Raw genomic sequence first — 115,343 nt, forward strand, 5'->3', positions numbered from 1 at the left:
GGATTGGTTATTCAATTGAAGATAAATTTGTAGTTGGCTACGGTATTGATTATGCACAGCATTATCGCCATTTGCCATATATCGGACATGTCACCCTGCTGGAAGATTAATTTTTGCTGTTGGTGGAAGTCACCTATTACAACATCACAGCGTGAGCAAATGGCAGCAAAAAGCTGCCATTTGTTTTTCAATCAATAGGTTATGTTTGATCATCATTTTGTTTGAGATAACTTGGAAATCGCCTGACGGTAATTGAGTTCCAATTTCTCACGGCTGTCAGCTGTGATATCCAGATCATGTAACTCGCCATCCTTCAAACCATATACCCAACCGTGGATCATCACTTTCTGTCCACGTTTCCATGCAGATTGCATAATGGTTGAATGACCGAGGTTATAAACCTGCTCAATCACATTCAATTCACACAAACGATTCAGTCTATCATTAGGAGGCAGCTCACCAAGCATGGAACTGTGCTTGTACCATAAATCACGGATATGGAGCAGCCAGTTATTGATTAAACCTAATTCAGTACCATCCACGGCAGCTTCAATACCACCGCAACCGTAGTGACCACAAATGATGATGTGTTCAACCTGCAAAACATCAACGGCATATTGTACAACAGATAAACAGTTTAAATCGGTATGGATAACAAGATTAGCAACATTTCGATGAACAAAAAGATCTCCGGGAGCGGCATCAATCAATTTCTCCGCGGGTACACGGCTATCAGAACAGCCTATCCACAGAAAATGAGGTTTTTGCGCTTTTGATAACTCATTGAAAAAAAGTGGATTCTCTTCGTTTACGGATTTTGACCACTGTTTGTTCCTAGCAAACAGCTCTTCAATTTTTCTCATCATAACTAATAGCCTGGCAACATTTTTGAGATAGAATCATATACAACATTAATTGAGAATTTAATATTTAATTGAATAATGTTTTTTATTTGGCCCCTGTCATTGCTAAGAAATAGGGGGAAAATAATGGCATAATTTCTATCTTGCACTCAAAAATAGCGAATAATAAAGGTATTTTTTACTTATGGCTTACGCATTGGAATTAACGCAGCTCACGAAAGTCTATGAGAGTGGAGTGAAAGCACTGCGGGGAATTGATTTGCATGTAGAAGCAGGCGATTTCTACGCGCTTTTAGGGCCAAATGGGGCAGGGAAATCCACGACGATAGGTATTATCAGTTCTTTGGTTAATAAAAGTAGCGGCAAAGTCAAGGTCTTTGGCTACGATATTGACACTGATCTCGTCAATGCCAAACGACAGCTTGGCCTTGTTCCACAGGAATTTAATTTTAATCAATTTGAAACGGTGATTCAGATTGTATTGAATCAGGCAGGATATTATGGTGTCCCGCGCAATGTAGCTCAGGAAAGAGCTGAAACTTACCTTACTCAATTGGATCTATGGGAAAAGCGCAATGAACGAGCAATTCGTTTGTCTGGCGGTATGAAACGGCGTTTAATGATTGCTCGTGCTTTAATGCACCAGCCAAAATTGTTGATTCTTGATGAACCCACCGCGGGAGTTGATATCGAACTACGCCGATCTATGTGGGAATTTTTGAGAGAATTGAATGAGCAGGGAACCACGATCATTCTGACGACTCATTATCTTGAAGAAGCTGAGATGCTGTGCCGTAACATCGGTATTATCCAGCATGGTGAGCTGGTCGAAAACACAACGATGAAAGACCTGCTCAGCCAGCTTGAACGTGAAACATTCTTGCTTGATTTAGCGCCGCAAGGGGCGATACCTATTGTTGAAGGTTACGACTATCGTCAAATTGATGCAGCAACGCTGGAAGTGGATGTAAAACGCGGGCAGGGATTGAATGATATTTTCTCCCAGCTAAGTACGCAGGGTATACAAATCAGCAGCATGCGTAACAAAGCGAATCGTCTGGAAGAGTTGTTTGTCGGACTGACCAATAATAATCAAGGAGATAGATAATGATCCAACTGTATTGGGTAGCTCTGAAAACTATTTGGATTAAAGAGATCACCCGTTTTGGTCGTATTTGGGTGCAGACTTTACTGCCTCCTGTGATCACTATGTCCCTTTATTTCGTCATATTCGGCAATTTAGTAGGTTCTCGGATTGGTGAAATGGGCGGATTTGACTATATGCAATTTATTGTACCTGGGCTGATAATGATGTCAGTAATCACTAACTCTTACTCTAACGTTTCTTCATCTTTCTTTGGCGCTAAGTTCCAGCGCAGCATTGAAGAAGTACTGGTTGCTCCGGTGCCAACCCATGTCATCATTGCTGGATTTGTTGGAGGCGGAGTGGCTCGTGGGGTATGTGTTGGTATTCTGGTGACATTAGTTTCCCTATTGTTTGTGCCGTTACAGATACACTCATGGGGAATGGTAGTGATCACTTTATTGGCAACGTCGATCCTATTTTCGTTGGCGGGTCTGTTGAATGCCATTTTTGCGAAAACCTTCGATGATATTAGCATTATCCCAACATTTGTTCTGACTCCGTTGACTTATTTGGGAGGCGTATTCTACTCTCTTACTTTGTTACCTACTTTTTGGCAGGTAGTGTCAAAGCTTAACCCAATCGTCTATATGGTCAGTGGCTTCCGCTATGGTTTTCTTGGTATTACGGATGTTTCTTTAGCTATGACATTAGGTATGTTGAGCATCTTTATCATTGGATTCTATCTCCTGACTTGGTATCTAATTGAATCAGGGCGAGGATTAAGAACGTAACAGCGAAAATTTAGTACTCCGCTGTTGATTGCGGCGGAGTGGAAAAATGACCTTCGAAATATGCATTAATCATTGATGAGTTAAATAGGATAGTGGAATTAATATGAGAGTTATTATAAATATCGCTTAGGGATATATGTATTATTATTTTTCCAGTAATACACATATCCCTCAATTAAAATCAGTCAGCCAAATCAACTTGCTGATTATCAATGAGTCGTGTTTTTCCTAACCATGCTGCCATTAGGATCACGGCTTTTTTACTTTGTTCTGTTAATGGCATCAGGTTTTCTGCATCACGGATAAATAACTCATCCGGTATAAAACCTTCTTCACGCAAATGAGCAGATGCCAGTTCAATTAGCAGCTTAATATCCTGTTCGCCATTTTTCAGCCTTTCAGCTATGCCTTGCATAACCTTATTCAGAAAAGGTGCAATTTTTTTCTCTTCAACGGATAGAAGATTATTACGTGAACTCAATGCCAATCCATTTTTATCACGGACGATAGGCACAGAAACCAATGTAATATCGTAAGCCATATCTGTAATCATTTGGCGGATGATTTTTAATTGCTGGAAATCTTTTTCGCCGAAATAAACCAGATCCGGTTGGGTCAGGTTAAACAATTTGCTGACAATGGTAGTGACACCACGGAAATGCCCCGGGCGGCTGGTACCCTCAAGTATATGGGAGAGTTCCGGCACTTCGACAAAAGTTTGGTTGCCGTTTAAGCCATCTGGGTACATTTCGTTAGCATTAGGGGCGAATACCAGCTCGACACCGCGCTTGCTCAGCTTTTCACAATCTTCCTGCAATGTGCGGGGATAATTGACCAGATCGTCTTCTCGGTCAAATTGCATCGGATTGACGAAGATGCTGACGATAACGACATCGGCCTGTGCTTTGGCGGTATCAACCAACGCCATATGTCCATCATGCAGATTGCCCATTGTGGGGACAAAAGCAATACGCTTACCCTCTTGACGCCAACGGCGGATTTCCCTGCGTAAAATTGGGATCGTTTCTATAATCAGCATTGCTGTACTCCTTTAATTAGCAGTCATGCTGGAGATAATCATTTGAATGAATGTTCTTGGTCGGGATAGGCTCCACTTTCTACCTGTTCAATGTACAGGCGGACGGCATCCCTGATATTGCCAGTTTCTTTGAGGAAGTCTTTGGCAAATTTAGGTGGTCTTGCGGTGATGCCTAAGGCATCGTGCATAACCAGAATCTGGGCATCAGTACTATTACCAGCACCAATGCCAATCACTGGAATTGTGGTGAGTTCTTCGGTAATTTGGCGTGCTAGTTCGGAAGGTATGCACTCTAGCAACAGTATTTGCATACCTGCATCTTTTAGTGCGATAGAATCGGTAATTAATTGATTTGCTGATGATTCATCACGTCCCTGAACTTTATAGCCCCCAAGGATATTGACGGATTGTGGCATCAAGCCTAAATGGATACAGACAGGAACAGCGCGTTCGGTCAACATTTTCACTGTATCACAGAGCCAGCTTCCACCTTCAATTTTGACCATATTGGCACCAGCACGCATCAATTTGGCTGCATTCTCACAAGCTTGCTCTGGTGTGGCATAACTCATGAATGGCATATCTGCGATTAAGAAAGAATCAGGGGCGCCTGTGCGAACGCAACGAGTATGGTAAACAATATCTTCCATTGTGACAGGTAAAGTTGAATCGAATCCCTGCACAGTCATACCAAGTGAATCGCCAATTAGCATGACATTGATGCCTTGTTCGGCAAAAAGGCGGGCGAAACTGGCATCGTAAGCCGTGATAGTAGCGAACTTACGTTTTTCTTTCTTTAACTGACGCAAGTCAGCCAGAGTTGTTGATTGCATTATTATCTTATCTCCTGAATAGTTATACCCTTTATTTTTCGAATGGCTGTTTTGTTGCCTGCAATTTGAAATTTAATCAGGAATAGAGACTGTCCATTGGGTGATTTCAAAATAGGGGTGATCTCAAAATATCCAATAGGATGGGCTCCAATTATCCAGAAATAGGCTATGGCTGTATGAGATGTTGGATTGCTTTTCCTTCATAAAATTGCTGTGTTACAACGATAAAACCGACTATCAGTGTTATAACCAAAGCGTCAGGCTATTTTCTGGAACTTGTTTCAATCGTTCGACTAATGTCTCTCCGTCGGGGAATACAAGATTCGGTGCAATTTCTGCAAGTGGATAAAGCATAAATTCACGCTGTTTTAGCCCATAGTGAGGAATGGTCAGACGCTCAGTAGTGATGATTTGGTTGCCAAACAGCATGATATCTAAATCGATCGTTCTGGGACCCCAGCGTTCACCTTTGCGGACACGTCCTTGCTCCAGTTCGATCGATTGCGTGTAATCAAGCAATATTTCTGCTGATAATTGGGTTTCCAGTGCGACGGCAAGGTTGAGGTAATCTGGCTGATCCTGTGGCCCCATTGGTTTAGTCCGATAAAAAGATGATCGAACAACAAAAGTAGTATCAGGGAGCTTTTTCAGAGCAGCAAGTGCGCTATCGACTTGCTGCAAAGGGTCGGCCAGATTACTGCCAATGGCGATATAGACTCGAGTCATATTAATCGTCATTCCTGTTTTGGCCAGTAGGTCCACGACGGTGACGCATTCTGCGCCGAATTGGTCTGTTGCCTAGTTTTGATATCATTCCACGTTGCTGAGATGATGTTGATTGTTGGAACTCAGTCCACCACTGCACTAACTCTTTCAGTTCATGGCGTGGCTCAACACCGGCACGCAATTCTAATAAATCATACGCAGCCCGGAATTTTGGATGTTCCATCAGTTTATTCGCCCGTTTTCCTTGACGATGTGGCAGGCGAAGCTGAAGCGACCAGATATCGCGCATGGTTGTGGTATGGCGTTTCGGAATCGCAATAGAGCGGTACTGTTCATCAAGAATATCATCTGTTGCCAACGAAAAGGCTTGGTTATACGGCAACCCACCTTCTTGAGCCAGTTTTTCCGCATGTTCAAGCAGTGGATACCACAGCATGGCTGCAAATAAGAAAGCGGGATTAACTCTCTTGTCGTTTTGCAAACGAGAATCAGTATTTTTCAACACTTGTACCAGCAATTTTTCCATCGGTGAATCACCATTCTGGGTGAGGCCACGTTGAATAATAGGGAACAATGGCTGGAACAGATGATATTCGCGCAGCAGTTTATAAGTTTTATAACCTTGCCCTGTCTGTAACAGTTTCAAGGATTCTTCGAACAAGCGCGCTGATGGAATATCTTTTAACAAAAATGCAAGACGTGGGATCGGTTCAGCAGTAGCTGGTTCGATGGTCATGCCCAGTTTGCTGGCAAAGCGGACAGCACGTAGCATACGCACAGGATCTTCCCGATAACGGGTTTCTGGATCACCAATTAAACGAATGATACCTGCGTTCAAATCTGCCATTCCGCCAACATAATCCCGCACGGATAAATCTTCAATGCCGTAATAGAGGCTATTGATCGTGAAATCACGACGTATAGCGTCTTCTTCCACTGAACCGAAAATGTTATCACGCAGCAACATGCCGCTTTGAGCTTTATGTGACTGATTTCGGTCATTGCTTTCAATTTGATCATGTGGCCCGCGGAAGGTGGCAACCTCAATCACATCAGGCCCGAACATGATATGGGCAAGGCGAAAGCGACGCCCGACAAGACGACAGTTACGGAACAAATGACGAATTTGCTCAGGGGTGGCGTTAGTTGCTATATCAAAATCTTTGGGGTTTTTGTGCAGCAGTAAATCACGAACGCCGCCACCTACCAGATAAGCTTCAAACCCTGATTTATTCAGGCGATATAGAACCTTGAGAGCATTATTACTAATGTCTTTTCGTGAAATTGAGTGCTGTTCTCGTGGGATCACCGTGATCGGAGAGTCTGAAGGTTCTGCCTTTGCGGATTTTTTCTTCATGTTGTCATTTTTGGCATGTGATGAAGATGAATGATTCCTTCTGCGGCGTTTATGCAGAGAACTGCCCTCTGTTTGAGCAGAATGGTCAGATATGGTGACTGGCCTTTCACTGACTGCCTGTGTGTCGTGTTTTGCCCTGTTATCACGGTTTAGCAAATTACGGCAGAAAGTTGCTACTCGGTTAAAGAAAATGGTACACCTCGATAGTGACTAATCAATTAAAATAAAAAACAAAAAAACAGCCGCCAATCATAACTTAATGAACATTTTTTGAGAATGTTTACATTGCTAATAGAAAGACTTTATTTAGCTTGTTCTATTGGCTCTTTTTTGGCGGAACCGCGTGTATGTTCCAACCGACGATAGCTTGCTGTAGCAATTGCTCTGTAGTGAGATCCTGCCAGCCTGCAATGGTAGGTTGATTTAAAAATGATAACGCATCAATAATCAATGGCCTTGGATCATCTAATGGGATCGGTTGGGCATGATTTTGTTTAGAAAGTTTATTTCCTTCTTTATTGAGTACGAGCGGTAAATGCACATAATCTGGCGTAGTGAAATTCAGGTGCTGATAAAGCGATAGCTGACGAACCGTCGGCTCAATGAGATCAGTTCCTCTGACAATTTCAGTGACGCCTTGGTAGTTATCATCAATAACAACGACAAGATTATAGGCGAATAAACCGTCTTTGCGATAAATAATGAAATCTTCCTCAGCCATTTCAGTGGATACAGTGATGTGCCCTTGCAATTTATCGTAAAAACCATAAACAGGATGATGCTGTTTCAGGCGAATTGCGGCGTTATGATCAGGAAGATGTAAATACTGGCAATGACCATTATAGAATCCGCCTAGTTGTTGAATGCGTTGGCGGGTGCAGATACAGTAATAGCTATCTCCTTGCTGTTTTAATTGATTGAGGATAGTGCGGTAAGCGTCATGGCGCTGGGATTGATAGAGTACCTCGTCATCCCAATAAAGCCCGTAATGTTCAAGGGTTTTCAATATTCGGTCGGCTGCACCGACAACTTCCCGCGGTGGGTCAATGTCATCAATACGCATCAGCCATTTTCCGTGGCAGGCACGAGCTTGCAGATAACTGCCCAGTGCAGTCACTAGAGAACCAAAATGGAGATCACCAGAAGGGGATGGGGCGAAGCGCCCAATATATAGCGAGGAATGTTCAGGTTGAGTCATAACAAGTTCAATATAGGGACGTACGGCGTGTAATACAACGCCGTACTTAACCCTCTTCGTTAGCCAGCCATTTGCTTTTCGCGAATTTCGGCCAAGGTCTTACAGTCAATACATAAATCGGCTGTTGGGCGAGCTTCTAAACGGCGGATGCCGATCTCAACCCCACAGGATTCACAATAACCAAAGTCCTCATCTTCGACTTTTTTCAGCGTTTTTTCGATCTTTTTGATCAACTTACGCTCACGATCCCGATTACGTAATTCAAGACTGAACTCTTCTTCTTGCGCCGCACGGTCAACTGGATCAGGGAAGTTTGCTGCCTCATCTTGCATATGAGATACAGTACGGTCTACTTCATCCCTGAGTTGATTGCGCCATGCTTCCAGAATCAGCTTGAAATGCTCTAATTGGGCATCGTTCATGTATTCTTCGCCTGGCTTTTCCTGATAAGGCTCTACCCCAGCGATGGCGAGAATGCTCAAGGACGAGGTTTTGCGTTTTTGCCCTTCTTGCATAATGCTTCTCCTTACACACGCACTATCACACGATCCCCTAATAATAGGGGGAAAAAAATAAGCCGCTATAAATAGCAGATGACTGCGAGGTTGGCAATTGTTCCTGCCATTAGTTTTGCAATGGTGTGAAGACAGGCATGTTTACTGTCTAAATATATTGCAGAAAACCCCTCACCAGCAAGACCTGTTTACAAATTATCCCATTGATACAAAAGGTAATTTGTCACTCAGAACCATTCTGCTTTCTGTCATGCAGGCCTTATAACAAATTACTTCGACTCCTGATTTACATGCTTGTTCCAAAAGAAAAGCATAATCATGGTCAATATGTTTTGCTGCTGCAACCTGACTGATCCCAGAATGTAAAACAGCAAATAACAAGACAGCACGCTGGCCTTGTTGTGCTATCAATGATAGCTCACGTAAATGTTTTTGCCCCCGAATTGTGACTGCATCAGGAAAATAGCCATATTTCTCCTGTAATAATGTCACTGATTTAACTTCAATATAGCAATTAACTTTTTGTTTTGACTGTAACAATAAATCTATACGGCTTTTCTCTTTTCCATAGCCAATTTCACGACTAATGTGCTCATACCCAGATAATTCCGAAATAATATTTTTCTCAATAGCTTGATAGGCCAGATCATTTGCTCTGAGTGTATTGACACAGATCCAGTGACCATCTTGGGTTTGTGTCAATTCCCAGCTATTCGGGTATTTGCGTTTGGGATTATCTGATGTGGAATACCACACGGTATCTCCTGGCGTGGCACATCCTGTCATGGCACCAGTGTTGGCACAGTGTATAGTGAGTGTTTCTCCTTCTGGCGTGAGGACATCCGCAAGAAAGCGCTTATAGCGGCGGATTAAGGTAGCGGGCTTCAGGGGAGGTGAAAATTCCATAAACTTTCCTTCATAACCAGTGAGAGCAGGTTTTCAGTGATCGAAAATATTCCATAGTTGACGGAATCAATGACCTGAAATTCGATCAAATGAAATCAAAAGCGCTAATGCTACAATGGCATCCATTGAAAGTTAATTCATTATGGTGATCCTTTGTCATTACCAATTTATGACGTTGCGGAATCAGTGATCGCTGAATTGCAAACGTCGAAGCAAGTATTACTGCATGCGCCAACAGGGGCAGGAAAATCAACTGGATTGCCATTGGCTATTTTGCATCATGCACAGTTTGCGGGGCGCATCATTATGCTGGAACCGCGGCGAATTGCTGCGCGTAGTGTGGCTGAGCGCCTGGCCGAGCAACTCAATGAACCTGTTGGTGTGACCGTTGGTTACCGGATACGTTCGGAGGCTAAAGTCAGTGCGTCTACACATCTTGAAGTCGTGACCGAAGGGATATTAACACGAATGCTTCAACAAGATCCGGAATTAAGTGATGTCTCTCTCGTGATCCTTGATGAATTCCATGAGCGCAGTTTACAGGCTGATCTTGCATTGGCATTGTTACTGGATGTGCAGGAAGGGTTGCGCGATGATCTGCGTATCTTGGTGATGTCTGCAACATTGGATAATCAGCGCCTCTCCTCATTATTACCAGATGCACCAGTGATTGTGTCAGAAGGACGTAGCTATCCGGTAATGAGGTTATATCATCCACTTTCCCCTCATCAAACTTTTGAGCAAGCAGTGACATCGGCGGTATTGCGGTTATTGCAGCAGGAAATGGGGTCGTTATTACTGTTTCTGCCCGGTGTTGGTGAAATTCAACGGGTATTGTCGCAATTGGAAGGCAAGGTCAATGACGATACGCTGCTGTGTCCGTTGTATGGTGCATTGTCGTTATCAGATCAACGCAAGGCAATAATGCCAGCCCCAGAAGGGATGCGTAAGGTTGTGTTGGCTACCAATATTGCAGAAACCAGTTTGACGATTGAAGGTATCCGTTTGGTTGTAGACTGTGGACTGGAGCGCACCAGCCGATTTGAACCGAAGAGTGGACTGACACGCTTGATTACTCAGCGTATCAGTCAGGCATCAATGGTTCAGCGAGCAGGGCGGGCTGGACGATTGGAGGCAGGTGTTTGTTGGCACTTATTTAGTCAGGATCAAGCAGAAAGAGCCAGAGAACACAGTGAACCAGAGATTCTGCATTCAGATTTAAGTAACTTGTTGCTTTCTTTATTGCAGTGGGGATGTCGTGACAGCACCCAACTTCGTTGGTTGGATAATCCACCAAAGCCTGCATTGACTGTCGCGGAATCTCTGTTATTGCGGCTGGGGGCATTGGATGGTAATCAGCAACTGACTTCCCGTGGCTGGCAAATGGCGGAATCTGGCAGTGAGCCGCGTTTGGCGGCGATATTATGTTCGGGTAAAGAGCGTGAGGAGAAGGAACGAAGCCGTGCAGCATTGGTAACGGCAGCGAAATTGGTTGCTATTCTGGAAGAACCCCCGCATCGTGGGCAACCTGATCTTCTTTATTGGATGACGACGAAACAGCGTCATTGGCAGCTACGAACCGATCAGCTGGTCAGGAATCTTGCCGATAAATTTGTTGCAGATAGCCAAGCAGATAAAAGTAAGAAACAACGTTTTGAGAACAATTCAGAAAACATCAGACTGGATCTTGTGCCTGAACTATTGGTACAGGGATTCCCAGATCGGATTGCCAAAAACCGTGATAATCTTGGGCGTTTCCAGTTAGCCAATGGTTTGGGGGGAGCGTTGGAACGTGAAGAACCACTTTCGGGAGAAGCTTGGTTAGTTATTCCCTCACTACATTTTCTCTCACGACAGCAGGGTAATAGTCATCCTGATGCCCGCATTCTGCTTGCCTGCCCGTTGGATATTGAACAAACCATAAAGCAACATTCTTTTCTGTTTACTGAACATACAGCCGTAGAATGGGATGATAACAAGGGTTCGTTGCGGGCGTGGAAGCGTTTGCAATGTGGGCGATTAATCGTCAAAGCACAGCCATTGGCAAAACCTTCGAAATCTGAATTACAGGAAGCTTTGCTGAACTGGGTCAGGCAGGAAGGTTTATCGGCGTTAAATTGGTCACAGGAAGCATTGCAGCTGCGTATTCGCTTGCAAAGGGCAACAGAATGGCTGGCAGAAGTGGAGTGGCCTGCGGTTGATGATGAAGCGTTGTTGAATTCCCTTGAACAGTGGTTGCAGCCGGCGTTGGTAGATGTTGATGATTTGAAGGGTTTGCGCCAGATTGAGCTGTCATCTTGTTTGATTGGTTTACTTGATTGGCAGCAACGGCAAATACTGGATAATGAGTTGCCTACTAATTACACTGTGCCAACTGGCAGCAGGATCAAGATCCAATATTTCAGCGATAAGCCTCCTGTGCTGTCAGTTAGAATGCAGGAAATGTACGGAGAGCAACAAAACCCTATATTGGCGAAAGGACGAATTCCGCTTGTCATTGAGTTGTTATCTCCTGCCCATCGACCATTACAAATCACGCAAAATCTCGCTGCATTTTGGCAAGGAACTTATCGTGAGGTGCAAAAAGAGATGAAAGGGCGTTACCCCAAACATTTATGGCCAGATGATCCTGCTAACACAGCACCGACGAGGCGTGTGAAAAAACATATGTAATTATTTGAAATCGTGTACTTGTAAAATCATGTGCTTGTAAAATTATGCACTTATGAATTTATGTGTCTGTATTTAATAAATATTTGGAGAATTCGGTATGTCTGATGATGATCGTCAGCCAATCGGACGCAAGGGTAAAAAATCAGGGCTTCGTCGTGGGCGAACATCTAAAAAACGCAATCGGCGGGATGATTATGATGATTATGAAAATGATGATTTTGACGACGATGAGGATGAAGTCATGACTGATAAAGGGAAAAAATCCCGCAAGTCTAAGGTTCGCCAATCTAAAGGCGGTGGGCACAGGTTTTTGTGGCTGCTGTTGAAAATTTTTATTGTACTGGCAGTACTCATTGTTATTTATGGTTTTTACTTGGATAACAAGATTCGCCATCGTATCGACGGCAAGGTCTGGGATTTACCGGCTGCGGTGTATGGTCGGGTGGTCAGCCTTGAACCGGGTATGGATTACAGTAAGAACGAAATGGTTCGTTTGCTGGAAGGTATGCAGTATCGGAAAGTGACCAAAATCACCCGGGCAGGTGAATTCGTGGTCAGGGGTAATAATATTGAGATACTACGCCGCCCATTTGATTTCCCTGACGGTAAAGAAGAGCAAATTCAGGCACGGCTGACTTTTGATAATAGCCATCTTTCCAGTATTGAAAATATGGAAAACCATCGTCAATTTGGTTTTTTCCGCCTTGATCCAAAATTGATCACCATGATGCAGTCACCGAACGGTGAACAGCGTCTGTTTGTGCCGTATTCGGGCTTTCCCGATTTACTGGTGAAGACTTTACTGGAAACAGAAGATCGCTATTTTTATGAACATGATGGGGTCAGGCCGCTTTCCATTGCCCGTGCTTTCTTGGCTAACCTGATGGCAGGACGTACGGTTCAGGGGGGAAGTACTCTGACACAGCAATTAGTTAGAAACCTGTTTCTCTCCAATGAACGTACTTTGAGTCGCAAAGCGAATGAAGCATATATGGCGGTGCTGATGGATGCACGCTATAGCAAAGATCGCATTCTGGAATTGTATTTGAACGAAGTTTTTCTGGGGCAAAGTGGTGATGAGCAGATCCATGGCTTCCCGCTGGCGAGTTTGTACTATTTCGGGCGTCCGGTTGATGAGCTGAGCTTGGATCAGCAAGCGTTGCTGGTGGGAATGGTCAAGGGAGCCTCGTTGTATAACCCATGGCGCAACCCTAAAATTGCGCTGGAGCGACGTAATATTGTTTTGAAAATCCTCCAGAACCGAAAAGTCATCGATCAGGAATTGTATGATTTGCTCAGTGCCCGCCCATTGGGTGTAAAACCGAAAAATGAATCGATTACACCGCAACCTGCTTTTATGCAATTAGTGCGTCAGGAATTGCAGGAAAAGCTGGGCGATAAAATCAATGATCTGTCAGGCGTGAAGATCTTTACTACCCTCGATCCTGTTGCTCAGGATGCTGCGGAAAAATCCGTTGAAGAGGGGGTTATTGCTCTGAGAAAGACACGCAAGGTTAATGATCTGGAAGGGGCAATGGTTGTTGTTGACCGTTTCAGTGGTGAAGTTCGTGCGATGGTTGGTGGTTCCCAACCACAATATGCCGGATTTAACCGGGCATTGAATGCCCGTCGTTTGATTGGTTCCTTGGCTAAACCTGCCACTTATCTGACGGCATTGAGTTTGCCGGATAAATATCGTTTTAATACATGGCTGGCGGATGAACCTATCTCTATTCCTCAGGCGGGAGGAAAACCCTGGGAGCCAAGGAACTTTAGTCGCACTTTCAGTGGGCGTGTCATGTTGATCGATGCGTTAGCACGTTCAATGAATATTCCGACAGTAAATTTGGGGATGGATATTGGGTTAGATCGTATTTCCAATACCTTAGTTTCACTGGGTATTCCTGAGAAAGAGATCCAAAAGATTCCTTCTATGCTGTTAGGAGCAATTAGCCTGACTCCAATGGAAATGGCACAGGAATTCCAGACTATTGCCAGCGGCGGTAATCGAGCAAAACTCTCAGCGTTGCGCTCTATTATTACCGAAGATGGCACGGTGGTTTACCAGAGCTACCCACAGGCAGAGCAAGTTGTGCCGCCACAGGCTGCTTATCTGACACTATACGGTATGCAGCAGGTTGTGGAGAGGGGGACAGGGCGCTCGTTGAGCGGCAAATATGGCAAATATAATCTGGCGGGTAAAACCGGAACGACCAATGATCTTCGCGACAGTTGGTTTACAGGCATTGATGGCAAGGAAGTGGCGGTTGTCTGGACTGGACGTGATAACAATGGCCCAACTAATTTGACCGGAGCGACGGGAGCACTGACGATTTATCGTCGTTATCTGGAAAATGAAACACCATTGATGCTGAATAACCGTCCACCGGAAGGTATTGTGGATATGTCAGTCAATGAAGACGGCAGTTTCAACTGTGAGGGCGGCGGTATTAGGGTATTACCGGTTTGGACTGATGATCCACAAGGCTTGTGCCAACAGTCAGTACAACAGCCCATAGAGGAGAATAAAAAAGAAGCTCCCGGCTGGCTGCGGGAAATGTTTGGTCAGTAATAAAATGTGGCTCCCCAACCAAAAATGCAAAAATGGACGGGGAGCTTAATAAATTGTCATACTGTCAGGTGTATTACCTATTTAATAGTTGTAAGTTAAATGTCTGAAATGCATCATCTTTGGGCGAATATCCCAATACTTTTCTGGTCTGAGTCAGGTCGAGACGCTTAAACCGATTGTTAGAAATTCCGTGAGCAATAAAGAAAGTGATATCTTCCACTTCAATAGCACACGTAATTAAGTGAACAGCATCCTCAGGGCTTAGCCAAGCGCTTAAGTCACGGGCATTTTTCAGTGCGTAATCCTCTTTAAATTGAAATGCTCCTATACGAAGTGCAACGGAAGAGAGGTTTTTCTGAGTTGCAAAGTATGAACAAAGAGCTTCGCCATAACATTTTGTGACACCATATACATTTGCAGGAGACACTGCGATACCATCAGGTATTTGCTTATCAACTGGATATCCTTCAACCGTTTGTGCGCTGCTGGCAAAAACAAAACGGCGGCATTGATATTGGGATGCTGCCTGAAGAAGGTAAGTCGTTGTTAAGATATTGGCCGGCAATAAATTCTCAAACTCAGCATCTGCATGGGGAATTCCGGCGAGATGAATAATGTTTTCTACATCAACTACTAACTGTCTGGCGACAGAAGGATCAGATAAATCGGCACGGATAAAACGGTGTGGAGCTTGCACGGGGTAATTGGGCTGTTTTTGATCCACAAGAGTAAAAATATAATGCTCCTGCATGGCTAGAAAAAAAGTTTGTCCTATACGCCCACTTGCTCCAGTTAACAAAATGACATTATCTTCTCTCTTTCAGAAACAAAATAAATCAAAAATTCTCAATTCTCATTTACAGCGAGATAAGCTAATTTCATGGCATTCAGTAGATAAGATGATTTTTATCAATCTTATCTAAGGTACTTGGTTAAACATAGTGTATCAATCAAATTTGGTCTCAGTTCTAGCATACGTAAGAGTTGCTAGCGAGAGTTCTTCGGTATTGTTCCCATAATTCAGTGTTGTTCCCATAAATAGTCAAAAAGTTCTTTACGCATAATGATTACGCCTCAGGCGATGCGCGTCTTGATATGAATATTCACGCAGACGCCACAAGATTGTGACGTCTGAGAAAACGAAATATTTTATTTCAGTTTTGCAAAACAACGTGCTGCTGCATCAACAGTGCGCTGGATATCTTCATCTGAGTGGGCGATGGACATAAATCCTGCTTCAAACGCAGAAGGTGCCAGATAGATGCCTTCATCCAGCATTAAGTGAAAGAATTGCTTGAAGCGTTCTACATCGCACTTCATGACATCCTGATAGCAGGTAACATTTTCCGCATCGGTAAAGAAAATACCGAACATACCACCAACATGGTTAACAACCAGAGGAATACCAGCTTCTGATGCTGCATCTTTTAAACCCGCAGCCAGTTTATCAGTCAGTTCGCTCAAGCGCTGATGAACACCCACTTGCGAGACTTCTTTTAGGCAAGCCAGACCAGCAGCCATAGCGATAGGGTTACCGGAAAGGGTTCCAGCCTGATAGACAGGGCCTGTTGGTGCCAGTTTTTCCATGATTTCCAGACGGCCACCGAACGCGCCTACCGGCATACCGCCGCCGATGATTTTGCCAAGAGACGTTAGGTCGGGTTGAACATCGTAATACTCTTGTGCGCCACCCAGTGCGACACGAAAACCGGTCATTACTTCGTCAATGATCAGCAGGGCACCAAATTCATCACATAATTTACGCAGACCGGGCAGGAATTCTGGTTGTGGTGGAATGCAGTTCATATTACCTGCGACAGGTTCGACGATAATACAGGCAATTTCTTCTGGATATTTTTCGAAAGCTTCACGAACGGAGTTCAGGTCATTGTAAACACAAGTCAGAGTGTGTTTAGCAAAATCAGCAGGAACCCCCGGAGAGTTTGGTTGACCGATAGTCAGGGCACCAGAACCAGCTTTTACCAACAAACAATCGGCATGACCGTGATAGCAGCCTTCGAATTTAATGATTTTGTCACGTTGGGTATAACCGCGAGCCAGACGAATGGCGCTCATGGTGGCTTCTGTACCTGAGTTCACCATGCGCACCATATCCATGGACGGCACCAGTTCCGTGACCAGTTTTGCCATTTCCACTTCGGCGGCAGTAGGTGCGCCAAAACTCAAGCCACGCTCTGCGGCTTCAATAACGGCATTGCGGATAGCAGGGTGGTTATGACCGAGAACCATTGGACCCCACGAACCGACATAATCGATATAAGCATTGCCATCAACATCATAAAGATAGGCACCATCAGCACGTTGGATAAAGACAGGTGTGCCACCAACACCGTTAAAAGCACGTACAGGTGAATTGACACCGCCGGGGATCACGTGTTTTGCCTGAGAGTAAAGTGTTTCGGACTGGCTCATTAATAAAAGCTCCTGAAAGATAACGGTATATACTTTGGGTATAGATACGGGAATGCCATTCTAAAGTACCCCGATGGGGAAGCCAAATCATCAAATGGAGGAAGATATGGAGAGAAGGAGAGGGATGTTGTTGCATTCGTGAGGCAAAACTTGAACGAATAGGTCAGGTATTGGATAATCGCGGCTAACTAATCAGAAAGCATAAAACGACTTTCCGAGAATTTTTACCGGAAAACCGGACTGGAGTAAAAATATGAGCGATGATGCTGCACTGCCTTTGCAGTTTACTGATGCCGCAGCCAATAAAGTAAAAGTGCTGGTTGCTGATGAAGATAACCCGAACCTGCGCCTGCGGGTCTATATTACAGGCGGTGGTTGTAGCGGCTTCCAGTATGGTTTCACTTTCGATGACCAAATGAACGAAGGTGATTTGACGATTCAGAAACAAGGTGTTGAGTTAGTCGTTGATCCAATGAGTCTGCAATATCTGGTAGGCGGTTGTGTGGATTACACGGAAGGGTTGGAAGGCTCCCGTTTTATCGTTACCAATCCGAATGCAAAAACGACTTGCGGTTGTGGCTCTTCTTTCAGTATCTGATTGGAATGTTATTTTTTAATAAAGCGTTATTTATTTTAATAAAATGTCATTTTTTTAATAAATAGTAATTTAATAAATAGTAGTTTAATAAATAGTAATAATGGCCTCCTTTTCGGGAGGCTATTTTGTCAGAGGTTTTTGGGCATTTATTGTGATGATGAAATTAATTGTGGCTGACGGGACTTTTTAATAATACCGATCAGCAAGCCAGACATAATGAAAACCGCTCCCAGTGTTCCCCACCATCCCAACGTTTCCCCGATGAACAGGAATGCAAACAGTGTCGAAAACAGCGGTTCGCTGGTTTCAGTAATTTGCACGCTACTCGCTTCTCCTTTTTCCACCGCTTTGGTCGTAAAGTAAAAACCACCAATTGATGGTAGCAGCACAAGCCCCAGAATGGTCAGCAATGCAATACCTGAAGGGAATTGTAATCCTTCCAGCATCGCAGGCACAGCAAGGTAAATCGTGCCGAAACCAAATAACCAGACCAGAACTGAAATACCACTGCCGATGTTCATGAACTTTGAAAGAAAGATAAATAGGGCATATCCCAATCCGCCCATAAGCGCGAGCAGGATACCGAAAGAGCTGCTGTAGATCTGTTCCGCGAAATTAAACAGGCAGTAAACCCCCACGAGGATTAGCACGAATGACAGGCATTTGTTGATGCCCATTTTTTCACCCAAAAACAGTGAAGAAAGAATAAGAGTAATGCCACCTGCGGCATAAGTCAGAAAAGAAACTAACGGAACAGATGCTTCCTTAAATGCCCAGGTTTCGAAAAAATACAGGCAAAAAATCCCAAAGAAAGCGAGGATGGCAAATTGCAGACTTTTATTCCGTAACGCAAAAAATGTCTGTCGCTCAGAAGGCCTTGACAAGCAATATACCAACAGTATCAGAAAAGCAATAAAGCACTTCCAGAAAGCGACCTGATGATGGCTGATCCCTGAGTTTAGACCGAAATGAGTCAGCACCCCGATCGTACCGTTTAACATGGCTGCTGTTAATGCATAGAATTCAGCCCGTTGATAAAAAGTGTTATTCATATCCTGAATTAATCCCAATAAAAACTTATCCAAATAAAAAGTAACCGTAGTAGAACGTTAAAATATTTTATTTACACTACATGACAGAGTTATTTTTTAATTAATTAAAAATATTAATACTCGTTAATTATGAGAAAAAGAATGAGATTATGGATATTTACTGGGTATCAGTTCAGCATTTTGGTGATTGATCTGCGGAATCATTACGTACGGCGTGCTCAAAAACGTACTGAAATAAAATAATGTGTTGGCAGACCCCCCTTGGCAGGCGCCGAGAGGGGATTCTTTTACTCACCTGAGCGGTTGTGTTTTTGCTCAGGATAATTTAATTGCTGACAAAGTTGCTCTGCCGCCAGAATAATTCTTGGCCCCGTACGGCTGAACCAGTCATCATTCAGGGCGATAATGTTGATGTTCATTTGCGGCCGCCAAAAGTCGGCAATTTTCTGTTTTTGCTCTTCCGTTCCGCCCATCACAATCACCTCTGGTTTACGTGTAAGTACTTGCTCACGGTTAACCTGCGGCCACGAAACGGGGCTGTCAGCAAAAATATTTTTCCCGCCACATACGGAGATAAGTTCGCTTTGGATAGAGTGGCTGGATGAAGTAAAAATCGGATTCATGCCAAACTGCAAGAACACGGAAGTAGGATTAGGATTGGCATAATCTTGTTTTAATTGATTGAATTTATTTCTAATATCTGCGGCTGATTTTTTAGCCATTTCGGGGTGTGGGCTATAGGCAGCAAGCTGTTCCAGCTCTGCCGCAACATCTTCGACTTTTTTCACATCAGAATAAAAAATCGGGATACCCAAAGCAATGAGTTGCTCCAGAGGTCGTTGGGGATTACCCTCACGCCATGCCAGAATCAGGTCGGGTTTCAGGGCGATGATTCGTTCTACATTCAGGCCTTGCCAATCAGCAATTTGCTCCAGCTTTTTAGCAGCTTCGGGATAATCCGAGTAAGCACTAACTGCGATCATCTGATCGCCCAGCCCCGCAGCATATGCCAGTTCTGTCGTTGATGGTGCAAGACTAATAACACGGGAAGCTGCCGCATAAAGAGGAGCACTGAAACTACACCAAAAGCCATACAAAAAGAGTGAGAATACCAACCAAGCGTACCGATGGGAGATTCTTTTCAAGAATGATTTCATTATCGATGCTCCACTTTTAATAATGGTTTATTGTTTGCTGAGTTCGGTCAGCATGGCATTGACCATCCGTGTGGATTCACGCGCCGCGACAACCAAAAACTCATCAAAACTGATATGGGATTCTTGATCGGCAACATCAGAAATAGCACGAACGACAACAAAGGGGATTTTATATTGATGGCAAACATGACCAATGGCCGCAGCTTCCATTTCAACAGCAGCAACTTTCGGGAAAGTAGCCCGGATGCGTGCCAATGGTTCTGAACCATTGATAAAGGCATCACCGCTACAAACCAGGCCGCGAACGGCGTTCAGATTGAGGGATTGGATGCATTTTTCTGCCATGGTGATCAATTTCTCGTCAGCAACAAAAGCAGGGGGGCATTGCGCCATTTGGCCGGGCTCATAACCAAAGGCAGTGACATCTGCATCGTGATAACGTACTTCTTCGGAGACAACGATATTTCCCACTTTTAATTTAGGATCAAGGCCACCTGCTGAACCTGTGTTAATCACGATATCTGGCTGGCAATGTTCAATCAACAAAGTGGTTCCCAGTGCCGCGGAGACTTTACCAATACCGGATTTCAATAAAGCGATATCCACGCCGTTCAGTTTACCGGTGTAGATTTCACACCCACCTCGTGACAATGTTTGCAGACCTTCGATCTGGTCACGCAGCAAAGTCACTTCTTGTTCCATTGCACCTATTACACCTACTTTCATTGTGTCATACTCGCTATTAAAAGGCTGATTTAATCGGGAAGTGTATCATTGAATAGCCATTTACCAGAGATTCCAATTCTAAATAGTTGTTTCATTTGGTATGGGGGGATTAATGTCTAAGATTGATTTTAAGCAGAAGTTGAATTACCAACGTAAGTTCAGTAAATCTTCCATTCATCCCGATGATGAAGAACAAGTATCCCGCCAATTTGAAAGTGATCGGGGACGGATTATCAACTCCGCTGCCATTCGGCGTTTGCAGCAGAAAACACAGGTATTCCCTCTGGAGCGCAATGCCGCTGTACGCAGTCGGTTGACGCATTCGCTCGAAGTGCAGCAAATAGGGCGCTATATTTCAAAAACGATTATTGCGGAGTTGGCAAAGCAAAACTTATTGGAAAAATATGGGCTGAGTGATCGCTTACTTGCTTTTGAAAGTCTGGTGGAAATGGCTTGTCTGATGCACGATATCGGCAACCCCCCATTTGGGCATTTTGGTGAGGCAGCAATTAGAGATTGGTTCTCCCGCCGATTGGTTCCTGATTATTCACCGAAAACGGAGCAGCAGCAGGATACTTGTAAAGTCATGGCATTGTGTCTGACGGGGGAAGAAAAAAAAGATTTATTCCGTCGGCAATTACGTAAAGATTTATGCCAGTTTGAGGGCAATGCCCAAGCTATCCGTCTGGCACATAATCTGCTGCGTTTGAATCTCACTTACGCCCAGATTGGCTGCGTATTGAAATATACGTGCCCGGCCTACCGTCTGGAAGAAGCTCCGGTTGAATTCAGTTATCTGATGAAGAAAAAAGGCTATTACTGGTCAGAAGAGAGTTTTATCCGTGAATTGAGAAAAGAATTGCAAATGGGAGATTTCTGTCGTTTCCCGCTGACATATATTATGGAAGCCGCAGATGATATCTCATATTGTATTGCTGATTTGGATGATGCTGTTGAAAAGGGCATTTTTAATGTCGATCAATTGGTGGAATATCTGACAAAAGAGTGGGGAGAAAACGGCGGGCATAAAAAGGGTGATTTGTTCGAATCTACAGTGACACAAGCCTATAAAAAAACAGCCAATAATGAAGTCCGCCGTAATGTCCACGAACAATTTTTCATGTATTTGCGGGTATTTATCACAGGGAAATTAGTGCCTTATACCGCCAAACTGTTTATTAAACACCTTCCGGAAATTTATGCCGGCACGTTTAACCACGCTTTGCTGGACGGAAATGGAGATGAACATCGTTTATTGAAAACCTTGAAAAATGTCACGCGTAAACGGGTTTTCAATCATCCTGAAGTGGAAGAGCTGGAATTACAGGGATACCGGATTATTACCGGATTGCTGGATGTGTATAACCCTTTGCTGGAACTGTCCCGACAGGATTTCATGGAGTTGAATCAGAATAATTTTCACAAAAAATACTTTATTGAAACGCGCTTGCTGCACAAACTTTCGAGCAAGCATCGTTTAGCTTACAGTGAGGCAGTGGAGGGAATTGTTGCCACTGACGAAGCCGAAAAAGACATGATCGAATTTTATTATCGGGCGCGTCTCATTCAGGACTATATCAGTGGCATGACAGACCATTACGCTTATGAAGAATATCGTAAGTTTATGGTCACAAAGTAACGGATTCGGTTGTTCTGAGTACTCTGGTAGCCCTGAGTATATCAGGAGCGGCTGCTATTACATGGTTGATTTCGTCTATGAATTCCAGCAATTCTGGCTCCAGATCGGCCAGAGCAACGCCCTTTTGAAGTTGTTTTTCGACGAATTCGCAAATTGCTTTCAGATTAGGAACACCGTTATAGCAGCAGCTACCGTGCAATTGGTGGACATGATGTTGAAAGTGTTTGCGGGTCGCCTCTCCATTGATGGTTAATGCCTGTTCAATCATGCTTTTTATGTCGGGCAGTGATTGCACCAGCATCTCCAACATTTCCCGTGCTAATGACTCTTTTCCGACGGTTTGTTTCAAAGCCATATCCCAATTGATAGCTTGTGGTTTTTTCTGCTGGCAGTATTGGTTAAGCAATGTTTTTAAACGGTTTTCATCCAACGGTTTGGAAAGGCAGCCGATAAACGGTGTATTTTTTGCCTTATGGCAGGGGAGGGCTGTAACAGCCACAATGGGTGTTTCTTTATGTTGAGGTAAGTAATGGATCTGCTCAGATGTTTGGATACCATCCATATTTGCCATCTGGATATCCATCAAAATCAGATCTAGCGAATGTTTTTGCGCTATTTTCAGCGCTTCGATTCCGCTGCTGCACAGTAAGGTATTTTCAACTAATTCATTCAGCAATGTGCCGATTAATTTCAGGTTAGCAGGATTATCATCCACGGCCATTACTGTCATGGGTAAACGTGATGATATCGAAGAAATGGGCAGAGTCTCCGGAAATGATTTGAATAAATATTCTTCTTTTTCCAGCCAGATATCAAAATAAAATATCGTTCCTTTAGTGACTTCACTGGTGAAGTCAATTTCTCCCTTCATTTCATTGACCAATCGCTTGGTGATGCTCAACCCCAGACCGGTTCCTCCGTAATGGCGGGTAATACTGGCATCCGCTTGGTTGAAGGCCTGGAACAAAATCGGACGGTATTCCGGTTTGATACCGATACCTGTATCGGTAACACTAAAATCAATCTGTACAAGATGGTGCTGTTGTTGGCGTAATTTGATATCCAGCATTACGCTGCCTTTGTCTGTAAATTTAATGGCATTACCAATGAGATTGGTCAGTATTTGTTGTAATCGGATGGGATCGCCAATCATCATATTGGGTAACTTCTCATCAATATGGTGATACAGAGGAAGGTTTTTCACACTGGCAGCAGGAGTCAGCAGCTCAATAACTTCATTGACGGTATTCCGTAGCAAAAAAGGTACTTGATCCAATACCAGTTTATTGGATTCCAGCCGTGAAAAATCCAGAATGTCATTGATGATTTTTAGCAAGTTATTGGCTGAGCGATCAATGACATACAGATATTCCATCTGCTGTGGCGTAATGGAGGTTTTTAACATCTGGCGGGTAAAGCCAATGACGCCATTAAGAGGGGTACGTAATTCATGGGACATATTGGCCAGAAATTCTGTTTTGATTCTGACTGCCTCTTGTGCGCGTTTTTTGGCGATAGTCAGTTCAACATTTTGGATTTCTAACTGTTCCATTGTAATTTGCAGATCAGACGTCGCTTGATCAATATGCAATTGCATCTCGTTTTTATATTTAGACAACGATTCTGCCATAGTATTGATACCATTCTGAAGAGCAGCTAATTCCCCTGGCATGGCGCCGGTTATTCTACTGTTCAATTGCCCTTGCCGGATGCGATTAACGGCTTTTACCATGCAATCCAGAGGCTCTGTGACTTTACGTACCAGAATGCGGGCAAGCAGGGCTGTTATCCCGAGGCAGAGGAGTAGCAGAATGATAGAAATGGCAATTTCTTTGTATTGCTGAAGTTGTGTAGCCCGTAAATCCAAATCAATGGCAATATATCCGATAGGTTCATTATTGTTGACTGTATTGCGCCATTTATGGGAAGCAGTAGTTCCCGCAATAATCGGCATTTTCAGTATGATGCTGTTACTGTCTTCTTCCATCGTCAGCTTTGTCGGGATAGGGGCATCTGGATTGAGGTGTAGCTGATTTACATCATATTTATCATTGGAAATTTCAAACAATTTATGTTTTTTATCAAAAATGGCAATGACCATAACGATTTCAGAATTACAGAAATGTAAGCTATTTATCAATGAGTTGAGTTGCTTGCGGTTGTCAAGATTAATGCCAATTTCACCGATGATGGTCAACGGTTTAATAATACTGATCCCGCTGAGGATTATCAGCTTCTTCAACTCGTAATAGCGGTATGAGATAAATGATATACTTACCAGCGTTCCGACCAGTAAAACAGGAACCAATATCAGGCTCATCATACGGGTGCGTAGGCTATATTTGGTCATAGGCGTCCATTGTGGGAAAATCAAAACTCAATTTTTCAAAGTCAGTCAGAATCATGGTGCAATTTTACTCCCCAAATCGCCGCTCCGTAAACCGAGGCATTATTTCCGTTACCGCAGATAATCTTGATGCACAAGGCCAAGGCATTGCCCGCCATCAGGGAAAAACTATCTTCATTCAAGGGTTATTGCCGGGTGAGCAGGCACAGATCCAACTGACAGAGGAAAAACGCCAATTTGCTAAGGCCAAAGTAGTGAAGAGGCTCTCAGATAGCCAACATCGCGTAGACCCCCACTGCCCACACTTTAAAGTTTGTGGTGGGTGCCAGCAGCAGCATGTTGCCACTGAGCTGCAGGTTAATACTAAGGCCAGTGTACTGGAACACCTGATCCAGCGGGAGACAGGTATCGGCATCAGTGCACATCCCATCATTCACAGCCCGGAATATGGTTATCGGCGCAGGGCCAGACTCGGGCTGCAATATCACGCCAAACAACGCACATTATTGATGGGATTCCGCCAGAGCCAGACCAACGATTTGGTTAACATTAAACACTGCCCTGTTATGCACTCTGAATTGGAACAATTATTGCAGCCGCTGCATCAGTGCCTGAATAGTCTGAATGCAGTAAAACGATTGGGGCATGTGGAGTTGGTATTGGCTGACAATGGCCCATTAGCCGTGTTGCGCCACCTTGATTCACTTAAGCATGAAGATAAGGAAATACTGCGCACTTTTTCGGTGCAGCACAATGTAGCGATTTATCTGCTTGGTGATGAAAAATCCCTTGAGCCATTGATGGAAGGGCAACCAGCACCGTGGTATCAGGTGGGTGGATTGAAACTGATATTCAGCCCCCAAGATTTTATTCAGGTTAATGATGAAGTTAACCAGCAAATGGTGGCCCAAGCACTGGCTTGGTTGGATTTGCAACCAACTGACAGGGTATTGGATCTGTTTTGTGGCATGGGAAACTTTACCCTGCCGATAGCCACTAAAGTACAGGCAGCGGTCGGTGTGGAAGGGGTTGCCGCACTGGTAGCGAGTGGGCAATATAACGCCCGGATCAATGAACTTAATAACGTCGATTTTTTTCATGAAAATCTGGAATCAGATATTCACCAGCAGCCTTGGGCCGCACAAGGGTTCAATAAAGTGCTGCTGGATCCAGCCCGTGCTGGTGCGGCGGGTGTTATGACACATATTGTAAAACTGGCCCCCGAAAAAGTGGTTTACGTTTCCTGTAACCCCACGACACTGGCACGGGACAGCAAAGTCTTGTTGGAGGCTGGTTATCATCTAGTCAGTGTGCGGATGCTGGATATGTTCCCGCACACAGGCCATCTGGAATCCATGGCTCTGTTCAGCAGTGAACCGATGGATATCGAGTAGGGAGAAATTATGGTTGCGGTAAGAAGTGCGCATCTCACACCGGCAGGTGAATTTGCTGTCGATAAGTGGATCGCGAGTTTGAACATCACTAACCCACAATCCAGTGAAAAATTGGTCAAAACCTGGCAATACTGTCACGAAAAAGTCCAAGGTCACCCCGATGCGGAACTGTTGCTATGGCGCGGTGTGGAAATGGTGGAGATCCTGTCCACATTGAGCATGGATAATGACAGTATGCGCGCTGCGCTGCTTTTTCCCATCCTTGATGCCAAGCTACTTGATAGCGAAACAGTGACAGAAACATTTGGTAAAGCGATCACAAATCTGGTGAATGGCGTATTGGAAATGGACGCCATTCGCCAACTGAAAGCCACTCATACTGACTCTACGTGTTCGGCGCAGGTTGATAATGTTCGCCGGATGCTGCTGGCGATGGTGGAAGATTTTCGCTGTGTGATTATCAAGCTGGCAGAACGCATTGCGCACTTGCGCGAAGTGAAGGATGCCAGTGAAGATGAGCGAGTGCTGGCAGCCAAAGAGTGTTCCAATATCTATGCTCCCCTTGCCAATCGACTGGGAATCGGGCAGCTAAAATGGGAACTGGAGGATTTTTGTTTCCGTTACCTGCATCCCGATGAATATAAGAAGATTGCCAAGTTGCTGCATGAGCGCCGAATTGATCGTGAACAATATATCGAAAAATTTGTAACAAAAATTCGTAATTACATGCTGAAAGAAGGGATCAGCGTTGAAATATACGGGCGTCCGAAGCACATTTACAGCATTTGGCGCAAAATGCAGAAGAAATCCCTGTCCTTTGATGAATTATTTGACGTACGTGCTGTGCGGATTGTTGTCGATCGTTTGCAGGATTGCTACGCAGCACTGGGGATAGTACACACTCACTATCGTCATTTGCCGGATGAATTCGATGATTACGTTGCCAACCCGAAACCGAATGGTTATCAATCCATTCATACTGTTGTTTTGGGGCCGAGTGGCAAAACCCTTGAAATCCAGATCCGTACCCGTCAGATGCATGATGATGCGGAACTTGGGGTAGCGGCGCATTGGAAATATAAAGAAGGCACTGTGGTTGGCGGTGGTAAATCCGGCAGTTATGAAAGTCGTATTGCATGGCTGCGGAAATTGATCGCATGGCAGGAGGAAATGGCGGATACCGGCGAGATGCTGGATGAAGTACGTAGTCAGGTATTTGATGATCGTGTTTATGTCTTTACGCCAAAAGGGGATGTTATTGATTTGCCAATTGGCTCCACGCCGTTGGATTTTGCTTATCACATTCACAGCGATGTTGGTCATCGCTGCATTGGGGCAAAAATTGGCGGACGTATTGTGCCGTTCAGCTATCAGCTCCAGATGGGCGATCAGATTGAAATCATTACCCAAAAGCAGCCCAATCCAAGCCGTGACTGGTTGAATCCCAACCTTGGCTATGTGACGACCAGTCGTGGACGCGCAAAAATTCATAACTGGTTCCGCAAGCAAGATCGTGACAAGAACATCATTGCTGGCCGCCAAATGCTGGACAATGAGTTGGCACATTTAGGTATTACGGTCAAAGAAGCAGAAAAAGAACTGATCGCCCGTTATAACGTCCATTCGTTAGAAGAAGTGCTGGCGGGTATTGGTGTCGGTGATATCCGCATCCATCAGTTAACGAACTTCTTGCAAAACAAATTCAACAAAACTACAGCAGAAGAAGAGGATCGCGAAGCGCTTCGCAATCTGGAGAACAAAACCTATACACCACGCAGTACAAGTAAAGATAATGGTCGTATTGTCGTAGAAGGGGTTGGCAACTTAATGCACCATATTGCCCGTTGCTGTCAGCCTATTCCTGGTGATGAAATCATTGGATTTATTACACGTGGGCGGGGAATTTCCATCCACAGTGCTGATTGTGATCAGCTGGCGGAACTCGAAGCCAGTTCACCGGAACGGATAGTTGATGCAGTATGGGGAGAAAGTTATTCCAGTGGCTATTCGCTTGTGGTACGGGTTCTTGCCAATGACCGCAGTGGATTATTGCGTGATATCACGACTATCCTCGCCAATGAAAAAGTCAATGTGTTGGGCGTCAGTAGCCGCAGTGATGTCAAACAACAGCTTGCAACCATTGATATGAACATTGAGATTTATAACTTGCAAGTGCTCGGTCGGGTATTGGCGAAACTCAATCAGTTACCTGATGTCATTGAAGCCAGACGTTTGCACGGTAATTGATTAAAATAATAGTTAATTAAAGTATGAATAAGATGAAATCTATCTCTATTGGACGATTGAAGGGGATTATGGCGCAGTTGCGCCATCCCCAGAACGGCTGTCCTTGGGACAAAATACAAACCTCCGCGACGATTGCTCCTTATACGCTGGAAGAAACCTATGAAGTCCTTGATGCGATTGAGCGCAATGATGCTAGCGCCCTGAAAGAAGAATTGGGGGATCTGCTGTTTCATATCGTGTTTTACGCCCATATGGCTGAAGAACAGCAACAATTCGATTTTGATGATATCTGTGAAGCGGTATGTGACAAACTGGAGCGCCGCCATCCCCATATCTTCAATCAACAAGCAGGTATTAACAGCGAAGAGGCGATAGGAAGCTGGGAACAACGCAAAGCTGCGGAAAGGGCAGAAAAAGATCAGCATTCAGTGCTGGATGATATTCCTGTCAGCCTACCGGCTCTGATGAAAGCCTATAAGATCCAGAAGCGCTGTGCTTCGGTGGGTTTTGATTGGGATACACTCGGGCCAGTGCTGGATAAAGTCTACGAAGAAATTGATGAAGTAATGGACGAAGCGAAGCAGGCGGTGGTGGATAAAGACCGACTGGAAGAAGAAGTGGGTGATTTGCTGTTTTCAGTGGTGAATTTATCCCGTCATTTGGGGCATAAACCGGAAATGGCACTACAAAAAGCCTGCCAAAAATTTGAAAACCGTTTCCGCAACGTCGAAAAACTGATCCTGAGCAAAGGATTGTCATTGGAAGCGGCTACACTGGATGACATGGAAGAAATGTGGCAGCGGGTGAAAAATCAGAAGGTATAGAACTGCAATCACGCAAAAATATACGGAAATAGAGAAAAGGATGTCAATTAAATGGCTGAATAACCTAAGTTGTGTGAAAAAATTTCATACTAATAACCCAATGAATTTAAAGAGAAAGAAGTATGGTTTTTTCTGGGGGGTGCTGATTATGTGGCACCTTACCCTGTTTAGATGGTTTGTAGCGAAATTAAGGTTAGGGTATACTGCTTTCCCGTCCTGTTATATTCATCATCCTTTTAAACCTAAACTTCAGGTTCAGCATGAAAACTAATTATATTTTTGTGACCGGCGGGGTCGTATCCTCACTGGGTAAAGGCATTGCCGCAGCCTCTTTGGCGGCTATACTCGAAGCCCGTGGACTCAATGTCACCATTATGAAACTGGACCCGTACATTAACGTCGATCCAGGAACAATGAGCCCAACCCAACACGGGGAAGTTTTCGTTACCGAAGACGGCGCTGAAACTGATCTTGATTTAGGTCATTACGAACGTTTCATCCGAACCAAAATGACACGCCGCAATAACTTTACGACGGGTCGTGTCTACTCTGAAGTGTTGCGCAAAGAACGCCGTGGCGATTATTTGGGAGCAACGATTCAGGTCATTCCTCACATCACCAATGAAATCAAAGACCGTATCATCCGTGGTGCAGAAGGTCATGATGTCGTGTTGGTGGAAATCGGTGGTACTGTCGGTGATATCGAATCCCTGCCATTCCTCGAAGCCATTCGTCAGATGGCAGTGGAAGTGGGTCGTGAAAACACACTGTTCATGCATCTGACTCTGGTGCCTTATATGGCTGCAGCGGGCGAAGTGAAAACTAAGCCGACTCAGCATTCCGTGAAAGAATTGCTGTCCATTGGTATTCAGCCGGATGTGTTGATCTGCCGTTCGGATCGTATTGTTCCAGCCAATGAGCGGGCAAAAATCGCGCTTTTCTGTAACGTACCAGAGAAAGCCGTTATCTCCTTAAAAGATGTTGATTCCATTTATAAAATACCAGCCCTCTTGAAATCTCAGGGCTTAGATGATTATATTTGTAAACGATTCAGCATCGAGCGTCCAGAAGCGGATCTGTCCGAATGGGAACAGGTCATTTACGAAGAAGCCAATCCATCCGGCGAAGTTACCATCGGGATGGTGGGTAAATATGTTGAACTGCCAGATGCTTATAAATCAGTAATTGAAGCACTGAAACACGGCGGATTGAAAAATCGCCTGACTGTCAACATCAAGCTGATCGATTCGCAAGATGTAGAAACTCGTGGTGTTGACGTATTGAAAGGTCTGGATGCAATTCTGGTACCAGGTGGTTTCGGTGGTCGTGGCATTGAAGGCAAGATCATGACTGCGCGCTATGCCCGTGAGAATAAGGTTCCATATTTGGGAATTTGTTTAGGTATGCAGGTTGCCCTGATTGAGTTCTCTCGTAATGTTGCGGGTATGGCAGGAGCTAACTCCACTGAATTCGAGCCTGAATGTAAGTTACCAGTTGTTGGTCTGATCACCGAATGGCGTGATGAGAACGGCAACGTAGAAGTACGTAGCGAAGAGAGCGATCTCGGCGGGACGATGCGTGTTGGTGGTCAGTTGTGCCATCTGACTGAAAACAGTCTGGTTCGTAAACTTTACGGCCAGGATGACATTGTTGAGCGTCATCGTCATCGTTATGAAGTGAACAATTTGTTGTTGAAACGTATTGAAGATGCAGGCTTGCGTGTTGCTGGCCGTTCAATCGACAACAAACTGGTGGAGATTATTGAGAACCCTGCACATCCGTGGTTCGTGGCATGCCAGTTTCACCCAGAATTCACTTCAACGCCTCGCGATGGTCACCCGTTATTTGCTGGCTTTGTTGAAGCCGCAGGCAAATATCAGAAAGACCAGTTGAAATAAGATATGGGGCAATGGATTGAGGTTAAACTAATCGCTTTTAGTTTCAATCTGTTGCCCGGAATTTAACTTGTACTGAGGAAAACCTAATGTCCAAAATCGTTAAAGTGCTTGGCCGTGAAATCATCGACTCCCGTGGCAACCCAACTGTAGAAGCAGAAGTACATCTGGAAGGGGGCTTTGTAGGTCTGGCTGCTGCTCCATCAGGTGCATCAACTGGCTCTCGTGAAGCGCTGGAACTGCGTGATGGCGATAAGTCTCGCTTTATGGGTAAAGGTGTATTGAAAGCAATTGCAGCGGTTAATGGCCCGATTGCACAGGCTCTGGTTGGTCAGGATGCGAAAGATCAGGCTAACATCGACAAGATCATGATCGAGCTGGATGGTACTGAAAACAAATCTAACTTCGGTGCTAACGCGATTTTGGCTGTTTCTCTCGCAAACGCCAAAGCAGCGGCAGCAGCGAAAGGTATGCCTTTATACGAGCATATTGCTGAATTGAACGGTACGCCGGGTAAATTCTCCATGCCTCTGCCAATGATGAACATCATCAACGGTGGTGAACACGCAGATAATAACGTAGATATTCAAGAGTTCATGATCCAGCCAGTTGGCGCAAGCACACTGAAAGAAGCTGTACGAATGGGTTCCGAAGTATTCCATAATCTGGCAAAAGTACTGAAAGCAAAAGGCATGGGCACTGCGGTGGGTGATGAAGGTGGCTATGCGCCAAACCTGGAATCTAATGCAGCAGCGCTGGCAGCAATCAAAGAAGCGGTTGAAAAAGCGGGTTACGTACTGGGTAAAGATATTACTCTGGCAATGGACTGCGCAGCTTCCGAATTCTATAACGAAGAAACTGGCAACTATGAACTGAAAGGTGAAGGCAAAATTTTCACTTCTCAGGAATTTACCCACTATCTGGAAGGTTTGACTAAAGAATATCCAATCGTTTCTATCGAAGATGGTCTGAACGAATCTGATTGGGACGGCTTTGCTTACCAGACTAAAGTTATGGGTGACAAAATCCAGTTGGTTGGTGACGATCTGTTCGTGACCAACACCAAAATCCTGAAAGAAGGTATCGAAAAAGGCATCGCAAACTCTATCCTGATCAAATTCAACCAGATCGGTTCTTTGACTGAAACGCTGGCTGCAATCAAGATGGCAAAAGATGCAGGTTACACAGCGGTTATCTCTCACCGTTCTGGTGAAACTGAAGATGCAACTATTGCTGATCTGGCGGTTGGTACTGCTGCGGGTCAAATCAAAACCGGTTCTATGAGCCGTTCTGACCGTGTTGCTAAATACAACCAGCTGATCCGTATCGAAGAAGCACTGGGTAACCGTGCTCCTTTCAACGGTCTGAAAGAAGTGAAAGGTCAGGCATAATTGTTGGCTGCTTCCTCTAAAAAATAAATATTTTTTATGTTTAGGCGAAAGAGAGTATTTTCTTTCGCCTTTTTAATAAAATAAAGTTTTATTTTCAATGGTGATTATTTTCACTGCAACAGTGTGAAAATGTGATATGACAACAGAAATTCTGTTCCTTTTCTGAACCATTCTTTAATAAATTAATAAATCACACGTATTAGATCCCAAAATTATGTAACTCATATTTGATTCCTTGTTGATACTCCTTATTATTTCACATGTAATGTAATTCTTTAACATTTATAGCAATGATTCATTAATTATTCTTTTTTACATTACAGTGTTATGTTTCATTGTCTTACGGAGTCTTCATGGACGCTTCTGAATCTTTAACTCCAGCGATTGGGCCTATTTCCTCAAATAAAAGAGGCTTAATTATTCTCGCGCTGGATATTATCTTGCTTGTAGCATTGCTTAAGTTTTTGCCTTATGGAGAAAAAGCAAATGCAGGATTGGCATTGATGGCATTTGTTGCCGTGTTATGGTTAACAGAAGCCATTCACGTCACTATAACTGCACTGTGTATTCCTATCCTGGCTGTTGGTATGGGATTAATGAATACCGGTGACGCGCTGAAATCTTTCGCAAATCCGATAATCTTTCTATTCTTTGGTGGCTTTGCTCTGGCAACGGCGCTACACATCCAAGGCTTGGACAGGTTGATAGCTAACCGTTTGCTGATGATTGCCCGTGGGCGTTTGTCTGTGGCGGTATTACTGGTATTTGGTATTACTGCGCTACTTTCCATGTGGATCAGCAATACTGCAACTGCAGCAATGATGCTGCCACTCATCCTCGGTATTCTGGCAAATCTGGATATTCGTACTGAACGCAATACCTTTGTATTTGTACTGTTAGGCGTTGCATACAGTGCCAGTATTGGTGGTTTGGGGACGTTGGTAGGCAGCCCGCCAAATGCCATTGCTGCCGCACAGCTGGGCATGGATTTCTTTACATGGATGAAGTACGGCGTGCCAATGGTGATTATTTTGTTGCCTGTTATGGTTGGGACAATGTACATCATGTTGCGTCCAAATCTAAATCACAAATTTGATCTGGAATTGGAACATTTGGAATGGAATGGTAAGCGTGTTATTGCCATGGGTATTTTCCTGTCAACAGTGATATGTTGGATTTTCAGTTCATTGATCAGTGATGCTCTGGGTGGTGTCAAAGAGCTCGATACGATTATTGCAGTGAGCGCAGCGATTCTGATTGGTATCACGGGTGTAGCAACATGGTCACAGATTCAAAATAATACTGAATGGGGCGTGTTGATGCTATTCGGTGGTGGCCTGACACTGAGTGCTGTATTGAAAAATTCTGGTGCCAGTGAAGTTATGGCGAATGGCATGGCCACAGCTTTTGGTGCAAGTCCTTGGTTTGTGATCATCATTGCGGTTACTGCGTTTATTATCCTGCTGACAGAATTCACCAGTAACACCGCGAGCGCTGCGTTACTGGTGCCTATTTTTGCCACAGTTGCAGAAGCTCTGGGAATGCCAGTCATGGCTTTAACCATGATAATTGGTATCGGTGCATCTTGTGCATTTATGTTGCCTGTAGCAACCCCACCTAACGCGATTGTCTATGGCTCCGGCTATATCAAACAAATAGAAATGGTCAAAGTGGGTATGGTGCTGAACGTGGCATGTATTGCCATTATTTCTGTGGTTGCCTGGTTTTTCTGGATGTAATAATTGGAATAAAATCATGTGATAATCGCCACCTACAAGGGTGGCGATTGTTTTTTTAGTCTTCTTTAGTGCTGATATAGATGTTTTTCACTTCAGTATAAGCATCCAACATCATCTTGTGAGTTTCACGCCCAAGCCCTGATTTTTTATAGCCACCGAAAGGAGCATGAGCTGGTAGCTCGTGGTAGGTATTAATCCACATACGGCCTGTTTTTACCTCTTTTGCTACACGCAGAGCACGATTAATATCTTGCGTCCATACGGCCCCTGCCAGACCATATTCGGAATCATTGGCCATTTCGATGACCTCTTCTTCACTGTCGAATGGAATGACACATAAAACGGGCCCAAAAATCTCCTCCTGCGCAACCCGCATATTATTGGTCACATTGGTAACAATTGTCGGCTGGATAAAGAAACCATCATCATATCCCGTTCCTGTCATGAGTTTTCCGCCGGTCAGGATGGTTGCACCTTCCTGTTTGGCAAGGTTGATGTAACCCAAAATAGTATTCATCTGCTCTTCACTAACTTGGCTGCCCATTTCTGTTTCTACCAACATAGGATCACCGACCTTGACGGATTCAAATACGGTTTTCAGTGATTTCAGAAATTCATCATGAATATCTTTATGTAGGAACAGACGGGCACCGGATTCACAGGCTTGCCCTTGATTCAGCAAAATAGCGTTAGCTGCATATTTGATTGCCTTTTTCATATTGGCATCAGGGAAGACAATATTGGCAGATTTACCGCCCAATTCCAGAGTTGCAGGAATGAGTCTTTTCGCTGCTGCTGCGGCAACGTTGTAGCCGATTTCAGTTGAGCCAGTAAAGGCTACCTTGTCAATGCCGTCATGGTCGAGGATCGCTTGGCCCACAACTGAACCACGCCCCGTGACAATATTGACAACGCCCGCTGGCAGAACCTGATTCATGATACGTCCCAATTCAAGCAGAGTTATTGGGGTCAGGCTTGCCGGATTGATGACAATAGTATTACCGGCGGCAAGAGCAGGTGCGAGTTTCCAGGCCGCCATCAATAACGGGAAATTCCATGGGATAATCTGACCTACCACACCAATGGGTTCTCTGATTACTAAGCTCAGAGTGTCGTTGTCAATAACATCACTGGCATCGGAATGAGCACGGATAACCCCGGCAAAATAGCGGAAGTGATCTACAGAAAAAGGAATATCAAAATTACGGCACAGTGCCTGAGTTTTACCACCATCTAGTGTTTCAAGAACGATAAAGCGTTCAGCTTCTGCTTCCAGTAGGTCAGCAATTTTCAGTAATAGGGATTGTCTTTCGACTGCTGAGGTTTTACTCCAGGCTGGTAGGGCTTTTTGGGCAGCTTTGACGGCAAGTTCAACATCTTCGGCATTACCTGCTACATATTCTGTCAGAAATTCACTTGTTGCAGGGTTGTAGCTTTGGAGCGTATTTTTTGAAACGCTATCAACCCATTCACCATTAATCAACATCTTATAAGATTTAGAGGGTAACAATTCTTCGGCAATATCATGTAGCTTTTTCATTATATTCTCCAGATACTTAGATTTTAGGTATACTAGGACATATAATCTGAAGTGATTATCAGATTAATTCTTAATTTTCCACAAAATTTAAATAAAATATAATAGATCCATATTAATAAATATAAACCTTAATCATGTAAATGAGTAGTGTGAAAATTTTTTCGTTGCATTTAATTTTTTTCTATCGGTATTTTTTATAAAAACAATAACTTAATATTATGGTTTTTTTTGTTTATTGGTTAACTCTTTCCAATGTGTTTTTTAACAGAGTGAATTTATTTGCTTTTTTATTGAAGCGGATATGTAAGTTAGAGTGGTATTTTCAGGGAGCGTATATTCCTCCTTTTATAAAAGGAGGAATATATTATTTTCTATAGGTAATGTTACTTATTTATTTGATGTTTTTTCTAGCGAGGTTTGAATATCACCATTTAATGCTTGATACATTTTTTCTTTATCCAGAGCATTTTCCCAGCGAGCCACAACAATACTGGCACAAGCATTGCCGACTAGATTTGTCAAAGCACGGCATTCAGACATAAATCTATCAATACCTAAAATAAGAGCCATGCCTGCTACAGGTATGCTGGGAACTACAGATAAGGTAGCAGCTAGCGTAATAAAACCTGCTCCTGTTACACCTGCCGCTCCTTTTGAACTGATCATAGCAACTAATAGTAAAGTAATTTGCTCAGTAAGACTCAGTTCAATACCGGTTGCTTGGGCGATAAATAATGCAGCCATCGTCATATAAATATTAGTGCCATCAAGATTAAATGAGTAACCTGTTGGAATAACCAGGCCAACAACCGATTTTTCACAGCCAACATTTTCCATTTTCTTCATTAAGCTAGGTAATGCTGCTTCAGAGGATGATGTTCCCAAAACCAACCAAAGTTCATCTTTAATGTATTTGATTAGTTGAATGATGGAAAACCCATTATATTTAGCAACGCCTCCTAGAATAATAAGAACAAAAAGTAATGATGTAATATAAAAAGTTACTATTAACATCATTAAATTCCCAATTGATGAAATACCATATTTACCTATGGTAAATGCCATTGCCCCTAATGCACCAATAGGTGCTAATTTCATTAAAATCCCGACCATTTTAAAGACAGGTTCCGAGAAGTTTTGTAAAAAAACTAAAATAGGCTCTCCTTTTTTCCCTGTTGCGGCTAAAGCAACACCAAAAATAACGGAGATAAACAGAACTTGGAGAATATTGCCATTCACAAGTGGACTAACAACGGTTTCAGGTATGATATTCATGAGAAAACCAACGATGGATGATTCATGAGCTTTCTCCACATAACCGGCAACTTTGCTACTATCTAATGAATCAGGAGAGATATTCAAACCATCACCGGGGCGGATAATATTGGAGACAATTAAACCAATAAATAAAGCAAGAGTTGAAAATGTTAAAAAATATAGCATTGCCTTTCCTACAACACTGCCAACCATTTTCATATTATTCATTCCGGCTATTCCTGTGACTACCGTCAAAAAAATAACAGGTGCAATGATCATTTTTACAATTTTAATAAATGCGTCACCTAGTGGTTTTAACGACTCACCAAAATCAGGATAAAAATGACCAAGAGCTATACCCAATAATATGGCAAATATAACTTGGATATAGAGGATCTGGTATAAAGGCTTTTTATTTAGAGTGTTAGACATAGAGATTCCTGTTTTTAATTTACAATGTTATTATTATCATTAGTGATTTCTTCATTTTTTATAAAATGATTTAAAGCCTCTCTTTGTTTAGAACATGGTAATGTTCCCTATAATAATGAGATGAGTTTTTATTATTATTATGGAGGAGGTTTTCCTGCAATAAGATTAACGTTAAAACCACTTGGTTTTTTAAAAATTCTCAATATTATAAACTCAATAAATATTTTTTTATATAAAATATTACATAGTGAATTAATATTTAATAGTATTTATTTATGATTTTACAGTGAAAATATGAATTATTTTTTGTCATTTTCGATGGTAATAAAATCGATGGAGGAGTGAAAGAGTGTCTAGCATTTTGAGAATTTATAGAATCTGGTTAGATTGATAAATACCCATTCGAAAACGAATGGGTTTTATTTAGAAGAATAATTATTTCGCGGTTATCCAGAAAACACCACTATCATCAAGTGCGGTAAATGTTTTATGAACATAAAGATTATCAGCTTGAGGATCAATATCTTTGAAAAGATCAGGATGTAACCACTTTGCAATGGCTTCTACAGCAATAATATTGAATGGCGTATCATAATATTGATGATAAATAGCCATAACGTGTTTTTCTCGATACGATTTTAGAACTTTTAGCTTGGGACGAGAGAGCAATTTTTGAAAACGTTTCTCGGATGTTGCTAGCTCTCCAGTATAGCCTAATGGAACAGATTGACTGTTTGAATGAACGGTGTCCCAATCTGCCACTGTCATCAGATAATAATCGGGATTGGTTATCAATAATTGTTCTTCATTAATTTTGCCACCCATACCTGAAAACCATTTTCTGCCCATATTATCGCCACCGGCGGCAGTAACAAATTCTCCGAAATTGTTGGCGGCAAAGGTATTGCAACAATCTTCAGCACCTAACATCCCTGCATGACGCTCAATAAAAACGCTGGGGATTTGCTTAGGAGATAATGCCGCAATGCGTTTAGTAATCATGAACAGGCGACTTTCGTAAAACTGAATGAATTTATTGGCATTTTCTTCCTGTCTGAAAACTGTTCCCAGTAATTTCATACTAGGAACAGTATTGGCTAAAGGGTGTTGGCGGAAATCGATGAAAATGACAGGAATGCCTATCTTTTCCAATAAGTTAATTGTATTGCTGCTATCCAGCTTGGGTTTCAAACCAATATCGAAAATAACTAGATCAGGGTGATAAGTCATGGCGTTTTCGACGCTGAAATCACTGGTATAAGGATTAGGGAAGACCGGAATTTTTCTTAACTGAGGGAATTTCTTTTCATAGGCTGCTGCAAGATCAGGGGCTTTTTTCTCCAATGCATTATCCCATGCAGCAATACTTTTCAAAGGTTCAGAGGGATGAAGAATATTCAGCGCAATAACCACTCGGCTATCTGCCAACATGGCCCGTTTAACAGGTGCATTAACCGCCACTTCACGTCCAGCGATATCTTTGACCATAATTTTTTCTGCTTGGGCATATAGTGGTAATAATATGAATAATACAGATAGAAAATATTCTATGGAGTAATGAATGGCAGGCATTGTTGTTCCTTAGGTGGGTATGTTGAAGAGTATTTGTATTATTTCAGTTCAAAATAGAGAATAATAGTTATTATTCAGGCCAATCAACTATTTTTATACCTTATTGGATTAAAAATTTTAGTCTGTAAGTGTTCATTTCAATAATAAATTCTGACGATGCTACTATCTTTAGGAAACATAATTCATGGAGAGATCGATTCAAGTTGTTTTTATATCACAAAATTTTAACAAGTTGATGAGGTGTTTTGATAATAAAAGGAAGATGTATCTCATATAACCTATGAGCTAAAAATTCACAGTTGAAAATTAAGATAAAAATATATTTTTGCAAAAATATCGAGACTTCAAAGATAAATTAATAATAGAATTGAAAGATCATATTGAAATATTTCAGTATTATAGCAAATAAATTCAATACTATCGGGAATGGAACGGAAACAGGTTGGCAGAAAGGTACGGTATCTGGTTACCATTTAAAATAACTGGCATGATTTTTATGTTTTTTTCTCTCTTTTCTTTATATTGCTTTTATACCCATAAGCAAGATTCAGAAAAAAATGCGAATTAATGACATAATGTAATAAATAATCAAGTTATAAATATTCATTATTTAGTAATAAAAATTTTCCTTAAAACGACTTATATGTTCTACTTCTGCTATTATTGCTTTATCGATAATGGGAGGGCTTGGTCATGATAAAATTGTTAACAGTTTGTTTATTGGGGTTTACATTGGTTGGATGTGATAATCAACTCAGAATTGATGGAACAAATGAAATTGCGGTAAGAACATCCATTGAAAAAATCAGAGATACTTTATCAGAAGATAAAAAATTACAATTTGATGATTCATTGAATGTTGCCATGGCCAATAGTATCAACTTTGACGATCTGTTTAAGGATAATAAGGATGGAAATATCAAACATGGAGATATACAAAAGTTGGAACAGAGATTTTTTCAATCCCTTCATGGAAAAACTGTTGATCAAGTCATCGAGGAAGCAGAAAAAATTAAAGCAGCAAACATGATCAAAGAATGAATATATTATAAATATACCTGATTACATAATGTACTTTTACTGATATTACTTAAATTCTTTAAACAAGGTGCCCTGATTGAAGGGCATTTTGTGGCTTTGCTTAAGGCTATTCCATTAAGTCTGTCACAATAATGTTAGTTTTTCCCCACATTGGCGGCAAACATAGCAACTTTTACCTCTGAGGATTTTATTGTGTTGCCTTATTGTCAGTTCATGTTGCTGACAGCTACAACAATAAACGAATATTTTACTGCGGACAGAATGTACAGGAAACTGATGTGTTCGGCGGGCTGTTACTTCAAATATTGTTTCCATGATAAAGCGCCACTCTTTTCCGTGTGGGGCAACCTTGCCAAATTGATGATAAGCCAATAGGTGCGCCAATTCATGCGGAATAACTTCATCAATGAATGCTTGTTGATTTTCGATTAATAAAATAGGATTCAAGTGGATTTCCCAATCTTGCAGTCGGGCACTACCCGCAGCTGTTCCTCGTTGCTGATAGGTTATGTGGGGTTCAGGAAAATTTTGTTGCCAAAAATGACTCGCCTGAGTTAATTTTTGTCGCATAGTGCACATAACTGTTTGCTGTAAGGAGAAGGGAACTCTAACGAATTTCATTGCGGTTGAATACTGTATTTTTAATCATAATAAAAAAACCCGCAGCGTTGCGGGCTTCATAAGATTAGCAAAGAATTATTTCAATCCTGCTGCAGAACGCAGAGTTTCAGCTTTATCTGTTGCTTCCCAAGGGAACTGTTCACGACCAAAATGACCGTAGGCTGCGGTATCACGGTAGATTGGGTGTAACAGATCCAGCATCTTAATAAGGCCATAAGGGCGTAGGTCAAAGAATTCACGTACTAATTGAGTCAGTGTTGACGTTGGAACTTTTTCTGTACCGAATGTTTCCACCATGATAGATGTTGGTTCAGCAACACCGATGGCGTAAGACACTTGGATTTCACAGCGATCAGCCAGACCTGCTGCAACGATGTTTTTGGCAACATAACGCGCTGCATAGGCTGCCGAGCGGTCAACTTTAGATGGATCTTTACCAGAGAATGCACCACCACCGTGACGAGCCATACCACCATAGGTATCAACAATGATCTTACGACCAGTCAGACCACAATCACCCATTGGGCCACCGATCACAAAGCGACCAGTTGGGTTGATGAAGTATTTGGTCATCGGGGTAAGCCATTCAGAAGGCAGCACAGGCTTGATGATCTCATCCATTACGGCTTCTTGCAGTGCTTTTTGAGAGATATCTTCGGAGTGCTGGGTTGAAAGTACAACTGCGTCAATGCCAACAATCTTGCCGTTATCGTACTGGAAGGTTACCTGACTTTTTGCATCAGGGCGTAACCACGGCAGAGTGCCGTTTTTACGTACTTCAGCCTGACGCTCAACCAAACGATGTGCATAGGTGATAGGTGCTGGCATGAGAACATCAGTTTCGTTGGTCGCATAACCAAACATCAAGCCCTGATCCCCCGCGCCTTGTTCCAGAGGGTCTGCACGGTCAACACCCTGATTGATATCAGGAGATTGTTTACCAATTGCACTGATAACTGCACATGAGCTGGCATCAAATCCCATATCTGAGCTGGTATAGCCGATTTCACGTACAGTGCGGCGAGTAATTTCTTCAATATCAACCCAAGCGCTGGTAGTGATTTCGCCTCCAACCATCACCATACCTGTTTTGACATAAGTTTCGCAGGCAACTCGAGCCTTAGGATCCTGCTCTAAAATTGCGTCTAAGACGGCATCGGAAATCTGATCGGCAATTTTGTCTGGATGTCCTTCTGAAACAGACTCAGAAGTGAAAAGATGTGTAGTCATTATATTTTATTACCTTAAATATAATCTTGGTTTAAGGGCGGATGTTTTACCATCTAGACGGCTATTTTAAGTCACTCTTGCTAAGGTTACCAGTCTTTTTAATTCTAAATATCTTTCATTGTGTGACATTTTAGCTTTCTCTCCTAAAGAGGATGGAGGGCCTGCTTCATTTAGATAAATTTCATTTTGCAATTTTACTTGATTACAGGTATAAACTGCGCGCGTAACATAAGTTAATTTTTGCACTTGATGTTACAGGCGTTTGCAGGAGATCTATGCGTGTCCTGCTTCTCAATTGAGAAACGGCTTGCTGTAGACAAGCCATGTGGGGTGAATGGGGTTATGAACCATTATCTGCTGATTATTAACGGCCAACAGCCACATTATGCCATTGATGTATTCACATCTTGTTCCTTCCTTTTGAATATGAATTCATTTCGATGTTACCCGCTGCATATAAGCAGGTGATATTGAACTGGCTCATATAGCCACACAGTAAATATATTGTTTAGTACTCTCTAAACGTTCCTATAATTTAAGAGCATGCTGTTCCCTGACATTTTTTAATGCGCAAGATACGCACGATAAAATAGTGTCTTGGGTTATTGACTTTACAGGTGAAGGCAAACCTCGACTCCATAAAGGAGACTGCCATGAATGATAATATCGCTCGCAAAATGCGCCAGACCTATAACATCGCATATTGGGGTGGCAGCTATTACTATGTCAATGATCTGGGTAATGTCAGTGTTTGCCCAAACCCTGATTTACCGGGAGCTCAAATTGAACTTGCCGATCTGGTGAAGAAAGTTCAGGAAGAAAAAGAACAATTACGTTTGCCGGCATTGTTTTGTTTTCCCCAGATCTTGCAACATCGCTTGCGTTCGATTAATGCGGCGTTTAAGCGCGCACGTGAATCTTATGGGTATAAAGGGGATTACTTCCTGGTTTATCCGATTAAGGTGAACCAGCAGCGCCGTGTTATTGAAACATTGGCAAATGCTGATGAGCCAGTTGGATTGGAAGCTGGTTCTAAAGCGGAATTAATGGCAGTGTTGGCTCATGCAGGCATGACAGGTACTGTGATTGTTTGTAATGGTTATAAGGATCGGGAATATATTCGTCTGGCGCTGATCGGTGAAAAGCTGGGACACAAGGTGTATCTGGTTATCGAGAAGATGTCTGAAATCGCAATGGTGCTGGAAGAAGCTGAGCGTCTTAACGTGATACCCCGTCTTGGGGTACGGGCACGTCTGGCCTCACAAGGAACGGGGAAATGGCAGTCCAGTGGCGGCGAGAAATCCAAATTTGGTTTGGCTGCGGCGCAGGTATTGCAATTGGTTGAAATGTTGCGCGCAGCAGAACGCTTGGATAGTTTGCAATTGCTGCACTTCCACTTGGGTTCCCAATTGGCGAATATCCGTGATGTGGCAACAGGTGTGCGTGAATCAGCCCGCTTTTATGTCGAGCTGTCTAAACTGGGTGTCAAGATTCAGTGTTTTGATGTTGGCGGAGGTTTAGGTGTCGATTATGAAGGCACACGCTCCCAGTCAGAATGCTCAGTTAACTATGGTTTGAATGAATACGCGAATAACGTTATTTGGGGGATTGGTGATGCGTGTGAAGAACACGGCCTGCCTCACCCAACGGTTATTACGGAATCTGGTCGTGCATTGACAGCTCATCATACGGTTTTGATCTCCAATGTGATTGGGGTTGAACGCAATGAATTCACTGAAACAACGCCACCGGCAGAAAATGCGACGCGTCCCCTGACCAGCCTGTGGGAAACATGGACGGAGATGCAATCTGACGGCAGCCGCCGCTCCCTGCGTGAATGGTTGCATGATAGCCAATTTGATCTGCATGATGTTCATACTCAGTATGCCCACGGTATGTTGAATCTGTCAGAGCGTGCATGGGCGGAAGAACTATATTTAAATATCTGTCGTCATATTCAGCAGGATCTTGATCCAAGTAACCGTGCTCATCGTCCGATCATTGATGAATTACAGGAGCGCATGGCAGATAAATTCTACGTGAACTTCTCGTTATTCCAGTCAATGCCAGATGCATGGGGAATTGATCAGCTTTTTCCGGTCTTGCCGATTGAAGGACTGGATAAACCACTGGATCGTCGTGCTGTTCTGTTGGACATCACCTGTGATTCTGATGGCACGATTGACCATTATGTTGATGGTGATGGTGTGGCGACAACAATGCCAATGCCCGCTTATGATCCAGAAAAACCGCCATTGATTGGTTTCTTTATGGTCGGGGCCTATCAGGAAATTCTGGGCAACATGCATAACTTGTTTGGTGATACAGCAGCCATTGATGTTTATGTGGCAGAAAATGGTGAGGTAACTTATCAGCAAAGTGAAGAAGGTGATTCTGTTGCCAATATGCTGCAATACGTCAAACTTGAGCCGCAGGTACTGTTGACCCGTTTCCGTGATCAGGTGAAATCGACTGATCTGGATGAAAATTTACAGGAGCAATTTCTGCAAGAGTTTGAAAGTGGGTTGTATGGTTATACCTATCTGGAAGATGAGTAATCCTAATTAGACATTGAACTTCATTAATAGTCATTCTTAGTCAAGCTCTTATACAATATTTGACTTTGAATGACTATTCGTTATGCCGGTGGGTCACCGTGCTGTGTCTGGTTGTTTTATTTCAGATATATTTTGGAAACTTGGTTTCGCATAACTTGGTTTCACATAAACATAAGCCGTCAGTGCCTTAAATGTTTATTTGATGTTTCATGGGATCTATTTCTTAAAGTTATGGTAAGTAAAAATCATGTTTAATACTATATGATTAGTCGTTGAACTGAGATGCTTTGAGTACTTTCTCTTGTTTGTATATGAGGTGTACTAATTCGTTCTTCAGTTTTGGGTTTATTGCTAACATTTTGTTTTTATATAAATTTTAAATGGTAGCGTATTTGGAATATTAATCTTCTAGCGTAAATAAGCCTCCGTGCCACTGGTTGCTGCCAATCATTGAATATTGACAATATTGGGGACTGGTAATAGCAGGGCGGGATTTTTGAGGATATATCATGAGTATTAGCTCCTTAGGAAACCAGATTGATAATTCTTTGGTTTCAAATGCCTTCGGTTTCCTGCGTTTTCCATTGAACTTTCAGCCTTATTCCAGTGATGCGGAATGGGTGATTACTGGTGTGCCTTTTGATATGGCAACATCAGGACGCGCGGGTAGCCGTCATGGGCCTGCTGCTATTCGTCAGGTATCGACTAATCTGGCATGGGAAAGCAGTCGTTGGCCATGGAACTTTAGCTTACGCAAGCGCCTGAATGTGGTGGATTGCGGAGATCTGGTATTTAACTTCGGTGATGCCCAGGACATGAGCGATAAGTTGCAGGCACATGCTGAAAAGGTGCTGGCATCGGGCAAGCGTATGCTGTCTTTTGGTGGTGATCATTTTGTCACTTTGCCACTGTTGCGTGCTCATGCGAAGCACTTTGGCAAAATGGCGCTGATTCATTTTGATGCTCATACGGATACTTATCCCAATGGCAGCAAATTTGATCATGGCACAATGTTTTATCATGCACCGAATGAAGGGCTGATAGATCCTCATCATTCAGTACAAATTGGTATCCGCACTGAACACGAAACTGATAACGGTTTTACTGTGCTGGATGCTGCTCAGGTCAATGATCGTGGTGTTGATGATATTGTTGAGCAGATCAAAACTGTGGTTGGTGATTTGCCGATTTATCTGACATTCGATATTGATTGCCTTGATCCGGCATTTGCTCCGGGTACGGGGACACCAGTGATTGGTGGATTGACGTCAGATCGCGCATTGAAAATTGTGCGTAGTTTGCAACCGTTGAATATCGTCGGAATGGACGTGGTGGAAGTCGCTCCGGCTTATGATCAATCCGAGATTACAGCTCTGGCTGCCGCTACAATTGGGCTGGAATTGCTGTATTTACAGGCGTCAAAGAAAGATGTGTAGTTTCTGAGTAACATTAGTCTGAGTAACATTAGTATGAGTAACGCCATCTGATTGCAAAACCACCGTGATTGCGGTGGTTTTTGCGTTATAACATCTTATTGTTATCTTGATCTACTCCCTGATACCGTTACCCGAAAGTACTTGCCAGTCGCTTAATTTTCCCTATTAGAGATAACTATCTAACCAATCAAATATGTCAGTACTTGTTGCCGAGGCATGAGAGCAAAATTTCCATAAAATTGCGAACCTGCTTGATACTCATCAGATAATGTTTGCAATAGTTTGATATTCACAGAGTGATCACTGCAGTCAACTGACGTAATTTCAGCCGCATGGAAATCAAAAAAACATTTTACATGGGGGTAAAGTGCTTTAAACAAACTCTCTTTGATGGAGAACGCAAGGGTGAATGCTTGTTCAAAGGATAAGGGACATTTTGTCAGCAATGCCACTTCATTGTTATTGATGATGCTGTGTGAAACATTTTCGATGGTATCTGATTTAATTTCCTGTTCGATATCTGCACCAATTATCCGATATTTATCACAAGAAGCTGCAAAGACAATGGCACAATTGGTAGTATGAGAAATGGCGCCACAAATATTTTCAGGCCAGATTGGGGAGCGATCCTGAGCATTAGCGACCTGAAAGCCAGGATAACCGAGGTGATCCAGAACTTGTTGAGTGCAGTAACGGGCTGCCAGATATTCCGCTCGCCGTTTATTGACCGCACTCTGTAATTTTGGCGGATAGGCAATACCACATTCATCAAATAATGTATCCCGATAGTAAGCTTGATCAAAGTAAGTCTGCATAACTTGAATATCGGGATATCCGAATAGTACGCCTGTTTGTATTTCGTTGAAAAAATTATCATTTATGGTAGCGGTTTGAGCAGAAGTAAAAGTGATTGTTTTCATCATCGGATTTTATTGTTAGCTATGATTATTGAATGGTGGATCATCTGAAAAGAGTTATCACCTGATTTTGCCATATTTTACTTTTAGTTCACTAATGCGATGACTCTTTTTATACTCTTGTGTGTTATCAATAAAAAAAGAGGTCAACGTGGAAATATTAGTGACAGGTGGAATGGGCTATATCGGTAGCCATACGTGTGTCCAAATGCTTGAAGCAGGAATGACGCCAATCATCATCGATAATCTGTGCAATGCCAATCGTGAAGTACTGGCCCGCATTGAAGCACTAACTGGTGTGCAACCTCTATTTTATGAAGGGGATATTCGTGATGAATCCTTCCTTGATACCATTTTTGCTCGCCATCAGATTCAATCGGTAATTCATTTTGCCGGTTTGAAAGCGGTTGGGGAGTCTGTCGCTAAACCTATCGAATATTATGATAATAATGTCAATGGAACGCTGGTGCTGGTGCGCAGTATGCATAAAGCGGGTGTAAAAAGCATTATCTTTAGTTCATCCGCGACAGTATATGGTGATCCTGATGTTGTGCCGATTACCGAGCAATCCACGGTAGGCAATACGACTAACCCTTATGGAACCAGTAAGTACATGGTTGAACACTGCCTGTCTGATCTTCATCATGCTGAAAATGATTGGTCTGTGGTGCTGCTGCGTTACTTCAATCCAGTTGGTGCTCATCCTTCGGGCACAATGGGGGAAGATCCTCAAGGAGTTCCTAATAATTTGATGCCTTATATTGCCCAAGTAGCGGTAGGTCGCCGGGAAAAGCTGTCTGTGTATGGTAATGATTATCCGACATCTGATGGCACCGGAGTGCGTGATTATATCCATGTTATGGATTTGGCCGACGGACACATTGCAGCATTAAATGTCGTTGGCAAGAAGCCGGGGCTGCATATCTACAATTTGGGCACCGGAAAAGGTACCAGCGTGCTGGAAATGGTGGCAGCTTTCAGTCAGGCCAGTGGCAAGCCTGTTCCTTATGAGATTTGCCCACGTCGTCCGGGAGATATTGCGGAATGTTGGTCAAGCCCAGAAAAAGCCGGGCGAGAGCTAGGTTGGAAGGCAAGCCGTACTATTGTGGAGATGACCGCAGATGCTTGGCGTTGGCAGTCTCAAAATCCCAATGGCTATCAAGTGAAATAAGTGGACAATATGATTCGTGAAGGTGCAATTTTACATAAGCAGCGGAATGAATCTGTTGAAGGTGTCCGTCAGGTACTTGATCAGATGCTCAACCGTTCAGAACTTATTGTCACTGCTTTACAAACTGTGGGGAAAAAAGGTTGGGATGGTTTTGCATTATTACGGATAAATACGGATTAAAAATTTATCCGATAATTTTTTATGGCAGGAAATAATAGGTTACAAAAAGGATGGTTTATTTTTAGTAAACCATCCTGAGATTAGTTAACTATATTCAACACAGCTACTCAATATTGTGACTTAATAGCATTATCTAAATCTAATATTATGATTTTGGGGTTGCAGTCTTATTTTCAGATGCAGGTTTCCGTGCTGATTGACATGCTTTGCGCTCACTGAGTTCACGCTCTTTAATGATTTTTGCTGTTTCATCTACTACAGGGAGAGAAAAACCCATATCGTCATAGGCACCAAAACCAATCAAACGATAACCACTTAGTGGCGTATTTACAGGGATGCGAAATTCTTTCTTTTCTCCTGACGCTAATGCCTCAAATGAGTGTACTGCCAGTGTGCCTGGCTTACACTTATCATTAAGGGGTAAAACAGCCAGATAGCCCCCAGCTAAGGGTTGGTCACCTTTATTTTGCAGTGTGCCGCCCACAAAGAATTTGCCGTTGACTCCCAGCCCCATATGGAATAACAAATGCGCTTCCCCTTTTGCCCATAATGCTGGGGAAAACAGGCTGCTTGCTATTAATATTGCACTGTATGTGTAACCACGCCATTTCATTTTCATGCTCCTGTTTACTGGGTTCCTAAATGAAATAGGTATTACAGTGGTTGGAGGAAAAATCAAGTTATCTTACTTAACTTGAGCAATAACTGTTAACCCATCAATGACTGTTAATTCATCAACTCTTATAGATTGATACAAGAATCAATATCACCATATTTCGTCACTCTTTTGAACACATCCAAATCTAACCTGGCAATATAGTTAATTAAATAGTGGCTACATAATGGCCCATCTGAAATATCTAGCTTGGTTTGAGGTTTAAATTCGTTGGTATAGTCCAATGAGGAATATCCCAAAATTTCAGGAGGTAGGTGAGGTATGACGTCATCTATATAATTGAATACAGCAAAATTGCTAAAGTTTTGAGTAACGTGTTTGGAGAATTCCTTATTTCCTGGTCTTGGACAGGCAAATAAACAGGCTGAGTGATTGGGCGTTATAGAGCCAATTTCATACATGAGATAGGATGCGATTGCAGACCCAAGGCTGTGACCGATTATCGTGAATTGACTGTTTACTCCTATGAGTTGGGCAATCGCTTCCGCCAATTTAAGGTTGCTATAATCATGGTGTGATTCAGGTTCAATAGTCATCAGCTTCATTGAATCATAGACACTAAAAAACCCCTGGCTTACTTCTACCTTGGGGAAATGGGTCCACGGTGAGGTGAAATCAATAAGCCCATCGTGGATATCTTCTAGAAAAATTGAAGGGTCTGTTCCACGGATAGCAACAACATATTCTTCTGGAGAGCTGCTTTTTTCTGCCACATATCCATAACAGACATGATCGGGCCATACGCTTTTTCGGGGCGTGACTGAGAAAGACAGATCATTTGCAGATATATATGCTATAACTTTCCATCCATCCTCTTTAATTCTAGGGTCGGCTGGAGGCGTTGGATTATTGTAATACTGTTCATTCATTTTCGCTGCATATAGCACGAATGCTGCAAAATTGGCGGCTTCTTTGTATGTATACATAGTTACCCCTTTTGTTTGTTCTTTGTTGGTGGGATGTTTGTCTTATGTAGGTTTGTTTTATGTAATCTTGCTTTATGCAACTTAATTGTATGTCATTTTACCGGATTTGTTGGATTAAGAGGGAATATACAGGCTGAATGATGCCCTGTTTAGATTGCAATGACATTATTATTGTAGGGTGCTGATTTTCATTCAATCCATTCTATTAGAATTTATTTATTAGCAAATGATTAGAAATAATGATTTTAAATCATGTTTTATTTATCAATATAGAATTAGTTAATTACCTTTTGTTATATGTAGTTTTTATTTATTCTTTCAAATTGATTGCTATACAGCGTTATTCTCTCCCCGTCTGAAAGTGTTATTTGCAAATTTTAACAATTATCAAGAGGCAAATATGGCAGCACCACGCTCGGTTCTTGAACTTATAGGGAATACACCGTTACTGGAACTTACTCATTTGGATACAGGACCATGCCAGTTGTTCATCAAGTTAGAGAATCAAAATCCGGGTGGTTCAATTAAAGATCGTGTTGCACTTTCAATGATTGAAAAGGCGGAAAAACAAGGATTGTTGAAGCCAGGGGGCACCATCATTGAAGCTACGGCAGGTAATACAGGTATAGGGCTGGCATTAGTTGCTGCCATGAAAGGCTATAAACTGATTTTGGTTGTACCTGATAAGATGAGCAGGGAAAAAATTTATCATTTGCGGGCGCTGGGGACGGATGTGCGCCTGACACGATCTGATGTTGGAAAGGGGCATCCAGAGTATTATCAGGACTATGCTCTGCGTCTGTCGAAAGAAATCAGTGATGCTTATTATATTGATCAATTCAATAACCCTGCGAATTCAGCCGCCCATATTGCTAGCACAGGTCCAGAGATTTGGCAGCAGATGGAACAGGATGTTGATGCGGTGGTGGTTGGTGTCGGTTCTGGCGGGACTCTTGGTGGCTTGAGCCAGTATTTTAAGGGGGTTTCTCCTCATACGGAATTTGTCCTCGCTGACCCTAAAGGTTCTATCCTTGCCGATTATGTTGAGCATGGTCACTATGACGAAGCTGGCAGTTGGTTTGTGGAAGGTATAGGAGAAGATTTTGTCCCGCCTCTTGGTGATTTTTCTCAGGTTCACCATGCTTATCGCATCACTGATGCAGACGCGTTTGCCAGCGCCCGGGATTTACTGTTGGCAGAAGGCATCCTGGCTGGCTCTTCTTCGGGAACATTGCTGGCGGCGGCGCTGCGCTATTGCCGCGCACAGAAAACGCCGAAACGTGTGGTTACGTTAGCTTGTGATAGTGGCAACAAATATCTGTCGAAGATGTTTAATGATTATTGGTTATTGGAACAAGGGTTGCGCTCACAACCACAAGAAAATGATTTGAGCGATTACATTACCTATCGTTATCGGGATGGCGCGACGGTTTCAGTTTCCCCACAAGATACCTTGCAGATAGCTTATGGTCGCATGCGTCTGTATGACATTTCACAGCTACCTGTGATCGAGAACGATCAAGTCGTAGGTATCATTGATGAGTGGGATCTCATGCATACTATTCAGGCCAATTCATGCAATTTCTCTTTACCTATTACTGAGGCGATGACCAGTCAGGTTCATACACTCAATAAAAAAGCACCATTAAAGCAGTTAACTGCCACCTTTGATGCTGGTCATGTGGCTCTGATTGTTGATGATGACAATCACTTTCTGGGCCTTGTGACTCGTACCGATGTGCTGAACGCATGGCGTCAACAACTCAATTGATCTCTTTCAGGAATAAATTAATGACTAAGTTTGCTAAGACTGGGTTTAATAAGATTAAATTTGATACACAAAGCGTTCACGCAGGTTATGTGCCTGATCATACTGGTGCAGTAATGCCCGCAATTTATGCTACGTCAACTTATGCTCAACCTGCGCCGGGTCAGCATACCGGATATGAATATTCCCGTAGTGGCAACCCGACGCGTGATGCGTTGGAGCGTGCGATTGCTGAATTGGAAAATGGCACTCGTGGCTATGCTTTTGGTTCTGGTCTGGCTGCCAGTTCGACTATTCTGGAGCTACTTGATAAAGACAGTCATATTATTGCAGTGGATGATCTCTATGGTGGCACTTACCGATTGCTGGAAAAAGTGCGCAGCCGGACTGCCGGTTTGAGAGTCACTTACGTCGAGGCCGGGGACACCGTGGCGTTGGAAGCGGCAATTCAGCCCGACACTAAAATGATTTGGGTGGAAACGCCCACTAACCCATTGCTGAAATTGGCTGATTTAGCAGCAATTGCACATATTGCCAAGCGCCACAATATCATTAGTGTTGCAGATAACACTTTTGCTTCTCCTTATATCCAGCGTCCACTTGATTTGGGTTTTGACATTGTTGTTCACTCTGCAACGAAATATCTTAATGGTCATTCTGATGTTGTTGCCGGCCTTGCTGTGGTGGGAAATAATGCAGAGCTGGCGGAACAAGTGGCCTTCCTGCAAAACTCCATTGGTGGCATTCTTGACCCATTCAGCAGTTTCCTTGTCCTGCGTGGCATTCGGACATTGGCACTGCGTATGGAGCGCCATATTGATAACGCAGAGAAGATTGCACATTGGCTCGAACAGCAGCCACAAGTTGAGAAAGTGTATTATCCCGGCCTTGCCTCTCATCCTCAGCATGATCTGGCAAAACGTCAAATGCAAGGTTTTGGTGGCATGATTTCCATCGTACTGAAAGGTGATGATGATTATACGCGTCGAGTCATTAAAGAACTGCAATTGTTCACATTAGCGGAAAGTTTAGGGGGCGTGGAGAGTTTGATTGGTCAGCCGTTTACTATGACACATGCTTCCATTCCTCTGGAAAAACGTCTTTCAGCAGGGATTACCCCACAGCTGATCCGTATTTCAGTTGGTATTGAAAATGCAGATGATCTGATAGCTGATTTGTCTCATGCATTTGAAAATGCAAGTTTGTAACAAAAAATAAAGTCATAAAAACTAAATTAATCAAAAAATTATGCCAAACGAAGAACATCGTTTGGCATTTTTTATAACTTTATTGAATCTGGTCGATTTTATTTTTATTGGTTATTTTTATTAAATTTTTTATTTTCTTATCAGAAAGCAAATATAGATTAAAAATCTAGCCCGCTTGGTTTTGAAAAGAATTAACGATAATTTTAATTAATGGGTTTTAATTATTTTCAATAAAGCTATTTTAATAATTGCTGATATCCCATTGGGAATGAGATATATTTTATAATGTATATTTACTTAGTAAATTTCAAGTCTCAATGTAGTTAACAAAGGATGATACGTTATGGCAATTCTAGATATACTCACAATTCCAGATGAAAGACTAAGGCAAAAATGTGTTGATGTGACTGGTTTTGATAAAGTTCAACCTCTGATTGATGACATGTTGGAGACAATGTACAACACTGATAATGGTATTGGTTTGGCCGCTCCACAGGTCGGTCGGAAAGAAGCGGTTTTGGTCATTGATCTTTCTCCGAATCGTGATCAGCCAATGGTTTTGGTTAACCCTAAGATTGTTGAAAAAGAACGTCGTGTGGTAAATCAGGAGGGTTGTCTATCGATTCCGGGGTATTATGCAGATGTTGAACGGTTTGAAAAAGTGAAGGTAGAGGCTTTTGATCGGTACGGTAAGCCCATTATGGTAGAAAGCGAAGATTTTCTGTCAATCGTTATGCAGCATGAAATTGACCACTTACATGGCATTATTTTTATTGATTATTTATCCCCACTGAAAAGACAAATGGCACTGAAGAAAGTGAAAAAGTACCTAAATAATAGGAGCAATTGACGAGTGGAGTATTAAAAATAAAGTAAATTATTACTTTTTGGTATTATATCATTTTGCAATATTATGGTTTTATATATTGCTATTATTTAATTTATTAATGATAAACATGTATAAAAAAGCTTAAAATCATTCTTCTGGACATCATGATTTTCCCGTTATTTGGGAAATGTCATTTTTGAAAATGTAAGCTTCCCTTTTTAAAATTTTTATTGTCGAAACAGTTGTGAGTAATGTTTATGTCCAATAGATTTTAGGTTGTTGTTAACCATGTAGTTAATGCGGTATATAGTTAACAGCATAAGCTAAAAACAAGGTTCACAAAGTGGTTAACAAAGCAGTTTGCAAGGTAAGGAATATATCTGATGGAATTCAAGTAATTTGATGGTAATGATATAAGCAGAGGAACTATTGTGATTGAAAGAAGTGATGTTGCGTATTATCAACAACCTAATTTTTCCATTGATCTGAACCTAATAGATACAACTGATGCCAAGGTAGGTACTTATTTGATGATATTGGATGCTGAGGGAATGAGAAATGCTAAAGTTCCTTCAGTGAAAGCGGGTAGTAAAATGGAATATGTTAATATTCCTTCTACTGCCAGCAGCAATGTGCTTTCATGTGGTATCTATGTCAGAAACAGGATCAATAGCAGCTATCCGCTGGTTGGGACTATTTACCTTGGCTATGATCCGTCATCCGGTTGTGTTGATATTGCTACAGTGAAAATATCCCCTGATTCTCAATTAGCCTTAGATGTTGATAAAGTAGGCAGCACTAAATTTGATTTTAGATTGAAAGAGAAATAGAACATTCAGGGTCTTTGCATCAAAGTTTGTATAAAAATGAGTAAGGTGGCTACTTGGCAGGCCACCCACTGATTATTCTATTTTGGAATGTCGTAATACTTTGATGTATCGGTTTATTTCAGATAACAGTAATTAACTTATTAAGCATATTTTAACTTAATGGCATTTCTATCGTATTTTAATTTTTTTGCCATGTTATAAGCTATAAAAAGAAATGGCGGGCCAATAACGGTGCGGTAAAATTTTTCTTCAAATAAAAACCTCTGGGCAATGTCATGATTGGCTGACCATATTCTCCTATCGCTTCTGTCAGTGCTCGGCTATTGGCGGCTTTGGGGCGCAGCTGTAGCACTTCACCATGACGTGCTGTGATATTCTCGACTTTTCCCAGAACAATAAGATCCATGAGTTCTTCCCAATCGCGTTGCAACAATTCTTCTTCAATAACATTCGGGCTCCAAAGTAACGGAGAACCGACACGACGTTCGGAAAGTGGGATGCTTCTTTCTCCTTCAACGGGTATCCACAGGACGCGGGATAATTTACGCCTGACGTGACAATTTTCCCATTTAATACCACTGTTGCCTGTTAAAGGCGCAACACAGACAAAGGTTGTTTCTAATGGAGAGCCTTTGCTATCCACAGGGATTGTTTTCAGTTCGACACCAATATTTTCAAAATCTTGTTCGGGTTTACTGCCTGCACTCGCACCTAAATAATATTCAAGCAACATACCAACCCAACCTTTATCACGTTTTAAGTTAGGGGGAATAGGGAGCTTAGCTAACTCAGCAAGTTCCCCCATAGATAAGCCTGCCAGAGAATGGGCACGATCGAATAGTTGTTGTTCGTTTTCAGGTGGTGTCGGGGGTGTAAAGTACATATTTTAGAGTCTTTTTTGTCTGTTTAAAAAACGTACTATGAATTGTTGGGAATAATTATTAGTTTATCATTATCATGATTATCTTGATAATGACATGATATAAAAGATTTTTTTATTTATGTTCTCTGCATTAAAAATAAATTTGTTATGATTATTCACTCATTCCCAGTAATAATAAACAGGATCTTACACCATGTTATCCACAGATTTATGGGATAAGTAATAAAAAGTGAGATTACTGGTTTGATTTACAGCCTTAATGAATGAAGTCTTCCACAAAAATAGATAATTTTTTCTTAACTAAAAAGGCATATCCTGTGGATAAAATAACCATTGGCTAATCCTTGCTCATCAGGAAAAATTGTAAATTTTTGTATGTAAGATATGTTGTTAAAAGGGGAGGTGAAATATATTAATGCAATGAAAAATAATAAGTATTTATTTTTTATAATAGAGAAAATAAAGGTATGTAATAAAAATATACTCGTTTTACCCCTTACTTCTTCACACACATATCCACAAAGGGCGTGAATAAAATGGTTTATGCCAAGTAATAGATGTTTATAACTTTAGTTTTTTCTGTGAATTATCCTTCTGAATGCGTAAGCCAGGCAGATTTAAAATCAAACCACCCAAAAGTGTTCATTTTTACTCCCTTTATGCTACGTTTACCCTGTAATTCGAACCAATGATGAAAATAGATAGGTTGGACGAGGGTAAAAGCGCCAGTGATTCTCAGTCATTTTTTACCAGCCAGTAAGTGATTTTACTGGCTTTTTTCGCGGGTAATTTAATGAGGGGGGAATTGTTTATGTTAGCGAAGAAATTCAGGTTGATTCGTTAAGTTTTCCATCCTCTTAAATTTTTTCGATGATATAGCGCGAGATAATATCACCCATTTCATTGGTGCTGAGTGCTTTATCATTACCAGCGAGATCTGCTGTGCGATAACCTTGCTCCAGAGCTCGGTTAATCGCTTGTTCAATGGCATCTGCGGCATCTTGATGCCCAAGGCTATAGCGCAACAACAATGCTGTGGATAATATTTGGGCAATTGGGTTGGCGATGTTTTTGCCAGCAATGTCAGGTGCTGAACCACCAGCAGGTTCGTATAAGCCAAAGCCTTTTTCATTCAGGCTGGCAGAAGGTAGCATGCCCATTGAACCGGTGATCATGGCGCACTCATCAGATAAAATATCCCCAAAAATATTGGAGCATAGCAGAACGTCAAATTGCGTCGGATCCTTGATTAGTTGCATAGTGGCGTTATCGATATACATGTGTTCGATTTCAACATCAGGATAATCTTTGGCGATTTTGCCGACAACTTCACGCCATAACACGGAGCTTTGTAAAACATTTGCTTTATCAATCGAAGTGACTTTATGGCGGCGTTTGCGTGCTGATTCAAATGCAATGTGTGCGATCCGCTCTATTTCGAAACGATGATAAATCTCGGTATCAAAAGCACGTTCATATTTTCCTTCACCGTCACGCCCTTTGGGTTGTCCAAAATAAATTCCACCAGTCAGTTCACGAACGCATAAAATATCAAAACCTTTGGTGGCAATATCATGACGAAGAGGACAAAAAGATTCTAAACCTGCATATAAGCGTGCTGGACGTAAGTTGCTGAATAACTTGAAATGTTTTCGCAATGGCAATAATGCCCCGCGTTCTGGCTGTTGTGCCGGAGGGAGGTGTTCCCATTTCGGACCACCTACGGAGCCAAACAGGATCGCATCAGCTTTTTCACAGCCGACAATTGTTTCTTGCGGCAAGGGTGTACCGTGGCGATCAATAGCGATCCCTCCCACATCATATTCGCTGGTTGTGATGCGTATATTGAAACGATGACGGATGGCATTCAGCACTTTGTAGGCTTGCTTTATAACTTCAGGTCCAATGCCATCACCGGGCAAAACAGCAATGTGATAGTAGTGCTTAGCATCCTGCTTGCTAGGAGTCGCGTAGTTTGAAATAGATTGGCTTGAAGGCATAATTATACAGTTTCCTTTGTGTTGTGCTGGTTATCGTCTTGGATACTGCTTTGGGAGATGCGTTGCTTTTCTTTTTCTACTTGTTCTGCCTGCCAGATGTTATTCAGGACGTGGATCATTGCTTTGGCAGAAGATTCAATGATGTCAGTTTCCAAGCCCATTCCATGAAAACGACGGCCAAAACATTCCACGATAATATCAACCTGACCGAGAGCATTTTTACCATGCCCCTTGCCTGATAATTGATAAGAAATTAACTCCAGCGGATAGCCGGTGATGCGGTTAATGGCCTGATAGATGGCATCAACTGTACCGTTGCCTGTAGAGGCCTCAGACTTGAGTTCATTTCCGCAAGCCAGACGAACAGTTGCTGTGGGAACTAAGCTGGTGCCTGACTGAATACTGAAATAATCCAGACGGTAATATTCATTATCTTGCTGTTGTTGGTTGATGAAGACCAGAGCTTCCAGATCGTAATCAAATACTTGTCCTTTTTTATCTGCCAGCTTCAAGAATGCTTGATACAACGTATCCAGATCATAGTCATTTTCTTTATAACCCATTTCTGTCATGCGATGTTTTACTGCGGCACGGCCAGAACGTGAGGTCAGGTTCAGCTGGGTATCTTTCAGGCCGATAGATTCTGGTGTCATGATTTCGTAAGTTTCACGATTTTTCAGGATACCATCCTGATGAATACCAGATGAGTGAGCAAACGCATTGCTGCCGACAACGGCTTTATGAGCAGGAATTGGAGTATTGCAAATTTGGCTAACTAACTGACTTGTACGATAAATTTCTTTATGGTTGATATTTGTATGAACTCCTAACATTTGCTGGCGTGTTTTGATTGTCATGATTACTTCTTCCAGCGAGCAGTTTCCTGCACGTTCTCCCAATCCATTTATAGTGCCTTCTATCTGACGAGCACCTGCCTGAACGGCTGTGATGGAGTTAGCGACGGACATGCCTAAATCGTCGTGGCAGTGGACTGAAATAATCGCTTTGTCAATATTGGGTACGCGATCAAACAATGTACGTATAATGCCACCAAATTGATAAGGTGTGGTGTAGCCAACCGTGTCTGGAATGTTGATTGTAGTTGCACCCGCTTTGATGGCTTGCTCGACAATTTTGCACAGATTATCGATATCGGTACGGCCGGCATCTTCACAGGAAAATTCAACATCATCGGTGTAGTTGCGTGCTCGCTTGATAGAGCGAACCGCCATTTCAACAACATCATCAAAGGTTCTTTTTAATTTATGTTCGACGTGCAGATTTGAGGTAGCCAGTACCATGTGCAAGCGGAAGGCTTCAGCAACTTTCAGGGCTTCAGCGGCAACATCAATATCATTATCAACGCAGCGGGATAAGGCACAAATACGGCTATTTTTGATTTCACGGGCGATGGTTTGAACTGATGCAAAATCCCCCGGAGAGGAAACTGGAAAGCCTGCTTCAATGATATCAACTCCCAGCCTTTCCAGTGCATAAGCGATTTGCAATTTTTCTTTCACACTCAGGCTGGCTTGTAATGCCTGCTCTCCATCACGTAATGTGGTATCGAAGATAATAACTTGCTGGCTCATCTGGCTCATGTTGTGCTCCTGTCAAATAGGCTAATTCGGTGATTTAGTTAGGTAGTCATGTTTTATTTTTGAGCGCCGAGCAGGTAAAAAAAACCCGCGCCGTGCGCGGGTTTTTGTTTCTGATGAAGGTTAACTTAACTCTGTTTTTCATCCACCAGCATACCGCGCACATTAAAGGCAACGAGTAGTAGGCTTAGTAGAAGAATAGAGTGAATCATGTGAGCTAACCTTTATAAATTTGTTAATTAAGTTTTAACTTTCAATGTATTTAATAGATACTTTATCTAAAAAACAATGTCAAGCAGTATAAGTATAAATTCAGAGGGAATCATATTCATTGTCGGTTGCTTATTAAACAGTTATTGGATTTGGTGACTATTTTTTACATTTTTAGCGATGTTTTTATCTATTTTTCATATCTATATATGGAGTAAAATTCGGCTGTGATGGATGATAAATGTTATATCTGTTATTTTATACAGTTAATTATATGTGATGTTTTATTAGACTGTTTTAATACGGATACATACTGATAAGTTCTGAGGAACAAGGAATGATGAATGTTAACCACGGTGTTTTTAGGTTAAGCAATCATAACCATATAGAATATTAATAAATTGTGTCTCGATATATTGGAAAAACTAATTTCTATTTAATATACCTGATCATTTTCTTGATAGCGAATATTAATGGAAATTTCTGATAACTAGTTGGAATGCAGTCATTTTATTATGAGTTGTTTTTACTCTTCATTTTTTCATTATTGGCTGATCGTTTGTGATGTAAGTCGTTAGTGTAAGTTGAGTTATTCCTATTCATATATAACGCATTAATATTCATGCTTATAAAAATATTACGGTTACGTAGATAAGAATGCATTGGTTATGCATATTTGATTTTTGTATAAGGAAGATTCTCAATTTATTTTCCAACAAATTGGGGTAATTGATCTTATTAATTGGTAAGGCTGTTTTTGATGTCTAAATGTTGCATTTAGAAACAGCTAATATTCCATTATTTAGTGAGATCACTGCTATAAGTTTAGTGGAGTGAAATAATGACTGAATACAACTCAGTAACTACAGGAAAAAAAGAGCCATGCGATGTTCAATTGCGTAGTGTAGATCTTAATTTGCTTACCGTTTTTGATGCTGTAATGCAAATGCAGAATATTACACGTGCAGCTCAGGCATTGGGAATGTCACAACCGGCTGTCAGTAATGCGGTAGCACGCTTGAAGACGATGTTTGATGACGAATTATTTGTTCGCTATGGTCGAGGTATTCAGCCAACGGCAAGGGCAAAACAGCTTTTCGGGCCACTCAGGCAGGCGCTGCAAATTGTCCATAATGAATTGCCCGGAGTGGGATTTGATCCCGATAATAGTACAAGAGTATTTAATCTCTCTATTTGTAGCCCTCTTGATATTCGTTTAGCGGCTCAAATTGTTGGGCAAATAAAAAAACATGCTTCTAATATTGAAGTTGTCATTAAAACACAAATTAGTGATGATGTTGCGAAGCAATTAAAATATCAGGAAATAGAATTTGTTATCAGTTATACCCAATTAGAACGTCCTGATTTCCATAATTATCCCCTGTTTAATGATGAATTGGTTCTGGCAGTTTCCAAGCATCATCCTAGAATTGGGAAGCTAATTACACAGCAGCAATTACAGGAAGAAAGACATGCTATTGTCTCGTTGGATAACACAGATTCATTCAGTAAACCTTACTATGAAAGCAATGAATTATTGCGCTCTGTTTCTTATCAGGGAACGGATTTAAATAGTGTTCTTAATATTGTCTCCCAGACTTATTTAGTTGCCATCGTGCCAAAATGGATGGTTGAACACTACTCTGAACAGTTAAATATTTGTTCAGTATCGCTGCCCAATGGTCGGATTTCTTGTCCTTGCTATTTAATATGGCATAGTTCAACAGATCGGGATAAAGGCCATCAGTGGATGAAATCACTGTTAAGTCATCTTGGTGAACAGGAATAAATCACGTTAAAGTAAAATATATGAAATGAGAGCCTATCCCTCTAGCTGCTTATCAGATAAAAGTACTCAGGGATAAGGCTCTTGGTTCGTTTTAGCTTATGCAATAGAGTTTTGGTTGCCTGAATTTTTCATGGTTCAGCTTGTTACCGTATTCGTCTGATAACGATATTTATTTCTGATTTTTTAATTCTTATTTGATAAATCCTATAACCACTTTCCATTCAAAGAAAAGAGATGTCAAAAATACACTTTCCCCTTTTATCAGGAATAGGTAGACTGCGCGAAAATAGCTAACATCTGTAAGCTGAAAAGTAGGCGATATGCTTACTGAAGACGCTGAATAAAAGACTTATACAGGAATATATTGTGATAACAGATTCTCTGCATTCCTATCACTTGGTTAACCGATTGCAACAGCAAGCCAACGAATATCCGGAAAAAATTGCATTTCGGCAATGGTCACCATCAGAACAGCTTGAAATGAATTGGCGGCAGGTTGAATGCACAACTAAATCCGTGGCAAGAGCATTACTGTCATTGGGAATAGAAGTGCAGGGGAAAGTTGGCATTTTTGCACACAATTGTATGGCATGGTCATTGGCTGATTTAGCTATTCTTCAGCTTCGGGCTGTAACAGTGCCGCTGTATGCGACCAGTACCTGTGATCAAGCCGCATTTATTCTTAATGATGCAGAAGCACAGGTTTTATTTGTTGGTGGACAGGAGCAACATGACATTGCGGTGATGCTGATTGAATTGTGTCCCCAACTTACTCACCTTATTGTTATGGATGAATCTGTGGATTTGAAAGGATGTCCGCAGGCATTGTATTTATCCACTTTCATTGATAGTGATTATTCACAATATCAGGCTGAACTTGATGGCCGTATTGCTGACCGGGATTTAAATGATCTCTTCACGTTAATCTATACCTCGGGTACAACGGGGGAGCCAAAGGGAGTGATGTTGGATTACCGCAATATCGCTTCACAGCTTTATTTACATGATCAAAGATTGACATTGAGTAAGCAGGATGTGTCACTTTGCTTCTTACCTTTATCCCATATCTTTGAGCGGGCGTGGAGTTATTATGTTATGCATACTGCTGCCCTGAATGTTTATTTGGCTGACACAAATCTTGTGCGTGAAGCGATGTCTGATGTTCGTCCGACGGTCATGTGTTCTGTTCCCCGATTTTATGAAAAAGTTCATGGCGCGATCTTGGAAAAAGTTTCTCGCGCCCATTTTTTGCGCAAAATGATTTTTAATTGGGCATTAAAGCAGGGAGAAAGCCGCTGGATGCGTCTACAGAAGAATCAAAAAGGTTGTCCATTCACGCGCTGTAGTTATCAATTGGCTGACAAATTGGTGCTGAACAAGCTCCGCAATCTTTTAGGGGGGCGGATACGTTTCTTGCCAGTGGCGGGAGCACGCCTTGACGATGATATTACCCGTTTTTTCCTGTCTATCGGCCTGAATATTAAATATGGATATGGCATGACAGAGACCTGCGCCACGGTATCCTGCTGGGAAGAAAAAAATTATCTGTTGGGTTCAATTGGTACGCCATTGCCTGGTGTTGATGTTCGTATCAGCGCAGAAGGTGAGATCCAAGTGCGTGGCTCTATTGTAATGAAAGGTTACTTCAACCGCCCAGAGGAAACTGTCCATGCCTTTACTGAAGATGGCTGGTTGCGGACAGGTGACGCTGGGGGACTGGATGATGACGGTAATTTGTTTATTACCGAGCGTCTGAAAGATTTGATGAAAACGTCAACAGGCAAATATATTGCGCCACAAATGATTGAAGGAATGTTAGGACAGGATCGTTTCATTGAACACATTGCGGTCATTGCCGATGCTCGCCAATTCGTTTCTGCATTGATAGTTCCCAGCTATGAAGCGCTAGAAGAATACGCGAAATCAATCAACCTCCATTATCGTGATCGTCTTGAGTTGTTGCGCAACCATCAGGTTATAGAGCTGTTTGAGCGGCGCTTGCAGGAAATGCAAAAAAATATTGTTAAATTCCATCAGGTAAAACGATTTATTCTTTTGCCGGAAGCTTTCTCAATGGAAAAAGGGGAGTTAACACCTACATTAAAGTTACGACGTAAGATTATCTCTCAACGTTATCAGTGCGAAATTGAATCCATGTATCGGGATTGAATACAGGCAAGATCGCGGCTATCCATCAAACAAATGTTTGCAGTGTGTGAATTGATGTTTGCTAACGTTTGTATCTAACGTTATTTTAGTTAACCTAGTGTTATCGAGTATAGTGTTATTGAATGTAATGTTATCTAACGTTATCGAAATAGCATTAAACTCAATTCATTCTATATAAATAAGAAATTAAATAAGAAATGGAATAAATAAGGTAACTTTTTCGTTACCTTATGAAATTCCGACGATTAACTTGCAAACAGAGCTTGGAGGCAAACTCGATGGAGATGCTGTCAGGAGCCGAAATGGTTGTTAGATCGCTAATCGATCAGGGTGTTGAACATGTGTTCGGCTATCCGGGTGGGGCTGTATTAGATATTTATGATGCCCTGCATACGGTTGGAGGAATCGAGCATATTTTGGTTCGTCATGAGCAGGGGGCCGTTCATATGGCGGATGGATATGCACGTTGTACGGGAAAAGTCGGGGTCGTTTTGGTGACATCCGGCCCTGGGGCAACGAATGCCATTACAGGAATCGCAACGGCATACATGGATTCAATCCCCATGGTGGTGTTATCTGGTCAGGTTGCCAGTTCTCTGATAGGCAATGATGCTTTTCAGGAATGTGACATGGTGGGCATTTCCCGCCCCATCGTGAAGCATAGTTTTTTGGTGAAAAAAGCAGAAGACATCCCTAGTACAATTAAAAAAGCTTTTTACTTGGCTGCAAGTGGTCGGCCAGGCCCTGTCGTTATCGATTTTCCCAAAGATACCGTCAATCCTGCATTAAAGTTCCCATATGTGTATCCTGAAAAAATTAACATGCGCTCTTATAATCCCACAGTTCAGGGGCACAAAGGACAAATTAAACGGGCATTGAAAACTTTGATGGAAGCGAAAAAACCCGTGCTTTATGTCGGGGGCGGTGCCATAAATTCAGAATGTTCAACAGAACTGGTGAAGTTGGCTGAAAGTTTCCATATTCCGGTTGTCAGCTCATTGATGGGGTTGGGGGCATTTCCCGCAACTCATCGCCAAAGTTTAGGAATGCTGGGGATGCACGGTACTTTCGAAGCAAATAAGGCGATGCACAATTCCGATGTGATTTTTGCTGTGGGTGTGCGTTTTGACGATCGAACAACCAATAATCTGGAAAAATATTGTCCGGAAGCAACTGTACTACATATTGATATCGATCCTGCCTCGATTTCTAAAACAGTGGCAGCAGATATTCCTATTGTCGGAGATGCCAGGCAAGTACTTGGTCAGATGCTGGAATTATTGGATTCCACTGAAGATATCCAAGATCCTGATGCTTTGAAAGATTGGTGGCTTTCCATTGAACAGTGGCGCAGCCGTAAGTGCCTTGATTATGATCAGACTACAGTGAAGATCAAGCCACAGGCCGCAATTAAAGCCCTTTATCGTTTAACTAAGGGGGCGGCATATCTTGCGTCAGATGTTGGTCAGCATCAGATGTTTGCTGCACTGCATTATCCATTTGATAAACCAAGACATTGGATCAATTCCGGGGGATTAGGCACTATGGGTTTTGGGTTGCCTGCCGCGCTTGGTGTGAAACTGGCAAAACCTGATGCTACGGTGGTGTGCGTGACAGGGGATGGTAGTATCCAGATGAATATTCAAGAATTGTCTACTGCCTTGCAATATGGTTTACCTGTTCTGGTACTGAATTTAAACAACCGTTTCTTGGGCATGGTGAAACAATGGCAGGACATGATATATGCGGGTCGCCATTCTCAATCTTATATGGAATCCCTGCCTGATTTCGTCAAATTGGCAGAGTCTTATGGTCATATTGGCATCTCCATCCAAACTTACGATGAGCTGGAGACGAAGCTGGCTCAAGCCCTGCATGAAGTCACTGAAAATCAACGTCTGGTTTTCGTGGATGTTACTGTTGATGAAACAGAACATGTTTATCCAATGCAGATCCGTGGGGGAGCAATGGATGAAATGTGGTTAAGCAAAACAGAGAGGACCTGATCATGCGCCGGATTTTGTCTGTATTACTTGAAAACGAATCGGGTGCATTATCCCGTGTGGTCGGTTTGTTTTCTCAGCGAGGTTATAACATCGAAAGTTTAACGGTCGCTCCTACTGAAGATCCAACATTGTCACGAATGACCATTCAGACTAAAGGTGATGCCAAAGTATTAGAGCAAATTGAAAAACAATTGCATAAGTTGGTAGATGTGTTGCGGGTCAACGAGTTAACGGCAGGGCCTCATGTTGAGCGTGAAATTATGTTGGTTAAATTACAAGCCAGTGGATATGGCCGGGAAGAAATTAAGCGCAGCACGGATATTTTTCGCGGGCAAATCGTTGATGTGACTTCAACATTCTACACTGTCCAATTAGTGGGGACGAGCGAAAAACTGGATGCTTTTCTTGATTCAGTCAGAGAGGTGGCAGAGATTGTGGAGGTAGCGCGTTCGGGCATTGTTGGTATCTCTCGCGGAGATAAAATTATGCGATGAAAAATCGCAATCTGCGGGTTAAAATACAGATATTCATCAGGCCCTACTGTAAAGTAGGGCTTTTTCATAATATTACTGAGGGGTTAATGTGAAACTGGATGAGATCGCCCGCTTAGCAGGTGTTTCACGTACTACGGCCAGTTATGTCATCAATGGTAAAGCCAAACAGTATCGGGTCAGCGATAAAACAGTAGAAAAAGTGATGGCAGTGGTCAGGGAGCATAATTATCATCCTAATGCTGTTGCTGCTGGTCTTCGGGCGGGGCGCACCCGTTCAATTGGTCTAGTCATACCTGATTTGGAAAATACGAGTTACACGCGTATTGCTAATTATCTTGAGCGTCAGGCTCGGCAGCGTGGCTACCAGCTACTGATCGCGTGTTCTGAAGATCAACCTGATAATGAAATGCGTTGTGTGGAACATCTTTTGCAACGTCAGGTTGATGCGATCATTGTGTCCACTGCCTTGCCGCCTGAGCACCCTTTCTATCAACGTTGGGCAAATCGTTCATTACCAATCATTGCTCTTGACCGTGCTTTGGACAGTGAGCACTTTATTAGCGTGGTTGGAGATGATCTGGAAGATGCGAAGATGCTAGCGCAGGAATTGCGGCAATTCCCTGCTGAGTCAGTTCTTTATTTGGGAGCACTGCCTGAATTATCGGTCAGTTTCTTGCGTGAACAAGGTTTCCGTGAAGCGTGGGAGCATGATCCACGAGAAGTAAACTATCTTTATGCCAATAGCTATGAGCGTGAAGCTGCGGCAGAGGTATTCGCATCATGGATGGAAACGAACCCCGTTCCTCAGGCATTGTATACCACTTCTTTCGCATTGCTTCAGGGAGTAATGGACACGATTCTTAAACGTAGTGGACGCTTACCAGAGCAATTGGTGATCGCTACATTTGGCGATCATGAGTTGCTTGATTTTCTTGAATGTCCGGTATTGTCTGTGGCACAGCGCCATCGTGACGTCGCTGAACGAGCTCTTGAGCTGGTATTGGCCAGTTTGGATGAAAAGAAACGCCCAACCCCCGGAATAACCAGAATGCGTCGTCATTTATGTCACCGTGGCAAGTTGAGTCGAAAAGCCTGAGTGGGCACCCTCATTAAAGATGAGGGTGCTGTTTGCTTGCTGAAAATTATCAAAATATGCTTTTATCGGTGATTTTGGGACTATTCTTACTAAAATTCTTCTAAATATTCTTTTATAACCGTTAAAAACGATAATGTGTTATTTAAATTTACAAAATGAATAATTTCATGACCTAATTTGATTGTTAATGCTGGTTACTTATTATTTTGGAAATGTTGTTTTATTTAATTGATATATAATAATTTTATGTTTGAAGGTAAACATTTAATTTTATTTTGTTATTATTATTTTGCACTATTGTAACTCAAATATATTGTTATTATTGATAGATTGTGATCGGTTAACAGTTGGTCAGCAGTGAGATGTGAATTGCATAAATTAATTTAAGTGGTAATTTTTTGCACTAAACTCCTTTCCTAATAAGACTCTCAGTGGCTTTTTTAAATTATTCAAAATTATCATGGTGTTATCTATTAATATTATAGCCAGAAATTAAAAATATCTCTTTTTCTGTTCCCAATCTTTCTGTAAATCTAGCTAAAGCGCACGGGCTCTGGCTTGACAAGGTTTTCATACCATCCGTAAACTCTTAATTGTGGTGATTTGTGGGGTAATGTGGAGATTTGGGCCATCAAGGGGTAACCTGAGTATGTTTCGTGGAGCAACGCTGGTTAATCTCGACAATAAAGGGCGGCTCACTGTACCAGCCCGATATAGAGAAATGCTGAATGAAGAATCAACAGGTCAAATGGTTTGTACTATTGATCTCCATCAGCCGTGCTTGTTGCTTTATACATTACCCGAATGGGAAATCATCGAAGAAAAATTATCTCGCTTATCCAGCATGAATCCAGCCGAGCGTCGCGTTCAACGTTTGTTATTGGGACACGCCAGTGAATGTCAAATGGACAGTGCAGGGCGTCTTTTATTAGCCAATACACTGCGTCAACACGCAGGGCTAACAAAAGAGGTCATGCTGGTTGGGCAATTTAATAAATTTGAATTGTGGGATGAGCAAGCTTGGTATCGACAAGTACAGAATGATATTGCGGCTGAGCAATCCACACAAGAACCTCTATCAGCAAGGCTACAGGACTTATCACTATAAACATGGCAAATAGTCATTTTGAGCATACCAGTGTTCTACTGGATGAAGCTGTCAATGGACTGAATATCCAAGAAGATGGAATTTATATAGACGGAACATTTGGGCGAGGGGGACACTCTCGCTTGATCTTGTCGAGATTAGGACGCAATGGGCGTTTAATGGCGATAGATCGTGATCCACAAGCCATTGAAGCATCAAAGGCTATTACTGACCAGCGTTTTTCTATCACACATGGCCCATTTTCTGAATTGGCAACATACGTAGAAGAGGCGGGTCTGGTTGGGAAAATTAATGGCGTATTGCTGGATTTAGGGGTTTCTTCCCCACAGCTGGATGATCCTGAACGTGGTTTTTCATTTATGCGTGATGGGCCATTGGATATGCGTATGGATCCTACGCGTGGGCAGTCTGCCGCAGAGTGGTTGATGAAGGCTGAAGCGGAAGATATCGCATGGGTATTGAAGACATTTGGTGAAGAACGTTTTGCCAAGCGCATTGCAAAAGCCATTGTGGCACGTAATCAGGAGCAACCCATTACGCGTACCCGAGAGCTGGCAGAGTTAATTGCTCAAGCAAGCCCAGTTAAGGAGAAGCATAAACATCCGGCAACACGCAGCTTTCAGGCTATCAGGATTTACATTAATAGTGAACTGGAAGAGATCGAACGTGCATTAGATGGTGCACTGCATGTTCTGGCACCACAAGGGCGATTATCTGTCATCAGTTTCCATTCGTTGGAAGATCGTATAGTGAAACGTTTTATTCGACAACACAGTCAGGGGCCACAGGTTCCAGCCGGTTTGCCTCTCACAGAAGCGCAGTTAAAAATGCTGGGGGGAAGAAGTCTGAAATCTATTGGTAAAATGAAACCTTCAGAAGGTGAAGTGGGCACGAACCCAAGAGCACGAAGCTCCGTTTTGCGGTTTGCCGAAAAGGCAGGTGAATAATGGCTAGTGAACGTCACGGGTTAGTGGGGGTTATTGGCAGCGATTTTATTCGCAATGCCAAGCTACCACTGTTTTTGCTGGCGATAATTGTAGTTTCAGCCACCTGTGTTGTCACGGTCGTATATCAAACCCGCTTATTGATTGCGCAAAAAAACGATCGGGAGAAACAGATTAATGCTCTGGATGTTGAGTGGCGTAATTTGCTCCTTGAAGAGAAGGTTCTGGGTGAACGCAGTCGGGTTGAAAATAATGCGATTAAACACTTGCATATGCAATACGTTGATTCAAAAAAAGAAAATATAGTGATGATTCAATGATTCCAGTTGATAACCAAAAGGTAGGCAATGAAAGCTGCACGCTCTTTAAAGTCGAAAAAGCTAGAAGATAAAGCAAGTTTTATAAGCTGGCGTTTTGCCTTAGTGTGTGGGGGCATTGTGTTTGCTTTAATCGGGCTTTTGGTTCGTGGTGCTTATTTGCAGATTTTCAAGACTGAACAATTGATAAGAGAAAGTAATTCGCGTTCTCTGCGTGTCGAATCTATTCCAGCCCCCCGAGGCATGATCAATGATCGTAATGGTCGTCCATTGGCTGTTAGTGTTCCTGTTTATTCGGTTGGGGCAGATCCGAAAGAAGTGCTTGAAAAAACTAATATTACAGATGATATTCGCTGGCAGGCTTTAGCTGATGCACTTAATATCTCTCTTGAGCAGTTAAAAAATAAAATTACGGAGAATCCCAAGGGGCGCTTTGTTTATTTGGCACGAAGAGTGACTATTTCTAATAATAATTATATCAAGGAATTGAACCTACCTGGTATTAAGCTGTTTGAAGAATCTCGCCGTTATTATCCTGCAGGGCCGGCAACAGCACATATTATTGGTGTCACCAACATTGATGGCTTAGGAATTGAAGGGGTTGAAAAAAGCTTTAATCGCTGGCTGGCTGGCGTGCCGGGATCTCGAACTGTTCGTAAAGACCGAATGGGGCGTGTCATTGAGAATATTTCATCTACGGATAGCAAACCTGGTCATGATGTAATACTCAGCATAGATGAGCGCCTTCAGACTTTGATATATCGTGAATTGACGGAAGCGGTTGAGCTAAACAAAGCAGAATCTGGTACAGCCGTGTTGATTGATGTCAATACAGGTGAAGTTTTGGCGATGGCAAACAACCCATCTTATAATCCGAATAATTTGGCTGGAACGCCGAAAGATGCAATGCGTAACCGAGCCATCACCGATACTTTTGAGCCTGGTTCTACAGTAAAACCTCTGGTGGTTATGAGTGCGCTGACTAATGGCGTTGTCAGCGAAAATGCGGTAGTAGATACCAAACCATACCGGTTAACGTATGGTTCGCGGGGGCATGAAATCAAAGACGTTGCTCCGCGTTCTGAGTTAACTATTACGGGGATTTTACAGAAGTCGAGTAACGTTGGTGTTTCTAGACTGGCGTTAGCGATGCCTGCCTCAGAACTGGTAAATGTTTATTCACGCTTTGGAATGGGCAAACCGACCAATTTGGGGTTGGTCGGAGAAAGTAGTGGTGTATTTCCGACAAATAAACAATGGTGGTCAGAGCTTGATAGGGCCACCTTTTCTTTCGGCTATGGGCTGACGGTAACACCGTTACAGTTAGCACGGGTCTATGCAACGATAGGAAGCTTGGGCATTTATCGCCCACTATCAATCACCAAAGTCGATCCTCCCGTACACGGCACTCGAGTATTTCCTGAAGCTATTATGCGGACAGTGGTGCACATGATGGAGAGTGTGGCATTACCGGGAGGAGGTGGTGTACGGGCAGCGATAAAAGGTTATCGCATTGCCATTAAAACGGGTACGGCAAGAAAAGTCGGGCCGGATGGCAAGTATGTCAATAATAAGCATATTTCTTATACTGCAGGGATTGCCCCTGCGAGTAATCCACGGTTTGCACTGGTTGTAATCATCAATGATCCACAAGCAGGTAAATATTATGGCGGTGCGGTTGCTGCGCCTGTCTTCGGCGCGATCATGAGTGGTGTTCTGCGTACCATGAATGTTGAACCAGATGCATTGCCTGCAGATGATAAAAACGAATTTATTGTTAATAAATAAAGAGGATAAAAGTGGCAGATCGTAATTTACGCGATTTATTGGCTCCATGGGGTGTTGATGCCCCGGAGCTTCCGCTGCGCGAAATGACATTGGACAGCCGTAAGGCAGCTGCCGGAGATCTGTTTGTTGCGATTCAAGGGCATCAGACAGATGGTCGACAATATATTCCTCAAGCCATCGCTCAAGGTGTCTCTGCGGTGATTGCAGAAGCGAAGGGAAAGTCTGATAGTGGCACGATGCAGAAAATGCACGGTGTGCCTGTTATCTATCTGGATGATTTGAATAGTAAATTATCTAAATTGGCGGGTGGATTTTACCAACATCCCGGCAATAAGCTGAAATTGGTCGGAGTTACTGGAACCAACGGAAAAACAACAACAACGCAATTGTTGGCGCAATGGGCTCAAGGACTCGGAGAAACCAGTGCCGTAATGGGAACGGTGGGAAATGGTTTGTTGGGCATGATAATACCCAGCGAAAACACGACAGGTTCCGCAGTTGATATTCAGCTTGATTTGCAGCAACTTGTTAATCAAAACGCCACTTTTGCTGCGATGGAAGTTTCTTCGCATGGTCTGATTCAGGGAAGAGTGGCTGCACTGCCATTTCAAGCTGCTGTTTTTACTAATTTAAGCCGGGATCACCTTGATTATCATGGTGATATGGAGAATTACGAAGATGCTAAATGGCTATTGTTCAACAGCCATAATGTGAAACAGAAAATCATCAATGTTGATGATGCTATTGGGCTGAAATGGTCGACCCGCTTACCGGATGCGGTGGCTGTCTCGATGGAAAATAACTTACCGAAAAATTGGCAGGGACGTTGGTTATCGGCCAATGAAGTTCATTATCATGACAAAGGTGCCTCTATTTCATTTACGTCCAGTTGGGGGAATGGGACAGTCAATAGTCCCCTAATGGGCGCATTCAATGTTAGTAACTTACTGCTTGTTCTTGCAACTTTGCTGTCTCTTGAATATCCCCTGGAGAAACTGTTATCGACGGCTTCGTGTCTGGAACCTGTTTGTGGGCGCATGGAGGTTTTTTCCGCTGCGGGTCGTCCGACGGTTGTCGTTGATTATGCCCATACTCCTGATGCTTTGGAAAAAGCGTTGTCTGCGGCACGTTTGCACTGTAAGGGGCAGCTCTGGTGTGTATTTGGTTGCGGTGGTGATCGTGATAAAGGCAAGCGTCCGTTAATGGGGGGCATTGCAGAACAAGGCGCAGATCGTGTGATTGTCACTGACGATAATCCTCGCAGTGAAGAGCCTCAGGCAATTGTGGCTGATATCCTGAAAGGATTCATCGATCCAGGACAGGCAATAGTGATTCATGGGCGCGTTGAGGCTGTGACCAGTGCCGTAATACAAGCTACTGAAGAAGATGTTGTCCTTGTGGCAGGTAAAGGCCATGAAGATTACCAACTGGTCGGCAATCGTCGTCTGGATTACTCAGATCGCTTGACCGTTGCGCGTTTGCTGGGGGTAATTGCATGATTCCTCTGACACTACAGCAATTAACACAGTTAACGAATGGTGCGTTATATCGTATTACTGATAAGCAGGCTGAAGCTCTGCAAATTAATGCCGTAGAAACTGATAGCCGTAAGATCATACATGGCTGTTTGTTCATCGCCTTAAAAGGGGAAAAATTTGATGCCCATGACTTCGCTGAGGACGTAGCCCAACTGGGAGCCGGGGCTTTATTGGTCAGCCGTCGCCTTGATATTGATTGTCCTCAGATCGTAGTCGAGGACACTCGCTTGGCGATGGGAAAGCTGGCGGGTTGGGTTCGTCAGAAAAGTAAAGCACGAATTGTGGCCTTGACCGGCTCATCGGGCAAAACATCGGTAAAAGAGATGACTGCGGCGATTCTGCGTCAGTGTGGAAATACCCTTTACACCGCAGGTAACTTCAACAATGACATTGGCGTGCCATTAACTCTGTTCAGGCTGACTGATGAACACCAGTTTGCTGTTATTGAGCTGGGTGCCAACCATATTGGTGAAATTTCCTATACCGCTGAAATGGTTCGTCCTGAAAGTGCATTAGTCAATAACCTCTTTTCTGCCCACTTGGAAGGCTTTGGCTCTTTGGCTGGAGTTGCAAAGGCAAAAGGCGAGATTTTTGAAGGCCTGGCTCCGATTGGAACCGCCATTATCAATCTGGATAGCAATGATTGGAACAATTGGCAGCACAGTATTAATGATCAGCAAACGGTATGGCGTTTTTCTGTCTCACCAACGACAGGGGCTGATTTTTACGCAACAGATATTTTAGAGCAACCATTGGCAACGCATTTTTGCCTCCATAGCCCAATCGGGAGTATTGAACTGACATTACCATTGCCGGGGAAACACAATATTGCCAATGCATTGGCTGCCAGTGCGCTCGCAATTTCTGTTGGTGCATCACTGGATGATATTCGTACTGGATTATCGGAATTGAAAGCGGTTGCAGGGCGTTTATTTCCTATCCTTCTGACTGAGGGAAAAGTGATATTGGACGACACCTATAACGCGAATCCCGGCTCCATGATTGCTGCTGCGAATGTGTTATCACAGATGTCTGGTTATCGAGTCATGGTGGTTGGTGATATGGGAGAGTTGGGAGAGCAGGCGATTGAGTGCCATCAAGAAGTAGGCGAAGCAATAGCACCCAAAAATATAGATAAGGTACTCAGCGTCGGGACTCTCAGTGCCCATATTAGTAGTGCGAGTGGTCGGGGACAGCATTTCATAAACAAGGCTGAATTAGTTGCAGCGCTACTTCCTTTACTGGGACAACATGAAATGATTTCCATATTAATTAAAGGTTCACGTAGTGCCGCAATGGAAGAGGTAGTGAACGGACTGAAGGAGAACTTCCAATGTTAGTTTGGCTAGCCGATTATTTGAACAATAATTATCACTCAGGTTTTCGCGTCTTCTCGTATTTGACGTTCAGAGCCATCGTCAGTTTGCTTACTGCATTGCTCATATCACTATGGATGGGGCCAACTTTGATTGCTTATCTGCAAAAATTGCAAATAGGTCAAGTTGTGCGTGATAACGGCCCAGAGTCTCATTTTAGCAAGCGTGGAACTCCGACGATGGGGGGATTGCTGATTTTGTTCTCCATCACGATCTCTGTGTTGTTATGGGCAAATCTGAAGAATCCCTATGTCTGGTGTGTCTTGTTTGTCTTATTGGGTTATGGCGTTGTGGGATTTGTGGATGATTATCGCAAAGTGGTTCGCAAAGATACCAAGGGGCTAATTGCTCGATGGAAATATTTCTGGCAGTCCGTTATTGCTTTGGGCGTAGCGTTTACTATGTACAGTATCGGCAAAGATACACCTGCAACACAATTAGTGGTGCCGTTCTTCAAAGATGTCATGCCGCAGCTGGGCTTGCTTTACATTTTGCTGACTTATTTCGTGATTGTAGGAACCAGTAATGCAGTGAACCTGACCGATGGACTGGATGGTCTTGCTATCATGCCAACAGTATTGGTCGCGGCAGGTTTAGGCCTGGTAGCTTGGGTAACGAGTAACACTCATTACTCTGCTTACCTGAATATTCTTTATCTGAATAATGCATCTGAGCTGGTGATTGTCTGTACTGCAATTGTCGGGGCAGGGCTGGGTTTCTTGTGGTTCAACACGTACCCAGCGCAAGTATTTATGGGGGATGTTGGTTCGTTGGCCTTGGGTGGAGCATTGGGAACTATTGCAGTATTGCTGCGACAGGAATTCTTGCTGGTCATCATGGGGGGGGTCTTCGTGGTGGAAACGCTGTCTGTCATTTTGCAGGTTGGCTCATTCAAACTGCGTGGACAGCGTATTTTCCGCATGGCACCGATTCACCATCACTATGAATTGAAAGGTTGGCCAGAACCGCGCGTTATCGTGCGCTTTTGGATTATCTCCCTGATACTGGTGTTGATTGGTTTGGCAACCCTGAAGGTACGCTAATCATGGCTGAGAGACTCATGACTGAATACGTGGATAAAAAAGTTGTCATCGTTGGATTGGGGCTGACAGGTCTGTCCTGCGTTGATTTCTTCATTGCACGTGGAGTGACTCCGCGTGTGATGGATACCCGTATAGTGCCGCCAGGCAGCGATAAACTGTCTGATGAAGTTGAGTGTCACACTGGCAGTCTGAATAAACAGTGGCTGATGGATGCTGATTTAATCGTTGCCAGTCCGGGTATTGCACTGGCAACACCTGAATTGCAAGCGGCGGCTGATGCAGGTGTAGAAATTATCGGAGATATTGAACTGTTTTGCCGCGAAGCGACTGCGCCGATTGTTGCCATTACGGGTTCGAATGGTAAAAGCACCGTGACCACTCTGGTTGGGGAAATGGCAAAAGAGGCGGGATGGCTGGTTGGTGTAGGTGGCAACATTGGTGTCCCTGCTCTGGAATTGCTGAAACAGCCTTGTCAGCTCTATGTACTGGAATTATCCAGCTTCCAACTTGAAACAACTTATAGCTTGAAAGCAGCGGCAGCGACCGTACTGAATGTTACAGAAGACCACATGGTTCGTTATCCGCAAGGCTTGTCACAGTACCGTGCGGCGAAATTGCGAATTTATAATCAGGCAAGAATTTGTGTGGTCAATGAACAAGATGTTCTAACTTTGCCAGAAACAGGCAAGGATAGCCGTTGCATCAGTTTTGGTGTGGATAGTGGTGATTATCAGCTTGATAGTGGACATCAACAACTGCTGGTCAATCAGCACCCGGTGTTGGCAATACGTGAAATGCAGATGGCTGGGCAACATAACTACACTAATGGATTGGCTGCATTAGCATTGGCCGATGCTGTGGGTATCCCTCGCGAAGCCAGTCTTCAGGCTCTACGTACCTGTGCCGGGCTGGAGCACCGTTTTCAGGTGATTTATATGAGAAATGGTGTTCGTTGGGTGAATGATTCCAAGGCAACCAATGTTGGCAGTACCCAAGCGGCACTCAGTGGATTGAGTCTGGAAGGCACACTTTATCTTTTAGTGGGGGGAGATGGAAAAGCGGCGGATTTTACCCCACTGAAACCCCATATATCGGGAAATCACATTCGTCTTTACTGTTTCGGTCGTGATGGAGGGCAGTTGGCTCAATTGCGTCCTGAAATTTCAACACTGACAGTAACAATGGAACAGGCGATGAGAGAAATTGCGTGCAAGCTAGTTTCTGGCGACATGGTATTACTGTCACCAGCTTGTGCGAGCTTTGATCAGTTTAATAGTTTTGAACATCGTGGTCATGAATTTGCTCGCTTGGCAGAGGAGTTAGGCTGATGACCATTCCAGGCCTCGGTAAATTTAAAACTTGGTTAACGGGAAATGTGGAGGCAGATGCCACTAATGCCGTTATGTATGATCGTACCCTGGTCTGGATGGCATTAGGGTTGGCTGTGATTGGTTTTGTCATGGTAACGTCGGCATCAATGTCCGTCGCTCAGAGTACTGTCCAAAATCCTTTTAACTTTGCAATACGTGATGCAGTTTACCTGTTAGTGTGTTTTCTGTTATCCCTTATTACACTGCGTATTCCGATGAGCTTCTGGCTGCGTTATAGCAACGCCATGCTATTAGCAGCGATCATGATGTTGGTAATCGTGCTGTTTGTAGGGAACTCAGTCAATGGAGCATCACGTTGGGTATCACTTGGGCCATTGCGTATTCAACCGGCAGAATTGTCTAAACTATCATTCTTTTGTTATCTCTCCAGCTATTTAGTCAGGAAAGTTGAGGAAGTAAGGAACAACTTCTGGGGATTTTGTAAGCCAATGGGTGTCATGATTGTACTGGCAGTTTTATTATTGGCGCAGCCCGATTTGGGAACAGTGATTGTATTATTTGTGACAACATTAGCACTGCTGTTTCTAGCGGGGGCTAAATTGTGGCAGTTCCTTGCCATTATTAGCTGTGGAATATTTTCCGTGTGCGTACTGATTGTTACTGAACCTTATCGTATGCGCAGGGTAACTTCTTTTATGGATCCCTGGCAGGATCCTTATGGCAGCGGGTATCAATTATCCCAATCATTAATAGCAATTGGCCGTGGCACTTTCATGGGGCAAGGGCTGGGAAACTCAGTCCAGAAACTTGCATATCTGCCAGAAGCCCATACTGACTTTATTTTTTCCATTCTAGCCGAAGAATTGGGTTATTTCGGTGTGGTTTTGGTATTGGCAATGGTATTCTTCGTCGCTTTCCGCGCAATGATAATTGGTCGTCGGGCATTACAGCTTAATCAACGGTTTTCTGGTTTTCTGGCTTGTGCAATCGGCATATGGTTCAGCTTTCAAGCATTCGTCAACGTTGGTGCGGTGGCAGGTATACTGCCGACGAAGGGATTGACATTACCTTTAATTAGTTACGGTGGTTCCAGTTTGATAGTGGTGTCAACTGCCATCGTTTTATTATTGCGAATTGATTATGAATTACGTCTGGTAAAAGCACAGGCGTTCGTAAGGAGCCCTAAATGAGTGGCAAAAACCGGCGCTTAATGGTGATGGCAGGAGGTACGGGTGGCCATGTGTTCCCGGGGCTGGCGGTTGCTCACCATTTAAAAGCGCAGGGGTGGGATATTCGCTGGTTAGGAACTGCGGATCGCATGGAAGCCGATTTAGTTCCGAAACATGGTATTGATATCGAATTTATTCAGATTTCAGGGTTGCGGGGTAAGGGAATAAAAGCGTTGTTTGCGGCCCCTATTAAAATTTTTAAAGCAATCCAACAGGCAAAAACCATCATGCGCCGCTATCAACCAGATGTTGTGCTGGGAATGGGGGGATATGTTTCCGGACCAGGTGGCATAGCAGCATGGTTGTGCGGCATTCCGGTTGTATTGCATGAGCAGAATGGCATTGCGGGTTTAACTAATCGTTGGTTGGCCAAAATTGCCAAAACGGTTCTACAGGCATTTCCGGGGGCGTTTCCTGAAGCGCCGGTTGTCGGTAATCCTGTGAGGGAAGATGTACTGGCATTGCCTGTACCAGCGCAGCGTTTGGCTGGGCGTGAAGGGCCTGTTCGGGTGCTTGTTGTTGGCGGCAGTCAGGGAGCAAGGATCCTGAACCAAACCATGCCAGAAGTGGCTGCTCGTCTGGGCGAGAATATTACTTTATGGCATCAGGCTGGAAAGGGTGCTCAGGAAGAAACACAGAAAAAATATGAAAATTCAGTTAAATCTGAATTCAAAGTGACTGAATTTATTGACGATATGGCACAAGCCTATGCATGGGCTGATATTGTTGTATGCCGTTCAGGCGCACTCACGGTCAGTGAGGTTTCCGCCGCAGGCTTACCTGCGATTTTTGTTCCTTTCCAGCATAAAGATCGCCAGCAATATTGGAATGCTTTGCCTTTGGAAAAAACGGGGGCAGCAAAGATACTTGAGCAACCTGAATTCACGGTTGATGCTGTCGTCGAGCTACTAACTCAGTGGCAACGTCCACAATTGCTGGAAATGGCAGAAAAAGCACGCTCAGTAGCTATTATCAATGCAACCGAGCGTGTGGCAGCAGCGTTGGTTGATGCTGCAAAGAATCATTCAGGCCGTTCCAAGTAGAACGGTGACGTAAACATAACGAGTGAAAATTAAAAAGTGAATACACAACAGTTGGCGAAATTAAGAGCTTCAGTGCCTGAAATGAGAAAAGTCAGGCATATCCACTTTGTTGGCATTGGTGGTGCTGGCATGGGTGGTATCGCCGAAGTGTTGGCTAATGAAGGTTATCAGATAAGTGGTTCTGATCTGGCCCCTAATGCTGTCACACAACAACTGATTGCACTGGGTGCAACTATTTATTTTAATCACCGCCCGGAAAACGTGCGGGATGCCAGTGTTGTTGTGGCATCCACGGCTATATCGGCAGAAAACCCAGAAATTATGGCTGCACGTGAAGCCCGAATCCCTGTAATCCGCCGTGCGGAAATGCTGGCAGAGCTTATGCGTTATCGTCACGGTATTGCGATTGCGGGAACGCACGGAAAAACCACGACGACAGCAATGATTGCTGGCATTTATGCACAGGCGGGTCTTGATCCTACGTTTATTAATGGTGGGTTGGTGAAAGCGGTAGGCACACATGCTCGTTTAGGTAGCAGCCGCTATTTGATTGCGGAAGCTGATGAAAGCGATGCTTCATTCTTGCATTTGCAACCGATGATGGCAGTTGTCACCAACATTGAAGCCGACCACATGGATACCTATCAGGGGGATTTCGGAAACCTGAAACAAACGTTCGTTAATTTTCTGCATAACCTGCCATTTTATGGTCGGGCTGTGATGTGTATTGACGATCCTGTCGTGAAAGAACTTATTCCCCAGATTGGGCGTTATATCACGACCTACGGTTTCAGTGAGGAAGCAGACGTTCGTATTACCCATTATGAGCAGAAAGGTGCTCAGGGGTTTTTCACTATTAGCCGATATGACTTGCCAGATCTGCATGTGATGTTGAATGCCCCAGGACGCCACAATGCACTGAATGCAACTGCTGCCGTCGCAGTGGCGACAGAAGAAAGCATTGAGGATATGGCTATCCTTGCTTCTTTGGCAGAGTTTCAGGGAACTGGGCGCCGCTTTGATTTTCTGGGGGAATTTGCTCTCAAACATATCAATGGCAAAGAAGGTAGCGTGATGTTGGTAGATGACTATGGCCATCATCCAACAGAAGTTGACGCCACGATTAAAGCTGCGCGAGCGGGTTGGGTGGACAAACGCATTGTGATGGTATTCCAGCCACATCGTTATACGAGAACCCGTGATTTATATGATGACTTTGCTAATGTTTTGAGTCAGGTAGATGTTCTATTGATGCTGGATGTGTATGCCGCAGGTGAAACGCCGATCCCGGGAGCGGATAGCCGTTCTTTATGCCGTACTATTCGCAGTCGTGGCAAGTTGGACCCGATTTTTGTATCAGGGCTTGATCAAATTTCAATCATTCTGTCTCAGGTGATAGAAAACAATGACTTAGTTTTAGTACAGGGTGCCGGTAATATCGGTAAAATAGCGCGCAATTTGGCTGAAACAAAATTGCAGCCATCTTTTAATGAGGTAGAGCATCATGGTTGATAAAGTTGCTGTTCTGTTGGGCGGAACGTCTGCTGAACGCGAAGTTTCATTGCAGTCAGGACATGCTGTTGTTGCTGGGCTGAAAGAAGCGGGTATTAATGCTTATTCAGTTGATACAAAAGACTTTGATGTGACTAAACTCAAAGAGGAAGGGTTTAGTAAAGTCTTTATTGCACTACATGGCCGTGGTGGTGAGGATGGTACGTTGCAAGGTTTGCTGGAGTTTTTACAACTTCCTTACACCGGCAGCGGAGTGATGGCATCTGCCTTGTCAATGGATAAATTGCGCACAAAACAGCTATGGCAGGGAGCGAAACTACCAGTTCCCCCTTATGTCGCAATTAATTCTCAAAAAATTGAACAAGTTAACGATTTTCAACTCAAAGAGTATGTTCAAGAGCTAGGCCTGCCATTAATGGTTAAACCGAATCTGGAAGGCTCCAGTGTAGGAATGACCAAAGTGAATGATTATTCCGAATTGCGTGGCGCATTGGAGCTGGCATTTAAATACGATACTGACGTGCTGGTTGAAAAATGGCTGTTTGGTCCCGAATATACTGTAGGATTTTTGGGAGACAAAGCACTTCCTTCTATCCGTATTCAGGCTCCAGAAGTGTTTTACGATTATGATGCGAAATATATTTCCAACCAAACGCAATATTTTTGTCCAAGCGGCTTGAGTGTGGAAAAAGAACAAGAGTTGTTAGATATTGCATCAAAGGCTTATAAAACGCTGGGATGCCGGGGCTGGGGACGTGTTGATATCATGGATGATGGCAATGGTAACTTCTATTTGCTGGAGGTTAACACTTCTCCTGGTATGACTAGCCATAGTCTTGTGCCAATTGCTGCGCGTCAGGCGGGACTTAACTTTTCTCAACTCGTAGCAAAAATTTTGGAGTTGACTGATTAAAATGTCGCAGGCAGCCCGGAATGTTCGGGAGCGGGAGAGTGAAGCTCAGGGATCTCGTCCGAGCAATGGTTATTATCTGGTGGGGATTATCTTCTTCTTGATGGTGGCTGGCACCATCGCATGGGGAGGCTGGATGGCACTGGACTGGATGAAGGATTCTAGCAAATTACCGCTCTCAAAGCTGGTGCTGACTGGTGAACGCCATTACACCACGAATGATGATGTAAGAAAGGCTATTTTGTCCTTGGGAACTCCCAAAACATTTATAACTCAGGATGTTAATGCCATTCAGGAAAAGATTAAACAGCTGCCATGGATTCAGCATGTGACTGTACGTAAACAATGGCCTGATGAACTTAAAATACATCTGGTAGAATACGTGCCTTATGCGCGCTGGAACGACACTCAACTGTTGGATGCTGAAGGCCAAGAATTCAGCTTGCCTATGGAACGCATTGCAAATAGGAAATATCCTATATTGCATGGGCCAAAAAGCAAAGGAAAAGACGTATTGCGTGAATATCACACAATGGCGGATTTTCTTGAAAAACACCAAATAAAACTGAAAGCAGTGAGCATGACAGCGCGTAATTCCTGGCAGTTGATATTGGATAATAATATCCGTTTAGAGTTAGGAACTAAAGATAAAACGCAGAGAATGAAACGTTTTGTTGAACTTTATTCTCGGTTGCGGGAAAACACTGAGAAACGCGTAGATTATATTGATTTACGCTATGAAAATGGTGCTGCGGTAGGTTGGACTCCTTTATTAACTGATAAGCCGGTTCAATGAATGGGCAAGAAAACAAACAGTGACTGGTAATAATACAGAGACAGGCAGAATAACGATGATCAAATCAACGGACAGAAAATTGGTAGTTGGCCTTGAAATTGGTACAGCAAAGGTATCTGCCCTGGTTGGTGAAATTCTGCCCGATGGTATGGTCAATATTATCGGAGTAGGAAGTTGCCCATCCCGCGGCATGGACAAAGGCGGTGTAAACGATCTTGAATCGGTCGTCAAATGCGTGCAGCGTGCCATTGATCAGGCTGAACTCATGGCGGATTGCCAGATTTCCTCAGTCTATCTGGCGCTTTCTGGCAAACATATCAGTTGCCAGAACGAAATCGGCATGGTGCCAGTTTCGGAAGAAGAAGTGACACAGGATGATGTGGACAGTGTTGTCCATACAGCTAAGTCGGTTCGTGTTCGTGATGAACACCGTATTTTGCATGTGATCCCACAGGAATACGCGATTGATTATCAAGAAGGGATCAAAAATCCGGTTGGGCTTTCAGGTGTACGTATGAAAGCGAAAGTCCACTTGATTACCTGTCATAACGATATGGCGAAAAATATTGTAAAAGCTGTTGAACGTTGTGGATTGAAAGTTGATCAACTTATTTTTGCCGGGTTGGCATCAAGTTATGCTGTATTAACAGAAGATGAACGTGAATTGGGAGTATGTGTCGTCGATATCGGTGGTGGGACAATGGATATCGCTGTATATACTGGCGGCGCATTACGTCATACCAAAGTTATTCCTTATGCAGGCAATGTAGTGACTAGTGATATTGCCTATGCATTTGGTACTCCCCCAAGTGATGCTGAAACTATCAAGGTTCGTCATGGCTGTGCATTGGGTTCGATAGTTAGCAAAGATGAGAATGTGGAAGTCCCAAGTGTGGGAGGGCGTCCTCCTCGTAGTTTGCAACGTCAAACTTTGGCTGAAGTTATCGAGCCCCGTTATACCGAACTGCTGAATTTAGTGAACGATGAAATTTTGCGATTGCAGGAGCAATTACGGCAGCAGGGAGTAAAACACCACCTGGCGGCAGGGATAGTCCTTACAGGGGGAGGAGCCCAGATTGATGGTCTGGCCGAATGCGCTCAGAGGGTATTCCATACTCAAGTTCGCATCGGCCGCCCTTTGAACATCACGGGACTCACAGATTATGTGCAGGAGCCTTGCTACTCAACAGCGGTTGGGCTTCTGCATTATGGCAAAGAATCTCAGCTTGGCAGTGATTCTGATGCCGATAAAAGAACGTCAGTCAGTGGTTGGTTTAAGAAAGTCAGCAACTGGCTGAAAAAAGAATTTTGATTTTTTATACAGAGGCTACGACAATGTCGCGGGCCTCGATATAAAGGCACAAAACGGAGAGAAATTATGTTTGAACCACTGGAATTAACCAACGACGCGGTGATTAAAGTCATCGGCGTCGGCGGCGGCGGCGGTAATGCTGTGGAGCACATGGTGCGTGAGCGCATTGAAGGCGTTGACTTCTTTGCGGTTAACACAGATGCTCAGGCACTGCGTAAGACGGCGGTTGGTCAGACTATCCAGATTGGCAACGGTATTACGAAAGGATTAGGCGCTGGTGCAAATCCTGAGGTTGGTCGTACTGCTGCGGAAGAAGATCGTGAATCACTGCGTACCGCACTGGAAGGTGCAGACATGGTATTCATTGCCGCAGGTATGGGAGGTGGCACAGGAACAGGTGCAGCACCTGTTGTAGCTGAAATTGCCAAAGAACTTGGTATTTTGACTGTTGCAGTTGTCACTAAACCATTTAATTTCGAAGGCAAAAAACGTATGGCCTTCGCAGAACAAGGGATCACTGAACTATCTAAACATGTGGATTCATTGATCACTATTCCAAATGACAAATTATTGAAAGTTCTGGGACGGGGCATTTCCCTGTTGGATGCATTCGGTGCAGCCAATGATGTCCTGAAAGGGGCAGTTCAGGGTATTGCAGAGTTGATTACTCGCCCAGGTCTGATGAACGTTGACTTCGCTGACGTTCGTACCGTTATGTCCGAAATGGGTTACGCCATGATGGGCTCAGGTATTGCGCAGGGTGAAGATCGTGCGGAAGAAGCAGCAGAAATGGCTATCTCAAGTCCATTGCTGGAAGATATTGATCTTTCTGGTGCACGCGGCGTTCTGGTTAACATCACAGCGGGCTTTGACCTGCGTTTGGATGAATTTGAAACGGTTGGTAACACAATCCGGGCATTTGCTTCTGATAATGCAACGGTGGTTATCGGTACGTCACTGGATCCAGACATGAATGATGAGCTGCGTGTTACCGTTGTGGCAACAGGCATTGGAATGGATAAACGTCCAGAAATCACTCTAGTGACCAATAACAAGGCTCCTCAGGCAAATACGATGGATCGTCGTTACCAGCAGATGCCTGGCGGAATCCCTTCATTGTCTGATGAGAATAAAACAGCAGCAAAAGTCGTAAATGACCAAAATCCGCATACAAGCAAAGAGCCTGATTATCTGGACATTCCCGCATTTTTGCGTAAGCAGGCTGATTAATAGCTAAAAAATTGGTTTCTCCGCTTTTTGTGCTAAACTATCCTGCCAATCATGAATTATAGTGATTGGTGGGATAAGTAACATTGCGAGATATAAACGATGATCAAACAAAGGACATTAAAACGTATTGTTCAAGCGACTGGCGTTGGTTTGCACACCGGTAAGAAAGTCACGCTGACAATGCGCCCAGCGCCGGCTAATACCGGGGTCATCTATCGTCGTACTGACTTGAATCCTCCGGTTGATTTTCCGGCAGATGCCAAATCTGTGCGTGATACTATGCTCTGCACTTGTCTGGTGAATGAGCATAATGTGCGTATTTCAACAGTTGAGCATTTGAATGCCGCACTGGCTGGTTTAGGCATTGATAATATTGTTATTGAAGTCGATGCACCAGAAATTCCGATTATGGATGGCAGCGCTAGCCCGTTTGTCTTCCTGTTATTGGATGCGGGTATTGAAGATCTGAATGTAGCGAAGAAATTCGTGCGAATGAAGGAAAGTGTTCGCGTAGAAGACGGTGATAAATGGGCTGAATTGGCACCGTACAATGGCTTCAGTCTGGATTTTACTATCGACTTTAATCACCCAGCAATTGATGCCAGTTCGCAGCGCTATAGTCTGGATTTCTCTGCTGATTCATTTGTCCGCCAGATTAGTCGTGCGCGTACTTTTGGATTTATGCGCGATATTGAGTACTTGCAATCTCAAGGATTGTGCCTTGGTGGCAGTTTTGATTGTGCGATTGTGGTTGATGACTACCGTGTACTCAATGAAGATGGCTTGCGTTTTGAAGATGAATTCGTCCGCCATAAAATGCTGGACGCCATCGGTGATCTGTTCATGTGTGGCTATAATATCATTGGTGCATTTACTGCATTCAAATCAGGTCATGCATTGAATAACAAATTGCTACAAGCTGTTTTAGCGCATGAAAGTGCTTGGGAGTTTGTCACATTTGAAGATGAAGCTGAAATGCCATTGGCTTTCCGTGCTCCATCATTAGTGTTGGCATAATTGGCGTTGGTATAATAGCTAACGTGTGTATTAATAAAGAGTGTTGAGAGCATTCCAATGATGCACCAGTGGGTTATGTTATCTGTTACGCTCCTTTCGCTGATACTTTTCATTCAGCGTTAGCACTTCTTTTTGGCTGTACTGGTACCCTCTCCGGCCAGCGCAGCCAACCGTTCCAATTTTCTTTTCAATTTTTCCGGGCTATTCTCAGCCAACATCATTAATGTTTTTGCGCTTTCATGGGTTAACTGGCGCTTTGGTAATTCTTGATTATCATTACTGAATGCTTTTGTTGACGGTTTTGAGAATCCTTGTTCATTATTATCACACTTAACCATTAATGATGGATTAATCCTGATGTCGATTGAGGATAAAGATGGTAGAATTTCGCTTCTCAACGTAGACAGTAAGACAGGAATTTCATAACGAAGCCGAGTCATCCAACTGGCATTTCCTGCTTCCAGTACCAGAATTTGTTTGCGATAATTGGCGACCCTACACCACGGGTGCAACGGTGCAGGAAGCAAACTGAGAACGGTGCGGTTGAGCTTCAATAATGCGATGGCATGTTGTTGAATGACTTGAAGAGGGCTTTTTCCGACAGTTGCCGCATCTTCAAACAACGTATCCAGTGATTGTGGGCGGCTATCTCGCATAATAGAAGCAGTTCCAGTATTTATTAATGAAGGATTAATGAGTATTTTAAATCTTTGGCGGCAATTTGGTAGGCGTTATTTTTGGTCTCACCTTTTACTGGGCATGGTTGCTACAGGAATTGGTGTTCCTACTGTTTTCGCTGGAGTGGCAGAAAGCCTAACCCATACAAATACTTCTTCTGCCCAAGGAAGCCGTAATCAAGCCCTTTACTCTTTTGAGCGCTTATTTAAATTACACTTGCTCCAATTAAAAAGTGTCCAGCGTCAACCCTCTAATTATTTAAACTACTGGCAACAACATGCCGTTCGTAATGTGATCCGTCAACTTTCTTTTGCTTTTTCTGTCACAGAGCCTGTCAGATGCGAAGTAGCAAAAGAAAGTACTCGGATTTCTTCACCATCCATGCAGCAACTTATGCTGGATACGTTACATGCCATGCTGACACAAGCACCAATGCCATTTGAAGGAATTATATCAGATGTTGCGATGGTGAATTTTGTGCTTCCTGATACCCATACCCCAGCTCTTTGGGTCGCTAAAGTTCAGGGAATTAGGGCTGGGCCAACGCCCAATCATCTATTTCTGCTTTAATGCGGCTGTTTTATTTCATCCTAATTTTAATAAGACAGTTTTTAATAAATAAATGATTTATACCCAATGAATTTCAAGATGTGTCGCGGCAGCAAGGGAGCGAATCCACGGGAGCATAGATAACTATGTGACCGGGGTGAGTGAGTGCAGCGAACAAAGAGGTAACTTGAAAGACGAAAGGTATATTGGCTACAACAATAGCCCTATCTGAGATGTACTAATTATGCTGATTAAATTACTGACAAAAATTTTTGGTAGTCGTAATGACCGCACTTTGCGCCGTTTGCGCAAAGCGGTTGATGTTATCAACCGCATGGAGCCGGACTTTGAAAAACTTTCTGATGAAGAACTGAAAGCGAAAACTGGTCAATTTCGCGCTCGCTTAAAAGAAGGTGAGTCACTGGAAAAAATTATGCCAGAAGCCTTTGCTACTGTCCGTGAAGCCAGTAAGCGTGTATTTAGCATGCGCCACTTTGATGTGCAGTTACTGGGTGGGATGGTATTGAATGAACGCTGCATAGCAGAGATGCGCACCGGTGAAGGTAAAACTCTGACAGCAACATTGCCTGCTTATCTTAACGCCTTAAGTGGGAAAGGCGTTCACGTTGTTACCGTGAACGACTATTTAGCCCAGCGTGATGCTGAAAATAACCGTCCATTGTTTGAATTCCTTGGCTTGAGTGTGGGCATTAACTTACCGGGCATGCCAGCCCCAGCCAAACGTGAAGCTTATGCGGCGGATATTACTTACGGTACCAATAACGAGTACGGTTTTGACTATTTGCGTGACAATATGGCATTTAGCCCGGAAGAGCGGGTTCAACGCAAATTGCATTATGCATTGGTGGATGAGGTGGACTCGATTCTGATCGATGAGGCCCGTACTCCATTAATTATTTCAGGGCCTGCGGAAGATAGCTCTGAGCTTTATATCAAAGTGGACAAACTGATCCCGAAACTGGTTCGGCAGGAAAAAGAAGATTCAGATACATTCCAGGGAGAAGGCCATTTCTCTGTTGATGAAAAAACGCGTCAAGTCAATCTGACAGAGCGTGGATTGGTGTTGATTGAAGAGCTATTAGTGGATGCTAAATTGATGGATGAAGGTGAATCCTTGTATTCACCGACCAATATCATGTTGATGCACCATGTAACAGCCGCTTTGCGCGCTCATGCCCTGTTTACCCGTGATGTTGATTATATTGTCAAAGATGGTGAGGTCATTATCGTTGATGAACATACAGGGCGTACAATGCAAGGGCGTCGTTGGTCTGATGGCTTGCACCAAGCTGTGGAAGCTAAAGAAGGCGTTGAGATTCAGAATGAAAACCAGACGCTGGCTTCAATCACATTCCAGAACTATTTCCGTATATATGAAAAACTGGCAGGGATGACAGGAACCGCCGATACGGAAGCCTTTGAATTCAGCTCTATTTATAAATTAGACACGATTGTCATTCCAACTAATCGCCCAATGATTCGTAAGGATTTGTCAGATCTAGTCTACATGACAGAAGCAGAAAAAATTGAGGCGATCATTGAAGATATCAGAGATCGGACAAACAATGGTCAGCCTGTTTTGGTGGGGACAATTTCGATTGAGAAATCGGAACTCATTTCTAAGGCATTAACTAAAGCTGGCATAGCACATAACGTATTGAACGCAAAATTCCATGCAATGGAGGCTGACATTATTGCTCATGCTGGTCAGGCTAGCACAGTGACTATTGCAACCAACATGGCGGGACGTGGTACAGATATCATGTTGGGGGGAAGTTGGCAGTCAGAAATGGCTAAATTAGAAGAGCCAACCGAAGCACAAATTGAAAAAATTAAAGCAGAATGGCAAGAACGTCATGATGCGGTATTGGCAGCGGGTGGATTACATATTATTGGTACAGAGCGTCATGAATCACGCCGTATTGATAACCAGTTGCGTGGTCGTGCGGGACGTCAGGGAGATGCAGGTTCTTCACGCTTCTATCTCTCAATGGAAGACTCTTTAATGCGTATTTTTGCTTCCGATCGTGTGACGGGCATGATGCGTAAACTTGGTATGCAGCCGGGTGAAGCGATTGAACACCCATGGGTGACTAAAGCGATTGCTAATGCTCAGCGTAAGGTTGAGAGCCGTAACTTTGATATCCGTAAACAATTGCTGGAATATGATGATGTCGCGAACGATCAGCGCCGTGCAATTTATGCTCAGCGTAACGATTTGCTTGATGTGAGCGATGTCAGTGAAACCATCACCAGCATCCGTGAAGATGTCTTCAAGATAACAATTGATGCTTACATTCCACCGCAATCACTGGAAGAAATGTGGGATATTGAAGGCTTGCAGGAACGTTTAGTCAACGATTTCGATTTGGAGCTGCCGATTAAAGAGTGGTTGGACAAAGAGCCTGAATTGCACGAAGAAACACTGCGTGAACGTATCTTTGAGAAAGCGCTCGAACTTTATAAACAGAAAGAAGAAATCGTCAGTGCAGAAATGATGCGTAACTTTGAAAAAGGCATCATGTTGCAAACCTTAGATACATTATGGAAAGAGCATTTGGCTGCGATGGACTACCTGCGTCAGGGTATTCACTTGCGTGGTTATGCACAGAAAGATCCAAAACAGGAATATAAACGCGAATCCTTCTCTATGTTTTCCAACATGCTGGAATCACTGAAATATGAAGTGATCAGCACTTTGAGCAAAGTTCAAGTTAGAATGCCGGAAGAAGTTGAGGCACTTGAACAGCAGCGTCGTGAAGAAGCTGAGCGTTTGGCAAGACGACAACATTTGAGCCATGAGGTTGAACAGGGAGCGTTGATGTCAGAAGCTGAGGCTCAAATGGCAACAGGAGAACGTAAAATTGGACGTAATGATCCTTGCCCATGTGGTTCTGGCAAAAAATATAAGCATTGCCACGGTCGCTTATAAATATGGTCGCTTATAAATAAAGTGAGTGGTGCCAATGGAAATAGCTAATCTGGTTATCATTGGCATGAGGTAATTTAACGAAAACCCTTAGATCTTATTCTGCAAGAGTATACTTCAATGGAAGTTCTCGCATCAGGAATAGATTTGAGGGTTTTGTTATAGCGGATTTTTCTTTATTGGAGGTTAGACAGGATTAATAGTTAGATCGAGTCATTTTCTCGAACATTCAATACCAATTCCTGCATATTTCCTACACTTCTAATGAAATTATCGTCATGGGAAATTAGTATCATAGCCCCCGTATAATCATGTAGTGCTTTTTGAAGTAATTCACGTGATTCAATATCCAGGTGATTGTCTGGTTCATCCAATAACAGCAGAGCAGGCGCATATGGCCCACAAAACAGGCAAGCTAATGCGACCTTCAGTTGTTCTCCCCCACTTAGATAGCTTACAGGCTTCAAGGCTTCATCACCGCGAATACGCAACTGTGCCAATCGAGTACGGTAACGATCTTCAGTCCAGCCTGGTGACTGCAATTGAAAGTTATGCAGTGCAGATTGGTTTTTATCAAGGAACGAAAAGTGTTGATCCATTAGACGATATGAATGTGTTATCTGGCAAGTGCCATGTTTGGGCATGAGAGAACCCGCCATTACTTTTAGTAAGGTAGATTTTCCACTGCCATTTTTACCGATGATAGCGAAACGATCACTATTATTAAGAGTCAAGCTGATTGGGGAATCTGAACCAAAAGGTAAGATGACATCTTGTAAGTAAAGTAGAGGAGCAGTAGCCGTTTGTGGGGTTGCAACTACAATTGATAATGGATCGATAATTTCCAGTTTCTCTCTGGCATCTGCAGCGAGTGATGAACTCCTTTGAATTCGTTCTTTGTGTTGTATTGCTTGCCGTGACAGCGTGGCTTCTGAGCGTCCAAGTTGACGATCAAGGAGGATTTGGGCTTGATTGGCATTTTCTCGTTTTTGCTTGCCTTGACTTTGCCTTTTACTGGTTTTTTCACGGTCTTTTTGCTTATCACGCAAAACTTGTTTCAGATTTTTTTGGGTTTGATCCACTTCGCGTTGAATACCGAGCCTTAGTTGTTCCTTACTTTCCAGCCAAGTTTCCCATCCACCAATACTACGAGATAATCCCAATCCACCAAGTTCATAAATAATCGATACATATTGTAAAAGTTGGGTATCATGGGTCACCAGCAAAATACCACCACTGAAAGTACCCAGCCATCGAGCCAGCCAAAGGCGACCTTGCCGATCAAGGTGGTTACTTGGCTCATCCAGAATCATAAAACCAGCACCTTGCCGTTTTAGTGTTAATAACCTGATCCGTGTTTGCTCACCACCACTGAGGGAATCAAAGGGCTGATTTAATATGTTTGGATTGAGTTCACCTTCCGCAAGCAGAGATTCGGTCTGGAATTGCCAATCCCAATGACCTTCCATAACATTAAAGTCTTCTTCATCACCTATCCCTGCCAGAACACGTTCATTGGCTTTCATTATTTTGGTTAAGCCCAGCATATCAGAGGCATTACCAGTAAAAGATGTCAAGCCTTGTGACAAATAACCTACATCACAAAAATGTTTTACGTTACCTTCAGTGGGAAGAAGCTGCTTTGCCAATATTGAGGCCAGCCAAGATTTACCAACACCATTCCGCCCAACTAACGCATGTTTTTCTGTGTTTAAAAACATATCAATACCAGAAAACAGAGGTGCTGCTTCACTAGGAAATTGATAGGCGATTTGCCTTGCTTCTATCAATGATTGAACATCGCTTTGCATAAACTGTGTTTCCTTAATCTTTAAAATAGTCGTTTAAATCTATTTGTTGGTTAATTTCTTACACTGTTTGCAGTCTTCTTTTACATGATATGGTTTTATTTCGAGGGGTATTTGGTAATAAAAGCAGTAAATACAATTGCACTTTGGATGAAATACAAGATTGCGATTTAAACTAATTTTAGGGTAGTCTGCAAGAGATAGTCACTTAGGTTGAATAATAAATTGCAAGAAAAAGAAAAATGATTATGGAAAAAAAACATCTGCATATTGCAGCAGGCATCATTAAAAATAGCAATGATGAAATTTTTATCACTCAGCGTAGCGCTGATTCGCATATGGGCGGCTTTTGGGAATTCCCCGGAGGAAAGCTTGAGCAGGGAGAAACTTCTGGACAAGCATTGATTAGGGAATTGAAGGAAGAGGTTGGGATCACGGTAACTCACTGTGAATTAATTGATACCATCACACATGATTTTCCTGATAGAAGCATTACCCTTGATTTTTTCTTGGTTGATGAATGGAAAGATGAACCATTTGGTAAAGAAGGGCAACCTTCCCGTTGGGTTTTACAATCAGAATTAATTGCTGATGAATTTCCTCCTGCAAATCGCAGTATTGTTGGTTTTCTAACCAAAAATGGTTGTTATTAAAGAATTTTTAATAAATTAGGGTGTTTTAAGATAATTATTACTTAAGCGTTTTTTGGACTGCTGGTTTTTAAGTGACGAGGTTAACTTAACTGGCTGACTTTTAACTTATTCAATTAATTGAATGGACTAATTGATTGGATAGGCAGCGGCACCGAATAAAATAGGTGCCGCTATGACGGTATACGTTAAGTGATATTTATGATTTTATTTGTACTGCTCAGGTTCTTCGCTCCAGTTATCATTTTCGGTGCTGTCGCTTTGACTGAGTATTCTCTTTTCTTCGCTGGCCCATTCACCCAAATCAATTAATTGGCAACGTTTACTGCAGAATGGGCGGTAAGGACTAACTTCACCCCATATTACCGTGTTGCCACACGTTGGACATTCAACAGTCAATACTTCAGACATATTACTTTCTCCCACTTGATTTGAAGGATATATCCTTCCACTTTTCATGTCGCAGCTTTGTTGGCTGAACTCACTGATCCAGTGACATATTTATAAATACAGAGCTATATAAATACAGAATCAGCCATGCTACTAGGGATTTATTCCCTGGCTGTCGTGCTGCAACTTGAAATTTATTGGACATATGTTAGCAGCAGGCTAATTCAAATGACAAATGGGCAGGTATAACACCATGTTCAGTATCCATTGGTAAGAAACGAATGGCGAAGCGTGTTTTATAGCCGGAGACTTGTGGATAAACCAATAAATTTGGCGTAACGTCCAATTTTAATCTCAGCAAATCGGCTTCATCTGCGTTCCCTTGATAAAATCCGTTATGACTGGTTTTAGGGGTGAAAACAGCAGAGTGACGTATGAGCCTCAGAATGCTCTCTAAAGCTTGTTGTAATGGTTGAAGGCTGTTTAGCCAGATTTTGACAGATTCATCCCTGACAGATTGTGGTAAATGCAGCCACAGATGCAATGTTGGTAAATCAAAGCTACAACATCCTCCAGGGATACTGAGACGTTGACGTACCATGCTGATAATACGATCTTCTTTAATATATTGGCTAATCCGGGGAGCTTGGTTCAAGGCAATACTGCGTTCTTTAAGTTGTTCTGACAAACTGTGGATCATAGCTGTATCGGCATTTGGAGCACCGAGCCATTGTTTTAATTTCGCTTGCTGGCGATCCAGCTCTTTCAACAGTTCAGAACGGACTTCACCGCGTTCTAGAATCTCAATTAATTCGGCAATTGTACGGAAAAACGAGAGACTACTCGCTTGAGAGTCCAGGTAACGTTGTTTTTCCAACTGTTGCAGTGAAGACTCAATCCTCAACCATGAACGCATTTTTTCATTGAGTGGGTGTTCAAAAATAATAGTAGAGGTTGCGTCACTCATTATGGTTTTCCTGTCTGACTGATTCTGCTTGTTTTAAATACTGTTGATGTAATTCGACAACCCGAGAGGTAATATCCTGTTCGCTGTTGTGATTAACAATGACATCATCTGCCTTTTCCAATCTGTCCTGACGGCTGGCTTGTGCAGCCAGAATATTTTCTACTTGCTCACGGCTTACACCATCACGAGCCATTGTTCGGTTAATCTGTGCTTCAGCTGGGACATCAACAACTAAAATACGATCTGCCAAAGGGATTAAATTATTTTCAATTAACAGAGGAACTACCCAAATGACATAAGGAGTAGTCACTTGGTTTAATTGTCGTTGTGTTTCTATTTGGATCAGTGGATGTAAAAGTTCATTGAGCCACTTTTTCTTTTCCGGAGCAGCAAAAATTTTTTGGCGCAGCATTGCACGGTTAAGGTTGCCATCAGGCAATAATATGTCGACCCCAAAGTGTTCTGTGATTGCTTGCAATGCAGGGGTGCCATGGGCTACAACTTCTCTGGCGATAATATCTGCATCAACAATCGGGGTACCAAGGGATGAAAACACATTAGAGATAGTCGTTTTACCGCTACCAATTCCACCTGTAAGTGCAACAATATAAGTCATTCTATCCCTTTAAATATATCTGATAGCATAATCAAATTGTAACTCAAGGGAAGCGAATGAGCTATAAACAAACACATGCAATTCTTGTTCTTGTGGCCTTGAGAAAAGATAAAAAAATATGTAGTTATATTGTTAAGTTAATATTTCGCCTAATTGAAAAATAGGTAAATACATAGCCAGCAATAATAAACCGACTACCAATGCCATTATCAGCATCAGCAAAGGTTCCAATAATTGAACCAAACTATCCGCAAGATTGATTGATTTTTCTTGATACCATTCTGCAAGATTGAATAAAAATAACTCTAATTCTCCTGACTCTTCACCTATTGTGACAAATTGCTGGCATAGAGAAGGAAAATGGGGTGTTTGTTTTAACGCATCACTTATTGGAATGCCTTGTTGAATTTGCCTGTACAGGCTCTTTACTCCAGCAATAAAAATAGGGTGCTGAGTTGCATTTAATGCACATTCAAGCCCTGTCATTAGTGTCAAACCAGCTTTCTGTGTCATGAACAGAATATGAAATATTTGATTAGTTTGTTGATAAATCGTGAGCTGCTTAAAAATAGGAAGCTTCATAAAGAACATTTTTTCTTTAGCTTTAAAAATTGGGAAGCGATGTCGTAGCCATAGATAGCTAATTAACAATATAAATATTATTATCATTAACCATACGCCATGGTGCATCAATAAATCAGAGCCTGATAGAACCCACTGTGTTAACAGAGGCAAATTGGCATTTAACGAGGAATAAACTTGCCGAAACTCTGGCAGAACAAAAATCAACATCAGAATAATAACTAAAAAACTTATAAAAACGACAATTAAGGGGTAGCGATAAGCTTTCTGAATTTTCTTCCTCAATGTATTTTGCTGTTCCAGCCGATTAATGATTAATTGGCAGCAGCTTTCAAGCTGGCCAGTTTGTTCTCCTACTGCGATCATTTGGCAGAATAGGGGAGAAAATAGTCTCGGGTAATGCGCGAGTGTTGCTGAAAATGATTCTCCCTGACGTATTTTCTGAATCATATCTGTTAGTACACATCGCCAGAGGGCGTGTTTACACTCTTGCAATAGGATAGTCAGCCCCTTGAGTAGAGGGATGCCTGATGCCAGTAATGTGCTTAACTGATGAATAAAGTGCAGGCGATATGCAATTTCCTTTTCGCTGTAATAAATAATTTTTTTGCATTTGATGGCATAGGGTTGAAGATCAAGATAGCTGAGGTATTGGAATACGCTCTTTTTGCTGTGACCAATGCTCTCTCCCTTTATGGAGTTTCCTTTCTTATTAATTGCCTGCCATTGGTAAATATATTCTATTTTCATACTATTTCATGGCCTGTAATCTGATAAATTTCTTCAAGGGTGGTGATTCCTTTTTCCACCAATGCAAGCCCTGCTAAAAAAAGAGTTGAATCCTGCTGTGAGGCAAGTAAGTGTGAGAAATTGGTGTTGGAAAGCTCAGACAGGGCTTTCTGGAGATCGGGCTTTATTTCGAGAAACTCATAGATGGCAATTCTGCCATAATAACCAGAAAAACAGTGATCACAACCAACTGCGTTCCATTTTTTCATAGAGAACCGTTGTTTTATAGAATTTGATTCTACAGAGTCAGATTTTACAGAAATAGGTTTTTCGGTTGAGTTAGTAAGTTTCGTAGATTCAGAAATATTTTCTAGCTTATTAGTAATATCAGAATTAGTGATATCAGGGAAAACTGTGGGAATACTGTCTTGTTGTCGGCAATGGGGGCAGAGTTTACGAACTAATCTCTGTGCGATAATCAGTTTCACACATGAGGCTGTGGTATAACCAGAAATTCCCAGATTCTGCAGGCGAGATAACGTATCAATGGTTGAGTTGGTATGCAATGTTGATAAAACCAAGTGACCTGTTTGCGCTGCTTTCATTGATATTTCGGCAGTTTCATTATCACGGATCTCACCAACCATAATGATGTCGGGATCTTGCCGTAGTAATGCCCTAAGGACTTTAGCAAAATCGAGACCAATCTTGTTATTGACAGGCGTTTGGTTGATGCCATTTAAAGGAATTTCAACAGGATCTTCGACACTACAGATATTCTTTTTAGTCTGGTTTAAATATTGCAGGCAGCTATACAATGTGACGGTTTTTCCACTGCCAGTTGGGCCTGTTACTAAAATCATCCCTTGTGGTAAATGAAGCTTTTGTTTTAAAAGTTGGAATTGTGATTCAGGTAAGCCCAATTGTTCCAAGGATAATTGATGTATGGTATTTAAAATACGCAGGACTATTTTTTCTCCATGCAGAGTAGGTAGTGTTGATATACGTATTGCGTAATTGTTTTTGCTACCATTCCAGTCAAATTGGCCATCTTGCGGCTGACGTTTTTCGGCAATGTTGAGCTTTGCCATGATCTTTAAACGGGCAGGGATAGCCACATTCATTTGAGGAGGTGGCGTTTGCATGGTATGCAATGCACCATCAACTCGAATACGTATTTGATAGCCATTTTGAGACGGTTCAAAATGAATATCGGAAGCTCTTTTTTGTATTGAAGTTAATATCGTCTGATTAATTAATTGAATAACAGGTGTATCCATGTCTTCATCATGGAGATCGTTTGTTTGTATTGCATCATGGTTATGAGCATAGTTGCTATCAAGGCGATCTATTCGGTACGGTTCCTCTTCATTATTTTCTGAACAGTAATTTTCTACGGATATTAATGAGTTTTCTTGTGTCAGCATGGATTCTATTTTTGCTTGTGGCCAAATATTTACATTAACGATTAAACCTGAAATAAATCTTAGTGCTGCTATGAAATCCTCATTAGGTGACTGGCTACAGGCGATTGTTATTGTGTAGGAATCTTTTTTTGTAATAATCGCGTGATATCGTTGACACAGTTCTTTTATTTCTTTTTCCATAATAAAATATTCCTTATTTATCATTATCTCTATTCCTTTAATATTGGTAGCAATTTGACTATTCTTTCTTTTGTCAGGAGTGCAAGGAGTTATTTAAAACTTCAAAGTTTCCTGACATTTTATTTTTAGCGATTCATCTTTAGCTTCACAGATTGTTTTCCACTGAGTCAGTCCACTCTTAGTATCTTGAATGGGTTTTAGAGTGGCATGGAGTCCACTGAGATTTTGCTGACCCGATATAATTATCTCCCCCTCTTTTACTGAGAGGGTGCTGATATAGCGGCTATTGTGGCCTGATGGGATGGAAGAATGACCGGAGTGGCAATCTTTGTAATTTTCAGCTTCAAAGCGACACAGTTCCACACCGGATTTATAAGGCACGATAGCTTGTAGCATATCGGTCAATGCTGCTTTTTGGATGTATCCTTGATAACTGGGGATGGCTATTGCGCCAAGAATAGACACAATAGCCATAACAACCATCACTTCAATTAATGTAAATCCTTGCTGTTTCATTTTTCCTCCTCTATGTATATCTGGACAATTTATTATGTTCAATGACAGATAAATGTCGGTGCCAATAAGCATGAAGAAAAAGGGAAAAAATGAAATATCGTTAGTAAAATTTATGAAACTGACTCGAAAAAATAACTTTATGTTACATTTTTTTGCAAAAAATTTTCGAGTCCGCTCGTAAATAAAGTAACGTCAGGAATATTGGCGGATGGAAGATGCTAACCTGTTACACTTCAAACGGCAGCATGATGCTTAGCGAAGGTTATTAGTGTTGATGATATTAAGGATATTAAAATAGTGCTTCCGGAAAGATGATATTAAATACTAAGGGGGAAGTATAAAAAATGAAGTTGCATGAAGGGTGGATTGATGGCGTGAGAAAGGTGATTTCCCCACATTGTGATTTGCGTCCAGAGGGAGACACACCATCATTACTGGTCATTCACAACATTAGCTTACCTCCCGGAAAGTTTGGAGGTCCTTATATTGATCAATTATTTATGGGAACACTGGATCCGAAAGATGATCCTTTTTTTGAAGAGATCAAGCAATTGCGTGTTTCTGCTCACTGTTTAATCCGGCGTGATGGAGAAATTGTGCAATATGTCCCTTTCAATAAAAGAGCTTGGCATGCTGGTGTTTCCTGCTACTGTGACCGTGATAAATGCAATGATTTTTCGATAGGCATTGAACTGGAAGGCACGGATTATGAGGAATTTACTGAAATTCAGTACACCAAATTAGCAGAAGTCACAGAGCTGCTTATTGGCCAATACCCTGATATTCGTAACAATATTACAGGACACAGCGATATTGCTCCGGGTAGGAAAACCGATCCCGGGCCTTATTTTTATTGGGAACACTATCGTCAATTATTGAAGGAGTGAGTTGAATGACTCTCTTTATTCTATTGTTAATACTAGCATGGGAACGTGTTTTTAAGATGGGAGATCACTGGCAACTGGAACGCTGCTTAGCTCCATTTTTTGTCAGAGTAAGATCACATTCACTGTGGAGTAGTTTGGGGATGACCTTTCTGGTTATCCTATTAACTTGGATGTTTATTGCTATTTCCAGTTCCGTTGCTTTTGGTATTCCCGCGATGGTGCTGAGTATCATAATCAGCCTGTTATGTATTGGTGCAGGTGGGCTGCGTCATGATTACCGTGGCTATATTCAGGCTGTGCGCCAAGATGATCCTGAGCAGCAGCATAAGTATCTTGCCCGTCTGACGATGATTCAGGGAACATTGCCTGATACCACAAAGGAAGAGAGGTTACGTGAGATACAGAATTCATTGATTTGGATAAACTTTCGTTATTATCTCGCCCCTATTTTTTGGTTGGCTGTATTGGGTAAATTTGGACCTGTCATTTTAATGGGATATGGTTGCCTCAGAGCTTATCAAGGCTGGTTGGCACAATACAAAACGGCAGTACAGAGAGCACAATCGGGAGTTGATGGCATATTGCATTTGCTGGATTGGCTTCCTACACGTTTGGCTGGTATTGCCTATGCTTTGTTGGGGCATGGTGAGAAAGCCTTGCCAGCTTGGATAGCATCACTTACTGATTTTCGGTCATCGCAATATAAGGTGATCAGTCAATTGGCACAATTTGCACTAAGTAAAGAGCCTCATCTGAATCCTATAGAAACGCCTGTTGCTGCCGTAACGTTGGCAAAAAAGGCGACTTTTACTATTGTGATCATTGTTGCATTGTTGACGATCTACGGAGCATTGGTTTAACAATTAGGGGATAGGGGATTGGTGTTAGTAATCGTTTGTTCCCTATCTTTTAAACAAGTAATTCGTTCCCTTGTTATAGTCCCGCCATATATGACAAGAATGACTCTGGTGGGAATTTTTATTTACTTAGTGGGGTGTTTGGCGCCTTATTTTGCTTATTTATTACATTTAAAAAGCGTTAAATCCAATCAAGTTTCTCCTTCTTAAAATCCCTTTTGGTTATAATTTTCTAATAAAATTTAAAATAATTTGTTAAAATTTGCAGGTTTTTATGATTTGACTCAAGGTCTTTATAGACAGCTAGTGAATACTTTGTTACTTTAAGACCCTGTATTCTAAATTGGTATGACCAATTGACTTTGGCCCGTTAGCTAGGGTTTAGTTACTAATTATTTAGTCACTAAGGCTTAGTTGGTTGGGCATAGTCCGAAGCAACGTTTACTTATTGAATGGCTTACAGCAGATATGGCCTATAGCAAGATTCGCCAACCAAAGTTATCAGATGTGATTGAGCAGCGTCTTGAACAGCTCATTCTCGAAGGCTCGCTACGCCCGGGAGAAAAACTGCTGCCTGAGCGTGAACTGGCGAAACAGTTTGAAGTATCACGCCCATCATTACGCGAAGCCATTCAAAAATTGGAAGCCAAAGGCTTTCTTTTCCGTCGCCAAGGGGGAGGAACTTTCGTGCAGAATAATCTGTGGCAAAGTTTCAGCGACCCGCTTGCCCAACTTATTGCAGAGAATCAAGAATCCCAGTTCGATCTCCTTGAAGCACGCCATGCTTTAGAGGGAATTGCTGCTTATTATGCAGCTCTGAGGGGAACTGATGAAGATTTCAAACGCATTGAGCAAAGTCATTTTGCTATTCAAGAAGCACAACAAAGTGGCGATGTGAATGCGGAATCTGATGCTGTCCTGCAATATCAGCTTGTTGTCACGGAAGCTGCCCATAATGTGGTATTGCTACATTTGTTGCGCTGTATGATCCCGATGTTAGAACAAAATATCAGGCGCAATTTTGAAGTTATTTATACCCGTAAAGAAATGTTGGCAGCCGTTAGTGACCATAGGGCTGAGATTTTTCTCTCTATTATGGCGAGAGAACCGGAAAAAGCCCGTGAGGCTTCCCATCGCCATTTGGCCTTTATTGAAGAAGTTTTATTGGATCTAACTCGTGAACATACTCGTCGTGAGCGTTCATTGAGGCGGCTCCAGCAACATCAGGAATAAGAGCCTGTCCTTTGGGGCGTCATAGACAAATCAAATTCCCAAATAGGGTAGGTTCTAAACTTGGCTGTACAGATCCTGACTGCTGCGTTTGTACAGTTCGTCAACTCTTTATTCAGTTATTTAAGAGTTTTAGCGGCAACATATAGCAGGGCCTATCTTCCGGTCATAACAGGCAGTTTCGTCAAAGGGTATGACCAGAAGATAGGCTCCAACAACCATTAGAAATAGATAACAGATAAGGAATACACCATGTCAGATATTTTGAAAAATGACGTGGATCCGATCGAAACTCGCGATTGGTTACAGGCGATCGAATCGGTCATCCGTGAAGAAGGTGTTGAGCGTGCTCAATTCCTGATTGATCAGGTTTTGAATGAAGCTCGTAAAGGTGGCGTTAACGTTGCTGCGGGTGCTGCAAGCCGTGATTACATCAACACTATTCCTGTTGAGGATGAGCCTGCTTACCCTGGCAACCTGAATTTGGAGCGCCGTATTCGCTCTGCTATTCGCTGGAACGCGGTAATGACTGTTCTGCGTGCATCCAAAAAAGATCTGGAGCTGGGTGGTCATATGGCTTCATTCCAGTCTTCCGCTACTGTTTACGACGTTTGTTTTAACCACTTCTTCCGTGCTCGCAATGAAAATGATGGCGGTGACTTGGTATACTTCCAGGGCCACATTTCTCCGGGCGTTTACGCACGTGCATTCCTTGAAGGTCGTCTGACTGAAGAGAAAATGAACAACTTCCGTCAGGAAATCGGTGGTAATGGCCTATCTTCTTACCCGCATCCAAAACTGATGCCTGATTTCTGGCAGTTCCCAACTGTTTCAATGGGGCTGGGGCCGATCTCCGCGATTTATCAAGCTAAGTTCCTGAAATATCTGGAACATCGTGGTCTGAAAGATACTTCTCAACAAACCGTTTACGCTTTCTTGGGCGACGGTGAAATGGATGAACCAGAATCCAAAGGTGCGATCACTATCGCAACCCGTGAAAAACTGGATAACCTCGTATTCATCATCAACTGTAACTTGCAGCGTCTGGATGGCCCAGTAACCGGTAACGGCAAAATCGTTAATGAACTGGAAGGTATCTTCGATGGCGCTGGCTGGCAGGTGCTGAAAGTCCTGTGGGGTGAGCGTTGGGATGAACTGCTGCGTAAAGACACCAGTGGTAAACTGGTTCAATTGATGAACGAAACGCTGGACGGCGACTATCAGACATTTAAGTCCAAAGATGGCGCTTATGTCCGTAAACATTTCTTCGGTCGCTACCCAGAAACTGCGGCATTGGTCAAAGATATGACTGATGACGAAATTTGGGCTCTGAACCGTGGTGGTCATGATCCTAAGAAAGTTTATGCCGCACTGAAAAAAACACAGGAAACTACGGGCAAACCAACTGTAATCTTGGCTCAGACCATCAAAGGTTACGGTATGGGTGATACCGCTGAAGGTAAAAACATTGCTCACCAAGTTAAGAAAATGAACATGGAAGGCGTTCGTCAGTTCCGTGATCGTTTCAATGTACCTGTGTCTGATGAACAGATCGAAAACCTGCCATACGTGACTTTCGACAAAGACTCTGAAGAATCCAAGTACCTGCATGAGCGTCGTAATGCACTGGGTGGTTACCTGCCAAGTCGTCGCGTTAACTTCGACGACAAACTGGAAATCCCAGCTCTGGAAGATTTCAGTTCTCTGTTGGAAGAACAATCCAAAGAAATTTCTACCACTATTGCTTTCGTTCGTGCATTGAACGTCATGCTGAAGAACAAGTCGATCAAAGATCGTCTGGTTCCAATCATTGCTGACGAAGCGCGTACTTTCGGTATGGAAGGTCTGTTCCGTCAAATCGGTATCTACAGCCCTAATGGTCAGCAGTATACTCCGCAAGACCGTGAGCAGGTTGCATACTATAAAGAAGATTCTAAAGGCCAGATCCTGCAAGAAGGTATCAACGAACTGGGTGCTGCTTCATCTTGGTTGGCTGCTGCAACGTCTTACAGCACAAATAACCTGCCAATGATCCCATTCTACATCTACTACTCCATGTTCGGATTCCAGCGTATCGGTGATCTGTGCTGGGCAGCGGGTGACCAGCAAGCTCGCGGCTTCCTGGTTGGTGGTACTTCTGGTCGTACAACTCTGAACGGTGAAGGCTTGCAGCACGAAGATGGTCATAGCCATATTCAGTCTCTGACTATTCCTAACTGTATCTCTTATGATCCAGCATTCGCTTATGAAGTTGCCGTTATCATGCATGATGGTTTGGAGCGTATGTATGGTGAGAAACAAGAAAACATCTACTACTACATCACTACACTGAACGAAAACTACCACATGCCAGCAATGCCAGAAGGCGCTGAAGAAGGTATCCGTAAAGGTATCTACAAGCTGGAAGTCTTGGAAGGCGCGAAAGGTAAAGTTCAGTTGCTGGGTTCAGGCTCTATCCTGCGTCATGTTCGTGAAGCAGCGAAGATCTTGTCTGCTGAATACGGTATTGGTTCCGATGTATACAGCGTAACTTCCTTCACTGAACTGGCTCGTGATGGTCAAGACTGTGAGCGCTGGAACATGTTGCATCCATTAGAAGAACCTCGTGTTCCTTATATTGCTCAAATCATGAGTGAGGCACCAGCAGTTGCTTCTACTGACTACATGAAACTGTTTGCAGAACAAGTACGTAACTTCATTCCTGCAAGCGATTATCGTGTACTGGGTACTGATGGTTTCGGTCGTTCTGACAGCCGTGAAAACCTGCGTCACCACTTTGAAGTTGATGCTTCTTATGTGGTTGTGGCGGCTCTGGGTGAATTGGCTAAACGTGGTGAAGTTGATGTGAAAATCGTTGAAGAAGCTATTAAGAAATACAACATCAACCCAGAAAAAGCTAACCCACGTCTGGCATAAGAGGTAAAGATTAATGTCTATCGAAATTAACGTACCTGATATTGGTGCAGATGAAGTTGAAGTTACCGAGATTCTGGTGCAAGTAGGTGACACAGTTGAAGTAGAACAGTCACTGATCACTGTTGAAGGTGATAAAGCTTCTATGGAAGTCCCATCGCCACAGGCGGGTGTAGTTAAAGAAATCAAGGTTGCGGCTGGTGATAAAGTTGAAACCGGCAAACTGATCATGATTTTTGAATCCGCAGACGGTGCAGCAGAAGCTGCACCTGTACAGCAAGCAGCGGCAGCACCAGCAGCCTCTGAAAGCAAAGAAGTGAACGTACCAGATATCGGTGGTGATGAAGTTGAAGTTACCGAAATCATGGTAAAAGTGGGTGATATCATCACTGAAGAGCAGTCACTGATCACTGTTGAAGGTGACAAGGCTTCTATGGAAGTTCCTGCGCCATTCGCGGGTACGGTGAAAGAGATCAAAATTGCCGCTGGTGACAAAGTCAAAACGAATTCTTTGATCATGGTATTCGAAGTTGCGGGTTCTGGTGCAGTACTTGCGGCAGCGCCGGTAGCGGCTTCAGCAGCGCCTGTAGCATCTGCGGCAAAAGAAGTGAACGTACCGGATATCGGTGGCGATGAAGTTGAAGTCACCGAAATCATGGTAAAAGTGGGTGACACTATCGCTGAAGAGCAGTCACTGATCACTGTTGAAGGTGACAAGGCTTCTATGGAAGTTCCTGCACCATTCGCGGGTACGGTGAAAGAGATCAAAATTGCCGCTGGCGATAAAGTCAAAACGGGTTCTTTGATCATGGTATTCGAAGTTGCGGGTGCAGCACCTGCGGCAACGCCAGTAGTGGCTTCAGCTCCTGCGGTTGAACCTGCGAAAGCAACATCAGCTCCAGCAGCAAGCAAGCCAGCAGAAGGCAAAAACGAATTTGCAGAAAATGATGCTTATGTTCATGCAACTCCAGTGATTCGTCGTCTGGCGCGTGAATTTGGCGTAAATCTGGCTAAAGTTAAAGGTACAGGTCGTAAAGGCCGCATCCTGCGTGAAGACGTTCAGGCTTACGTGAAAGAGGCTATCAAACGTGCAGAAGCAGCTCCTGCTGCTGCGGGCGGCGGTTTGCCGGGCATGTTACCTTGGCCGAAAGTTGATTTCAGCAAGTTTGGTGAAATCGAAGAAGTTGAAATGAGCCGCATCCAGAAAATCTCAGGTGCTAACCTGAGCCGCAACTGGGTCATGATCCCTCACGTTAACCTGTTCGATGAAGCGGATATCACTGAAGTTGAAGAGTTCCGTAAACAGCAGAACAAAGAAGCTGAGAAGAAACAGCTGGGCGTGAAGATCACTCCGCTGGTATTCGTGATGAAAGCAGCAGCGAAAGCACTGGAAGCAATGCCTCGCTTTAACAGCTCCATTTCTGAAGATGGTCAGAAGCTGATCCTGAAAAAGTATGTCAACATCGGTATCGCGGTTGACACACCTAATGGTCTGGTTGTTCCTGTATTCAAGGATGTCAACAAGAAAGGTATCATGGAACTGTCCAGAGAACTGGCTGAAGTTTCCAAGAAAGCTCGTGCTGGTAAATTGACTGCTTCCGACATGCAGGGCGGCTGCTTCACCATCTCCAGTCTGGGTGGTATTGGTACTACCGGTTTTGCACCAATTGTAAATGCGCCAGAAGTAGCAATCATGGGTCTGTCTCGTTCTTCCATGAAACCAGTTTGGAATGGCAAGGAATTCGTTCCTCGTCTGATTCTGCCTATGTCTCTGTCTTTCGATCACCGTGTGATCGATGGAGCAGATGGTGCTCGCTTCATCACTTATATTAATCAATTGATGAGCGACATCCGCCGTTTGGTGATGTAATGCAAAGGCCGGTATATTTACCGGCCTAATGATTACTATCGTGACAGATATTTTTTCCCTGCATCTGGCAGGTTGGGATTTCTGTCACGTTAACGTGCTTTTCAGGTTATTTACAATTCTGTAAACTGCTCGCGGTGTGTACGTCCCGGTGGAATATGGTTTTTTACCCAATGGATTTCTCGTTGCAGCTAAGCGGCAATGTGAAATACGAAGGGTATTTTCGTCTGACTCGCCGGACAAACAATTAAGAGGTCATGATGAGTACTGAAATTAAAGCCCAGGTAGTGGTGCTTGGAGCAGGCCCTGCAGGGTATTCTGCTGCTTTTCGTTGTGCAGACTTAGGTTTGGATACTGTTCTGGTTGAGCGCTATTCTACTTTAGGTGGTGTTTGTCTTAATGTTGGTTGTATCCCATCCAAGGCGCTGCTTCATGTTGCAAAAGTAATTGAAGAAGCAAAAGCACTGGCACAGCATGGTATCGTGTTTGGTGAGCCACAAACTGATATCGATAAGATCCGCCTGTGGAAAGAAAAAGTTATTTCCCAGCTGACAGGTGGTCTGGGCGGCATGGCTAAAGGCCGCAAAGTTAACGTTGTTAACGGTGTTGGTAAATTTACGGGTGCTAACACTCTGGTAGTTGAAGGCGAAAACGGCGCAACAACGATTAATTTTGATAATGCCATTATCGCAGCGGGTTCACGCCCAATTCAGCTGCCTTTCATTCCACATGATGATCCTCGCGTATGGGATTCTACCGATGCACTGGAACTGAAAAATGTTCCGGGACGCCTGTTGGTAATGGGCGGTGGTATTATCGGTCTGGAAATGGGAACCGTTTATCACGCTCTGGGTTCTCAGATCGATGTAGTAGAAATGTTCGATCAGGTTATTCCTGCTGCGGACAAAGACATTGTTAAAGTGTTCACTAAGCGCATCAGCAAGAAATTTAACCTGATGCTGGAAACTAAAGTGACAGCGGTAGAAGCTAAAGAAGATGGCATCTACGTGACAATGGAAGGCAAGAAAGCACCTGCTGAACCACAGCGCTATGATGCAGTTTTGGTTGCTATCGGTCGTGTACCAAACGGTAAATTGCTGGATGCAGGTAAAGCTGGTGTTGAAGTTGATGAGCGCGGGTTTATCCATGTGGATAAACAAATGCGTACTAACGTACCTCATATCTTTGCTATTGGTGATATTGTTGGTCAGCCAATGCTGGCACACAAAGGTGTTCACGAAGGTCACGTTGCTGCTGAAGTTATCTCTGGCAAGAAACATTACTTCGATCCAAAAGTTATTCCATCCATTGCTTATACTGAGCCAGAAGTGGCATGGGTTGGTCTGACTGAGAAAGAGGCGAAAGAAAAAGGCATCAGCTACGAAACTGCAACTTTCCCATGGGCTGCATCTGGTCGTGCAATTGCATCTGACTGTTCAGATGGTATGACCAAGCTGATTTTCGATAAAGAATCTAACCGTATTATCGGTGGTGCTATTGTTGGTACTAACGGCGGTGAACTGCTGGGCGAAATCGGTCTGGCTATCGAAATGGGCTGTGACGCAGAAGATATCGCTCTGACTATTCATGCTCACCCAACTCTGTACGAATCAATCGGTATGGCTGCAGAAATTTACGAAGGCAGCATTACTGATTTGCCAAACCCTAAGGCAAAGAAAAAGAAATAATGCATTAGATTTTGCATTATTTTTGCAGAGATATTTTGTACTCAATGGGTTTCGAAAATAGATTTCAAGTTGCAGCCAGCAAGGCAGTAACTTGAAAGATGAATGAGATCAGCGGCTTCCATATTGGAGGCCGTTTTTATTTTAATCCTTGAACTACTTCCTGTGGCGGCAAAGCTGTTTGGTTGGTGCTGATAGTGGGATTATTGCAAGGCATGTCCATTAAATCAGTGCGTAATACATTATTTTTGGCGACTGAAACCTCTTATCAAAGTTATGCCCGTGAATAGTCAATGTTTGCAAATTATTATGCCTTGCGTTTTGAATTCATTTTCATTACAGCAACAACCAGAGTGAAAAAATGACTGTATTGAACTATGTTGATACATTAGTAGAATATAAAGAAGCATCGAATGCGGTAATTCATTGGAATTTATTTGGTAAAGCAGAGTTTTAAATTAAAAATATTTTCTAAATATGGAAAACTAATTCAGAATAACGTGAAAAATACATTATCGACCGTAAAAAATGATAAAAAATAGGCGATTCAGTGCTTACATGGTGGTGTCAGAATTTAGTGAAGAATATAATTTATCTCAGGATTTTAAAAGTTATTACTCATTTTTTAATATCTCTCTTAGAAAAAATGAGTAAATTGGCTTTGTGGTTTAGTGTAATTTCCCAAAACTTGTCTTTAAATAATCATTTTCAAGTCAATTTGGTATATATAGCTATAAAATTTAAATTTGTATTTCTTGGGTTAAAAATATTGTGACTGAACTCAATTTATAGATAATATATATATTAACATGGTTATATTTGTGTTATTACTATATTGCTTTTTTACATCTTTACTATCAGGTTACATGAATTATAGCCAATGGATTTCAAGATGCGTCGCGACGGTAAGGGAGAGAATCCTTGGGAGCATTGATAACTATGTGACCGGGGGAGAGTGAGCATAGTCAACAAAGAGACAACTTGAAAAACGAAGTATATATGTAGAAGTTCGAATATAGATATGCAATATGTTAGGATTTTTAGAATACCTAGATTAAAAATGAAATTCCCTAACGAATTATTAAATTTAATACACCTGTTATTTGGAAGTCAAACTGATTGATTATGTATATAAAATCATGTGACCAAAAGTAACGATATAGCTTAAATAAACACATTATAAATAATTCCCATTCATATACAGTGATATTTTTTATTTTCTATGCTTTATTATCTAGTTTAATTTATGGATTGTAGAGGGTGATGATAAATCAAAGAAAAAATCAATATCTATTAAAGTTATAGATAATAATCTGTTTGTTATTTTGAATTCCGTTAATCCTATTTATTTGATTCGGTTATTTTTTCTTGGAAACTTTTCAAAATTAGATTTGAAAGGAGCTTATTTGTCGAAGTTGGAAATTTAAGGACATAATGATGTGCCACGAAAACATACTCTTAATTAAAACTCCGGTAGCTTTGTCAATAGCGGGTTCTGATAGCGGTGGTGGTGCTGGAATTCAAGCAGATATTAAAACAATGAGTGCCTTAGATGTTTATGCGACGACAGTGATCACTGCTTTAACTTCCCAAAACACAGTTGGAATTAGGAACATTTATAGTGTCCCAGCTATTTCTGTAGCAACACAATTAGAGTCCGTATTAGAGGATATTGCTGTTCATGCAATCAAAATTGGAATGGTTCTCACTTTGGAAATTATCAAAGCGATAGTCGAGGTTCTAAGGTTTTATTGTGGACCTATAATCCTTGATCCAGTGATGATGGCCAAATCTGGTGACGTCTTGCTACAAGAGGAAGCAATGTCAATTTTCAGAACAGATTTGCTTCCGTTGGCAACGTTGATAACACCTAATTTACCTGAAGCAGCGGTCTTGCTTGGGAAAGAAGAAGCCAGAACTTTGGCTGAGGCTGAAAGCCAAGGAAGAGAATTACTAAAACTTGGAGCCAAAGGTGTATTGATGAAAGGAGGACATTTCAATAGCAATAATTGCGTGGATTTACTCATTTTACCCGAACAGCAGACAATAAATCTCACGGCAATAAGAGTCGATACTAAGAATACGCATGGTACTGGATGCACTCTTTCTGCTGCGATTGCCGCCCTTATGGCGAATGGATTGGGCTTAGTTGAAGCAGTAACCGAGGCAAAAGATTATTTACATCAGGCCATCTTAGAATCTAATAAGTTAAGAATAGGTTTCGGTCATGGCCCAGTTCATCACTTTTTTAATAAATGGGGTGAGAAACTATGCACATTACAATCATAGGGGCTGGTGTTGCGGGTCTTGCTTGTGCGGCAGAGTTCACTGCGAGAGGGGGAAATGTCCGGATTCTTGAGCGTGGATCTAAGGTGGGCGCTAAGGCGTGCTCTTGGTGGGCGGGTGGAATGCTGGCACCATGGTGTGAAGGTGAAAGTGCGGAGCTTTCAGTCGTTAACTTAGGACAACGTGCTATCGATTGGTGGGCGAATCATACTGAAACACTTGTCTCATCAGGTACCCTTGTACTTGCTTTGGGACGTGATATTTCTGAACTGAAGACTTTTGCCAATAAAACTGAGAATTACGAAAGCGTTTATTCAGACCAAATTGCAGAACTTGAGCCGGACCTTGCCGATCGCTTTCATAGGGGACTTTTTTTTAAAGACGAGGCTTTCTTAAACCCCCGTAAAGCAATTGTTCAGTTATCTGAAAAATTGGAGAGATTGGGTGTCGAGTTTGTATTCAATAATGAAGCTAATATCAGCGATGTTAGAGGAACCGATTTAGTTGTTGATTGCCGCGGGCTGGAGGCTCGTGACATATCAAAAACATTACGCGGGGTCAAAGGTGAAATGCTCTTGATTCACAGTAATGACATAAAGATTAACAGACCCATTCGATTACTGCATCCAAGAATACCTTTGTACTTAGTGCCGCGTGGTAATGGTGACTATATGGTTGGTGCAACTATGATTGAGAATGAAGAGCGTGAACGAATTTCTGCACGATCCATGTTTGAACTACTTGGTTCAACATTTGCTCTTCATCCAAGTTTTCATGAAGCTGAAATTATAGAAATAGGTGTCGATGCAAGACCTGCATTTCCAGACAATCTCCCGCGTGTCTATTGGAAAGGCGAGATTCTTTGTGTGAATGGTCTCTATCGTCATGGCTTTTTATTGTCACCTTCAATGGCACAAATGGCGGCAAAAGCTGTTTTTGAAGGAGCTAACATTCCGGAGTCAATCGATGAATATTCTAGTTAATGGTTTAGAGGTATCTGTTTCAGGTTCTAATTTAGGACAAATTCTTGAAGAGCTTGGGTATGTAAATACCGTTCTGGTAACAGCTGTAAACGGTAATTTTGTAAGTGTGCAAGAGCGTGATGAGTTTGAAATAAAAAGTGCAGACAAGATTGAAATTTTGGCACCAATGCAAGGAGGCTAATGTGCTCAAAATATACGATACAGAACTGTACAGCCGTATGATGCTTGGAACATCTCAATATCCATCGCCAACAATTTTGTCAGAAGCCGTTAAAGCCTCCAGAGTGGAGATTGTCACCGTATCTCTTCGTAGAGAGTCGGGGAAAAATAAGGCTGGACAAAGTTTCTGGTCATTAATTAAAAAATTAAATGTTCGAGTGCTCCCTAATACAGCGGGCTGCCATACGGTAAAAGAAGCAGTAACTACTGCGCACATGGCAAGAGAAATTTTTGGCACTGACTGGATCAAATTAGAAATTATTGCTAACGAAGATACTTTACAGCCTGATGTCTACGGTCTTGCTGAAGCAGCAAAGATTTTATGTGCTGATGGCTTTAAAGTCTTTCCATATTGCACTGAAGATCTCTCAGTAGCAGAAAAATTACTGCAAGCAGGCTGTGAAATCCTTATGCCTTGGGGTGCTCCGATCGGTTCTGGCCGAGGACTAAATAACATCTACGGTTTGAGAACTCTCCGCGCCCACTTTCCTGATATTCCCTTGGTTATTGATGCAGGAATAGGCTTGCCTTCTCATGCGGCGGCGGCAATGGAATTAGGCTATGACATGATCCTGCTAAATACCGCTGTAGCGCGCGCTGGTGATCCAATAATGATGGCTCAGGCATTTGCTAATGCAGTTGAGGCAGGTCGATTTTGTTATTTGGCTAAGCCAATTGAAAAGAGAGATATGGCAGAGCCTTCTACCCCTGTATTTGGTAAGGCCTATTTAACATGAAACTAGATCCGTTTTATCCCATTGTCGATAGTGCGACGTGGATTGAGTTAGTAGTCCCATTAGGAATAAAACAAATCCAATTACGAATTAAAGATGAAGATATTGAGCATATACGTAACGAAATCAGGAAAGCGAAAATAATATGTTCTCGATTTAACTGTACCTTGATCGTTAATGATTATTGGCAAATCGCTATTGAGGAAGGGTGTGACTTTATTCATCTTGGTCAAGAGGATTTGGAAGAAGCAGATTTAGACCAAATTCGTCGTGCAAACATGCGGTTGGGGGTCAGCACACATGATGGTGAAGAGCTAAGAAAGGCGATCGCATTAAACCCAGAATATATTGCTTTTGGCCCAGTTTACCCAACTATTCTTAAGAAAATGAAGTGGAGTCCCCAAGGATTAAGTCGAGTATCAAAGTGGAAGCAAGCTCTTGGTGACATTCCGTTGGTTGCTATTGGTGGAATGAAGGTGGAGCTTGCAAACGATGTATTTGACGCAGGTGCGGATATCATTTCTGTATTAACGGATATTACATTGAATGCTGATCCAGTAAATCGAGTGAAAGAGTGGCTCGCTATAACAAGAGGGCAAGGCATTGAATCGCTATGATAGGCAGCAAGTACTACAACAAGTGGGGAAGAGCGGGCAAGCAAGGATTTCTAGCGCTAAGATCTTAGTTATTGGTGCTGGTGGTCTTGGTTCACCAGTACTTCAATATTTGTGTGGAGCTGGAGTTGGTACCTTAGTTGTCGTTGATCCTGATGTTGTGGAACTTACTAACTTGCATCGACAACCTCTTTACAACGAGAGCTTAGTCGGTCTGGCGAAAGTAGATGCCGCAAAGATAGCTCTAAATAAACTTAATCCTGAAGTTGAAGTTCTTACCCATGCCACGACATTACATCCAGATAATGCTCGTTTATTGGTAAGTAATGCCGATGTCGTTTTAGACTGTGCTGATAGCTATGCCGTTAGCTACATGCTATCGGATATTTGTTCATTGCTAGAAAAGCCGCTTATCTCTGCCACTGTTCTTGGTCTTCAAGGTTATGTGGGAGGATTTTGTGCATCCGCTCCTTCTTTCAGAGCCGTTTTCCCTGACATACCAAATAATACGGCTACTTGTGCCACGGCGGGAGTCTTAGGTCCTGTAGTCGCAATGATAGGTGCTTTGCAGGCGCAAATGGCAATCGGGACTTTACTGCACTTATCCTCATCGCCTTTAGGGCAAATGGTAATTGCTGATTTAGATACTTATGCATTTTCAAGTTTTCGCTTTGATAATGCTGAAGAGCCAAAATCAGCCCCATTCCATTTCATATCAATATCATCACTAACTTCCAAGGATCTGATAATAGATCTTCGGGGGAAAGATGAGGCGCCAACTCCTGTATCCCCTGATGCGTTAAGGATGTCGGTTGATGAGTTTTGTGATGGAAGCTTTATTCCAGAGTCTGGGCAGAGAGCTGTTTTAGCATGTAGATCCGGCTTACGTGCGTGGAATGCAGCGAGAAATCTTCGTAATTATTGGGATGGAGAAATCGCGCTCATCGCTATGGCAAGTCTTGAAGCCAGATAAGGATTAAATTTTAAATTCAGTAATATCACAGAGGTGAGTTTGATTATGAGAGCAAATGAAGACCCCAAAGCGCTATCTGAGCCCAAGGTTGCTACGTTAGCCATTGTATATCATAACGACAAGATCTTATTGGTTAAGAGGAATAAACAACCTCAGCGGCTTGGTTGGGGTTTTCCTGGTGGCTCCGTACTGCCTGGTGAAAGTTTAAAGGATGGTGCTCTAAGAGAACTCAAAGAAGAAACTCAATTAATAGCTACAGTAGAAAAAATTCTTTCTGTAGTCGAAGTAAATGAATTTGATAGCGACGGTATCCACCATCACTTCATCTTAGTACCACTTCTCTGTAGTTATTTATCGGGAACTCCTGTTGCTGGAGACGATGCACTGGAATGCCGCTGGATGAGTTTCAGAGATATTTACAGTCAATCAGAAACACTAATTGAACATGTTGCAACAGTAGCTCGGGAAGCTGAAGCAATTATCAGAACACGAGCTAATTAACATCAGAATAAGGCCCATAATATATGAAAAAGATGTTTTTAGCTGGACCGTTTAAAGCATTAGTAGATCCTGAATGTCATGTTATGTCACATAAAGATATCGATCAATTCCAAAGTATCATCGAATATTTTGAAGAGCGAGGATGGTCTGTGCATTGTGCTCATAAACGTGAAAAATGGGGACGTGAATTTATGGTACCTTCTCAATGCACACTCATTGATTACGAAGAAATTAGTAAGTGTGACTATTTTGTAGCCTTCCCTGGCGTCCCTGCTTCACCTGGTACGCATATTGAAATGGGTTGGGCATCAGCGATGAAAAAACCAGTAGTGCTTTTGCTTGAAGAGAACGAAGAATACGCTTTTTTAGTCCAAGGGTTGGGTGAAATCACTTCAGTTAAGACATTGAGTTACAGAAAAGAAGCTGGTGTTGATATCACTCAAATAGAGATGTTAATTGAAGAATTCGAGAACGTTCATGAATCGTTATCACACATTTAATCAATTGTACATTGAGACACTTGATCTGATTAGTAATAACTATGAATTTGAAAATAGCCCACGTGGGCATTCCGAACGTGAGGTTCTTGGTTTTAGTTGTAAATTGACAAACCCATTATCGAGATATTGCTTTCATCCCATGAGAAAGCAAAATGTAATTTTCAATTATGCAGAAGCCCTATGGTATCTTTCAGGAAAGAATGATCTTGATTTTATATCCTGGTATGCCCCGTCTATGGCCAAGTATTCAGCAGATGGGAAAACTCTGCCTGGCACTGGCTATGGAAAAAAACTGTTGCACTTCGGATCTGACGACCTGAACCAAATTGCTAGAGCTGTCGATATTATCAAAAATGATGACGTTGATAGTAAGAGAGTGTTTATCCAAATATTCAGTGCGGATGAAGATATCTATAAGACTAATATAGACGTATCATGCACTTTAGGGCTGCAATTGCTCTTGCGTGAAGGAAAACTACATATGGTTGCATACATGCGGGCTAATGATGCGTATGTGGGGATGTTAGGAGATATTTTTTCATTCACTTTCATTCAAGAGTTCATAGCTTCAATGCTTGGGTGTGAAGTGGGTCAATATACTCATAACGTGGGCTCGATTCATATATACCAGTCTAATCAGGAGAAAGTCCAATCCATACTAGAGCGTCCATTTGAAACATTTGAGCCAATATGTTCACCGCCTGTAATGCCTAAATCAGATTTTTCAGTGGTATCCAAGGTCCTCGAATATGAAAAGAAAATTCGTTGCTCTGAATTGTCTTTGAACGATATAAATCATCTTCCATTAGACGAGTATTGGATAGAAATTATCCGTCTCTTTAAAGTAAATACTTATTTCCAAAGTGGGAAGAGTGTGCCTGATATGCTGATTGAAAGTGTCCATCCATTTCACAGATCTTTTTTATTGAACAGGTTGAAATAGGTGAAATCTAGGCTTTATTGATTATTACTACACATGAATGAATATGAGGTAATAAATGGGTACTAATTGGATGAATGAAGAGGTTTCAAACTTATTTGATCAATATGATGATTATTTGGAGGAGAGGCTTGGGTACAAGCCGTTAATTAAGAACCTTAAGGAGAGCTTGGGTCAAAATATATCAGTTCTTGATTACGGTTGTGGTGGTGGGAAAGTATCACGTCGGCTAATTGCTGGAGGCATAAAGGCGGTAACGGGAGTGGATATCTCACAAACCATGGTGAATAAAGCTTCCAGTAATATCAATCGTGGTAATAGTTCTTATCATCAAATCAATACGGGTGTCCTTAGTTTCAAGGATAATACTTTCGACGCCGCTATATGTTGTTATGTGTTCATCAATAATAATGAAAAATCTGATCTTTTGAAAATAGTTAAAGAAGTTCATAGGACATTAAAATCTGGTGGCATTTTTTACATATTGGATACTAATCCGGATTCAACCGGAATTAAGTTCAGTTCTTTCATGAACGGTGAGCCAAATAAAAAATACAATGATGGAGAACGAAGATCAGTGTATTTAGATCTGCCAGATGGAAGTATTTTTGAGATTTCAGATACGCATTGGCATAAAGACACATATTACGAAATTTTGACCGAGGCCGGGTTTAAAACTATTGAGCTTTTTGAACACAATGACGCAGATACTTCAAAGGATACTGAAGGTCTACAATATTATCCACCTTTCGTAATGTTCAAAGCTACTAAATTCTAGATACTCGATATTTGTTGGTGGAATCCCTTACTTGTTACAAAGATGCTGATAAGGGGTTCTACATGATTAGTTTCGAAGGTAAATTAAGATGGCATTAGTGAGTTTAAGTAGATTGAGATCCAACAGATATGCTTTTGGCCTATTATTGGCAGTGATAGCAACTTGCCTATATTCACTTAAAGGCATTATTGTGAAAATTATGTATAAAAATGGCATTGATAGCATCAGTGTTATGGCACTCAGGATGTTCTTTATATTGCCAATTTATATCCTTATTGGAATAAGGGTTTATACAAAACTTACTTTCAAACAAGCGCAATCAATTAAGTCTAACTGGTACTTGTGTTGTTTGATTGGTGTTGTTGGTTACTACTTATCAAGCTTCTTCGATCTGAAAAGTC

The 115,343-nt window shown here is 42.6% G+C and carries 95 protein-coding genes and 1 pseudogene (2 of these 96 cut by a window edge); 63 read left to right on the top strand and 33 right to left on the bottom strand.

The annotated features are described in order from the left end of the window. Positions 1-110, top strand: the 3' portion of a protein-coding gene (gene hpt / locus Xvie_RS06480; protein WP_086108523.1) for a hypoxanthine phosphoribosyltransferase. It extends 430 nt beyond the left edge of the window; the window shows 110 of its 540 coding nt (coding positions 431-540); its start codon lies off the left edge, out of view; the stop codon is at positions 108-110. Between the two features lie 102 nt (positions 111-212). Here hpt and can read toward each other — a convergent pair whose 3' ends face one another. Beyond that, on the bottom strand, positions 213-866 hold the full coding sequence (gene can, locus Xvie_RS06485; protein WP_086108524.1) for a carbonate dehydratase: 654 nt from the start codon (positions 864-866) through the stop codon (positions 213-215). A 181-nt stretch (positions 867-1,047) separates the two neighbouring features. Here can and Xvie_RS06490 point away from each other — a divergent pair, with 181 nt between their 5' ends. Together Xvie_RS06490 and Xvie_RS06495 are read left to right on the top strand one after the other, a co-directional pair. After that, positions 1,048-1,971: an ABC transporter ATP-binding protein gene (locus Xvie_RS06490; RefSeq protein ID WP_086108525.1), complete on the top strand. Its 924-nt coding sequence runs from the start codon at positions 1,048-1,050 to the stop codon at positions 1,969-1,971. Next, on the top strand, positions 1,971-2,741 hold the full coding sequence (locus tag Xvie_RS06495) for an ABC transporter permease (protein ID WP_086108526.1): 771 nt from the start codon (positions 1,971-1,973) through the stop codon (positions 2,739-2,741). The genes Xvie_RS06490 and Xvie_RS06495 overlap by 1 nt, the downstream gene beginning before the upstream one ends. 181 nt (positions 2,742-2,922) lie before the next feature. On the opposite strand, the gene panC is transcribed toward Xvie_RS06495, so the two are convergent. The 7 genes from panC to sfsA all read right to left on the bottom strand — a co-directional run bounded on the left by panC (position 2,923) and on the right by sfsA (position 9,315). Beyond that, positions 2,923-3,780, bottom strand: coding sequence for a pantoate--beta-alanine ligase (gene panC, locus Xvie_RS06500; protein ID WP_086108527.1), 858 nt, complete (start codon positions 3,778-3,780; stop codon positions 2,923-2,925). A gap of 38 nt (positions 3,781-3,818) precedes the next feature. After that, positions 3,819-4,613: a 3-methyl-2-oxobutanoate hydroxymethyltransferase gene (gene panB, locus Xvie_RS06505; RefSeq protein WP_086108528.1), complete on the bottom strand. Its 795-nt coding sequence runs from the start codon at positions 4,611-4,613 to the stop codon at positions 3,819-3,821. Between the two features lie 243 nt (positions 4,614-4,856). Beyond that, positions 4,857-5,339, bottom strand: a complete 483-nt coding sequence (gene folK / locus Xvie_RS06510; protein ID WP_086108529.1) for a 2-amino-4-hydroxy-6-hydroxymethyldihydropteridine diphosphokinase — start codon at positions 5,337-5,339, stop codon at positions 4,857-4,859. Position 5,340: 1 nt separating this feature from the next. After that, positions 5,341-6,696 carry a polynucleotide adenylyltransferase PcnB gene (pcnB, locus tag Xvie_RS06515; RefSeq protein WP_208612527.1) on the bottom strand — a complete coding sequence of 452 codons (1,356 nt, stop codon included), beginning with the start codon at positions 6,694-6,696 and terminating at the stop codon, positions 5,341-5,343. Between the two features lie 316 nt (positions 6,697-7,012). After that, positions 7,013-7,894: a tRNA glutamyl-Q(34) synthetase GluQRS gene (gene gluQRS / locus Xvie_RS06520; RefSeq protein WP_086108531.1), complete on the bottom strand. Its 882-nt coding sequence runs from the start codon at positions 7,892-7,894 to the stop codon at positions 7,013-7,015. A 59-nt stretch (positions 7,895-7,953) separates the two neighbouring features. Beyond that, positions 7,954-8,409, bottom strand: coding sequence for an RNA polymerase-binding protein DksA (gene dksA, locus Xvie_RS06525; protein ID WP_086108532.1), 456 nt, complete (start codon positions 8,407-8,409; stop codon positions 7,954-7,956). Positions 8,410-8,604: 195 nt separating this feature from the next. Beyond that, positions 8,605-9,315: a DNA/RNA nuclease SfsA gene (gene sfsA / locus Xvie_RS06530; RefSeq protein WP_086108533.1), complete on the bottom strand. Its 711-nt coding sequence runs from the start codon at positions 9,313-9,315 to the stop codon at positions 8,605-8,607. Positions 9,316-9,468: 153 nt separating this feature from the next. On the opposite strand from sfsA, the gene hrpB reads away from it, so the two are divergent. Next, a complete protein-coding gene (gene hrpB, locus Xvie_RS06535) occupies positions 9,469-11,988 on the top strand; it encodes an ATP-dependent helicase HrpB (RefSeq protein ID WP_208612529.1) in 2,520 nt (839 codons plus the stop codon). A gap of 97 nt (positions 11,989-12,085) precedes the next feature. Next, a complete protein-coding gene (mrcB, locus tag Xvie_RS06540; RefSeq protein WP_086108535.1) occupies positions 12,086-14,560 on the top strand; it encodes a bifunctional glycosyl transferase/transpeptidase in 2,475 nt (824 codons plus the stop codon). A 73-nt stretch (positions 14,561-14,633) separates the two neighbouring features. Here mrcB and Xvie_RS06545 read toward each other — a convergent pair whose 3' ends face one another. Beyond that, positions 14,634-15,359: an NAD-dependent epimerase/dehydratase family protein gene (locus Xvie_RS06545; RefSeq protein WP_086108536.1), complete on the bottom strand. Its 726-nt coding sequence runs from the start codon at positions 15,357-15,359 to the stop codon at positions 14,634-14,636. A gap of 350 nt (positions 15,360-15,709) precedes the next feature. Next, positions 15,710-16,993, bottom strand: coding sequence for a glutamate-1-semialdehyde 2,1-aminomutase (gene hemL, locus Xvie_RS06550; RefSeq protein ID WP_086108537.1), 1,284 nt, complete (start codon positions 16,991-16,993; stop codon positions 15,710-15,712). A gap of 253 nt (positions 16,994-17,246) precedes the next feature. Here hemL and erpA point away from each other — a divergent pair, with 253 nt between their 5' ends. Further along, positions 17,247-17,591, top strand: a complete 345-nt coding sequence (erpA, locus tag Xvie_RS06555) for an iron-sulfur cluster insertion protein ErpA (RefSeq protein WP_086108538.1) — start codon at positions 17,247-17,249, stop codon at positions 17,589-17,591. 146 nt (positions 17,592-17,737) lie between these two features. On the opposite strand, the gene Xvie_RS06560 is transcribed toward erpA, so the two are convergent. From Xvie_RS06560 to mtnN, 3 genes are all read right to left on the bottom strand, one after another. Continuing rightward, positions 17,738-18,643: a DMT family transporter gene (locus Xvie_RS06560; protein WP_086108539.1), complete on the bottom strand. Its 906-nt coding sequence runs from the start codon at positions 18,641-18,643 to the stop codon at positions 17,738-17,740. Between the two features lie 287 nt (positions 18,644-18,930). Next, positions 18,931-19,800: a vitamin B12 ABC transporter substrate-binding protein BtuF gene (gene btuF, locus Xvie_RS06565; RefSeq protein ID WP_086108540.1), complete on the bottom strand. Its 870-nt coding sequence runs from the start codon at positions 19,798-19,800 to the stop codon at positions 18,931-18,933. A 27-nt stretch (positions 19,801-19,827) separates the two neighbouring features. Beyond that, positions 19,828-20,526, bottom strand: a complete 699-nt coding sequence (gene mtnN, locus Xvie_RS06570) for a 5'-methylthioadenosine/S-adenosylhomocysteine nucleosidase (protein ID WP_086108541.1) — start codon at positions 20,524-20,526, stop codon at positions 19,828-19,830. A gap of 112 nt (positions 20,527-20,638) precedes the next feature. On the opposite strand from mtnN, the gene dgt reads away from it, so the two are divergent. Next, a complete protein-coding gene (gene dgt / locus Xvie_RS06575) occupies positions 20,639-22,165 on the top strand; it encodes a dGTPase (protein ID WP_086108542.1) in 1,527 nt (508 codons plus the stop codon). Here dgt and Xvie_RS06580 read toward each other — a convergent pair. Continuing rightward, entirely contained in the window at positions 22,155-24,515 is a 2,361-nt protein-coding gene (locus Xvie_RS06580) for an ATP-binding protein (protein ID WP_086108543.1), read from the bottom strand. The genes dgt and Xvie_RS06580 overlap by 11 nt on opposite strands. A gap of 53 nt (positions 24,516-24,568) precedes the next feature. On the opposite strand from Xvie_RS06580, the gene rlmD reads away from it, so the two are divergent. The 6 genes from rlmD to Xvie_RS06615 all read left to right on the top strand — a co-directional run bounded on the left by rlmD (position 24,569) and on the right by Xvie_RS06615 (position 34,002). Then, positions 24,569-25,906: a 23S rRNA (uracil(1939)-C(5))-methyltransferase RlmD gene (gene rlmD / locus Xvie_RS06585; protein ID WP_086108648.1), complete on the top strand. Its 1,338-nt coding sequence runs from the start codon at positions 24,569-24,571 to the stop codon at positions 25,904-25,906. A 9-nt stretch (positions 25,907-25,915) separates the two neighbouring features. Beyond that, positions 25,916-28,153: a GTP diphosphokinase gene (gene relA / locus Xvie_RS06590; RefSeq protein WP_086108544.1), complete on the top strand. Its 2,238-nt coding sequence runs from the start codon at positions 25,916-25,918 to the stop codon at positions 28,151-28,153. Positions 28,154-28,176: 23 nt separating this feature from the next. Beyond that, positions 28,177-28,977, top strand: a complete 801-nt coding sequence (gene mazG, locus Xvie_RS06595) for a nucleoside triphosphate pyrophosphohydrolase (RefSeq protein ID WP_086108545.1) — start codon at positions 28,177-28,179, stop codon at positions 28,975-28,977. A gap of 260 nt (positions 28,978-29,237) precedes the next feature. Beyond that, positions 29,238-30,875, top strand: a complete 1,638-nt coding sequence (pyrG, locus tag Xvie_RS06605) for a glutamine hydrolyzing CTP synthase (RefSeq protein WP_086108547.1) — start codon at positions 29,238-29,240, stop codon at positions 30,873-30,875. 86 nt (positions 30,876-30,961) lie between these two features. After that, positions 30,962-32,263 (top strand): phosphopyruvate hydratase, encoded by a 1,302-nt coding sequence (gene eno, locus Xvie_RS06610; protein ID WP_086108548.1) that lies wholly within the window; start codon positions 30,962-30,964, stop codon positions 32,261-32,263. Positions 32,264-32,616: 353 nt separating this feature from the next. Continuing rightward, positions 32,617-34,002 carry an SLC13 family permease gene (locus tag Xvie_RS06615; RefSeq protein ID WP_086108549.1) on the top strand — a complete coding sequence of 462 codons (1,386 nt, stop codon included), beginning with the start codon at positions 32,617-32,619 and terminating at the stop codon, positions 34,000-34,002. A 55-nt stretch (positions 34,003-34,057) separates the two neighbouring features. On the opposite strand, the gene Xvie_RS06620 is transcribed toward Xvie_RS06615, so the two are convergent. The 3 genes from Xvie_RS06620 to Xvie_RS06630 form a co-directional block, all read right to left on the bottom strand. Further along, positions 34,058-35,542 (bottom strand): aldehyde dehydrogenase family protein, encoded by a 1,485-nt coding sequence (locus Xvie_RS06620; RefSeq protein WP_086108550.1) that lies wholly within the window; start codon positions 35,540-35,542, stop codon positions 34,058-34,060. A 387-nt stretch (positions 35,543-35,929) separates the two neighbouring features. Then, entirely contained in the window at positions 35,930-37,231 is a 1,302-nt protein-coding gene (locus Xvie_RS06625) for a dicarboxylate/amino acid:cation symporter (RefSeq protein ID WP_086108551.1), read from the bottom strand. A gap of 435 nt (positions 37,232-37,666) precedes the next feature. Continuing rightward, complete coding sequence (locus Xvie_RS06630; protein WP_086108552.1) at positions 37,667-38,803, bottom strand: ABC transporter substrate-binding protein; 1,137 nt, start codon at positions 38,801-38,803, stop codon at positions 37,667-37,669. Positions 38,804-39,496: 693 nt separating this feature from the next. Between Xvie_RS06630 and Xvie_RS06635 the strand changes: the two genes are divergently transcribed. Beyond that, positions 39,497-39,844, top strand: coding sequence for a DUF6694 family lipoprotein (locus Xvie_RS06635; RefSeq protein WP_086108553.1), 348 nt, complete (start codon positions 39,497-39,499; stop codon positions 39,842-39,844). Between the two features lie 123 nt (positions 39,845-39,967). Here Xvie_RS06635 and Xvie_RS06640 read toward each other — a convergent pair whose 3' ends face one another. Further along, positions 39,968-40,465 (bottom strand): SprT family zinc-dependent metalloprotease, encoded by a 498-nt coding sequence (locus tag Xvie_RS06640; protein WP_086108554.1) that lies wholly within the window; start codon positions 40,463-40,465, stop codon positions 39,968-39,970. A gap of 75 nt (positions 40,466-40,540) precedes the next feature. Next, complete coding sequence (gene metK / locus Xvie_RS06645; protein WP_086108555.1) at positions 40,541-41,695, bottom strand: methionine adenosyltransferase; 1,155 nt, start codon at positions 41,693-41,695, stop codon at positions 40,541-40,543. A gap of 653 nt (positions 41,696-42,348) precedes the next feature. On the opposite strand from metK, the gene speA reads away from it, so the two are divergent. After that, positions 42,349-44,253 carry a biosynthetic arginine decarboxylase gene (gene speA / locus Xvie_RS06650; RefSeq protein WP_086108556.1) on the top strand — a complete coding sequence of 635 codons (1,905 nt, stop codon included), beginning with the start codon at positions 42,349-42,351 and terminating at the stop codon, positions 44,251-44,253. A gap of 509 nt (positions 44,254-44,762) precedes the next feature. Continuing rightward, positions 44,763-45,689 (top strand): agmatinase, encoded by a 927-nt coding sequence (speB, locus tag Xvie_RS06655; RefSeq protein WP_086108557.1) that lies wholly within the window; start codon positions 44,763-44,765, stop codon positions 45,687-45,689. 179 nt (positions 45,690-45,868) lie between these two features. Here the strand turns inward: speB and Xvie_RS06660 are convergent, their stop codons facing one another. Continuing rightward, positions 45,869-46,612: a 4'-phosphopantetheinyl transferase family protein gene (locus Xvie_RS06660; protein WP_244175507.1), complete on the bottom strand. Its 744-nt coding sequence runs from the start codon at positions 46,610-46,612 to the stop codon at positions 45,869-45,871. Positions 46,613-46,757: 145 nt separating this feature from the next. On the opposite strand from Xvie_RS06660, the gene galE reads away from it, so the two are divergent. Next, a complete protein-coding gene (galE, locus tag Xvie_RS06665; RefSeq protein ID WP_086108558.1) occupies positions 46,758-47,777 on the top strand; it encodes a UDP-glucose 4-epimerase GalE in 1,020 nt (339 codons plus the stop codon). Beyond that, the gene (locus Xvie_RS06670; RefSeq protein ID WP_086108559.1) at positions 47,778-47,957 is read left to right on the top strand and encodes a hypothetical protein; all 180 of its coding nucleotides are present in this window, start codon (positions 47,778-47,780) and stop codon (positions 47,955-47,957) included. A 145-nt stretch (positions 47,958-48,102) separates the two neighbouring features. Here the strand turns inward: Xvie_RS06670 and Xvie_RS06675 are convergent, their stop codons facing one another. Next, entirely contained in the window at positions 48,103-48,570 is a 468-nt protein-coding gene (locus Xvie_RS06675; protein ID WP_086108560.1) for a membrane-associated Zn-dependent protease 1, read from the bottom strand. A 128-nt stretch (positions 48,571-48,698) separates the two neighbouring features. Next, a complete protein-coding gene (locus Xvie_RS06680) occupies positions 48,699-49,559 on the bottom strand; it encodes a lipase family protein (RefSeq protein WP_086108561.1) in 861 nt (286 codons plus the stop codon). Positions 49,560-49,959: 400 nt separating this feature from the next. On the opposite strand from Xvie_RS06680, the gene Xvie_RS06685 reads away from it, so the two are divergent. The 4 genes from Xvie_RS06685 (at position 49,960) to Xvie_RS06700 (ending at position 54,194) form a co-directional block, all read left to right on the top strand. Next, the gene (locus Xvie_RS06685; protein WP_086108562.1) at positions 49,960-51,330 is read left to right on the top strand and encodes a pyridoxal-phosphate dependent enzyme; all 1,371 of its coding nucleotides are present in this window, start codon (positions 49,960-49,962) and stop codon (positions 51,328-51,330) included. Positions 51,331-51,350: 20 nt separating this feature from the next. Next, entirely contained in the window at positions 51,351-52,535 is a 1,185-nt protein-coding gene (locus tag Xvie_RS06690) for a trans-sulfuration enzyme family protein (RefSeq protein WP_086108563.1), read from the top strand. 343 nt (positions 52,536-52,878) lie between these two features. Further along, entirely contained in the window at positions 52,879-53,385 is a 507-nt protein-coding gene (def, locus tag Xvie_RS06695) for a peptide deformylase (protein WP_086108564.1), read from the top strand. A gap of 410 nt (positions 53,386-53,795) precedes the next feature. Continuing rightward, positions 53,796-54,194 (top strand): hypothetical protein, encoded by a 399-nt coding sequence (locus Xvie_RS06700; protein ID WP_086108565.1) that lies wholly within the window; start codon positions 53,796-53,798, stop codon positions 54,192-54,194. Between the two features lie 202 nt (positions 54,195-54,396). Here Xvie_RS06700 and mutH read toward each other — a convergent pair whose 3' ends face one another. The 3 genes from mutH to leuA all read right to left on the bottom strand — a co-directional run bounded on the left by mutH (position 54,397) and on the right by leuA (position 58,669). Further along, on the bottom strand, positions 54,397-55,077 hold the full coding sequence (mutH, locus tag Xvie_RS06705; protein WP_086108566.1) for a DNA mismatch repair endonuclease MutH: 681 nt from the start codon (positions 55,075-55,077) through the stop codon (positions 54,397-54,399). 857 nt (positions 55,078-55,934) lie between these two features. Continuing rightward, positions 55,935-57,077: a 3-isopropylmalate dehydrogenase gene (gene leuB / locus Xvie_RS06710; RefSeq protein WP_086108567.1), complete on the bottom strand. Its 1,143-nt coding sequence runs from the start codon at positions 57,075-57,077 to the stop codon at positions 55,935-55,937. A 2-nt stretch (positions 57,078-57,079) separates the two neighbouring features. Then, entirely contained in the window at positions 57,080-58,669 is a 1,590-nt protein-coding gene (gene leuA / locus Xvie_RS06715) for a 2-isopropylmalate synthase (protein ID WP_086108650.1), read from the bottom strand. A gap of 1,057 nt (positions 58,670-59,726) precedes the next feature. On the opposite strand from leuA, the gene leuO reads away from it, so the two are divergent. From leuO to lpxC, 21 genes and pseudogenes are all read left to right on the top strand, one after another. Continuing rightward, entirely contained in the window at positions 59,727-60,674 is a 948-nt protein-coding gene (gene leuO, locus Xvie_RS06720) for a transcriptional regulator LeuO (RefSeq protein WP_086108568.1), read from the top strand. A 369-nt stretch (positions 60,675-61,043) separates the two neighbouring features. Continuing rightward, on the top strand, positions 61,044-62,843 hold the full coding sequence (locus Xvie_RS06725) for an AMP-dependent synthetase/ligase (RefSeq protein WP_422645957.1): 1,800 nt from the start codon (positions 61,044-61,046) through the stop codon (positions 62,841-62,843). A gap of 278 nt (positions 62,844-63,121) precedes the next feature. Then, a complete protein-coding gene (gene ilvI / locus Xvie_RS06730) occupies positions 63,122-64,849 on the top strand; it encodes an acetolactate synthase 3 large subunit (protein WP_086108570.1) in 1,728 nt (575 codons plus the stop codon). A gap of 2 nt (positions 64,850-64,851) precedes the next feature. Continuing rightward, positions 64,852-65,343 (top strand): acetolactate synthase small subunit, encoded by a 492-nt coding sequence (gene ilvN / locus Xvie_RS06735; protein ID WP_167376241.1) that lies wholly within the window; start codon positions 64,852-64,854, stop codon positions 65,341-65,343. An 88-nt stretch (positions 65,344-65,431) separates the two neighbouring features. Continuing rightward, positions 65,432-66,439, top strand: coding sequence for a catabolite repressor/activator (gene cra, locus Xvie_RS06740; protein WP_086108571.1), 1,008 nt, complete (start codon positions 65,432-65,434; stop codon positions 66,437-66,439). A gap of 649 nt (positions 66,440-67,088) precedes the next feature. Beyond that, positions 67,089-67,547, top strand: coding sequence for a division/cell wall cluster transcriptional repressor MraZ (mraZ, locus tag Xvie_RS06745; protein WP_086108572.1), 459 nt, complete (start codon positions 67,089-67,091; stop codon positions 67,545-67,547). A gap of 2 nt (positions 67,548-67,549) precedes the next feature. Further along, positions 67,550-68,494, top strand: a complete 945-nt coding sequence (gene rsmH, locus Xvie_RS06750) for a 16S rRNA (cytosine(1402)-N(4))-methyltransferase RsmH (protein ID WP_086108573.1) — start codon at positions 67,550-67,552, stop codon at positions 68,492-68,494. After that, positions 68,491-68,811 carry a cell division protein FtsL gene (gene ftsL, locus Xvie_RS06755; RefSeq protein ID WP_167376243.1) on the top strand — a complete coding sequence of 107 codons (321 nt, stop codon included), beginning with the start codon at positions 68,491-68,493 and terminating at the stop codon, positions 68,809-68,811. The genes rsmH and ftsL overlap by 4 nt, the downstream gene beginning before the upstream one ends. A 27-nt stretch (positions 68,812-68,838) precedes the next feature. Beyond that, a pseudogene (gene ftsI / locus Xvie_RS06760) lies at positions 68,839-70,621 on the top strand (peptidoglycan glycosyltransferase FtsI). Further along, positions 70,608-72,095 (top strand): UDP-N-acetylmuramoyl-L-alanyl-D-glutamate--2,6-diaminopimelate ligase, encoded by a 1,488-nt coding sequence (gene murE / locus Xvie_RS06765; protein ID WP_086108576.1) that lies wholly within the window; start codon positions 70,608-70,610, stop codon positions 72,093-72,095. The pseudogene ftsI and the gene murE overlap by 14 nt, the downstream one beginning before the upstream one ends. Beyond that, a complete protein-coding gene (gene murF, locus Xvie_RS06770; RefSeq protein WP_086108577.1) occupies positions 72,092-73,474 on the top strand; it encodes a UDP-N-acetylmuramoyl-tripeptide--D-alanyl-D-alanine ligase in 1,383 nt (460 codons plus the stop codon). Before murE ends, murF begins: the two co-directional genes overlap by 4 nt. Then, the gene (mraY, locus tag Xvie_RS06775) at positions 73,468-74,553 is read left to right on the top strand and encodes a phospho-N-acetylmuramoyl-pentapeptide-transferase (RefSeq protein WP_086108578.1); all 1,086 of its coding nucleotides are present in this window, start codon (positions 73,468-73,470) and stop codon (positions 74,551-74,553) included. The genes murF and mraY overlap by 7 nt, the downstream gene beginning before the upstream one ends. Before the next feature lie 17 nt (positions 74,554-74,570). Next, complete coding sequence (murD, locus tag Xvie_RS06780; RefSeq protein WP_208612533.1) at positions 74,571-75,881, top strand: UDP-N-acetylmuramoyl-L-alanine--D-glutamate ligase; 1,311 nt, start codon at positions 74,571-74,573, stop codon at positions 75,879-75,881. Next, positions 75,881-77,074 carry a cell division protein FtsW gene (ftsW, locus tag Xvie_RS06785; protein ID WP_086108580.1) on the top strand — a complete coding sequence of 398 codons (1,194 nt, stop codon included), beginning with the start codon at positions 75,881-75,883 and terminating at the stop codon, positions 77,072-77,074. The genes murD and ftsW overlap by 1 nt, the downstream gene beginning before the upstream one ends. After that, a complete protein-coding gene (gene murG / locus Xvie_RS06790) occupies positions 77,071-78,156 on the top strand; it encodes an undecaprenyldiphospho-muramoylpentapeptide beta-N-acetylglucosaminyltransferase (protein WP_086108581.1) in 1,086 nt (361 codons plus the stop codon). Before ftsW ends, murG begins: the two co-directional genes overlap by 4 nt. A 36-nt stretch (positions 78,157-78,192) precedes the next feature. Beyond that, complete coding sequence (gene murC / locus Xvie_RS06795) at positions 78,193-79,668, top strand: UDP-N-acetylmuramate--L-alanine ligase (protein ID WP_086108582.1); 1,476 nt, start codon at positions 78,193-78,195, stop codon at positions 79,666-79,668. Then, positions 79,661-80,581 carry a D-alanine--D-alanine ligase gene (locus Xvie_RS06800; protein ID WP_086108583.1) on the top strand — a complete coding sequence of 307 codons (921 nt, stop codon included), beginning with the start codon at positions 79,661-79,663 and terminating at the stop codon, positions 80,579-80,581. Before murC ends, Xvie_RS06800 begins: the two co-directional genes overlap by 8 nt. Position 80,582: 1 nt before the next feature. Continuing rightward, entirely contained in the window at positions 80,583-81,374 is a 792-nt protein-coding gene (ftsQ, locus tag Xvie_RS06805) for a cell division protein FtsQ (protein WP_139838820.1), read from the top strand. Between the two features lie 55 nt (positions 81,375-81,429). After that, positions 81,430-82,686 (top strand): cell division protein FtsA, encoded by a 1,257-nt coding sequence (ftsA, locus tag Xvie_RS06810; protein ID WP_086108584.1) that lies wholly within the window; start codon positions 81,430-81,432, stop codon positions 82,684-82,686. A gap of 66 nt (positions 82,687-82,752) precedes the next feature. Then, positions 82,753-83,916 (top strand): cell division protein FtsZ, encoded by a 1,164-nt coding sequence (gene ftsZ, locus Xvie_RS06815; protein ID WP_086108585.1) that lies wholly within the window; start codon positions 82,753-82,755, stop codon positions 83,914-83,916. A gap of 99 nt (positions 83,917-84,015) precedes the next feature. Next, a complete protein-coding gene (gene lpxC / locus Xvie_RS06820) occupies positions 84,016-84,933 on the top strand; it encodes a UDP-3-O-acyl-N-acetylglucosamine deacetylase (RefSeq protein WP_086108586.1) in 918 nt (305 codons plus the stop codon). 119 nt (positions 84,934-85,052) lie between these two features. On the opposite strand, the gene Xvie_RS06825 is transcribed toward lpxC, so the two are convergent. Then, the gene (locus Xvie_RS06825; RefSeq protein ID WP_086108587.1) at positions 85,053-85,589 is read right to left on the bottom strand and encodes a DUF721 domain-containing protein; all 537 of its coding nucleotides are present in this window, start codon (positions 85,587-85,589) and stop codon (positions 85,053-85,055) included. 37 nt (positions 85,590-85,626) lie between these two features. Between Xvie_RS06825 and secM the strand changes: the two genes are divergently transcribed. Then, complete coding sequence (gene secM / locus Xvie_RS06830) at positions 85,627-86,181, top strand: secA translation cis-regulator SecM (protein WP_086108588.1); 555 nt, start codon at positions 85,627-85,629, stop codon at positions 86,179-86,181. 223 nt (positions 86,182-86,404) lie between these two features. After that, on the top strand, positions 86,405-89,113 hold the full coding sequence (gene secA / locus Xvie_RS06835) for a preprotein translocase subunit SecA (RefSeq protein ID WP_086108589.1): 2,709 nt from the start codon (positions 86,405-86,407) through the stop codon (positions 89,111-89,113). 200 nt (positions 89,114-89,313) lie between these two features. On the opposite strand, the gene Xvie_RS06840 is transcribed toward secA, so the two are convergent. Further along, a complete protein-coding gene (locus Xvie_RS06840; protein WP_086108590.1) occupies positions 89,314-90,921 on the bottom strand; it encodes an ATP-binding cassette domain-containing protein in 1,608 nt (535 codons plus the stop codon). Between the two features lie 245 nt (positions 90,922-91,166). Here Xvie_RS06840 and mutT point away from each other — a divergent pair, with 245 nt between their 5' ends. Further along, complete coding sequence (gene mutT / locus Xvie_RS06845) at positions 91,167-91,571, top strand: 8-oxo-dGTP diphosphatase MutT (protein WP_086108652.1); 405 nt, start codon at positions 91,167-91,169, stop codon at positions 91,569-91,571. A 204-nt stretch (positions 91,572-91,775) separates the two neighbouring features. Here the strand turns inward: mutT and yacG are convergent, their stop codons facing one another. From yacG to ppdD, 6 genes are all read right to left on the bottom strand, one after another. Next, the gene (gene yacG / locus Xvie_RS06850) at positions 91,776-91,979 is read right to left on the bottom strand and encodes a DNA gyrase inhibitor YacG (protein WP_086108591.1); all 204 of its coding nucleotides are present in this window, start codon (positions 91,977-91,979) and stop codon (positions 91,776-91,778) included. 187 nt (positions 91,980-92,166) lie between these two features. After that, positions 92,167-92,925 (bottom strand): cell division protein ZapD, encoded by a 759-nt coding sequence (gene zapD, locus Xvie_RS06855; protein ID WP_086108592.1) that lies wholly within the window; start codon positions 92,923-92,925, stop codon positions 92,167-92,169. Further along, positions 92,918-93,541, bottom strand: a complete 624-nt coding sequence (coaE, locus tag Xvie_RS06860; protein WP_086108593.1) for a dephospho-CoA kinase — start codon at positions 93,539-93,541, stop codon at positions 92,918-92,920. Before coaE ends, zapD begins: the two co-directional genes overlap by 8 nt. Positions 93,542-93,673: 132 nt before the next feature. Beyond that, positions 93,674-94,873, bottom strand: coding sequence for a protein transport protein HofC (gene hofC, locus Xvie_RS06865; RefSeq protein ID WP_086108594.1), 1,200 nt, complete (start codon positions 94,871-94,873; stop codon positions 93,674-93,676). Then, the gene (locus tag Xvie_RS06870; RefSeq protein ID WP_086108595.1) at positions 94,870-96,483 is read right to left on the bottom strand and encodes a GspE/PulE family protein; all 1,614 of its coding nucleotides are present in this window, start codon (positions 96,481-96,483) and stop codon (positions 94,870-94,872) included. The genes hofC and Xvie_RS06870 overlap by 4 nt, the downstream gene beginning before the upstream one ends. Before the next feature lie 69 nt (positions 96,484-96,552). Continuing rightward, entirely contained in the window at positions 96,553-96,975 is a 423-nt protein-coding gene (gene ppdD / locus Xvie_RS06875) for a prepilin peptidase-dependent pilin (protein ID WP_086108596.1), read from the bottom strand. Between the two features lie 344 nt (positions 96,976-97,319). Between ppdD and ampD the strand changes: the two genes are divergently transcribed. From ampD to Xvie_RS06960, 17 genes are all read left to right on the top strand, one after another. Next, positions 97,320-97,862: a 1,6-anhydro-N-acetylmuramyl-L-alanine amidase AmpD gene (gene ampD, locus Xvie_RS06880; protein WP_086108597.1), complete on the top strand. Its 543-nt coding sequence runs from the start codon at positions 97,320-97,322 to the stop codon at positions 97,860-97,862. Positions 97,863-97,867: 5 nt separating this feature from the next. Next, entirely contained in the window at positions 97,868-98,722 is an 855-nt protein-coding gene (gene ampE, locus Xvie_RS06885) for a beta-lactamase regulator AmpE (RefSeq protein WP_086108598.1), read from the top strand. 465 nt (positions 98,723-99,187) lie between these two features. Then, positions 99,188-99,952 carry a pyruvate dehydrogenase complex transcriptional repressor PdhR gene (gene pdhR, locus Xvie_RS06890; RefSeq protein WP_086108653.1) on the top strand — a complete coding sequence of 255 codons (765 nt, stop codon included), beginning with the start codon at positions 99,188-99,190 and terminating at the stop codon, positions 99,950-99,952. Positions 99,953-100,201: 249 nt separating this feature from the next. Further along, the gene (gene aceE / locus Xvie_RS06895; RefSeq protein WP_086108599.1) at positions 100,202-102,865 is read left to right on the top strand and encodes a pyruvate dehydrogenase (acetyl-transferring), homodimeric type; all 2,664 of its coding nucleotides are present in this window, start codon (positions 100,202-100,204) and stop codon (positions 102,863-102,865) included. 13 nt (positions 102,866-102,878) lie between these two features. Further along, a complete protein-coding gene (gene aceF / locus Xvie_RS06900) occupies positions 102,879-104,732 on the top strand; it encodes a pyruvate dehydrogenase complex dihydrolipoyllysine-residue acetyltransferase (RefSeq protein WP_086108600.1) in 1,854 nt (617 codons plus the stop codon). Positions 104,733-104,989: 257 nt separating this feature from the next. Then, on the top strand, positions 104,990-106,417 hold the full coding sequence (gene lpdA / locus Xvie_RS06905; protein WP_086108601.1) for a dihydrolipoyl dehydrogenase: 1,428 nt from the start codon (positions 104,990-104,992) through the stop codon (positions 106,415-106,417). A 1,434-nt stretch (positions 106,418-107,851) separates the two neighbouring features. Next, positions 107,852-108,703 (top strand): bifunctional hydroxymethylpyrimidine kinase/phosphomethylpyrimidine kinase, encoded by an 852-nt coding sequence (gene thiD / locus Xvie_RS06910; RefSeq protein WP_086108654.1) that lies wholly within the window; start codon positions 107,852-107,854, stop codon positions 108,701-108,703. Continuing rightward, positions 108,685-109,683, top strand: a complete 999-nt coding sequence (locus tag Xvie_RS06915; protein ID WP_086108602.1) for an FAD-dependent oxidoreductase — start codon at positions 108,685-108,687, stop codon at positions 109,681-109,683. The genes thiD and Xvie_RS06915 overlap by 19 nt, the downstream gene beginning before the upstream one ends. Then, entirely contained in the window at positions 109,667-109,864 is a 198-nt protein-coding gene (gene thiS, locus Xvie_RS06920) for a sulfur carrier protein ThiS (RefSeq protein ID WP_086108603.1), read from the top strand. Before Xvie_RS06915 ends, thiS begins: the two co-directional genes overlap by 17 nt. 1 nt (position 109,865) lies before the next feature. Next, positions 109,866-110,639 (top strand): thiazole synthase, encoded by a 774-nt coding sequence (locus Xvie_RS06925; protein ID WP_086108604.1) that lies wholly within the window; start codon positions 109,866-109,868, stop codon positions 110,637-110,639. Continuing rightward, entirely contained in the window at positions 110,636-111,253 is a 618-nt protein-coding gene (locus tag Xvie_RS06930) for a thiamine phosphate synthase (protein ID WP_086108605.1), read from the top strand. The genes Xvie_RS06925 and Xvie_RS06930 overlap by 4 nt, the downstream gene beginning before the upstream one ends. Then, complete coding sequence (locus tag Xvie_RS06935; RefSeq protein WP_086108606.1) at positions 111,240-112,223, top strand: HesA/MoeB/ThiF family protein; 984 nt, start codon at positions 111,240-111,242, stop codon at positions 112,221-112,223. The genes Xvie_RS06930 and Xvie_RS06935 overlap by 14 nt, the downstream gene beginning before the upstream one ends. 45 nt (positions 112,224-112,268) lie before the next feature. Continuing rightward, on the top strand, positions 112,269-112,724 hold the full coding sequence (locus Xvie_RS06940) for an NUDIX hydrolase (RefSeq protein WP_086108607.1): 456 nt from the start codon (positions 112,269-112,271) through the stop codon (positions 112,722-112,724). Positions 112,725-112,747: 23 nt separating this feature from the next. After that, a complete protein-coding gene (locus Xvie_RS06945) occupies positions 112,748-113,224 on the top strand; it encodes a nucleoside 2-deoxyribosyltransferase (protein ID WP_086108608.1) in 477 nt (158 codons plus the stop codon). Continuing rightward, positions 113,202-114,167: a thymidylate synthase gene (locus tag Xvie_RS06950; protein WP_086108609.1), complete on the top strand. Its 966-nt coding sequence runs from the start codon at positions 113,202-113,204 to the stop codon at positions 114,165-114,167. Before Xvie_RS06945 ends, Xvie_RS06950 begins: the two co-directional genes overlap by 23 nt. Before the next feature lie 55 nt (positions 114,168-114,222). Further along, positions 114,223-114,942, top strand: coding sequence for a class I SAM-dependent methyltransferase (locus Xvie_RS06955; protein ID WP_086108610.1), 720 nt, complete (start codon positions 114,223-114,225; stop codon positions 114,940-114,942). Between the two features lie 88 nt (positions 114,943-115,030). Beyond that, positions 115,031-115,343 carry the start of a DMT family transporter gene (locus Xvie_RS06960; RefSeq protein ID WP_086108611.1) on the top strand. Its footprint extends 644 nt past the window's final position, so 313 of the gene's 957 nt are visible here — the first part of the coding sequence; the start codon lies at positions 115,031-115,033; its stop codon lies beyond the right edge, outside the window.

Origin of the sequence: Xenorhabdus vietnamensis (assembly GCF_002127535.1) — a bacterium.
In the GTDB taxonomy this organism is placed as follows: domain Bacteria; phylum Pseudomonadota; class Gammaproteobacteria; order Enterobacterales; family Enterobacteriaceae; genus Xenorhabdus; species Xenorhabdus vietnamensis.

Bases quoted from the DNA above. Each gene is read 5' to 3' on its own strand.
- pdhR (WP_086108653.1), top strand. From the start codon at position 99,188: ATGGCCTATAGCAAGATTCGCCAACCAAAGTTATCAGATGTGATTGAG.
- murD (WP_208612533.1), top strand. From the start codon at position 74,571: ATGACTGAATACGTGGATAAAAAAGTTGTCATCGTTGGATTGGGGCTG.
- leuO (WP_086108568.1), top strand. From the start codon at position 59,727: ATGACTGAATACAACTCAGTAACTACAGGAAAAAAAGAGCCATGCGAT.
- Xvie_RS06800 (WP_086108583.1), top strand. From the start codon at position 79,661: ATGGTTGATAAAGTTGCTGTTCTGTTGGGCGGAACGTCTGCTGAACGC.
- Xvie_RS06635 (WP_086108553.1), top strand. From the start codon at position 39,497: ATGATAAAATTGTTAACAGTTTGTTTATTGGGGTTTACATTGGTTGGA.
- Xvie_RS06930 (WP_086108605.1), top strand. From the start codon at position 110,636: ATGAAACTAGATCCGTTTTATCCCATTGTCGATAGTGCGACGTGGATT.
- Xvie_RS06840 (WP_086108590.1), bottom strand. From the start codon at position 90,921: ATGCAAAGCGATGTTCAATCATTGATAGAAGCAAGGCAAATCGCCTAT.
- panB (WP_086108528.1), bottom strand. From the start codon at position 4,613: ATGCAATCAACAACTCTGGCTGACTTGCGTCAGTTAAAGAAAGAAAAA.
- ftsW (WP_086108580.1), top strand. From the start codon at position 75,881: ATGACCATTCCAGGCCTCGGTAAATTTAAAACTTGGTTAACGGGAAAT.
- Xvie_RS06615 (WP_086108549.1), top strand. From the start codon at position 32,617: ATGGACGCTTCTGAATCTTTAACTCCAGCGATTGGGCCTATTTCCTCA.
- Xvie_RS06630 (WP_086108552.1), bottom strand. From the start codon at position 38,803: ATGCCTGCCATTCATTACTCCATAGAATATTTTCTATCTGTATTATTC.
- Xvie_RS06495 (WP_086108526.1), top strand. From the start codon at position 1,971: ATGATCCAACTGTATTGGGTAGCTCTGAAAACTATTTGGATTAAAGAG.
- Xvie_RS06680 (WP_086108561.1), bottom strand. From the start codon at position 49,559: ATGTATACATACAAAGAAGCCGCCAATTTTGCAGCATTCGTGCTATAT.
- ftsZ (WP_086108585.1), top strand. From the start codon at position 82,753: ATGTTTGAACCACTGGAATTAACCAACGACGCGGTGATTAAAGTCATC.
- eno (WP_086108548.1), top strand. From the start codon at position 30,962: ATGTCCAAAATCGTTAAAGTGCTTGGCCGTGAAATCATCGACTCCCGT.
- mazG (WP_086108545.1), top strand. From the start codon at position 28,177: ATGAATAAGATGAAATCTATCTCTATTGGACGATTGAAGGGGATTATG.
- ftsQ (WP_139838820.1), top strand. From the start codon at position 80,583: ATGTCGCAGGCAGCCCGGAATGTTCGGGAGCGGGAGAGTGAAGCTCAG.
- lpdA (WP_086108601.1), top strand. From the start codon at position 104,990: ATGAGTACTGAAATTAAAGCCCAGGTAGTGGTGCTTGGAGCAGGCCCT.
- yacG (WP_086108591.1), bottom strand. From the start codon at position 91,979: ATGTCTGAAGTATTGACTGTTGAATGTCCAACGTGTGGCAACACGGTA.
- dksA (WP_086108532.1), bottom strand. From the start codon at position 8,409: ATGCAAGAAGGGCAAAAACGCAAAACCTCGTCCTTGAGCATTCTCGCC.
- Xvie_RS06945 (WP_086108608.1), top strand. From the start codon at position 112,748: ATGAAAAAGATGTTTTTAGCTGGACCGTTTAAAGCATTAGTAGATCCT.
- Xvie_RS06825 (WP_086108587.1), bottom strand. From the start codon at position 85,589: ATGCGAGATAGCCGCCCACAATCACTGGATACGTTGTTTGAAGATGCG.
- hemL (WP_086108537.1), bottom strand. From the start codon at position 16,993: ATGAGCCAGTCCGAAACACTTTACTCTCAGGCAAAACACGTGATCCCC.
- Xvie_RS06560 (WP_086108539.1), bottom strand. From the start codon at position 18,643: ATGAATAACACTTTTTATCAACGGGCTGAATTCTATGCATTAACAGCA.
- leuA (WP_086108650.1), bottom strand. From the start codon at position 58,669: ATGAGCCAGCAAGTTATTATCTTCGATACCACATTACGTGATGGAGAG.
- mutT (WP_086108652.1), top strand. From the start codon at position 91,167: ATGGAAAAAAAACATCTGCATATTGCAGCAGGCATCATTAAAAATAGC.
- Xvie_RS06640 (WP_086108554.1), bottom strand. From the start codon at position 40,465: ATGAAATTCGTTAGAGTTCCCTTCTCCTTACAGCAAACAGTTATGTGC.
- relA (WP_086108544.1), top strand. From the start codon at position 25,916: ATGGTTGCGGTAAGAAGTGCGCATCTCACACCGGCAGGTGAATTTGCT.
- murG (WP_086108581.1), top strand. From the start codon at position 77,071: ATGAGTGGCAAAAACCGGCGCTTAATGGTGATGGCAGGAGGTACGGGT.
- Xvie_RS06580 (WP_086108543.1), bottom strand. From the start codon at position 24,515: ATGACCAAATATAGCCTACGCACCCGTATGATGAGCCTGATATTGGTT.
- rlmD (WP_086108648.1), top strand. From the start codon at position 24,569: ATGGTGCAATTTTACTCCCCAAATCGCCGCTCCGTAAACCGAGGCATT.
- sfsA (WP_086108533.1), bottom strand. From the start codon at position 9,315: ATGGAATTTTCACCTCCCCTGAAGCCCGCTACCTTAATCCGCCGCTAT.
- metK (WP_086108555.1), bottom strand. From the start codon at position 41,695: ATGACTACACATCTTTTCACTTCTGAGTCTGTTTCAGAAGGACATCCA.
- secM (WP_086108588.1), top strand. From the start codon at position 85,627: ATGAGTATTTTAAATCTTTGGCGGCAATTTGGTAGGCGTTATTTTTGG.
- dgt (WP_086108542.1), top strand. From the start codon at position 20,639: ATGTCTAAGATTGATTTTAAGCAGAAGTTGAATTACCAACGTAAGTTC.
- aceE (WP_086108599.1), top strand. From the start codon at position 100,202: ATGTCAGATATTTTGAAAAATGACGTGGATCCGATCGAAACTCGCGAT.
- aceF (WP_086108600.1), top strand. From the start codon at position 102,879: ATGTCTATCGAAATTAACGTACCTGATATTGGTGCAGATGAAGTTGAA.
- ftsA (WP_086108584.1), top strand. From the start codon at position 81,430: ATGATCAAATCAACGGACAGAAAATTGGTAGTTGGCCTTGAAATTGGT.
- Xvie_RS06620 (WP_086108550.1), bottom strand. From the start codon at position 35,542: ATGAAAAAGCTACATGATATTGCCGAAGAATTGTTACCCTCTAAATCT.
- mrcB (WP_086108535.1), top strand. From the start codon at position 12,086: ATGTCTGATGATGATCGTCAGCCAATCGGACGCAAGGGTAAAAAATCA.
- gluQRS (WP_086108531.1), bottom strand. From the start codon at position 7,894: ATGACTCAACCTGAACATTCCTCGCTATATATTGGGCGCTTCGCCCCA.
- Xvie_RS06870 (WP_086108595.1), bottom strand. From the start codon at position 96,483: ATGATAAATAAGGAATATTTTATTATGGAAAAAGAAATAAAAGAACTG.
- def (WP_086108564.1), top strand. From the start codon at position 52,879: ATGGCAATTCTAGATATACTCACAATTCCAGATGAAAGACTAAGGCAA.
- speA (WP_086108556.1), top strand. From the start codon at position 42,349: ATGAATGATAATATCGCTCGCAAAATGCGCCAGACCTATAACATCGCA.
- Xvie_RS06690 (WP_086108563.1), top strand. From the start codon at position 51,351: ATGACTAAGTTTGCTAAGACTGGGTTTAATAAGATTAAATTTGATACA.
- leuB (WP_086108567.1), bottom strand. From the start codon at position 57,077: ATGCCTTCAAGCCAATCTATTTCAAACTACGCGACTCCTAGCAAGCAG.
- Xvie_RS06915 (WP_086108602.1), top strand. From the start codon at position 108,685: ATGCACATTACAATCATAGGGGCTGGTGTTGCGGGTCTTGCTTGTGCG.
- mutH (WP_086108566.1), bottom strand. From the start codon at position 55,077: ATGTACTTTACACCCCCGACACCACCTGAAAACGAACAACAACTATTC.
- mraZ (WP_086108572.1), top strand. From the start codon at position 67,089: ATGTTTCGTGGAGCAACGCTGGTTAATCTCGACAATAAAGGGCGGCTC.
- Xvie_RS06625 (WP_086108551.1), bottom strand. From the start codon at position 37,231: ATGTCTAACACTCTAAATAAAAAGCCTTTATACCAGATCCTCTATATC.
- Xvie_RS06490 (WP_086108525.1), top strand. From the start codon at position 1,048: ATGGCTTACGCATTGGAATTAACGCAGCTCACGAAAGTCTATGAGAGT.
- Xvie_RS06940 (WP_086108607.1), top strand. From the start codon at position 112,269: ATGAGAGCAAATGAAGACCCCAAAGCGCTATCTGAGCCCAAGGTTGCT.
- ampE (WP_086108598.1), top strand. From the start codon at position 97,868: ATGACTCTCTTTATTCTATTGTTAATACTAGCATGGGAACGTGTTTTT.
- zapD (WP_086108592.1), bottom strand. From the start codon at position 92,925: ATGAGTGACGCAACCTCTACTATTATTTTTGAACACCCACTCAATGAA.
- mtnN (WP_086108541.1), bottom strand. From the start codon at position 20,526: ATGAAAGTAGGTGTAATAGGTGCAATGGAACAAGAAGTGACTTTGCTG.
- folK (WP_086108529.1), bottom strand. From the start codon at position 5,339: ATGACTCGAGTCTATATCGCCATTGGCAGTAATCTGGCCGACCCTTTG.
- panC (WP_086108527.1), bottom strand. From the start codon at position 3,780: ATGCTGATTATAGAAACGATCCCAATTTTACGCAGGGAAATCCGCCGT.
- pcnB (WP_208612527.1), bottom strand. From the start codon at position 6,696: ATGAAGAAAAAATCCGCAAAGGCAGAACCTTCAGACTCTCCGATCACG.
- Xvie_RS06685 (WP_086108562.1), top strand. From the start codon at position 49,960: ATGGCAGCACCACGCTCGGTTCTTGAACTTATAGGGAATACACCGTTA.
- coaE (WP_086108593.1), bottom strand. From the start codon at position 93,541: ATGACTTATATTGTTGCACTTACAGGTGGAATTGGTAGCGGTAAAACG.
- mraY (WP_086108578.1), top strand. From the start codon at position 73,468: ATGTTAGTTTGGCTAGCCGATTATTTGAACAATAATTATCACTCAGGT.
- murF (WP_086108577.1), top strand. From the start codon at position 72,092: ATGATTCCTCTGACACTACAGCAATTAACACAGTTAACGAATGGTGCG.
- btuF (WP_086108540.1), bottom strand. From the start codon at position 19,800: ATGAAATCATTCTTGAAAAGAATCTCCCATCGGTACGCTTGGTTGGTA.
- thiD (WP_086108654.1), top strand. From the start codon at position 107,852: ATGTGCCACGAAAACATACTCTTAATTAAAACTCCGGTAGCTTTGTCA.
- Xvie_RS06950 (WP_086108609.1), top strand. From the start codon at position 113,202: ATGAATCGTTATCACACATTTAATCAATTGTACATTGAGACACTTGAT.
- ilvI (WP_086108570.1), top strand. From the start codon at position 63,122: ATGGAGATGCTGTCAGGAGCCGAAATGGTTGTTAGATCGCTAATCGAT.
- can (WP_086108524.1), bottom strand. From the start codon at position 866: ATGATGAGAAAAATTGAAGAGCTGTTTGCTAGGAACAAACAGTGGTCA.
- Xvie_RS06660 (WP_244175507.1), bottom strand. From the start codon at position 46,612: ATGATGAAAACAATCACTTTTACTTCTGCTCAAACCGCTACCATAAAT.
- Xvie_RS06675 (WP_086108560.1), bottom strand. From the start codon at position 48,570: ATGAAATGGCGTGGTTACACATACAGTGCAATATTAATAGCAAGCAGC.
- lpxC (WP_086108586.1), top strand. From the start codon at position 84,016: ATGATCAAACAAAGGACATTAAAACGTATTGTTCAAGCGACTGGCGTT.
- Xvie_RS06955 (WP_086108610.1), top strand. From the start codon at position 114,223: ATGGGTACTAATTGGATGAATGAAGAGGTTTCAAACTTATTTGATCAA.
- thiS (WP_086108603.1), top strand. From the start codon at position 109,667: ATGAATATTCTAGTTAATGGTTTAGAGGTATCTGTTTCAGGTTCTAAT.
- erpA (WP_086108538.1), top strand. From the start codon at position 17,247: ATGAGCGATGATGCTGCACTGCCTTTGCAGTTTACTGATGCCGCAGCC.
- rsmH (WP_086108573.1), top strand. From the start codon at position 67,550: ATGGCAAATAGTCATTTTGAGCATACCAGTGTTCTACTGGATGAAGCT.
- ppdD (WP_086108596.1), bottom strand. From the start codon at position 96,975: ATGAAACAGCAAGGATTTACATTAATTGAAGTGATGGTTGTTATGGCT.
- ilvN (WP_167376241.1), top strand. From the start codon at position 64,852: ATGCGCCGGATTTTGTCTGTATTACTTGAAAACGAATCGGGTGCATTA.
- speB (WP_086108557.1), top strand. From the start codon at position 44,763: ATGAGTATTAGCTCCTTAGGAAACCAGATTGATAATTCTTTGGTTTCA.
- secA (WP_086108589.1), top strand. From the start codon at position 86,405: ATGCTGATTAAATTACTGACAAAAATTTTTGGTAGTCGTAATGACCGC.
- hofC (WP_086108594.1), bottom strand. From the start codon at position 94,873: ATGAAAATAGAATATATTTACCAATGGCAGGCAATTAATAAGAAAGGA.
- pyrG (WP_086108547.1), top strand. From the start codon at position 29,238: ATGAAAACTAATTATATTTTTGTGACCGGCGGGGTCGTATCCTCACTG.
- ampD (WP_086108597.1), top strand. From the start codon at position 97,320: ATGAAGTTGCATGAAGGGTGGATTGATGGCGTGAGAAAGGTGATTTCC.